The 114,755-nt window shown below is 73.1% G+C and carries 96 protein-coding genes, 1 tRNA gene, 1 other RNA gene and 4 pseudogenes (2 of these 102 running past the window's edge); 53 read left to right on the top strand and 49 right to left on the bottom strand.

Annotation, left to right across the window (positions count from 1 at the left end; genetic code table 11):
- Positions 1–2,753, bottom strand: the 5' portion of a protein-coding gene (aceE, locus tag ACN28A_RS04175) for a pyruvate dehydrogenase (acetyl-transferring), homodimeric type (protein ID WP_421392484.1). The gene continues 4 nt to the left of window position 1, outside the view; only the first 2,753 of its 2,757 coding nucleotides appear in the window; its start codon is at positions 2,751–2,753; its stop codon lies off the left edge, out of view.
- A gap of 189 nt (positions 2,754–2,942) precedes the next feature.
- Here aceE and ACN28A_RS04170 point away from each other — a divergent pair, with 189 nt between their 5' ends.
- Positions 2,943–3,347 (top strand): YjbQ family protein, encoded by a 405-nt coding sequence (locus tag ACN28A_RS04170; protein ID WP_421392482.1) that lies wholly within the window; start codon positions 2,943–2,945, stop codon positions 3,345–3,347.
- A gap of 48 nt (positions 3,348–3,395) precedes the next feature.
- Complete coding sequence (locus ACN28A_RS04165) at positions 3,396–5,042, top strand: mucoidy inhibitor MuiA family protein (protein WP_421392479.1); 1,647 nt, start codon at positions 3,396–3,398, stop codon at positions 5,040–5,042.
- Between the two features lie 135 nt (positions 5,043–5,177).
- Here ACN28A_RS04165 and ACN28A_RS04160 read toward each other — a convergent pair whose 3' ends face one another.
- The 5 genes and pseudogenes from ACN28A_RS04160 to ACN28A_RS04140 form a co-directional block, all read right to left on the bottom strand.
- Positions 5,178–6,830, bottom strand: a complete 1,653-nt coding sequence (locus tag ACN28A_RS04160) for an alkaline phosphatase D family protein (protein WP_421392477.1) — start codon at positions 6,828–6,830, stop codon at positions 5,178–5,180.
- Positions 6,831–7,098: 268 nt separating this feature from the next.
- Complete coding sequence (locus ACN28A_RS04155) at positions 7,099–7,896, bottom strand: ABC transporter permease subunit (protein ID WP_421392475.1); 798 nt, start codon at positions 7,894–7,896, stop codon at positions 7,099–7,101.
- Positions 7,883–8,470 (bottom strand): ATP-binding cassette domain-containing protein, encoded by a 588-nt coding sequence (locus ACN28A_RS04150; protein ID WP_421392474.1) that lies wholly within the window; start codon positions 8,468–8,470, stop codon positions 7,883–7,885. The genes ACN28A_RS04155 and ACN28A_RS04150 overlap by 14 nt, the downstream gene beginning before the upstream one ends.
- A 116-nt stretch (positions 8,471–8,586) precedes the next feature.
- Positions 8,587–8,793 (bottom strand): annotated as a pseudogene (locus ACN28A_RS04145) (ATP-binding cassette domain-containing protein); the annotation flags it as partial.
- On the bottom strand, positions 8,786–9,202 hold the full coding sequence (locus tag ACN28A_RS04140) for a GbsR/MarR family transcriptional regulator (RefSeq protein WP_421404132.1): 417 nt from the start codon (positions 9,200–9,202) through the stop codon (positions 8,786–8,788). The pseudogene ACN28A_RS04145 and the gene ACN28A_RS04140, both read right to left, overlap by 8 nt.
- A gap of 256 nt (positions 9,203–9,458) precedes the next feature.
- Here ACN28A_RS04140 and ACN28A_RS04135 point away from each other — a divergent pair.
- The 6 genes and pseudogenes from ACN28A_RS04135 to ACN28A_RS04110 all read left to right on the top strand — a co-directional run.
- Positions 9,459–9,798, top strand: a pseudogene (locus ACN28A_RS04135) (MFS transporter); the annotation flags it as partial.
- A 185-nt stretch (positions 9,799–9,983) separates the two neighbouring features.
- Positions 9,984–11,963, top strand: a pseudogene (locus ACN28A_RS04130) (transketolase C-terminal domain-containing protein); the annotation flags it as partial.
- A 110-nt stretch (positions 11,964–12,073) separates the two neighbouring features.
- The gene (locus tag ACN28A_RS04125; RefSeq protein ID WP_421392472.1) at positions 12,074–12,511 is read left to right on the top strand and encodes a DUF3052 domain-containing protein; all 438 of its coding nucleotides are present in this window, start codon (positions 12,074–12,076) and stop codon (positions 12,509–12,511) included.
- Between the two features lie 104 nt (positions 12,512–12,615).
- On the top strand, positions 12,616–13,080 hold the full coding sequence (locus ACN28A_RS04120) for a peroxiredoxin (protein WP_421392470.1): 465 nt from the start codon (positions 12,616–12,618) through the stop codon (positions 13,078–13,080).
- 83 nt (positions 13,081–13,163) lie between these two features.
- A tRNA-Val gene (locus ACN28A_RS04115) sits at positions 13,164–13,235 on the top strand.
- A 351-nt stretch (positions 13,236–13,586) separates the two neighbouring features.
- Positions 13,587–14,285: a DUF4142 domain-containing protein gene (locus ACN28A_RS04110; protein ID WP_421392468.1), complete on the top strand. Its 699-nt coding sequence runs from the start codon at positions 13,587–13,589 to the stop codon at positions 14,283–14,285.
- Between the two features lie 117 nt (positions 14,286–14,402).
- Here ACN28A_RS04110 and ACN28A_RS04105 read toward each other — a convergent pair whose 3' ends face one another.
- Together ACN28A_RS04105 and ACN28A_RS04100 are read right to left on the bottom strand one after the other, a co-directional pair.
- Entirely contained in the window at positions 14,403–14,615 is a 213-nt protein-coding gene (locus ACN28A_RS04105) for a hypothetical protein (RefSeq protein ID WP_421392467.1), read from the bottom strand.
- A gap of 57 nt (positions 14,616–14,672) precedes the next feature.
- On the bottom strand, positions 14,673–14,996 hold the full coding sequence (locus ACN28A_RS04100) for a zinc ribbon domain-containing protein (RefSeq protein ID WP_421392465.1): 324 nt from the start codon (positions 14,994–14,996) through the stop codon (positions 14,673–14,675).
- Positions 14,997–15,267: 271 nt separating this feature from the next.
- On the opposite strand from ACN28A_RS04100, the gene ACN28A_RS04095 reads away from it, so the two are divergent.
- Complete coding sequence (locus ACN28A_RS04095; protein WP_421392464.1) at positions 15,268–18,450, top strand: SNF2-related protein; 3,183 nt, start codon at positions 15,268–15,270, stop codon at positions 18,448–18,450.
- Positions 18,450–19,325 carry an SWIM zinc finger family protein gene (locus ACN28A_RS04090; RefSeq protein WP_421392462.1) on the top strand — a complete coding sequence of 292 codons (876 nt, stop codon included), beginning with the start codon at positions 18,450–18,452 and terminating at the stop codon, positions 19,323–19,325. The genes ACN28A_RS04095 and ACN28A_RS04090 overlap by 1 nt, the downstream gene beginning before the upstream one ends.
- Before the next feature lie 62 nt (positions 19,326–19,387).
- Here the strand turns inward: ACN28A_RS04090 and ACN28A_RS04085 are convergent, their stop codons facing one another.
- On the bottom strand, positions 19,388–19,642 hold the full coding sequence (locus tag ACN28A_RS04085; RefSeq protein WP_421392460.1) for a DUF3040 domain-containing protein: 255 nt from the start codon (positions 19,640–19,642) through the stop codon (positions 19,388–19,390).
- A 640-nt stretch (positions 19,643–20,282) separates the two neighbouring features.
- A complete protein-coding gene (locus ACN28A_RS04080) occupies positions 20,283–20,963 on the bottom strand; it encodes a bifunctional DNA primase/polymerase (RefSeq protein WP_421392458.1) in 681 nt (226 codons plus the stop codon).
- Between the two features lie 233 nt (positions 20,964–21,196).
- Between ACN28A_RS04080 and ACN28A_RS04075 the strand changes: the two genes are divergently transcribed.
- From ACN28A_RS04075 to ACN28A_RS04055, 5 genes are all read left to right on the top strand, one after another.
- Entirely contained in the window at positions 21,197–22,429 is a 1,233-nt protein-coding gene (locus tag ACN28A_RS04075; protein ID WP_421392456.1) for a helix-turn-helix domain-containing protein, read from the top strand.
- 22 nt (positions 22,430–22,451) lie between these two features.
- The gene (locus tag ACN28A_RS04070; RefSeq protein ID WP_421392454.1) at positions 22,452–23,021 is read left to right on the top strand and encodes a flavoprotein; all 570 of its coding nucleotides are present in this window, start codon (positions 22,452–22,454) and stop codon (positions 23,019–23,021) included.
- A gap of 127 nt (positions 23,022–23,148) precedes the next feature.
- Entirely contained in the window at positions 23,149–24,012 is an 864-nt protein-coding gene (locus ACN28A_RS04065) for a Nif3-like dinuclear metal center hexameric protein (protein WP_421392452.1), read from the top strand.
- Positions 24,009–24,749, top strand: a complete 741-nt coding sequence (locus ACN28A_RS04060) for a zinc ribbon domain-containing protein (protein WP_421392451.1) — start codon at positions 24,009–24,011, stop codon at positions 24,747–24,749. The genes ACN28A_RS04065 and ACN28A_RS04060 overlap by 4 nt, the downstream gene beginning before the upstream one ends.
- 32 nt (positions 24,750–24,781) lie before the next feature.
- The gene (locus ACN28A_RS04055; protein ID WP_421392450.1) at positions 24,782–25,951 is read left to right on the top strand and encodes a bifunctional RNase H/acid phosphatase; all 1,170 of its coding nucleotides are present in this window, start codon (positions 24,782–24,784) and stop codon (positions 25,949–25,951) included.
- Positions 25,952–25,993: 42 nt separating this feature from the next.
- On the opposite strand, the gene ACN28A_RS04050 is transcribed toward ACN28A_RS04055, so the two are convergent.
- On the bottom strand, positions 25,994–26,854 hold the full coding sequence (locus tag ACN28A_RS04050; RefSeq protein WP_421392448.1) for an alpha/beta fold hydrolase: 861 nt from the start codon (positions 26,852–26,854) through the stop codon (positions 25,994–25,996).
- Between the two features lie 292 nt (positions 26,855–27,146).
- Here ACN28A_RS04050 and ACN28A_RS04045 point away from each other — a divergent pair, with 292 nt between their 5' ends.
- Entirely contained in the window at positions 27,147–27,398 is a 252-nt protein-coding gene (locus ACN28A_RS04045) for a DUF3311 domain-containing protein (RefSeq protein WP_421392447.1), read from the top strand.
- A gap of 6 nt (positions 27,399–27,404) precedes the next feature.
- A complete protein-coding gene (gene mctP / locus ACN28A_RS04040) occupies positions 27,405–29,117 on the top strand; it encodes a monocarboxylate uptake permease MctP (RefSeq protein WP_421392445.1) in 1,713 nt (570 codons plus the stop codon).
- Between the two features lie 149 nt (positions 29,118–29,266).
- Here the strand turns inward: mctP and ACN28A_RS04035 are convergent, their stop codons facing one another.
- Positions 29,267–30,130: a LysR family transcriptional regulator gene (locus ACN28A_RS04035; RefSeq protein ID WP_421392444.1), complete on the bottom strand. Its 864-nt coding sequence runs from the start codon at positions 30,128–30,130 to the stop codon at positions 29,267–29,269.
- Between the two features lie 104 nt (positions 30,131–30,234).
- Here ACN28A_RS04035 and ACN28A_RS04030 point away from each other — a divergent pair, with 104 nt between their 5' ends.
- Complete coding sequence (locus tag ACN28A_RS04030; protein WP_421392442.1) at positions 30,235–30,840, top strand: dihydrofolate reductase family protein; 606 nt, start codon at positions 30,235–30,237, stop codon at positions 30,838–30,840.
- A 30-nt stretch (positions 30,841–30,870) separates the two neighbouring features.
- Here the strand turns inward: ACN28A_RS04030 and ACN28A_RS04025 are convergent, their stop codons facing one another.
- Positions 30,871–31,680, bottom strand: a complete 810-nt coding sequence (locus ACN28A_RS04025; RefSeq protein WP_421392439.1) for a sulfite exporter TauE/SafE family protein — start codon at positions 31,678–31,680, stop codon at positions 30,871–30,873.
- Between the two features lie 242 nt (positions 31,681–31,922).
- Here ACN28A_RS04025 and rnpB point away from each other — a divergent pair.
- The 3 genes from rnpB to ACN28A_RS04010 all read left to right on the top strand — a co-directional run bounded on the left by rnpB (position 31,923) and on the right by ACN28A_RS04010 (position 34,913).
- Positions 31,923–32,364, top strand: an RNA gene (gene rnpB, locus ACN28A_RS04020) — RNase P RNA component class A.
- Between the two features lie 1,026 nt (positions 32,365–33,390).
- Positions 33,391–34,242 carry a tyrosine-type recombinase/integrase gene (locus tag ACN28A_RS04015; protein WP_421392437.1) on the top strand — a complete coding sequence of 284 codons (852 nt, stop codon included), beginning with the start codon at positions 33,391–33,393 and terminating at the stop codon, positions 34,240–34,242.
- Between the two features lie 32 nt (positions 34,243–34,274).
- Positions 34,275–34,913, top strand: a complete 639-nt coding sequence (locus ACN28A_RS04010; RefSeq protein ID WP_421392434.1) for a hypothetical protein — start codon at positions 34,275–34,277, stop codon at positions 34,911–34,913.
- A gap of 255 nt (positions 34,914–35,168) precedes the next feature.
- Here ACN28A_RS04010 and ACN28A_RS04005 read toward each other — a convergent pair whose 3' ends face one another.
- On the bottom strand, positions 35,169–35,360 hold the full coding sequence (locus ACN28A_RS04005; RefSeq protein ID WP_421392432.1) for a hypothetical protein: 192 nt from the start codon (positions 35,358–35,360) through the stop codon (positions 35,169–35,171).
- Between the two features lie 163 nt (positions 35,361–35,523).
- Here ACN28A_RS04005 and ACN28A_RS04000 point away from each other — a divergent pair, with 163 nt between their 5' ends.
- Together ACN28A_RS04000 and ACN28A_RS03995 are read left to right on the top strand one after the other, a co-directional pair.
- Positions 35,524–36,714, top strand: a complete 1,191-nt coding sequence (locus ACN28A_RS04000) for an NAD(P)/FAD-dependent oxidoreductase (protein ID WP_421392429.1) — start codon at positions 35,524–35,526, stop codon at positions 36,712–36,714.
- Between the two features lie 10 nt (positions 36,715–36,724).
- Positions 36,725–37,660 (top strand): sigma-70 family RNA polymerase sigma factor, encoded by a 936-nt coding sequence (locus ACN28A_RS03995; protein ID WP_421392427.1) that lies wholly within the window; start codon positions 36,725–36,727, stop codon positions 37,658–37,660.
- Between the two features lie 226 nt (positions 37,661–37,886).
- Here ACN28A_RS03995 and ACN28A_RS03990 read toward each other — a convergent pair whose 3' ends face one another.
- From ACN28A_RS03990 to ACN28A_RS03965, 6 genes are all read right to left on the bottom strand, one after another.
- Positions 37,887–38,327, bottom strand: a complete 441-nt coding sequence (locus tag ACN28A_RS03990) for an HPF/RaiA family ribosome-associated protein (protein WP_421404130.1) — start codon at positions 38,325–38,327, stop codon at positions 37,887–37,889.
- A gap of 366 nt (positions 38,328–38,693) precedes the next feature.
- Positions 38,694–39,029, bottom strand: coding sequence for a DUF4387 domain-containing protein (locus ACN28A_RS03985; RefSeq protein WP_421392425.1), 336 nt, complete (start codon positions 39,027–39,029; stop codon positions 38,694–38,696).
- A complete protein-coding gene (locus tag ACN28A_RS03980; RefSeq protein ID WP_421392422.1) occupies positions 39,019–40,392 on the bottom strand; it encodes an acyclic terpene utilization AtuA family protein in 1,374 nt (457 codons plus the stop codon). The genes ACN28A_RS03985 and ACN28A_RS03980 overlap by 11 nt, the downstream gene beginning before the upstream one ends.
- Positions 40,393–40,421: 29 nt before the next feature.
- Positions 40,422–42,086: an FAD-binding dehydrogenase gene (locus ACN28A_RS03975; protein ID WP_421392420.1), complete on the bottom strand. Its 1,665-nt coding sequence runs from the start codon at positions 42,084–42,086 to the stop codon at positions 40,422–40,424.
- A complete protein-coding gene (locus ACN28A_RS03970) occupies positions 42,083–43,120 on the bottom strand; it encodes a phosphoglycerate dehydrogenase (protein ID WP_421392418.1) in 1,038 nt (345 codons plus the stop codon). The genes ACN28A_RS03975 and ACN28A_RS03970 overlap by 4 nt, the downstream gene beginning before the upstream one ends.
- Complete coding sequence (locus ACN28A_RS03965) at positions 43,117–44,376, bottom strand: MFS transporter (RefSeq protein ID WP_421392416.1); 1,260 nt, start codon at positions 44,374–44,376, stop codon at positions 43,117–43,119. The genes ACN28A_RS03970 and ACN28A_RS03965 overlap by 4 nt, the downstream gene beginning before the upstream one ends.
- Before the next feature lie 98 nt (positions 44,377–44,474).
- Here ACN28A_RS03965 and ACN28A_RS03960 point away from each other — a divergent pair, with 98 nt between their 5' ends.
- From ACN28A_RS03960 to ACN28A_RS03950, 3 genes are all read left to right on the top strand, one after another.
- Positions 44,475–45,164: a GntR family transcriptional regulator gene (locus ACN28A_RS03960; protein WP_421392413.1), complete on the top strand. Its 690-nt coding sequence runs from the start codon at positions 44,475–44,477 to the stop codon at positions 45,162–45,164.
- A 44-nt stretch (positions 45,165–45,208) separates the two neighbouring features.
- Positions 45,209–46,291 (top strand): tartrate dehydrogenase, encoded by a 1,083-nt coding sequence (locus ACN28A_RS03955; RefSeq protein ID WP_421392411.1) that lies wholly within the window; start codon positions 45,209–45,211, stop codon positions 46,289–46,291.
- Between the two features lie 99 nt (positions 46,292–46,390).
- Positions 46,391–46,552, top strand: coding sequence for a hypothetical protein (locus ACN28A_RS03950; protein ID WP_421392408.1), 162 nt, complete (start codon positions 46,391–46,393; stop codon positions 46,550–46,552).
- A gap of 135 nt (positions 46,553–46,687) precedes the next feature.
- Here the strand turns inward: ACN28A_RS03950 and ACN28A_RS03945 are convergent, their stop codons facing one another.
- Positions 46,688–47,680, bottom strand: coding sequence for a MerR family transcriptional regulator (locus ACN28A_RS03945; protein ID WP_421392407.1), 993 nt, complete (start codon positions 47,678–47,680; stop codon positions 46,688–46,690).
- Between the two features lie 131 nt (positions 47,681–47,811).
- Here ACN28A_RS03945 and ACN28A_RS03940 point away from each other — a divergent pair, with 131 nt between their 5' ends.
- Positions 47,812–48,219 carry a four-helix bundle copper-binding protein gene (locus tag ACN28A_RS03940; protein ID WP_421392405.1) on the top strand — a complete coding sequence of 136 codons (408 nt, stop codon included), beginning with the start codon at positions 47,812–47,814 and terminating at the stop codon, positions 48,217–48,219.
- A 153-nt stretch (positions 48,220–48,372) separates the two neighbouring features.
- Here ACN28A_RS03940 and ACN28A_RS03935 read toward each other — a convergent pair whose 3' ends face one another.
- From ACN28A_RS03935 to ACN28A_RS03915, 5 genes are all read right to left on the bottom strand, one after another.
- Positions 48,373–49,014 (bottom strand): VOC family protein, encoded by a 642-nt coding sequence (locus ACN28A_RS03935; protein ID WP_421392403.1) that lies wholly within the window; start codon positions 49,012–49,014, stop codon positions 48,373–48,375.
- 200 nt (positions 49,015–49,214) lie between these two features.
- Positions 49,215–49,643 carry a DUF6188 family protein gene (locus tag ACN28A_RS03930; protein ID WP_421392400.1) on the bottom strand — a complete coding sequence of 143 codons (429 nt, stop codon included), beginning with the start codon at positions 49,641–49,643 and terminating at the stop codon, positions 49,215–49,217.
- 229 nt (positions 49,644–49,872) lie between these two features.
- Complete coding sequence (locus tag ACN28A_RS03925) at positions 49,873–50,679, bottom strand: aminoglycoside phosphotransferase family protein (RefSeq protein WP_421392398.1); 807 nt, start codon at positions 50,677–50,679, stop codon at positions 49,873–49,875.
- A 378-nt stretch (positions 50,680–51,057) separates the two neighbouring features.
- Entirely contained in the window at positions 51,058–51,561 is a 504-nt protein-coding gene (locus ACN28A_RS03920) for an NUDIX hydrolase (RefSeq protein ID WP_421392396.1), read from the bottom strand.
- A gap of 9 nt (positions 51,562–51,570) precedes the next feature.
- The gene (locus ACN28A_RS03915) at positions 51,571–52,032 is read right to left on the bottom strand and encodes a hypothetical protein (protein WP_421392394.1); all 462 of its coding nucleotides are present in this window, start codon (positions 52,030–52,032) and stop codon (positions 51,571–51,573) included.
- A gap of 351 nt (positions 52,033–52,383) precedes the next feature.
- On the opposite strand from ACN28A_RS03915, the gene ACN28A_RS03910 reads away from it, so the two are divergent.
- From ACN28A_RS03910 to npdG, 3 genes are all read left to right on the top strand, one after another.
- On the top strand, positions 52,384–52,587 hold the full coding sequence (locus ACN28A_RS03910) for a hypothetical protein (RefSeq protein WP_278063365.1): 204 nt from the start codon (positions 52,384–52,386) through the stop codon (positions 52,585–52,587).
- 37 nt (positions 52,588–52,624) lie between these two features.
- Positions 52,625–53,383 (top strand): histone, encoded by a 759-nt coding sequence (locus tag ACN28A_RS03905; protein WP_421392392.1) that lies wholly within the window; start codon positions 52,625–52,627, stop codon positions 53,381–53,383.
- Between the two features lie 110 nt (positions 53,384–53,493).
- Positions 53,494–54,192: an NADPH-dependent F420 reductase gene (gene npdG, locus ACN28A_RS03900; RefSeq protein WP_421392390.1), complete on the top strand. Its 699-nt coding sequence runs from the start codon at positions 53,494–53,496 to the stop codon at positions 54,190–54,192.
- Between the two features lie 83 nt (positions 54,193–54,275).
- Here the strand turns inward: npdG and panB are convergent, their stop codons facing one another.
- Both panB and ACN28A_RS03890 read right to left on the bottom strand, forming a co-directional pair.
- On the bottom strand, positions 54,276–55,133 hold the full coding sequence (gene panB / locus ACN28A_RS03895; RefSeq protein WP_421392389.1) for a 3-methyl-2-oxobutanoate hydroxymethyltransferase: 858 nt from the start codon (positions 55,131–55,133) through the stop codon (positions 54,276–54,278).
- A gap of 129 nt (positions 55,134–55,262) precedes the next feature.
- On the bottom strand, positions 55,263–57,089 hold the full coding sequence (locus tag ACN28A_RS03890; RefSeq protein WP_421392387.1) for an NAD+ synthase: 1,827 nt from the start codon (positions 57,087–57,089) through the stop codon (positions 55,263–55,265).
- A 267-nt stretch (positions 57,090–57,356) separates the two neighbouring features.
- Here ACN28A_RS03890 and glnA (ACN28A_RS03885) point away from each other — a divergent pair, with 267 nt between their 5' ends.
- Complete coding sequence (gene glnA, locus ACN28A_RS03885; protein WP_421392384.1) at positions 57,357–58,709, top strand: type I glutamate--ammonia ligase; 1,353 nt, start codon at positions 57,357–57,359, stop codon at positions 58,707–58,709.
- Between the two features lie 110 nt (positions 58,710–58,819).
- The gene (locus tag ACN28A_RS03880; RefSeq protein ID WP_421392381.1) at positions 58,820–59,245 is read left to right on the top strand and encodes a DUF350 domain-containing protein; all 426 of its coding nucleotides are present in this window, start codon (positions 58,820–58,822) and stop codon (positions 59,243–59,245) included.
- A gap of 101 nt (positions 59,246–59,346) precedes the next feature.
- Here the strand turns inward: ACN28A_RS03880 and ACN28A_RS03875 are convergent, their stop codons facing one another.
- Complete coding sequence (locus ACN28A_RS03875; protein WP_421392380.1) at positions 59,347–59,901, bottom strand: hypothetical protein; 555 nt, start codon at positions 59,899–59,901, stop codon at positions 59,347–59,349.
- Between the two features lie 424 nt (positions 59,902–60,325).
- On the opposite strand from ACN28A_RS03875, the gene ACN28A_RS03870 reads away from it, so the two are divergent.
- Positions 60,326–61,978 carry a N,N-dimethylformamidase beta subunit family domain-containing protein gene (locus tag ACN28A_RS03870; RefSeq protein WP_421392378.1) on the top strand — a complete coding sequence of 551 codons (1,653 nt, stop codon included), beginning with the start codon at positions 60,326–60,328 and terminating at the stop codon, positions 61,976–61,978.
- Between the two features lie 10 nt (positions 61,979–61,988).
- On the opposite strand, the gene ACN28A_RS03865 is transcribed toward ACN28A_RS03870, so the two are convergent.
- Entirely contained in the window at positions 61,989–62,918 is a 930-nt protein-coding gene (locus ACN28A_RS03865) for a S66 peptidase family protein (protein WP_421392375.1), read from the bottom strand.
- Positions 62,919–62,990: 72 nt separating this feature from the next.
- On the opposite strand from ACN28A_RS03865, the gene ACN28A_RS03860 reads away from it, so the two are divergent.
- The 3 genes from ACN28A_RS03860 to ACN28A_RS03850 are packed head-to-tail and all read left to right on the top strand — an operon-like array spanning position 62,991 to position 68,966.
- Entirely contained in the window at positions 62,991–63,788 is a 798-nt protein-coding gene (locus tag ACN28A_RS03860; RefSeq protein WP_421392374.1) for a type 1 glutamine amidotransferase, read from the top strand.
- A 41-nt stretch (positions 63,789–63,829) separates the two neighbouring features.
- Positions 63,830–67,102: a bifunctional [glutamine synthetase] adenylyltransferase/[glutamine synthetase]-adenylyl-L-tyrosine phosphorylase gene (locus ACN28A_RS03855; protein WP_421392372.1), complete on the top strand. Its 3,273-nt coding sequence runs from the start codon at positions 63,830–63,832 to the stop codon at positions 67,100–67,102.
- Positions 67,095–68,966 (top strand): hypothetical protein, encoded by a 1,872-nt coding sequence (locus ACN28A_RS03850; protein ID WP_421392370.1) that lies wholly within the window; start codon positions 67,095–67,097, stop codon positions 68,964–68,966. Before ACN28A_RS03855 ends, ACN28A_RS03850 begins: the two co-directional genes overlap by 8 nt.
- A 66-nt stretch (positions 68,967–69,032) precedes the next feature.
- Here ACN28A_RS03850 and ACN28A_RS03845 read toward each other — a convergent pair whose 3' ends face one another.
- Positions 69,033–70,007, bottom strand: a complete 975-nt coding sequence (locus ACN28A_RS03845) for an expansin EXLX1 family cellulose-binding protein (RefSeq protein ID WP_421392368.1) — start codon at positions 70,005–70,007, stop codon at positions 69,033–69,035.
- 210 nt (positions 70,008–70,217) lie between these two features.
- On the opposite strand from ACN28A_RS03845, the gene ACN28A_RS03840 reads away from it, so the two are divergent.
- Positions 70,218–71,768 carry a pyridoxal phosphate-dependent decarboxylase family protein gene (locus ACN28A_RS03840; protein WP_421392365.1) on the top strand — a complete coding sequence of 517 codons (1,551 nt, stop codon included), beginning with the start codon at positions 70,218–70,220 and terminating at the stop codon, positions 71,766–71,768.
- Between the two features lie 40 nt (positions 71,769–71,808).
- Here ACN28A_RS03840 and ACN28A_RS03835 read toward each other — a convergent pair whose 3' ends face one another.
- The 4 genes from ACN28A_RS03835 to glnA (ACN28A_RS03820) form a co-directional block, all read right to left on the bottom strand.
- Positions 71,809–72,636 carry a YhjD/YihY/BrkB family envelope integrity protein gene (locus tag ACN28A_RS03835; RefSeq protein WP_421392362.1) on the bottom strand — a complete coding sequence of 276 codons (828 nt, stop codon included), beginning with the start codon at positions 72,634–72,636 and terminating at the stop codon, positions 71,809–71,811.
- Positions 72,637–72,848: 212 nt separating this feature from the next.
- The gene (locus tag ACN28A_RS03830) at positions 72,849–74,024 is read right to left on the bottom strand and encodes a GlsB/YeaQ/YmgE family stress response membrane protein (RefSeq protein WP_421392360.1); all 1,176 of its coding nucleotides are present in this window, start codon (positions 74,022–74,024) and stop codon (positions 72,849–72,851) included.
- A complete protein-coding gene (locus ACN28A_RS03825) occupies positions 74,021–74,425 on the bottom strand; it encodes a PadR family transcriptional regulator (RefSeq protein ID WP_421392358.1) in 405 nt (134 codons plus the stop codon). The genes ACN28A_RS03830 and ACN28A_RS03825 overlap by 4 nt, the downstream gene beginning before the upstream one ends.
- A gap of 271 nt (positions 74,426–74,696) precedes the next feature.
- Positions 74,697–76,121 carry a type I glutamate--ammonia ligase gene (gene glnA, locus ACN28A_RS03820; RefSeq protein ID WP_421392356.1) on the bottom strand — a complete coding sequence of 475 codons (1,425 nt, stop codon included), beginning with the start codon at positions 76,119–76,121 and terminating at the stop codon, positions 74,697–74,699.
- A gap of 284 nt (positions 76,122–76,405) precedes the next feature.
- Here glnA (ACN28A_RS03820) and ACN28A_RS03815 point away from each other — a divergent pair, with 284 nt between their 5' ends.
- The 3 genes from ACN28A_RS03815 to ACN28A_RS03805 all read left to right on the top strand — a co-directional run bounded on the left by ACN28A_RS03815 (position 76,406) and on the right by ACN28A_RS03805 (position 78,439).
- Positions 76,406–76,831 (top strand): RDD family protein, encoded by a 426-nt coding sequence (locus ACN28A_RS03815; protein WP_421392354.1) that lies wholly within the window; start codon positions 76,406–76,408, stop codon positions 76,829–76,831.
- Between the two features lie 319 nt (positions 76,832–77,150).
- Positions 77,151–78,218, top strand: coding sequence for a LacI family DNA-binding transcriptional regulator (locus ACN28A_RS03810; RefSeq protein ID WP_421392352.1), 1,068 nt, complete (start codon positions 77,151–77,153; stop codon positions 78,216–78,218).
- A gap of 2 nt (positions 78,219–78,220) precedes the next feature.
- Positions 78,221–78,439 carry a hypothetical protein gene (locus ACN28A_RS03805; protein WP_421392351.1) on the top strand — a complete coding sequence of 73 codons (219 nt, stop codon included), beginning with the start codon at positions 78,221–78,223 and terminating at the stop codon, positions 78,437–78,439.
- Between the two features lie 167 nt (positions 78,440–78,606).
- On the opposite strand, the gene ACN28A_RS03800 is transcribed toward ACN28A_RS03805, so the two are convergent.
- Complete coding sequence (locus tag ACN28A_RS03800; protein WP_278063346.1) at positions 78,607–79,299, bottom strand: DUF4191 domain-containing protein; 693 nt, start codon at positions 79,297–79,299, stop codon at positions 78,607–78,609.
- 253 nt (positions 79,300–79,552) lie between these two features.
- Between ACN28A_RS03800 and ACN28A_RS03795 the strand changes: the two genes are divergently transcribed.
- On the top strand, positions 79,553–79,729 hold the full coding sequence (locus ACN28A_RS03795; protein ID WP_421392349.1) for a hypothetical protein: 177 nt from the start codon (positions 79,553–79,555) through the stop codon (positions 79,727–79,729).
- Entirely contained in the window at positions 79,726–82,827 is a 3,102-nt protein-coding gene (locus ACN28A_RS03790; RefSeq protein WP_421392346.1) for a helix-turn-helix transcriptional regulator, read from the top strand. Before ACN28A_RS03795 ends, ACN28A_RS03790 begins: the two co-directional genes overlap by 4 nt.
- 43 nt (positions 82,828–82,870) lie before the next feature.
- On the opposite strand, the gene ACN28A_RS03785 is transcribed toward ACN28A_RS03790, so the two are convergent.
- Both ACN28A_RS03785 and ACN28A_RS03780 read right to left on the bottom strand, forming a co-directional pair.
- Positions 82,871–84,358 carry an NAD(P)/FAD-dependent oxidoreductase gene (locus ACN28A_RS03785; RefSeq protein ID WP_421392344.1) on the bottom strand — a complete coding sequence of 496 codons (1,488 nt, stop codon included), beginning with the start codon at positions 84,356–84,358 and terminating at the stop codon, positions 82,871–82,873.
- A gap of 227 nt (positions 84,359–84,585) precedes the next feature.
- Positions 84,586–85,689, bottom strand: coding sequence for a lipoyl synthase (locus ACN28A_RS03780; protein ID WP_421392342.1), 1,104 nt, complete (start codon positions 85,687–85,689; stop codon positions 84,586–84,588).
- Between the two features lie 530 nt (positions 85,690–86,219).
- Here ACN28A_RS03780 and aspS point away from each other — a divergent pair.
- Positions 86,220–87,557 carry an aspartate--tRNA(Asn) ligase gene (gene aspS / locus ACN28A_RS03775; protein ID WP_421392340.1) on the top strand — a complete coding sequence of 446 codons (1,338 nt, stop codon included), beginning with the start codon at positions 86,220–86,222 and terminating at the stop codon, positions 87,555–87,557.
- Positions 87,558–87,607: 50 nt separating this feature from the next.
- Here aspS and lipB read toward each other — a convergent pair whose 3' ends face one another.
- A complete protein-coding gene (gene lipB, locus ACN28A_RS03770; RefSeq protein WP_421392338.1) occupies positions 87,608–88,264 on the bottom strand; it encodes a lipoyl(octanoyl) transferase LipB in 657 nt (218 codons plus the stop codon).
- A 158-nt stretch (positions 88,265–88,422) separates the two neighbouring features.
- Between lipB and ACN28A_RS03765 the strand changes: the two genes are divergently transcribed.
- Positions 88,423–88,908, top strand: a complete 486-nt coding sequence (locus tag ACN28A_RS03765; protein ID WP_421392336.1) for a hypothetical protein — start codon at positions 88,423–88,425, stop codon at positions 88,906–88,908.
- Between the two features lie 44 nt (positions 88,909–88,952).
- Here ACN28A_RS03765 and ACN28A_RS03760 read toward each other — a convergent pair whose 3' ends face one another.
- Complete coding sequence (locus tag ACN28A_RS03760; RefSeq protein WP_421392333.1) at positions 88,953–90,797, bottom strand: DUF2079 domain-containing protein; 1,845 nt, start codon at positions 90,795–90,797, stop codon at positions 88,953–88,955.
- 117 nt (positions 90,798–90,914) lie between these two features.
- Between ACN28A_RS03760 and ACN28A_RS03755 the strand changes: the two genes are divergently transcribed.
- A complete protein-coding gene (locus ACN28A_RS03755) occupies positions 90,915–91,892 on the top strand; it encodes an ATP-binding protein (protein ID WP_421392331.1) in 978 nt (325 codons plus the stop codon).
- Positions 91,893–91,968: 76 nt separating this feature from the next.
- Positions 91,969–92,361, top strand: coding sequence for an SCO5389 family protein (locus tag ACN28A_RS03750; protein WP_421392329.1), 393 nt, complete (start codon positions 91,969–91,971; stop codon positions 92,359–92,361).
- 90 nt (positions 92,362–92,451) lie between these two features.
- Here ACN28A_RS03750 and ACN28A_RS03745 read toward each other — a convergent pair whose 3' ends face one another.
- From ACN28A_RS03745 to lpdA, 3 genes are all read right to left on the bottom strand, one after another.
- Positions 92,452–93,354: a TIGR01777 family oxidoreductase gene (locus ACN28A_RS03745; RefSeq protein WP_421392327.1), complete on the bottom strand. Its 903-nt coding sequence runs from the start codon at positions 93,352–93,354 to the stop codon at positions 92,452–92,454.
- A gap of 307 nt (positions 93,355–93,661) precedes the next feature.
- On the bottom strand, positions 93,662–95,527 hold the full coding sequence (sucB, locus tag ACN28A_RS03740; RefSeq protein ID WP_421392325.1) for a 2-oxoglutarate dehydrogenase, E2 component, dihydrolipoamide succinyltransferase: 1,866 nt from the start codon (positions 95,525–95,527) through the stop codon (positions 93,662–93,664).
- A 71-nt stretch (positions 95,528–95,598) separates the two neighbouring features.
- The gene (lpdA, locus tag ACN28A_RS03735; protein WP_421392323.1) at positions 95,599–96,987 is read right to left on the bottom strand and encodes a dihydrolipoyl dehydrogenase; all 1,389 of its coding nucleotides are present in this window, start codon (positions 96,985–96,987) and stop codon (positions 95,599–95,601) included.
- A gap of 269 nt (positions 96,988–97,256) precedes the next feature.
- Here lpdA and ACN28A_RS03730 point away from each other — a divergent pair, with 269 nt between their 5' ends.
- Positions 97,257–97,583 (top strand): hypothetical protein, encoded by a 327-nt coding sequence (locus ACN28A_RS03730; protein WP_421392321.1) that lies wholly within the window; start codon positions 97,257–97,259, stop codon positions 97,581–97,583.
- Between the two features lie 184 nt (positions 97,584–97,767).
- Here the strand turns inward: ACN28A_RS03730 and ACN28A_RS03725 are convergent, their stop codons facing one another.
- On the bottom strand, positions 97,768–99,369 hold the full coding sequence (locus ACN28A_RS03725) for a leucyl aminopeptidase (RefSeq protein ID WP_421392318.1): 1,602 nt from the start codon (positions 99,367–99,369) through the stop codon (positions 97,768–97,770).
- Between the two features lie 162 nt (positions 99,370–99,531).
- Here ACN28A_RS03725 and gcvT point away from each other — a divergent pair, with 162 nt between their 5' ends.
- Positions 99,532–100,719, top strand: a complete 1,188-nt coding sequence (gcvT, locus tag ACN28A_RS03720) for a glycine cleavage system aminomethyltransferase GcvT (protein ID WP_421392316.1) — start codon at positions 99,532–99,534, stop codon at positions 100,717–100,719.
- 110 nt (positions 100,720–100,829) lie between these two features.
- On the opposite strand, the gene ACN28A_RS03715 is transcribed toward gcvT, so the two are convergent.
- The 3 genes and pseudogenes from ACN28A_RS03715 to ACN28A_RS03705 all read right to left on the bottom strand — a co-directional run.
- The gene (locus ACN28A_RS03715) at positions 100,830–102,122 is read right to left on the bottom strand and encodes a DUF2314 domain-containing protein (protein ID WP_421392314.1); all 1,293 of its coding nucleotides are present in this window, start codon (positions 102,120–102,122) and stop codon (positions 100,830–100,832) included.
- An 87-nt stretch (positions 102,123–102,209) separates the two neighbouring features.
- A complete protein-coding gene (locus tag ACN28A_RS03710) occupies positions 102,210–102,980 on the bottom strand; it encodes an adenosylcobinamide-GDP ribazoletransferase (RefSeq protein ID WP_421392312.1) in 771 nt (256 codons plus the stop codon).
- Positions 102,981–103,167: 187 nt separating this feature from the next.
- Positions 103,168–105,408: pseudogene (locus tag ACN28A_RS03705) on the bottom strand (bifunctional adenosylcobinamide kinase/adenosylcobinamide-phosphate guanylyltransferase); the annotation flags it as partial.
- A gap of 180 nt (positions 105,409–105,588) precedes the next feature.
- Here ACN28A_RS03705 and ACN28A_RS03700 point away from each other — a divergent pair.
- Positions 105,589–105,789, top strand: a complete 201-nt coding sequence (locus ACN28A_RS03700) for a hypothetical protein (RefSeq protein ID WP_421404128.1) — start codon at positions 105,589–105,591, stop codon at positions 105,787–105,789.
- A 5-nt stretch (positions 105,790–105,794) separates the two neighbouring features.
- Positions 105,795–106,592 (top strand): site-2 protease family protein, encoded by a 798-nt coding sequence (locus ACN28A_RS03695; protein ID WP_421392310.1) that lies wholly within the window; start codon positions 105,795–105,797, stop codon positions 106,590–106,592.
- 94 nt (positions 106,593–106,686) lie between these two features.
- Here the strand turns inward: ACN28A_RS03695 and ACN28A_RS03690 are convergent, their stop codons facing one another.
- Together ACN28A_RS03690 and ACN28A_RS03685 are read right to left on the bottom strand one after the other, a co-directional pair.
- The gene (locus tag ACN28A_RS03690) at positions 106,687–107,685 is read right to left on the bottom strand and encodes an aldo/keto reductase family protein (RefSeq protein ID WP_421392307.1); all 999 of its coding nucleotides are present in this window, start codon (positions 107,683–107,685) and stop codon (positions 106,687–106,689) included.
- A gap of 63 nt (positions 107,686–107,748) precedes the next feature.
- Positions 107,749–112,359 (bottom strand): WG repeat-containing protein, encoded by a 4,611-nt coding sequence (locus ACN28A_RS03685; RefSeq protein WP_421392305.1) that lies wholly within the window; start codon positions 112,357–112,359, stop codon positions 107,749–107,751.
- A gap of 241 nt (positions 112,360–112,600) precedes the next feature.
- On the opposite strand from ACN28A_RS03685, the gene ACN28A_RS03680 reads away from it, so the two are divergent.
- From ACN28A_RS03680 to ACN28A_RS03670, 3 genes are all read left to right on the top strand, one after another.
- Positions 112,601–113,455, top strand: a complete 855-nt coding sequence (locus ACN28A_RS03680; protein WP_421392304.1) for an ABC transporter permease — start codon at positions 112,601–112,603, stop codon at positions 113,453–113,455.
- 68 nt (positions 113,456–113,523) lie between these two features.
- A complete protein-coding gene (locus tag ACN28A_RS03675) occupies positions 113,524–114,342 on the top strand; it encodes an ABC transporter permease (RefSeq protein ID WP_421392301.1) in 819 nt (272 codons plus the stop codon).
- Between the two features lie 23 nt (positions 114,343–114,365).
- Positions 114,366–114,755: the beginning of an ABC transporter ATP-binding protein gene (locus tag ACN28A_RS03670; RefSeq protein ID WP_421404126.1), read on the top strand. 618 nt of this gene lie beyond the right edge of the window; the window shows 390 of its 1,008 coding nt (coding positions 1–390); its start codon is at positions 114,366–114,368; its stop codon lies beyond the right edge, outside the window.

Genomic DNA, 114,755 nt, shown 5'->3' with positions numbered 1-114,755 from the left:
GAGTCCCCGCCGGTCTCGCCCACCGGCGCCGCCGCGATGTCGTCGATCGCGTACTTCTTGGCGGCCTCGGCCGGCACCGACGACGGCACCACGCCGCGCCGGGCCAGCTGCCGCAGCGCCGCCACGGCCACCGACTCGGCGTCGACGTGGAAGTGCCGACGCAGCGCGTGCCGGGTGTCCGAGAGCCCGAACCCGTCGGTGCCGAGCGAGGTGTAGTCGCCGGGAATCCACCGCGAGATCAGGTCGGGAACGGCCCGCATCCAGTCGCTGACCGCCACCACCGGCCCGTCGGCGTCGGCCAGCTTGCGCTGGACGTACGGCACCCGCGGCTCGTCGCCCGGATGCAGGAGGTTGTACTCCTCGCACTCCACCGCGTCCCGGCGCAGCTCGGTCCAGGAGGTGACCGACCAGACGTCGGCCGCCACCCCCCAGTCCTGGGCCAGCAGGTGCTGCGCCTTCAGCGCCCACTGCACGCCGGTGCCCGAGGCGAGGATGTTCGCCCGGGGCGCGTCCGAACCGTCCTGCCCCTGCACCGAGGGGGCCGGCGAGTACCGGTAGATCCCCTTGAGCAGCCCCTCGACGTCCAGCTCGGCCGGCTCCGCCGGCTGCAGGATCGGCTCGTTGTAGACGGTCAGGTAGTAGAAGACGTTCTCCGGCTGCTCGCCGTACATCCGGTGCAGGCCGGACTCGAAGATGTGCGCGATCTCGAACGCGAACGCCGGGTCGTACGCCACCACGGCCGGGTTGGTCGCGGCGATCAGGTGCGAGTGCCCGTCCTCGTGTTGCAGCCCCTCGCCGTTCAGCGTGGTCCGCCCGGCGGTGGCGCCGAGCACGAAGCCCCGGGCCATCTGGTCGGCCGCCGCCCAGAACGCGTCACCGGTGCGCTGGAAGCCGAACATCGAGTAGAAGATGTACAGCGGGATCATCGGTTCGCCGTGCGTGGCGTACGACGAACCGGCGGCGGTGAACGAGGCCACCGAACCCGCCTCGTTGATCCCCTCGTGCAGGATCTGCCCGCTTGTCGCCTCCTTGTAGGACAGGAACAGCTCCCGGTCCACCGAGGTGTACTTCTGGCCGTGCGGCGAGTAGATCTTCTGGGTCGGGAAGAGCGAGTCCATCCCGAAGGTCCGGGCCTCGTCCGGGATGATCGGCACGAACCGCTTGCCGAACTCGCGGTCCTTCATCACGTCCTTGAGCAACCGGACGAACGCCATGGTGGTGGCGATCTTCTGCTTGCCGGAGCCCTTCTTGACGTCGGCGAAGCGCTCGCTGCCCGGCACCGGCAGCGGTGCCGGATCGGTACGCCGGCTCGGCAGGTAGCCGCCGAGCTGCTGGCGCCGCTCGCGCAGGTATTCCAGCTCCTCGGACTTCTCGCCCGGGTGGAAGTACGGCGGCAGGTAGGGGTTGCTCTCCAGCGCCGAGTCGGGGATGTCCAGGTAGAGCCGGTCCCGGAAGCTCTTCAGGTCGTCCAGGGTCAGCTTCTTCATCTGGTGCGTGGCGTTGCGGGCCTCGAAGCTCGACCCCAGCGTCCAACCCTTGATCGTCTTCGCCAGGATGACGGTCGGCTGGCCGGTGTGCTCCACCGCCGCCTTGTAGGCCGCGTAGAGCTTGCGGTAGTCGTGCCCGCCCCGCTTGAGGTTCCAGATCTCGTCGTCGCTGAGCCCCTCGACCATCTTGCGGGTCCGCGGGTCACGGCCGAAGAAGTGCTCCCGGACGTACGCCCCGGACTCCGCCTTGTAGGTCTGGTAGTCGCCGTCCGGCGTGGTGTTCATCAGGTTGACCAGCGCGCCGTCGGTGTCCGCCGCCAGCAGCGGGTCCCACTCCCGACCCCAGACGACCTTGATCACGTTCCAGCCGGCGCCCCGGAAGAACGCCTCCAGCTCCTGGATCACCTTGCCGTTGCCCCGCACCGGCCCGTCCAGCCGTTGCAGGTTGCAGTTGATCACGAAGGTGAGGTTGTCCAGCTCCTCGCGGGCCGCCGCGCCGATCGCGCCCAGCGACTCCACCTCGTCCATCTCGCCGTCACCGAGGAACGCCCAGACGTGCTGGTCGGAGGTGTCCTTGATGCCCCGGTGGTGCAGGTAGCGGTTGAACCGGGCCTGGTAGATCGCGTTGATCCCGCCCAGCCCCATGGACACGGTCGGGAACTCCCAGAAGTCCGACATCAGCCGCGGGTGCGGGTACGACGGCAGCCCGCCGCCGGGGTGCGACAACTCCTGCCGGAAGCCGTCGAGCTGGTGCTCGGTCAGCCGTCCCTCCAGGAACGCCCGCGCGTACATCCCGGGCGAGCCGTGGCCCTGGTAGAAGATCTGGTCGCCGCCGCCCGGGTGGTTCTTGCCCCGGAAGAAGTGGTTGAAGCCCACCTCGTAGAGCGACGCCGAGCTGGCGTAGGTGGAGATGTGCCCGCCGACGCCGATCTCCGGCCGCTGCGCCCGGTGCACGAGCATCGCGGCGTTCCACCGGATGTACGCCCGGATCCGGCGTTCGATGTGCTCGTCCCCCGGGAACCAGGGTTCCTGCTCCGGCGGGATGGTGTTGAGGTAGTCGGTGGTGGTCAGGGGCGGCACCCCGACCTGGCGCTCCCGCGCCCGCTCCAGCAGGCGCAGCATGACGTAGCGGGCGCGTTTGGCGCCGCGCTCGTCGATGACACCGTCGAGCGACTCGACCCACTCGCTGGTTTCTTCGGGGTCGATGTCCGGAAGCTGGCTCGGCAGGCCGTCGCTGATCACCGGGCGCTTGCGTTCCGTGGCCACAGGCGTTCCCTAGGTTGTGTGTGGGATAGGTCTCTAGCGCCATCCTGCCCCCTCATGCCTGGCTCCGTCACGTCTAGGCGGGGCAGAGGCGACGCTCGACACAGGTACCAGGGGGTAACTTTCCGGCAACACGGCGTTCGTCCGCCCGGGAAGGATCAAGATCGCTTCGGGGTCGGGGAGACTGGGCGGATGCAGAGTGAGGTGATCACCATCCGGACCGGGTCCCGGCCCGTGGTCCGGGACATCACCGGGGAGGCCGAGCAGTTCCTCTCCGGCCGGGGCGACGGGCTGCTGCACGTCTTCGTGCCGCACGCCACCGCCGGCCTGGCGATCATCGAGACCGGGGCCGGCTCCGACGACGACCTGCTGACCGCGCTCGACGAACTGCTGCCCACCGACGACCGCTGGCGGCACCGGCACGGTTCACCGGGGCACGGCCGGGACCACGTGCTGCCGGCCTTCCTGCCGCCGTACGCGACGCTGCCGGTGCTGGCCGGCCGGCTGGCGCTGGGCACCTGGCAGTCGATCTGCCTGGTCGACCCGAACGGCGACAACCCCACCCGGCAGGTCCGGTTCTCCTTCCTCCCCGGCTGACGACCGTGCTGCGGGTGCCGGCTGGCGCGGGATGGGTAGCCTCGCCCGATGACGACCACACCCCCGATCGAGGCGCCGATCGTCGCCGTCACGGTCTATCCGGACCGGGCCAGGATCACCCGCCGGGCCGACCTCCGGCGCCCGCCCGGCGAGCACCGGATCCGGCTCGGGCCGCTCCCGCTCGGCCTGCTCCGCGAGTCACTGCGGGTCGGCGGGCACGGGCCGGCGACCGTACTCGGGGTGGACGTGGTGACCGAGGTGCTGCCCCGGGCCACCGAGGGGACCGCCGCCGAGCTGGCGCAGCGGCGTCGGGAGATCGCCGCCGAACTCGCCGAGCTGGCCGACGCCGAAGCGGTCGAGGGGCAGCGCGCCGACTTCCTGGCCCTGCTCACCCAGCGGGCCGGCGCCAGTTACGCCCGTGCGCTGGCCGCCGGGGAGGCCACCCCGGGCGACGTGGCCGGGTTCACCGACTCGGTCGCCGAGCAGACCGCCGCCGGCCAGGCCCGGCGGCGTGAGCTGGTCCGCCGCCAGGAGGAGGCCCGGGAGCGGCTGGCCGCGGTGGAGCGGGAGATCGGCGCGCTGGCCGGTCGCCAGTCGCCGGACCGGCTGGCCGCCGAGGTGAGCCTGCGGATCGAACCGGCCGGCGGCGGGGACGGCGGCGGCGACCCGACCGGTCCGGAGCCGGCCGCCGAGGTCCAGCTGGAACTCTCGTACGTGGTGCAGGGCGCCGGCTGGACCTCCTCGTACGACCTGCGGCTGGTCGAGGAGACCCTGACGCTCACCTGGTTCGGGCTGGTCAGCCAGCGCACCGGGGAGGACTGGCCGGAGTGCGAGCTGCTGCTCTCCACCGCCCGCCCGGCCACCGGCACCGAACTGCCGGAGCTGGAACCGTGGTACCTGCACCAGGCGGAACCGGTGCTCCGGCCGGCGCAGGAGGCCGCCGGCCCGGTCCGGGCGCGGGTCGCCGGTGCACCGGTACCCGGTGGTGGGCCGGTCTCGGCGGCGGCCGGCAAGGCGCGCGGGGCCGGACCGCCACCGACGCCGGTGGCGCAGCCGACCGCCACCCTGACCCAGGGCGTGCAGGCCGCCACCTACCGCCCGGCCCGCCCGGTGGCGGTACCCGCCGACGGTGGCGCACACCGGGCCGTCGTCGCCGTACTGGAGCTGGCGGCCCGGCTCGACCACGTCACCGCGCCGGTGCGTACCCCCGGGGCGCACCTGCGGGCCACCGCCGTCAACGGCTCGGAGCACACCCTGCTGCCGGGACCGGCGTCGGTGTTCCACGGCGCCGACTTCGTCGGTGGCACGACGCTGCCGACCTGGGCGCCGGGCGAGGAGGTGGAGGTGGCGCTCGGGCTGGACGACCGGATCCGGGTGAAGCGGGAGCTGGTGCGGCGCAGCGACACCAGGGCGACCCTCGGCTCGACCCGGCGCCGCGAGGTCGAGTACCGGATCAGCCTGGTCAACCACACGCCCAGGCCGGCCCGGCTGACGGTGCGGGACCAGTTGCCGGTCTCGCGCGGCGACGGGATAACGGTCCGGGAGTTGCGCCTCGACCCGGCGCCGGACGAACGGGCCGCGCTCGGCGAGCTGGCCTGGCACGTCGAGCTGCCACCCGGCGACTCCCGGGAGATCGTTCTCGGGTTGCGGGTGGAACTGGCCAAGGGCGTCGAACTGCTCGGTTGGCGCGAGTAGGACTCGCTCGACGCGTGGCGGGCGGATGGACGGTCGCCGGCCGGCCCGGACCCGAACCGGGCCGGCCGGCGACCGTCCCGACCGTCCCGGCCGACCCGGCGGGACCACCGGGCCGGCCTGGCCGGCGGGCGGCGCTCAGGGCCGCAGGTTCTCCCGGGCCGCCGTCTCGGCCGCCTGGTCCACCAGCGACCGGGCGGCGGCGGTGGCCGGGTCGACCGGCCGGTCGTACGTCTGGTGCAGCCCCGGCACCCGGTCCGACACCACGAACGACGCCCGGGTGTACGCCGGTGCGCCGGGCGTGTTCACGTACGGCAGCACCTTGAAGTCGGCGGTCAGCTCCCGCGCGGTGAACCGGGTCAGTACGTAGCCGCGCTGGTTGTTGTGGAACCGCAGGTGCGGGTTGTGCGGGAAGTACGGGTGGCTGCCGGTCACCGAGTCGGCGCCGTTGCCACCCGAGGTGATCGACGAGCAGACCAGCTCGGTGCCGACCGTCCGCGACGTCGGGTCGTCGTAGTCGAGCTTGAGGTCGTCGGCCCAGTGCGCGTGCACGTCACCGGTCAGCACGACCGCGTTGCGGACCTTCGCCGCCACCCAGCCCCGGGTGATCCGGTCCCGGGAGGCGGCGTACCCGTCCCAGCTGTCCATCGAGGTGAACTTCGCCGGGCCGGCGTCGGTGTCCCGCTGGCCGAAGAAGACCTGCTGGCCGAGGACGTCCCAGCGGGCGTCGGAGCGGCGGAAGCCGTCGAGCAGCCAGCGCTCCTGCTCGGCACCGGTGATCGAGCGGGCCGGGTCGAGTGCGGCCGGGCAGTCCCTGGTGCCGTCGCCGCAGGCCTGGTCGTCCCGGTACTGCCGGGTGTCGAGCATGTGGAAGTTGACCAGCCGTCCCCAGCGGAGCCGACGGTAGAGCTGCATGTCGATGCCGTGCGGGATCGAGGTGCGGCGCAGCGGCATGTTCTCGTAGTACGCCTGGAACGCCGCCGCCCGGCGGGCCAGGAAGTCCGGCTGCGGGATCTCCGGCTTCTCGTGGACCTCGTCGGCCCAGTTGTTGTCCAGCTCGTGGTCGTCCCAGACCACGATCCAGGGCGCCACCTGGTGCGCGGCCCGCAGGTCCGGGTCGGACTTGTACTGTGCGTGCCGCTGCCGGTAGTTCGCCAGGGTGACCGTCTCCGGCCCCTCGTGGTCGCGCGGGTTGCCGCCCGGGGCCACGTAGCTGCCCCTGGTGTACTCGTACTGGTAGTCGCCGAGGTGCAGCACCAGGTCCGGCCGCTCCTCGGCGAGGCGGCGGTAGGCGGTGAAGTAGCCGTGCTCGAACTGTGAGCAGGAGGCGAAGGCCATCGTCAGGGCGCCGCCGAGCGCCCAGGGCGCCGGTGCGGTGCGGGTCCGGCCGACCGGCGAGGTGTGCCGCTCGGCGTGGAACCGGTAGAAGAACTCCCGTCCGGGCGGCAGGCCGTTCAGTTCGACGTGCACGGCGTGCCCGGACTGCGGGCGGGCCATCGCCGTACCCCGGCGTACCACATGTCGGAACCGCTCGTCGGCGGCGAGTTCCCAGCGGACCGGGACGGCCCGGTTCGGCATCCCGCCCAGACCGTCCTCGGCGAGCGGGCTGGGCGCGAGCCGGGTCCAGAGCACGAAGCCGTCGGCGTCCGGGTCGCCGGAGGCGACGCCGAGGGTGAAGGGGTCGGCGGCCAGCGGCCGGGCGGCGGCGGCCGCGGCTGGCAGGCCGGTCACCGCGCCGGCGGCCCCGACCGCGGCGCCGGTGAGCAGGAGGGTACGGCGGGACAGAACCATCGGCATCTCCCAAGATCCGGTGGACGGGCTGGGAGCAGCCTGGCGATCACGGGTTCATCGGGCTGATAGTCCCGACAACGACCTGTCGAACAGAAAGTGAAGGCTTGCCCGGTTCCGGCGTCCCTGCCCGCCGTGCCCGGGAGGGCTGGCCCGGCCCGCGCCGACCCGGAACCGGCTGGCGGGATCCTGCCCGCCCTGCCGGAGCGGCTGGTGACCCTGCCGGCGCCGACCGGGGCGGCTGGCGACGCGCCGCCCCCGGTCGTCGGGCTCAGACCGCGACGTCGCGGCGGCTGAACGCCCAGGTGCCGAGGATGACCAGCACAGCCGAGGTGCCGAGCAGCAGCAGCGCACCGCCGGCCTGCACCCCGTGCACCAGCGGCTGGCCGCCCAGATACCAGTGGAACGGGGAGAGTTCCGCCCCCCACTGCCAACCCTCGACCTGCGGCAGCACCGAGTTCGCCAGGTACGCCAGCACGGCCACCCCGGCGCTGACCCCGAGCGCGACGGCCCGGCGGCCGGTCGCCGCGCCGACGGCGTACGCCAGGGCGCCGAAGGTGGTGCCGAGCAGGGCGAGCTGGAGGTTGACCGCGGCGAGGTCGCCCGCACCCACCCCGTCGAACTCCGCCGGCCCGGACAGCGCCAGCATCGCCAGCCAGAGCAGCACGGCGATCACCGCCAGCCCGACCAGCAGCGCGGCGAACCGGTGCAGCGCGAGCCGGACCCGGCCGACCGGATGCGCGAGTACCAGGTCGAGGGTGCCGGCCTCCTCGTCGCCGGCCACCGTCCGGGTGCCGGTCGCGATGGCGAAGACGGTGACCAGCAGCGGCACCAGCAGGCCGTAGACGGCGCTGCCGAGATAGCCGGCGGCGCTGGTCAGGTCGCTGTAGTTGAACGCCTCCAGCAACCCCTCCGGGTACGCCGCCAGCGCCTCCTGCATCTGCGGTGCCTGCATGGTCGGCCAGAACGCCGCGTACATGGCGGCGACGGCGACGATCGCCACGGTCCAGCCGAGCAGTGGTCGTCGGGCGTCGACCAGGGCCTTGCCGAACGGGTTACGCGCCAGCATGCTCGACCTCCCCGGTCGCGTAGTAGTCGAAGAACAGCTCCTCCAGGTCGGGTTCCTCGGAGAGCAGGCTCAGCACCGTGTGCCGCCCGGCGGCCTTGACCAGCGCGTCGGCCCGGCCGTTCAGCCGGCAGCGCAGGGTGCCGTGCGCCAGGGTCGCGTCGGTGACCCCGGGCAGTCCGGCGAACTCGGCCAGCTCGACCGGGTCGGCGAACGAGATCTCCACCCGGCGGACGGCGCGCTCCCGCAGCTCCTCGACGTGCTCGACGGCGACCAGCCGGCCCTGCCGGACGATGCCGACCCGGTCGGCGGTCTGCTGCACCTCGCTCATCACGTGCGAGGACATGAACACGGTCTGCCCGGCGGCCCGGGCTTCGCGGACCAGGGCGACGAACTCCTGTTGCAGGAACGGGTCGAGCCCGCTTGTCGGCTCGTCCAGGACGAGGAGCTCGGGGGAGTGCATGAACGCCTGCACCACTCCGACCTTCTGCCGGTTGCCCCGGGACAGGCTGCGGATCCGCCGACCGAGGTCGAGGTCGAGCCGCGCGGCCAACTCCTCGATCCGGCCGCGCGGCACCCCACCGCGCAGGCTCGCCAGGTAGCCGAGGAGTTCCCGGCCGGTCGCCGGCCGTCGACCACGAAGTCGCCGGCCAGATAGCCGATCCGGCGACGCAGCGCCACCCCGTGTCGGCGCGGGTCCTGGCCGAGCACACTGATCCGGCCGCTGGTCGGGCGGATCAGGTCCAGCAGCAGCCGGATGGTGGTGGACTTGCCGGCGCCGTTCGGCCCGAGGAAGCCGTACACCTCGCCGACCTCGACCCGCAGGTCCAGGCCGGCCAGGCCACGACTGCGGCCGTACCGCTTGACGAGTTGCTCGGTGCTGATGGCCGGGTCAGGCATCGGCTGCTCCTTTCCGTTGATCGGCCCTGAACCGTTCGACAAGCGCGGGCAGCTCCCGCTCGACGTAGGCGTAGAAGTCGCGGGTGATCCGCACCCGGTCGGCCCGGGGGGCGTCCGGGCCGCCGGCCAGCTGCACGCCCCGGTCCATCAGCTCCCGGAACACCCGGAACCGGGTCGGCTCGACGACGGTGCGGATGATCGCGTCCGGGGCGACCTCGTAGGCGTGCCCGCGTCGGCCGGGGACCGGCACGCGCCGGACGAAGCCGCTGCGCTCCAGCAGCCGCATCCCGGTGCTCACCGATCCCTTCGACAGGTCGAGCGCGGCGGCCAGTTCTCCGCTGGTCTGCTGCGGCGGGTCGCAGATCAGCAGCCAGCCGAGCAGCTTGCCGTAGGCCGGGGTCAGGCCCATGCCGGCCAGCGCGACGGCTGCCTCCTCCGCGTAGTGCCGTTCCGGGGAGAGTTCGGCCACGGAATTACCACTCCTTGCTGTTCGAACGTTCAGGAAGTTCTGAACTTTGAGTGTACGCAGCTGTCCCGCGTACCGGAAGGGTCCTTCGGCCCGGTCGCTCCGCCCCACCGGCCGGCGGCCCTGCGGACCTGCGGAGCTCCGGCCGAGATGGGCGGTTGTGACGTGTCTGAGTGGTCACGGGTGGCCGGCGTCGGTAATGCTGTCGGACGTGACCACCCCCCAAGATCTCGACGAACGGTTCCGGGAGGCGGTCGGCGCCGTCGAGGTGTCGGCGACCGGGCGCACGGCCGCCGAGCCGGTCCGGGACGGCGGCACGCTCGACGGCCGGACGGCACTGGAACTCTTCGACGCCCAACTGGTCAGCCGGCATCTCGATCTGGCGGCCCGCTGGCTGCGCAGCTTCGGCGAGGGTTACTACACCATCGGCTCCTCCGGGCACGAGGGCAACGCCGCGGTGGCGCTGGCGGTCCGGCCGACCGACCCGGCCCTGCTGCACTACCGCTCCGGCGCCTTCTACTGCGCCCGGGTCGCCCAGGCCGACGCCGGGGACCCGGCTCCGCCGGCCGGCCGGGCCGACGGCGTGGCGCACCGGGTCGGGGTCGCCGAACGGGTGGCCGAGGTGATGCGCGGCCAGGACGCCAACGGAAGCTCCGGCGCGAACCCCGCCGACCCCCGGCCCGACGACGACGGATCCGACGCCGGGGCGCCGGAGGCGATCCTGGAGGCCGCCCGGGACGTGCTGCGCGGGGTGGTGGCCTCCGCCGACGAGCCGATCGCGGGCGGCCGGCACAAGGTCTTCGGCAACGCCGCCGTCGCCGTCGTGCCGACCACCTCCACCATCGCCTCGCACCTGCCCCGGGCGGTCGGGATCGGTTTCGCGATCGAACGGCTGCGCCGGCTCGGCGACGGGCGGGGGCGGTCCGGCGGCGGCCGTCGGGCGGCCGGTGGCGGCGCCGCCCGGCAGCGTGCCGAGGCCGAGCCGGCCTGGCCGGCCGACGCCATAGTGGTCTGCTCGTTCGGCGACGCCTCGGTCAACCACGCCACCGCCGTCGCCGCCTTCAACACCGCCGGCTGGTGCGACCACACCGGGCTGCGCATCCCGGTGCTCTTCGTGTGCGAGGACAACGGGCTCGGCATCAGCGTCCGCTCGCCGGACGGCTGGGTGACGCAGGCGCTGCGGGCCAGGCCCGGCATCCGGTACTTCTCGGCGGACGGCTGCGACCTGGTCGAGACGTACGACGTGGCGGTCGAGGCGGCCGCCTGGGTGCGCCGGCACCGGCGTCCGGCCGTACTGCACCTGTCGACGGTGCGGTTGATGGGGCACGCCGGTGCGGATGCCGAGATGGCGTACCGCAGTGCCGCCGAGATCGCCCGGGACGTGGCCCGGGACCCGCTGGTGGGCACCGCCCGGCTGCTCGCCGGGGCGGGCTTACTCACCCCGGAGGAGCTGATCGCCCGCTACGACGAGGTCGGCTGGCAGGTCCGCAAGGTCGCCGAGGAGGTGCTCGGCGAGCGCAAGCTGGACAGCGCCGCGGACATCGTGGCGCCGCTGGCGCCGAGGCGCCCGGTCCGGGTCGCCCGGGCGGTCACCGAGGCCGCCGGTCGGGCCGCCGGACCGGCCGCCGCCGCCCGGAACGCCGCCTTCGACGGCAAGCTGCCGGAGCAGGCCGGGCCGCTGACCCTGGCCCAGACCATAAACGCCGCGCTCGCCGACGGGCTGCTCGACTATCCCGGCATGACCGTCTTCGGCGAGGACGTGGCGGTCAAGGGCGGGGTGTACGGGGTCACCAAGGGCCTGCGGGACCGGTTCGGCGCCCCCCGGGTCTTCGACACGCTGCTGGACGAGACCTCGATCCTCGGGCTCGGTCTCGGCGCCGGGCTGAGCGGGATGCTGCCGGTGCCGGAGATCCAGTACCTCGCCTACCTGCACAACGCGGAGGACCAGCTCCGGGGCGAGGCGGCCACCATGCAGTACTTCTCCCGGGGCGCCTACCGCAACCCGATGGTGGTCCGGATCGCCGGGCTGGCGTACCAGGACGGGTTCGGCGGGCACTTCCACAACGACAACTCGCTCGCCGTACTCCGGGACGTGCCGGGGTTGGTGCTCGCGGTGCCGTCCCGGGCCGACGACGCCGCGCCGATGCTGCGCTCCTGCCTGGCCAGTGCGGCGGTGGACGGCAGCGTCTGCGTCTTCCTGGAGCCGATCGCGCTCTACCACACCCGCGATCTGCACACCGACGGCGACGGCGAGTGGCTCGCCCCCTACCTCGGGCCGGGCGGCTGGACGGCCAGCCACGTCCCGATCGGCCGGGGCCGGGTGTACGGCGTCGGCTCGGCCGAGGACGTCACGATCATCACGTTCGGTAATGGTGTTCGCATGTCGCTGCGGGCGGCGGCGAAGCTGGCCGAGGAGGATGTCGGTACCCGGGTGCTCGACCTGCGCTGGCTGGCGCCGCTGCCGGTGGCGGACATCATCCGGGAGGCCCAGGCCACCGGCCGGGTGCTGGTCGTGGACGAGACGCGCCGGTCGGGCGGGGTCGGCGAGGGGGTGGTCGCGGCGCTGGTGGATGCCGGATTTGTCGGATCTGCCCGTAGGGTAGCTTCTATCGACACCTTCGTCCCGTTGGGTCCGGCCGCCCGTAGCGTGCTGGTCTCCGAAGAGGCCATTACCCAGGGTGCCCGAACGCTGCTGGCACGGTAAATTCCCTTCGACTCGGTGTGCCACTTGCGCGCGGCGGGACAACTGTGTGGACTTTGCGTCATCGGCGTCACCCGGATGCCGCTGGCAGGGAGATGAGGAGGCACGTGACAGTGAGCGCGACCGCTGGTCAGGCCGCCGACGGCGTACGGAGCGTGGCGGACCGGTTCGGCATCGAGTCGGGGATGGTCGTCATGGAGATGGGGTACGACGACGACGTCGACCAGGATCTCCGGGACGCCCTGACCGATCGCTGCGGAGAGCTGGTGGACGAGGACACCGACGAGGTCGTGGACTCGGTGCTGCTCTGGTACCGCGACGGCGACGGTGACCTGTTCGAGATGCTCGTCGACGCCCTCGGCCCGCTGGCTGACAACGGCGTGGTGTGGCTGCTGACTCCCAAGGCCGGCCGGGACGGGCACGTCGAGCCGAGCGAGGTCAGCGAGACGGCGGTCACCGCCGGCCTCCAGCAGACCTCGACCGTCAACGCCGGCAAGGACTGGAGCGGAGCGCGACTGGTCCTGCGTCGGGGCGCCAAGGCGAAGAGGTAGCCGGGTCGGGGCCGGAGGAGCAGCCCGGACGCCGCAGCCGTACGGCCGAGCCGGCCGATCCCGCGTGGTCAGCCGGTCGATGCCCCACGAACAGGAAGGACCGCATGCCGATCGACGTCGGTGCCGAGGCGCCGGACTTCGTGCTCAAGGACCAGAACAACCAGCAGGTGCGCCTGTCCGACCTGCGGGGTCGGCGGGCGGTGCTGCTCGTCTTCTACCCGCTCGCGTTCACCGGCACCTGCCAGGGTGAACTCGCCGAGTTGCGGGACAACCTCCACGAATACCAGAACGACGACGTCCAGGTGCTCACCGTCAGCGTCGACTCGGTCTACGCGCACAAGGTCTGGGCCGACCGGGAGGGCTACCAGTTCCCGATGCTCGCCGACTTCTGGCCGCACGGCGCGGTGGCCCGGACGTACGGCGTCTTCAACGAGACCGCGGGCTTCGCCGACCGGGGCACGTTCGTGGTCGACAGGGCGGGTACGGTGCGCTTCGCCGAGTGCAACGGCCCCGGGGAGGCGCGTGACCAGGCCGGTTGGCGCAAGGCACTGGCGGCGGCGCTGGCCTGAACCCGACCCGGTGGGTGAACTGGGTGGAGCGGGTACCGGGGCGGCAGGTAAGCTTGCCGCCGCCGGTGGCCGTCGGGCACTCCGGGCGCGTAGCTCAGTGGGAGAGCACTCGCCTTACAAGCGAGGGGTCGCAGGTTCGAAACCTGCCGCGCCCACCCAACCCCTTCTTTCCGGGAAATGTCACCCGGGGTCAACGCCGTACTGCGCAACGTGGTCGACCGCTCCGCTTCCGGTGGACTTTCCCGCCCCGTCCGCCGGGCCGGCCCGACGCGGCGGGAAAACCGCAGGTCCGGTCCGTCGTCGGTGGTTCCGCCCGGCGGCGCCGAGGCTACCCGCCGGTATAAATTTCCTTTAAATATGCCCTAAGCTTCGCTCTGCCCGGCCTTCCGAGATTGACTCATAAGCGCGCGCCGCAATACCGTCCTGGCCGATAACTCCATTGCCACTCTGGCGCGGCTTTATGGGAGGTTGAGTAGGTGGCCACGGCCCGATCTGCGGTAAAGGGAATGCGCCGGACGGCTGGCCTGCTGGCCGGCCTGGTAGTCGGTCTGCTCGTGCTGCCGGGGGCGGCCAGCGCGGCGCCGGCCGGGCCGACCCAGCTCGGCGCGGCCGACATGACACTGCTCAGCGGGGTCCGGCTGGCCGGGCTCTGGGAGATGCCGGCCGGGCAGATGGCCGCCGAGAAGGGCGAGAGCCAGCGGGTCCGGGAGATCGGCGCCGAGATCGCCAAGCAGCACGTCGAACTGGACCAGCTCACCGTCGAGGCGGCGAACAAGCTCGGCGTCCAGCTGCCCACCGAGCCGACGGCCCAGCAGAAGGGCTGGCTCGACGAGATGACGAACGCCACCGGAGCCCGGTTCGACCGGATCTTCGTGGACCGGCTTCGGGCGGCACACGGGGCGATCTTCCCGGTCATCGGCGCGGTCCGGTCCGGCACCCGCAACGAGACAGTACGCACGCTCGCCGAGCAGGCCAACGGCTTCGTGCAGACCCACATGACCCTGCTGGAGAGCACCGGCCTGGTGCGGTACGCCGAGCTTCCCCCGGTGGCGGTGCCCGCCCCGCAGGACCAGTCGCTGGCCGCCAACGCCAAGGCGAACGCGGAGTTCGGCACCGGCCTGAACACGACGATCATCTGGGCCGTACTGCTCGGCGCGCTCGCCCTGGGCGGCGTCGCCACGGTCCGGGTCTTCCGCGGCAAGTAGCGGTAGGAGGCAGGCGGCGGCGGGAACGCACAGAGCCGGTCCGGGGGACGACCCGGGCCGGCTCGACGCGGGTCCACGGATGGCGTCCGTGCGCGGCGACGGGTGGGAAGGGACCGCTCAGGACGGGGCGGGCCCGCGCCACCGGTACCGCCAGGGCGGCCCCTCGCCGGTGTCCGCCGCCTCCAACTCGTAGATCTCCGCCTGGGCGAGTCCGTCGTCGATCAGGTGGTGGTGGGTGAGCGGCGGCCGGCCGTGCACGTCGAGGTCGACCAGCACCGTGCCGCCGTCACCCACGCCGCCGACCAGTGGGATCTCGGTGGAGCCCTCCATGGGGCCATCCTGCCGCCGGAACGTCCCCACCGCAGGGGATCGCCGCAGCCGGGCGTTTCACCGCCACTGGTAGTGCAGGTCGGCGACCCGCACCCCGACGCTGACCCGGGCGAGTACGGCGGCCAGCAGCGCCGGTCGCCGGTCCTGTGGCAGGTCCCGGGCCGCGTCCCCGTACGTCGCCGTGACGTGCGCCCAGACGGCCTGCTCGGCCTGCTCCGCCGGAATCCACGGCCGGGGGCACTGCCGGCGGGGGCAGCCGTAGTAGCGGCGCCCGCTCGACGAGAAGGACGGGATCAGCAACTCGTCGCAGGGCCCGCAGGAGAGCAGCCCGCGGAGCAGGTAGCGTCCGGGCGTCGCCCGCTTCACGATGGGGAAGTCCATGGTCACCGCCTCACCTCGTGATGCCGACGCATCCATGCCTGTCGTCATCTTCTCCGTTGGTACGGCCACCGGGGCGAAACTGTTCGATTCGTGACTGGGTTAGTGCCGGAAATCGCCAGTCGGGCGTGAACTCCCGGACCGGTGGGCCCGGCCGGGCAGTGCTCGGGGCGTCGACGCCCCGCCGTACCGGCGAGGCCCCGGCACCGGTGGCGGGCGGGGTGCTAGAAAGGGAGCCGCCCGCTGACCCGACGGCCGAAGAAGGGACCTCTGCGTGCTGGTCGTCCACGCGTCGTGGCTGGCCGGGGGCCGGCTCGCGGTGTGGGGTGAGGACTCCACGCTGCCGGTCCGGCCGCCGCGCCGCCCCGGCCGCCCGCCCCGGCACCGGCCGCATCCGTTCGCCGCCGGACACGCCGGGCTGGCCGGTGCGCTCGGCGACCTCGCCGCGAAGGCGACCACCGGCAGCCTGCCGCTGGCCCTGCCGACCCGGGCCGGCGCACCCGTCGACTCGGCGGAGCTGGTCCGGACCGAGCCGGTCGAGCCGGGCCGCGATCCGGTCGACCTCGCGTCCTGGCGGGTGCCGGTGCTGGAGTACGACGCGGACCACGCACTTCCGGTGCTGCTCGCCTTCGGCGCGGACGAGCCGCTCGCTGCCGGGGGAGCGTCGGGCGACCGGCGGCAGCCGGCCGGCCGGAAACCCGACGGGCCGGCCGGTCCGCCGGTCCGTGGTGCGTCGTTGCGCCACCTCGCCGGGCTGGCCGGGTTCGCGGTCGAGCTGGTGCGCCGGGGCCGGACCCTGCCCGGCCTCGCGGCACCGGACGGCTCGGCCCGTGCGGTGTGGCGCCCGCTGCTCACCGGGGCCGACGCCCGCTGGGCCCGAGCGCTGACCATGGCGCTGCCGCCCGCGGCCCGCGCCGCCCTGCCGGACGGCGATCCCTCCGCGGCCGGCTCGGCGGCGGAGATCGTCGCGGACGCCCTGGACGCGCTCACCGACGCCGCCGCCCGGACGGCCCTGGAGGGCGTACGGCTGATCGGGGCCGGTCGGGCCGGTGCCGCCGACGCCGCCGTCCGGGGCTGGCTGCGGGCGCTGACCGGGCGGCAGCGGGAGTTCACCGCCGCGCCGGAGGCGGTGGCCGTACTCGACCGCGAACTGCGGACCTGGCAGCGCGACGCCGCCGGCAGCCCGGTACGGGCCTGCTTCCGGCTCGTCGAACCACCCGCCCCGGTCGAGATCGACCTCGGGGCGGGGGAGCTGGTCGAGCCGGTCGACTCGGACGGGGAGGAGCGGCGCTGGCGGGTGGAGTTCGCGCTCCAGGCGGCCGACGAGCCGAGCCTGGTGGTCGGGGCGGACCGGATCTGGGCCGCCCGGGGCGACCTGCGGGCGCTGGCCCGGCACCTGGCCGCCCCGCAGGAGACCCTGCTGACCGAGCTGGGCCGGGCGAGCCGGCTCTGGCCGGCGCTGGACGGCGCGCTCCGGACGGCCGCCCCGGAGGCGCTGGAGCTGGACACCGAGGGAGCACACCGGTTCCTCCGGGACGGGGCGCCGGTGTTGCACGCCGCCGGGTTCGGCGTGCTGCTGCCGTCCTGGTGGCAGCGGCCCGGTGCCCGGCTCGGCGCCCGGTTGCAGGCCCGGACGCGTACCGCGCCGACCGCGCCGGGGACGGTCGCCGCGCGAAGTGCGCTCGGGATGGAGGCGCTCGTCGACTACCGGTGGGAGCTGGCCCTCGGCGACCAGCCGCTCTCGGCCGCCGAGCTGCGGGCGCTGGCCACGCTGAAGACACCGCTGGTCCGGCTGCGCGGCCAGTGGGTCGAGCTGGACGCGAAACGGCTCGCCGCCGGGCTCCGGATGCTCCGGGCCGGTGGCGAGCTGACCGTGGGCGACCTGCTCCGGCTGGGACTGGCCACCCCGGACGACGATCCGGATGCCCTGCCGGTGCTCGGGGTCAGCGCCGACGGCCCGCTCGGGGACCTGCTCGCCGGCCAGGCGGAGCGGCACCTGACGCCCCGGGACGCGCCGGAGAGCTTCCGGGGGACGCTGCGGCCGTACCAGCGGCGGGGGCTGGCCTGGCTGGCCTTCCTCCAGTCGCTCGGGCTCGGCGGCATCCTCGCCGACGACATGGGGCTGGGCAAGACCGTCATGATGCTGGCGCTGCTCGCCGGTGACCCGGCCGAAGCCGGCCCGACCCTGCTGGTCTGCCCGATGTCGCTGGTCGGCAACTGGCAGCGCGAGGCGGCCCGGTTCGCGCCCGAGCTGCGGGTACACGTACACCATGGTGCGGAACGGCCGCGCGGGGCGAAGTTCACCGCGGCGGTCCGGGACGCGGACCTGGTGCTCACCACCTACTCGGTGGCGGCCCGGGACGCCGCCGCGCTGGCCGAGGTCGACTGGCACCGGATCGTGGTGGACGAGGCCCAGTCGATCAAGAACGCCGCGACCCGGCAGGCCGCCGCGATCCGCTCGCTGCCCGCCCGGCACCGGGTGGCGGTCACCGGTACGCCGGTGGAGAACCGGCTCGCCGACCTCTGGTCCATCATGGAGTTCGCCAACCCGGGCCTGCTCGGCGCCGCGACGGCCTTCAGGAAGCGGTACGCCGAGCCGATCGAGCGGCACGGCGACGACGAAGCGGCGGCCCGGTTGCGCCGGATCACCGGCCCGTTCGTGCTCCGCCGGGTCAAGACGGACCGGTCGATCATCACCGACCTGCCTGAGAAGCTGGAGATGGAGGTGCTCTGCAACCTCACCCGGGAGCAGGCGTCGCTCTACCAGGCGGTGGTGGACGACATGATGGCCAGGATCGAGTCCTCCGAGGGCATCGAGCGGCGCGGGCTGGTGCTGGCCACCATGACCCGGCTCAAGCAGGTCTGCAACCATCCCGCCCAGGTGCTCCGGGACGGCTCGGCGCTGCCCGGCCGCTCCGGCAAGCTGGCCCGGCTGGAGGAGATCCTCGACGAGGTGCTGGCGGCCGGCGAGAAGGCCCTGGTCTTCACCCAGTACGCCGAGTTCGGCGGGATGCTCCGGGCCCATCTCGCCGCCCGGTTCGGCCGCGAGGTGCTCTTTCTGCACGGCGGCGTCGGCAAGGCGGACCGGGACGCGATGGTCGCCCGGTTCCAGGACCAGGCCGCCGGCCCCGCCCTCTTCGTCCTCTCCCTCAAGGCCGGCGGCACCGGGCTGACCCTGACCGCCGCCAACCACGTCGTACACGTCGACAGGTGGTGGAACCCGGCCGTCGAGGACCAGGCCACCGACCGGGCGTTCCGGATCGGCCAGCGCCGTGCGGTGCAGGTACGCAAGTTCGTCTGCGCCGGCACCGTGGAGGAGAAGGTGGCCGCGATGATCGCCGAGAAGCGCGGACTGGCCGCCCGGATCGTCGGCAGCGGCGAGCAGTGGCTCACCGAACTCTCCACATCGGAACTCCGGCAGCTCTTCGCCCTGGAGCGCGGGGCGGTGGTGGAGTGATGGCCGACTTCCGCGAGTACGGCCGGCCGCGCAAGGTCGACGGTGGGCTGCGGGCGCGTACCGCCCGGGGGGCGATCGGGCAGTCCTGGTGGTCCCGCCGCTTCCTCGACGTACTGGAGTCGTTCGCGTTGGGCACCCGGCTCACCCGGGGCCGCTCGTACGCCCGGGCCGGGCAGGTCGTCTCGCTGGACGTGGCACCGGGCGAGGTGACCGCGGTGGTGCAGGGCTCCCGGGCGAGGCCGTACCAGGTGTCGATCCGGTTCCGGCCGCTGTCCGAGCGGGTCTGGGGGCGGCTGGAGAAGCTGCTCGCCGCGCAGGCGCTGTTCAGCGCGCGACTGCTGGCCGGCGACGTACCGCCGGAGCTGGAGTCGGTCTTCGCCGAGGCGGGTGCGCCGCTCTTCCCGGCCGGCGTCGGCGAGCTGACCCAGCGCTGCGACTGCCCGGACTTCGCCGTGCCGTGCAAGCACCTGGCCGCGACCTTCTATCTGCTCGCCGAGGCGTTCGACGCTGACCCGTTCCAACTGTTGCACTGGCGGGGGCGCGACCGTGCGCGGCTACTCGCCCGGCTGCGGGCGCTGCGCGGCACCGACCCCGGCGGAGAACCCGACCGGCTGACCGGAACTGGTGCTGGTGCTGGTGCTGGTGCCGGTGCCGGGCTGGCTCTCGCCGACCTGCCGGGCGAACCGCTGGCCGGGCTGCTCGACCGGTTCTGGGTCGCCCCGGTGCCGCTGCCGGACCGGCCGCCCACCCTGGCGACTGAGCCGGAACTGCTGCTGCGCCAGCTCGGCCCGCCGGGCGCGGCGATCGGCGGGCCCGGCCTCACCGAGCGGCTGCGTCGCGGCTACACCCGGTTCGGCGTCGGCGATCCGGAGTGACCCACCCACCCACCCGCCGTCGCGACCGGCCAGGGTGGCTGGACGGGCGTCCCCGTCCCGGTTCAGCGGTTCCGCCGGGCCTGCCACATCAGTAACGTGGCCGCCACCAGCACCGCCGGGGCGATCGCGACGGCCAACCAGCCGCCGAGCACGACCAGGGCCGGTACGGTGGCCCAGAGTACGAAGGTCAACACGAGTATCAGCCGAGCGCGGCGTAGTCTGCCCCGGTCGCCGAGCCGGGCGACGAACTCGGGGTCGGTCATCCGGAGCTGGTGCGTGATCTCGTCGAAACGGCGCTGATCCTCTTTGCTGAGCATGGCGTGGGCCCTCTCCTCAGGCGTCAACCAGTCCGGCGCCGGATTACCCGGTCAGGAGCGGCTCTCACGCTGCTCCTGGCCCTGCTACCAGCCCGGATGCCGCCCGCCGCCAGGCCCGTATCGCCCGTGCCGGCCCGCCCGGGGCGATAGCGGCAGAACCGGTCCGGGTCGGTCGTAATTGGGCGTGCGGGCCGGGGCGGGTAGCCGCTCTCCTGGCCGGCCGGGTGATACCTCACAGACAGACTGTCGAGCTGGGTGCATAGACGGGGCGCGACAATCCGGACATTGTCTAGGACCCGCCGGACCTGCCGGACCCGCCGGACCCGCCGGCCCCGTCGGACCCGCCCGACCTGCCGGGCGCACAGGCGGGGCAGCTCGACAGTCTTCGTCCGGACAACCACCCAGCCCGGCGTCGATAGCGGGCTCGGCGGCCCCGGCGGCCCCGGCGGCCCCGGCGCAGGGGCCCAGCGGCCCCCGCGCGTGTGGGTCGTCCAGTGCTTCGGCGGCCCTGGCGTGTGGGTCAGGCGCCGCGGCGGCCAGCGGCCCTGGCCTGTAGGTCCCGCGGCGGAGATCGACCTCACCGCACTGGGCCAGCGCTCCGTCTCAAGGGCCAGCGGACCTGGCGTTCGGGTCCAGGGTCTCAGCGGCCCTGGCGCGGGGCGGGCAGGTGTGCCGGGAAGAGCGGCTCGGGCAGGGTCGGTGCGACGGCGTCCAGCGCGTCGACGAGAAGCTCCTGGACGGCGTACGGGTCGGCGAGGCGCCAGCGGGTCTCCTCCGGCGAGACCACCCAGCGCACCGTCCCCTCCGGCAGTCGGGTCGGCGGGGCCGGTATCCACGAACCGGGGCCGTGCCGGACCACGTCGAGGCTCTCCTCCAGCTCGGGCCGGAGTGGCTCGCCGGGGCGTACCAGGAACATCCACCGGCCGCCCGGTGTCACCGCGACCGGCCCGTGGACCTCGTCGGAGACGGTGCCGAACAGCCGGGGCCGGGCCTGCTCCAGCGCGAACCGGCCCAGGTAGCCGGGGGCCTCCAGCACGTCGAAGGCGCGGCCGGTGGCGAGCAGGATCGAGTGCGGCCGCAGCCGCCACCAGGTGGCGACCCGGGCCGGGTCGGTGGTGGCATGCTGTTCCCACTGCTCCAGCGCCGGATGACAGCCGGTGGTCGGACAGCCGGCCCGACCGCACACGAAGCGGTGCCGGGCCAGACAGGCGCCGGGGGTGACCTGCCAACCGTGCCCGGCGTAACGGAGCGCGATCCGGCGCAGCCGGACCCGGTCGAGCTGGACGAAACGCACCGAACGTGGACGGACTCTCTCCCACATCTCCGTGAATCCCTACTTTCATCGATTTCCGCCGGTTGCGCAGGTCGAAGCCCGTCACTGGCGTATGACGCGGTCGTTTGTCCGGGCAGACAGCCGCAAGTTGTATCGGAAGCTATGAGCGGTCGTCTCCGGAGGGACGTACACGCTGTGCGACCGGCACGGACGTGAGTCGCACCCCCGTTTCGCACCGGCGCGGGCCCCCTGACCCGCCGACGCAGAAAGGAGGGCCGGACGTGGACGAACTGCCGATCGGGCGACGTGTCGCCTACTGGCGCGGTCGCCGCAAGATGTCGCAGCAGGTGTTCGCCGATCGGCTCGGGAAGTCGAAGAGCTGGGTGGACAAGGTCGAGCGCGGCGTACGCCGGCTGGACAAGTTCTCCGTGCTGTACGAGATCGCCGACGTACTCCAGCTCGACGCCCAGCTTCTGCTCGGCAAGGCGCCGGAACGCCAGCCCGACGGGCTCACCTGCATCGACGAGGTGGAGGTGGACGAGATCCGTTCCGCCCTGGAGCGGTACGACTCGATGAGTTCGTTCTTCGCCACCGCCCCGCACCCGCCCTCGCTGGCCGAGATGGCCAAGTCGGTGAACCACGCCTGGCTGACCTTCCAGTACGCCCGGTACGGCGTACTGAGCCGGGCGCTGCCCAAGCTGCTGCGGGACGCGCAGGCGCTGGACAGCCTCACCGGCGGCGACGACGCCGGCAAGGCGGCACACCTGCTCGGGCAGGTCTACCAGATCGCCTCGTCGGCGCTGCGCAAACTCGGTGAGTACGAATTGGCCTGGCTCGCCGCCGACCGTTCGATGGCGGTCTCCCAGCGGGCCGACGACCCGCTGCTGGCCGGGGTGGCGACCTTCCGGGTCGGCAACGCCCTGCTGGCGCTCGGCCGGGCCCGGCCGGCGCTGGAGGTGAACGTGAGCGTCGCGAACCGCCTCGCGCCGGGCGGCGCCAACGACGCCACACCGGCGCGGCTCTCGGTCTACGGGATGCTGCTGTTGCAGGGGGCGATGGCGGCCGCCCGGATGGGCGACAACAACACGGTCAAGGACCTGATCAACGGGGCACAGGAGGCAGCCGACCGGCTCGGTGGCGACCAGAACCTCTACTGGACCAGCTTCGGCCCGACCAACCTGGAGCTGCACCGGGCGGCGGCGGCGGTGGAACTCGGCGAGGGCGGGAACGCCGTGCAGACCCACGAGCAGACGATCATGCGCGGGGACGGGTTCAACGCGCTGCTGCCGGAACGACGGGCGCATCACATGCTCGACCTGGCCCGCGGCTTCGCCCAGATCGGCGACCTGGAGCGGGCGGGCGAGGCGCTTGTCGACGGTGACCGGCTGGCTCCGTCCGAGATCCGTTGCCGGCCGATCGCGCACGAGGTGATGTCGAACGTGCTGCGTCGCACAAGGGGTGCGCCGCCGGCGCCGATTGCGGAGTTGGCTGAGCACATGGGAGTGGGAGTATGACCGCGCTGCGGGGGATCGTCCGGTGACGGGGTCGACCGGGTCCCGCGTACTGTACGTGCTCGCCTGTGGCTCGCCGTTGACCCGGCACGTGGGACGGCTGGTGGGTGCTGCCCAGCGGGACGGCTGGGACGTGTGCGTCGTGCTGACGCCGGACGGGACGAAGTTCGCCGACGTACCGGCGCTGGGTCGGCAGACCGGGCATCCGGTGCGGTCGACGTACAAGGACCCCGACGATCCGGACGTGCTGCCGCCGGCGGACGCGATGATCGTCTCCCCGGCGACGGTGAACACGATCAACAAGTGGTCCGCCGGGATAGCCGACACGCTCGTCCTCGGCCTGCTGGTCGAGGGGCTCGGCAAGGGGTTGCCGATCGTGGCGATGCCGTTCACAAACGCCGCGATGGCCGCCCATCCGGCCTTCCTGACCAGCCTGGCCCGGCTGCGGGACTGGGATGTCACGGTGCTCTTCGGCGACCACGTCGTGCCGCTGCACCCGCCCGGCACCGGGGAGCGCTACCTGGACAGGTTCCCCTGGGAGATGGGGGTGAGCGCGCTGCGGTCCAGGTTCTCGGTCAGCGGCCAGCTCGGCTGAGCCCGGTCGGCTCGCGCCATCGCCCCGCCGGTGCGCCGACGACGGCCCGCCGGCACCCGGCGTCGCGACCGGGCTGGCGCCGGTAAGCTGGGCCGCCGTGGGTGCATCCGGTTCTGGGGCGGTCGGCGTGGCCGAGGTCGTGGCCGCGCTGGACCAGCGGTATCCGCCGGCCTGGGCGGAGGGGTGGGACCGGGTGGGCCTGGTGGTCGGCGACCCGTCCGCACCGGTACGCCGGGTCGCCCTCGTGGTGGACGTGGTGCCGGAGACCGTCGCCGAGGCGCTCGGGTACGGCGCCGACCTGATCGTGGCGCACCACCCGCTGCTGCTGCGCGGCGTCTCCTCGGTGGCCGCGACGACGTACAAGGGCCGGATCGTGCACCAGTTGATCAAGAATGACGTGGCCCTGTACGTCGCGCACACGAACGCCGACGTCGCGAACCCGGGAGTTTCCGACGCGCTCGCCCGCAGGCTCGGGCTGACCGACCTGCGCCCGCTGCGCCCGGCCGACCCCGCCGGCCCGGCCGCCGGGCAGGGGCGTGGCTTCGGGCGCGTCGGCCGGCTGCCCGGGCCGGCGACGCTTGCCGAGTTCACCGGGTACGCGGCCCGGCTGCTCCCGCCGACCGCCTGGGGCGTACGCGCCGCCGGCGACCCCGGGCGGACGATCTCGACCGTGGCGGTCAGCGGTGGGTCCGGCGACTCCTTCCTCGGTGACGCCCTGCGGGCCGGTGTCGACGCCTTCCTCACCGCGGACCTGCGGCACCATCCGGTGAGCGAATACCTGGCCGAGCAGGGTCCGGCACTGCTGGACGCCGCGCACTGGGCCACCGAGCGGCCCTGGCTCGACGACCTCGCCGGGCACCTGCGCGAGCGGCTGGGCGTCGAGACGCTGGTGTCCGATCTGGACACCGATCCGTGGACGGTGCAGGCGGCGTCTCCCGTACCACCCGTGCTGTTCCCCGCATCCCCCGTGGACAAGGAGCCCTGCCGATGAAGGCCGACCCGAAAGACCAGCGTCGCCTGCTCGACCTCCAGGCGATCGACACCGGGCTCGCCCAGCTGGCGCACCGGCGCCGTACCCTGCCGGAGCACGCCGAGCTGGAGAGCCTGGCCCGGGAACTGTCGGCGCTGGAGGACGAGCGGGTCCGGGCCCAGGTGGCGGTGGACGACCTGGACCGGGACATCGCCCGGCTGGAGCGGGACGTCGACCAGGTCCGGGTGCGCAAGGACCGGGACCAGGCCCGGCTGACCGTCGGCTCGGGGCCGGCCCGCGAGCTGGAGGCGTTGCAGCACGAGCTGGCCTCGCTCAACCGCCGGCAGACCGAGCTGGAGGACGCCGAACTGGAGCTGATGGAGCAGCGGGAGACCGCGCAGGGCGTACTCGACGGGATCGAGCAGCGGCTGGCGGCGGCCCGGGAGCGGCGCGCGGAGACCGAGCGGCGGCGCGACGAGACCCTTGCCGAGATCGGCAAGGAGGAGGGGTTCAAGGCCGGCTCCCGGCAGCCGCTCGCGGCCGACCTGCCGGCCGACCTGGTGGCCCTCTACGACAAGATCAGGGAGTCGTCCGGCGGGCTCGGTGCGGCACTCGTCGCCGGAGGACGCTGCGGCGGCTGCCGGCTGGAGCTGTACGGTGCGGACCGGGCCCGGATCAAGGCCGCCGCGCCGGACGAGGTGGTGCGCTGCGAGGAGTGCCGCCGCATCATGGTGCGTACCGCCGAGTCCGGGCTGTGATCCGGGTCGGTGGCGGGATCGGGGGTGGACCCGTGTCGGGTCGTAAGGTCGTGGTGGAGGCGGACGGCGGCGCCCGGGGCAATCCCGGCCCGGCCGGTTACGGCGCGGTGGTCCGGGACGCGGCCAGCGGTGAGGTGCTGGCCGAGCGTTCCGAGTCGATCGGGACCGCCACCAACAACGTCGCCGAATACCGTGGCCTGATCGCCGGGCTGGAGGCGGCCGGTGCCGCCGGGGCCTCCGCGGTCGAGGTGCGGATGGACTCCAAGCTGGTGGTCGAGCAGATGGCCGGCCGCTGGCAGATCAAGAACTCCGGGCTGCGTCCGCTCGCCGCCCAGGCCGCCGGGCTGGTCCGGAAGTTCGACTCGGTGACGTACACCTGGATTCCCCGGGAGCGCAACCGGCACGCTGACGCGCTGGCGAACGCGGCGATGGACCTGGCCGCCGGCCGGGTGCCGGCCGCTGCCCGGGACAGCGCGGCGGAGCCGTCGGCAGGGCTGCCGGCCGTCGGCAGCGACCGGGCCGAGGCGCACGAGGTCGCCGCGCAGGGCTCGACCGCGAAGAGTTCCTGGGAGCCGCGCCCGGCGGAGACCGCTACCCGGTTGCTGCTGCTGCGGCACGGCGAGACGGAGTACACCGCGCAGGGCCGCTACTCGGGCCGGGGCGACGTGCCGCTCTCCGACCGGGGCCTGAGCCAGGCGGGTGCGACGGCCCGCCGGGTGGCCGGGCTTGTCGACGAGGTCGCGGCCGTGGTCAGCTCGCCGTTGTCCCGGTGTACGTCGATGGCCGGCATCATCTCCGGCGGGCTCGGCGGCGTGCCGGTGGTGGTCGAGCCGGACCTGGTCGAGTGCGACTTCGGCGAGTGGGAGGGCCGCACCTTCGCCGAGGTACGCGAGCGCTGGCCCGCCGAGTTGGACGCCTGGCTCGGCTCGCCGGCCGTGGCCCCGCCCGGCGGTGAGTCCTTCGTCGAGGTCGGCGCCCGGGTCAGTCGGGTGATGGCGAAGTTGCTGGCCGGCTATCCGGGCGAGACCGTGGTGGTGGTCTCGCACGTCTCACCGGTGAAGATCGCGCTGCGCGACGCGCTCGCCGCCACCGACGCCTTCCTGCACCGGCTCTATCTCGACCCGGCCGGCATCTCGTTGTTGGACATCTGGCCCGACGGCGGGATGGCGGTACGCAGCGTCAACGACACCGCCCACCTGTAGCGGTTCACGCCTCGCCGACGGGCTCACTCTTGGCCGAGGGGCTCACTCCTCGCTGAGGAAGGTGAACACCGTCTTGACGAACCGGGCCCGGTCGTCGAGCCAGGGGAAGTGGCTGGTGCCGTCCTGCACCACGACCTCGGCATGCGGGAAGAGCGCGGCGAGTTCGTGGGCCGCCGCCGGGCTCGGCGCGGGGTCGAGTTCGCCGGCCACCACCAGCACCGGGGCGGCGAGTCCGGCCAGCGCCGCGCGGACCGCCGGGGTGTCCGGGGCGAAGTCGGCGTAGAAGCCGGCGCTCGCCGCCTCCGGCCGCTCCCACTCGTCCGCCTCGGCGTGCAGGCGGGCCCGCTCGTCCCACCGGCCGTACGCGAACGCCGCGGCGCCCTTGCGCAGCGGGTTCACCTCGTCCGGGCCGGCGCCCCGGGCCGCCGCCTCCTGCCAGCCGTCCAGCGCGGCCTTCGCCTCGGCGTACCACCACTCGGTGGCGCGGGCGGCGACCGCCTCGGCGAAGCCGACCGTTTCCACCCCGACCGAGCGCAGGCCGGGGGTGACCAGCACCAGCCGGGAGATCCGGTCCGGGTACCGGGCCGCGTAGAGTTCCGCGAGGTTGCCGGCGGCGGAGTGGGCCAGCAGGTCCATCCGGTCGAGTCCGAGGTGGACCCGGAACGCCTCGACGTCGTCGACCATTCGGTCGCACCGGTAGCTCGTCGGGTCGTCGGGGACCGCCGAGTCACCGCTGCCGCGCAGGTCGAGCTTGATCAGGGTGCGTTCCCGACTCAGCCCGCCGAGGTCGCCGAGATAGCTCGACGCCCGGACCGGCCCGCCGGGCAGGCAGACCAGCGGCGGCCCGGCTCCCAGTACGTGGTAACCGAGTGTGGTGCGGTCGTACGAGGGGAATCGGGGCACCCGGCCAGCATGGCAACCGGCCGACCCCCGGGCAAGAGTAATCGTCGTACTTCGATGTATTAATTGCCCTGATGGGACCGTTTAGCCGGACGTTATTTCGGTCGTTGATCACCATTCGGCGCAGCATGGTCACCGCTCGGCGCACCGTTGGAGTTTCGGCGGGGTGACCGCCGTCACTCTGTCCTAACCTCCGGCGTCACATGTCAACGACGACACGTCACGGCACACGGACGTCGATGACTCCCTGGCGTGACGGGGTGGACCAGCAGGTCGAGCGCAGTGAGGAGACGGCATGAGCGACTCTGAGACGCCGGCGGCGCCGGCCGGCAAGGTGGTGGCGGCGAGGTCGCGGGCGAAGGACCACAGCCCGTGGAACTGGCTGCTCTTCCTGCCGATCGTGATCCCGCTCGTCACTCCGCTCTTCAACGCCGACTCGCCGCGGCTGCTGGGCTTCCCGCTCTTCTACTGGCTCCAGCTCGCCTTCATCCTGCTCGGGGTCGGCACCACGACCGTCGTGTACCAGATGACGAAGAAGCGGGGCTGATCGGCGATGTGGCAGGACCATCTCACTGAGATCATCATCTTCACGCTGCTGTTCCTGCTGGTCAGCGGGATGGGCTTCGTGGCGGCCCGGTGGCGGGCGCCGAACGACATGGCGCACCTGGACGAGTGGGGACTGGGCGGGCGCAGCTTCGGCGGCTGGATCACCTGGTTCCTGGTCGGCGGCGACCTCTACACCGCGTACACCTTCGTGGCCGTACCGGCGCTGCTGTTCGGGGCGGGCGCGGCCGGGTTCTTCGCGGTGCCGTACACGATCATCATCTACCCGCTGGTCTTCCTGGTGCTGGTCCGGCTCTGGTCGGTGTCGCACCGGCACGGCTTCGTCACCCCGGCCGACTTCGTCCGGAAGCGGTTCGACTCGCCGACCCTGGCACTGATCATCGCGATCACCGGCATCGTCGCCACGATGCCCTACATCGCGCTCCAGCTCGTCGGCATCGAGGCGGTACTCAAGACGATGGGGGTCACCGGGGAGAGCACGATCGCCCGGCACCTGCCGATCATCGTCGCCTTCGCCATCCTGGCCGCCTACACCTACCAGTCCGGGCTGCGGGCACCGGCGCTGATCGCCTTCGTCAAGGACACGCTGATCTACATCGTGATCCTGGTGGCGATCATCTACCTGCCGTACAAGCTGGGTGGCTGGGGGAGCATCTTCGACGCGGCGGACGCGAAGTTCGACGCCAGTCCGAACCCGAACGACGGCATCACGCTCAACGCCAACAACCAGTTGCAGTACATCACCCTGGCCCTCGGCTCGGCGCTGGCGCTCTTCCTCTATCCGCACAGCCTCACCGGCGTACTGGCCAGCCGCAGCCGGGACGTGATCAAGCGGAACATGTCGGCGCTGCCGGCGTACAGCCTGCTGCTCGGCCTGATCGCCCTGCTCGGGTACGCCGCCATCGCCGCCGAGGTCACGCCGCTGCCGGGCGCGACCGAGGGCTCCGTGGACAACAACACTGTGGTGCCGCTGCTGTTCGAGCAGCAGTTCCCGAGCTGGTTCGCCGGAATCGCGTTCGCCGCGATCGGGATCGGTGCACTGGTGCCGGCCGCCATCATGTCGATCGCGGCGGCCAACCTCTTCACCCGGAACATCTACAAGGAGTACCTGCGCAAGGATGCCACCGCGGCCCAGGAGGCGAACGTCTCCAAGATCACGTCGCTGGTGGTGAAGATCGGTGCGGTCGCCTGCATCGTCTTCCTCGATCCGCAGTTCTCGATCGACCTCCAGCTCATCGGCGGCGTCATCATCCTGCAGACGCTGCCGGCGGTCGCCCTCGGCCTCTACACCCGGTGGTTCCACCGGGGCGCCCTGGTCGCCGGCTGGGCGGCCGGGATGGGGCTGGGGATGTGGATGCTCTACCAGATCCCGAACCCGGCCACCAAGCGGGCGCACTTCGGCGGGTCCGCGTTCCCGCTGGAGAAGTTCGGCTTCGACGGCTCCACCAGGACCATCTACGTCGGCCTGGTCGCGGTCGCGCTCAACCTGCTGGTCGCGGTGATCGTCACGCTGGTCCTCCGGGCCGCCAAGGTCGCCGACGGGGTGGACGGCACCGTCCAGGACGACTACTTCGCCGACGAGGGCGACCCGCGCCTCGTACCCGGACCGAAGGAGTCGCAGCCGGAGTCGGAGTCGCTGCCGGAGTCGGCCGGGGCCGACGCGGCGGCCGGCGGGGCCGTCGAACCCGCCCCGAAGGTCTGACCCGCACCGACCTCACCCCCGCCCTCCGGGGAGATCCCCGTGGCCAGGACAGGCAACCCCTTCCGGGTACGCCGACCAGGTCACGGGGATCTTCGTCCGGCCTTCGTGTCCGGGGTGTGCCGGGGTGGCGGGGGCGGCGGATCAGGCGTTCACCCGGCCGACTGCTGGACGGCCCGGATGAGCGCGGTGCTGGCGGGTGGGTCCGGCGGTTCGCCGTAGGTGACGGCGTAGAGCCGCCGGCGGTGGTCGGCGAGCTCGGTGGCGTGGATGTCGGGATGCCGGTGCGCCCGGAGCGCGAGACCGGGCAGTGTCGTGACGCCGATGCCGGCGGCGACGAGGGCCTGCACGACGACCATGTCGTCGCTCAACGAGACGATGCGCGGGGCGAAGCCCCGCCGTCGACAGACGGCGGCCAGCTCGTCCTGGCACCGTGCGCAGCCGCCGATCCAGGCGGAGTGACGGTGGTTCGCCACGCTGTCGTCGGCTTGCCGGCTGATCAGATAGATCGGATCGTCGCCGAGGTGGACCAGCCGGAAGCCCTCCTCCTCGGCCGGCGCGTCGGCATACCGGAAGACGAGCGCGACGTCGATCTCGCCGTTCCGCAGCGCCTGTAGCGCCTCCACCGGATGACGCTCGATCACCGCCAGTTCGAGCCCCGGATGCGCCCGGGCCAACCTGGCGGCGGCCTTCGGCACGATCGTGCTCAGCACCGAGGCATTGGCGGCCAGCCGGACCCGCCCCGCCTGCAGACCGACCTGTGCCGCGAGCTCGTTCGTCGCGGCGTCGACCCGTCCGACGATCTCGGTGGCCCGGCTGGCGAACAGCTGCCCCTCCGGAGTCAGCCGGATGCCCCGGCCGACCCGTTGGACCAGCCTGACCCCGGTGGCCGCCTCCAGGCGCGAGAGGTGGTGACTGACCGACGGTTGGGAGTAGTGCAACTCCTTCGCCGCCTCGGTCACCGACCCGTGCCGGGCCACCGCCGCCAGAACCTTGAGATGGACCAGGTTGAGCACTGATCAACAATATCAATGAGAGTCGTGCGAGTTTGGCATTGGACGTCATGACTGCCCTGGACCATGCTGAGATCCACACCGGAACACATCCGCGAGGAGCAGAAATGACCAAGGTGACCTGCGATCTCACCGTCTCGCTCGACGGCTACGCGGCCGGCCACGACCAGACCGAGGAGCGCCCCTTCGGCGAGGACGGCGGCGACGGCTGGGGTGACCGGCTGCACGCCTGGTACGCCGACAGCCAGGAGAACCAGGCCGAGATAGCCCGGATGACGACCGTCAAGGCGTTCATCATGGGACGCAACATGTTCGGCCCGGTACGCGGCGAGTGGGACCGCCAGTGGAAGGGCTGGTGGGGCGACAACCCGCCCTACCACGCCCCGGTCTTCGTGCTCACCCACTATCCGCGCGACCCGCAGCCGATGGAGGGCGGCACCACGTTCCACTTCGTCACCGACGGGATCGAGTCGGCGTTCAAGCAGGCCCGCGAGGCGGCCGGGGACGGCAACATCTCGATCCACGGCGGCGCGACGACTGTCAACCAGTACCTCGCCGCCGGGTTGATCGACGAGGTGCGGCTGCACATCGTGCCGATGACGCTCGGCGCCGGCACCCGGATCTTCGACGGCGTGCCGCCGCTGAACCTCGAACAGGTCCAGTCACGGGCCGCGAACGCCGTCACACACCTCACCTACCGGGTGCTCCGCTGACCGGGATCGCCGCGTCGCGGAGGCGTGGGGTCAGGCCCAGGAGCGGTAGAGCAGCAGCAGGCCGATCGCAGTGCCGAAGACCACGATCACCGTCTTGAGCACCTCGGGCGCCAGTCGGCGGACCAGCCGCGCTCCCGCGTACCCGCCGATGATTGTCGCCGGGGCGACCACCGCGACGGCGGCCCAGTTCACCGGACCGAAGACGGCGAAGGCGGCGATCGTGGTCAGCCCGACCACGGCGGAGAGCAGGTTCTTGATCGCGCTGATCCGGGTCAGGGTCTCGTCCAGCACCAGCGCCAGCCCGGCGACCAGCATGACCCCGAGCGCGGCGCCGAAGTACCCGCCGTAGACCGCGCCGACCACGACCATGACGTGCAGCGCGAGGGCCTGCCGGGAGACGCTCCGCACCGCCGTCCGGCCGCCGGCGAGGCCGGGCCTGTTTTGGCCGGCCTGCCCGCCGTCCACCCGGACAAGGCGGCGGAGCTGGTCCTGGAACGCCAGCACGGCGGTCGCGCCGAGCACCAGGAACGGTACGGCCAGCTCGAAGGCGCGGGCCGGGGTGGAGAGCAGCAGCGCACAGCCGGCGGCGGTGCCGAGCACGGTGCCGGGGACCAGCCGGAGCAGCCAACGCCGGTCCGGCAGGTCCGCCCGGCTGCCCCAGACACTGGCCAGGTAGCCGGGACAGACCGACATCGAATTGCTCACGTTGGCGGGCACCGGCGGCAGCCCGATCGCGATCAGGGCGGGAAAGGTGATCAGCGAACCGCCGCCGGCCACCGCGTTGACCACCCCTGCGGCGAGCCCGGCGGCGAGCAGCAGCAGCGCCTCGGGAAAATCCATAGCCTGTCGAGGCTAGTCCGCGCGGGCCTCACTAGTCCGCGCGGCCTGCGGGCCGATCGATGGCCCGTCCGGTCCGTGATCCGGCGTCCGGGGCCCGCCCGCGCCGCCGGTGGCGGGTGAGGAGGGATGGTCGGAACGGAGGCTGTCGAGCTGCCCCGTCTGTGCGCCCGGAGGTCCTGCGGAGGCAGCCGGCCGGGTGGATCGCGCTTCGGGATTATCGCTACCATTGGGTACGCGACGGACGAGTCGACCGGGCGGTCGCGTCGGTGGGCCGCGAGCCCGCCGCCGAGGAACGTCCGGACTCCACAGGGCAGGGTGGTTGCTAACGGCAACCCGGGGCGACCCGCGGGAAAGTGCCACAGAAAACAAACCGCCGGATCAGGTCGTTTACGCGGAAACGCGCCGATCGACCGGTCCGGTAAGGGTGAAACGGTGGGGTAAGAGCCCACCAGCATCCCGGGTGACCGGGATGGCTCGGTAAACCCCACCCGGAGCAAGGCCAAGAAAGGGCCGCCGCCGAGAGGCAACGGCCCGCGCAGGCGATCGAGGGCGGCCCGCCCGATGCCTGCGGGTAGGCCGCTGGAGCCTGTCGGCAACGGCAGGCCGAGATGGATGACCGCCGCCGGCACCACCGGCAACGGTGCGTACCGGGCACAAAATCCGGCGTACAGGTCGACTCGTCCGTCGTACCCCAGGTCACGGTCCTAATCAAGGCCGTGACCTGCTTGTTTGTCTGGTGTTGTTGGTTGACCTTGGTCACCGTTGGGCGGCGTCTGACGGCCCGGTGACGGCCCGGACGGCCCAGAGACGGCCCAGGAATGATCTTCAAGCCTGCTCCCCGGACGGCCCTCGGCGCGGCCCGTGGCGGCCCGTTCGGTGGGGCGGCGGGCCGACGCGCGGGTGGGGGTCGGGCACGTCCTGGCGGTGGAGCTGGTGGCCGGCCCGGTGACTCGGTGGCAAGCCAGTCCGGGGTTTGGACTGGCGCGGCAGTCGGAAGCCCGGAGCGCGACGGCGGCCAGCCACGCCGGCTTCCGTACCGACCGCGCTGTTTGCCTGGGAGTGTGCCCCTGGCACACTCCCCGCATGGCCGTCTTCAGATGCGTCTCTTGCGGCATCGCGCTGACACCTGAGCTGACGCCTTCACCTGGAGAGCTGCTTCGCCGGCCATACCTCCACCGTGGTCCTGGCCCGTCGACAGTGGCACGGGGATCGTTCGCCGTCGACCCTGAGCCGTTCGGCGCCCCGTTCGTGCCTGCGGAGGACCAGGATGGGTGGCCAGACGCCATGCCAGGCGTACCCAGATGCGTTGATGGGGTGAACGTCGTGTCCGCCGGCCCCCGCAACACGATCGTGATCCATCCGGACGACGCCTCCTCGCTCCAACCACACTCGGACAGTTCCCGTCTGATCGGATGCTGCGGCCCGTTCGGCGACAACGGCCCGAATCAGGTCTGCGCCTGTGGTGCCGAGGTGGCAACGCTGATGGCGGACTGCTACGGCCCTTACGAGCTGCACCTCTATCCGAACCGAGTGTCCTCTGACGACGTGGTCCGACCGTCGTAAGGGTGTCATCAGGCAGAAGCCCTGTGGTGGCGCGAGCGCGGTTCCCCGGCGGGTGTCGGCGGTTCACCGTCCCGGCGCCGGAGGCGGCCGGGACGGCTTCCCGCCGGGCGGACCGCCGCGCTCGCGCCGCGCGGCGGCGCGGCGCTCTTGATCAAGCCGGGCCACGTCCGGGAGTGGGACGCCAGCATGGTCGGCAAGCTCGCCCCGGCGACCCGATCCGTGATCTTCGCGCACCTGCGGACCATCCTCGGCGCGGCGGTCGACGACGAACGGATCGCCAAGAACCCGTGTTCGGCAAAGTCGGTCAAAGCCCCGCGACCGGTGCAGCGTCGAGGGGTGCCGTGGCGGTACGAACAGGTTTCGGCAATCCGCGGTGCCCTCGCCGAGCGGTACCGCGCCATGGTCGACCTGGGCGCCGGCTGCGGGCTGCGGCAGGGCGAGATCCTCGGCCTCGGGGTCGATGACATCGACTTCGACGCGGGATGGGTGCACGTCTGCCGTCAGGTCAAGCTCGTCCGCTCCCGGCTGGTGTTCGGCCTTCCCAAGACCGACCGGGACCGACGGGTACCGCTGCCCGACTCCGTCGCCCAGGCGCTGCGCCAGCACGTCGACGACTTGACCCCGCTGTCGCTCACGCTGCCGTGGGAGAACCCGGCCGACGACGAGCGGGTCACGGTGCCGCTGCTGTTCACCACCACCCGGCGCGGTGCGATCAACCGACGCACCTTCGACGGCAAGAGCTGGCGCCCGGCTGTCGTGGCGGCCGGCATCACGCCGACCCGGGCGACCGGGATGCACGCGCTACGCCACTTCTACGCCTCGGCGCTGCTCGACGCGGGGGAGAGCATCAAGGCCCTCGCCTCCTACCTCGGCCACGCCGACCCCGGCTTCACCCTGCGCGTATACACCCACCTGATGCCGGCCAGCGAGGAGCGTACCCGGAAAGCAATCGATGACCTGCTTGGGCCTGCTGCTGAGGATCCGGGATCGCGCTCGTGACAGCGCCGTACCCGAGGGCCAGACTCGTCCGGGTGGAATTCGTGGAGTTGGGCTCAGTCACTGCCCCATCCGGTGTCCTGGTTCTTGCAACGCTCGGGCACCTCGACTACATCTGGCCGAGCATCGGCGAGCGGCTCTCCGACCGTGCGGCGGCAGTCGCTGCTACCGGTGGTGGTCACATCCAGGAATGGCTGTTCGAGGCGGTGGCCGTGCCTGTCGATGCCGGCCGTTCCCTTTCCGTGCGGGCGGTTACCCGGCCCTCCCCGTTCGATGGCGACGCTGCCATCACGATGCTGGATGTTGGTCTGGGGAGCGGCACTGAAGGTGCCGGCCGGCTGCTCGGTGACCTGCCGGCCGACCGGTGCGGGATGGTCTTGGGTGACGCGGTTGCGCTGGATTCGTGGGTCGGAATGTCAGTGGAGCCGCATACCGACTACGAGAGCTTCCTCCGATCCGCCGCGAACCATCCGCTGCGCGTCGGCGCAGTCGAGGTTGCCGGCTGCCCGGTCCTCGGCATCGGCTGGGACGAGGGCGACCATTCCATGCGGCATCGGGGCGAGCGGGCGTTCGGTCGCGTCTACCCAGTGACGGTCGTCTGTGACGACGCGACCGGAAGCTTCTTACGGTGGGACATCGACACCGCCAAGGTCCAACCATCGGTGGCCGAATGACGGCCTGGGCGGCGTAATCGCTCCGACGGCCCGGCGACGGCCCACAGCGGTTGTCGCCGGGCTCCGCCCCTGGTCAGAGCGTGTTTCAGCTTCATAATCCGGCGTACAGGTCGACTCGTCCGTCGTACTACAGGTCACGGTCCTGATCAGGGCCGTGACCTGCTTCTTTGTCTGGTGCTGTTGGTTGACCTTGGTCGTTGCGCCCGACGGCGGCCAGCCCCGACGGCTTCCGTACCGCCAAGACTGGGACGTTGGCTAGGCGAACCTGCCCGGGCCGCCCAGCCTGATGTCCAGGTCTCGGAGGAGAGCGCCGAGCCGTCTGCTGGTCGCGGCGTCCATCTCCGGGATCGGTCTGCCGGCCGCCAGGTGCTCGCCCAGGTCGTAGAGCGCGTTCCGCAGGTCCTCGGCGGTTGGACGGTCAAGGTTCAGCTCGATCAGATCTGCCATTCCGCGACGCTACCCACGGTCGTCTTGAAGCGCGGCGGCGCGGCAGTCCGGCGTTCGACCGCGCCGCTGCGCGGTGCGGAGTGGTCCACGCCATAGTCGCGTGCTGTCAGGGATCCCGCCGCTGTCTCGTTCAGAGGGCACGCAGACAGACGGGAGCACGAACATGCGACACCGCATCGCCGTCCTCGGGGCCGGATACGCCGGAGCCGCCGCGGCCGGGTATCTCGCCCGCCACCTCCACCCCGACGACTTCGAGATCACCGTCGTCAACGCCGAGCCCGACTTCGTCGAGCGGATGCGGCTGCACCAGCTCGCGGCCGGGCAGGAACTGCGGCGTTTCGGCCTGGCGGAGATGTTCGCGGGCACGGGCATCCGGCTCCGTGTCGCGCGGGTCAGCGCCGTCGACGTCGACCGGCGGAACGTCACCGTGCTCGACGGCGGAGGCACCGACCTGATCGAGTACGACAGCCTCCTCTACACCCTCGGCAGCACCGTCGGCGACCAGGGCGTACCGGGGGTGTCCGAACACGCCTTCCACGTCGCCGGACGGCCGGCGGCGCTACGCCTGCGCCGGCACCTGGACGAGCTGGGCGAGGGCGGGGCGGTGCTGATCGTCGGCGGCAACCTGACCGCGATCGAGATCGCCACCGAGATCGCCGAGTGCCGACCCGGGCTCCGGGTCACTCTCGCCACCACCGGCGAGCTGGGCGGTTGGCTGGGCAGGAAGAGCCGCCAGCACCTGCTGCGCGCCTTCGACCGACTCGGCATCGCCGTGCACGAGCACAGCACCGTCGTACGCGTCGACCGGAACGCGGCCGTCACTGTCGACGGCACCGCCTTCGCCTCCGACGCGACCGTCTGGGCGGCCGGTTTCGCCGTGCACCCCATCGCCGCCGCCAGCGGCCTCAGGGTCGAGGACGACGGCCGGATCACCGTCGACCGGATGATGCGCTCCGTCTCGCACCCCGAGGTCTACGCCGCCGGGGACAGCGCCTACGCCGTCGGCGAGAGCGGCCGGCCGCTGCCGATGTCGTGTGCGTCGGCGGGATTCACCAGGATGCAGGCGACCGCCGCGATCGTGGGGGACCTCACCGGTCAGCGAATCGCGAAGACCTCGCTGGCCTACCTCGGCAACTGTGTCAGTCTCGGCGCGAAGGACGCGATCTTCCAGACGGTCGACGGTGACGCGCGGTCGAGGTCCTGGTCCCTGCGGGGCCGTTCGGTCGCCCGGTTCAAGGCGTTCGTGCTCAGCGGCGCCGCCTGGAACATGAGCCATCCGACCTACGGGCTGCCGACCCGCCGACGTCGCGCGACGACCGTGCCAGCCCGCCCGGTGCAGGTGGTCACCGGCTAGCGTGGCTCGGATGGACACCGCCGACGTGCAGCGCTTCGAGGCCAACCGGGACCGGTTGGCCTCGCTCGCGTACCGTCTGCTCGGTTCGGCGGCTGACGCCGAGGATGCGGTGCAGGACACCTTCCTGCGCTGGCACGCCGCCGATCACGCGCAGATCGAGGTCCCGGAGGCATGGCTGACCAAGGTGGTTACCAACCTCGCCCTCGACCGGCTCCGGTCGGCGCAGATGCGGCGGGAACGCGCGGTCGGCGACTGGCTGCCCGAACCGCTCCTGGCCGGCGACCCGATGCTGGGGCCGGCCGACACCGTCGAGCAGCGTGAATCGGTGACCCTGGCGGTGCTGACCCTGATGGAACGCCTCGCGCCGGTCGAGCGGGCCGTCTACGTGCTGCACGAGGCTTTCTCCTACCGGCACGCCGAGATCGCCGAGATCCTCGACATCACCGAGTCCGCGAGCCAGCAGCACGCCCACCGGGCCCGCCGCCGGCTCGCCACCCGGCGTACCGGCAGCGAGGTCGACCGGGTCTCCGCCCGCCGCGTCGTCGAGGCGTTCGTCGACGCCGCCTCCTCGGGCCGGACCGACCGGCTGGTGGCGTTGCTCACCGACGACGCGACCGCCGTCTCCGACGGCGCCGGGCAGGGCGGGAAACTGCTGCGGCACGCGGCTCCCGAGCAGATCGCCGCGGCCCTGCGGGCCGGCTTCAAACCGACTCCGGCGAAGCGGCGGCTTGCCGGCGGCTCCCCGGCGATCCATGCCGGCGTGGTCAACGGCTCTCCCGCGGCGATCGCCGCGGTCGGGGACCGGGTCGTGGGCGTGGTGGTCCTGGACATCCGGGACGGCAGGGTCGCGGTGGTGCGAGGCATCGCCAGTCCGGACCGACTCGGCCGGCTCACCGAGGAGTGGCGGCGGCGCGAGCACGACGCACCCGTCATCGAATCGTGGTGACCTGCTGGTGATGCCGGGAAGCACGAACCCCGCCCGCATGGCCACACCTGTCACCTGCCGGTGCAGCAGACCCTTCCGTACCGCCTAGCGGTGGTCGATATCGCCGGAGTTGCACTGTCCCCTTGAGGGCTCGAACCTCGACTGACGCGCCGGGCCGGACCTGCCGCCGTCCCGCCGGTCACGGCGTGACCGGCGGGACGGCAGGTCTTCAGGCGGTGGATTCGATTCAGGCGGTGGATCCGGTCTTGCCCGCCGGCTCGTCGTCACCGGCCAACAGGGCGGCTTCGTCCAGCGGCTCGGGCTCGGGCAGCCCGGTGTCGCGCAGATGCCGGTTGCGCCGGGGCTCCTGCCGGGTCTTCGCGTCGTTGAGTCGACGCCGGAGGTCGTCCCGGACGTCGTGCAGCCCGGCCTTCAGATCCTCCTCCGACGAGGTGGTCACGATCTTCGGGCGACCGGCGATCCAGCACTCAAGGGTGATCTTCTGCCCCTTGGCCTCCCGGTTCTTCACCGACACCTCGAGTTCGGTCCCGTCCGCCGGGAAGGCGGCCAGCCGCGCGTCCAGCGGGGTGAACTCCTCGGCGATCCAGTTCCGGTCGCCCTGCGAGAAGCCGGCCCCGACCCGCAGGCAGTCTTCCACCGTGGCCGGGTTTCCCCGGGCGCCGCTCATCGCCGCGCCTCGCTCTGGACGCATGCGGATGCGGTGACGCGGGACGAACTTTCCGTGCCCATTTTTTACTGACCCTTTCGTTCGGCAACGCGCTTTGGTTACCAGCGGTGGAGCGATTTGTACCCGGTAGCACCGGTTCCGAAAACATCCGGTGACCGCTCCAGCGGCAACGTCGCTGCCTCGAACCCCGCAGGCGCACCGAGCTTGTTCGACACCTCGCCGAAGACAGCTTCAGCATCGTGACCAGCGTCGCTGCGCCCGCTGGCGCACTCGCCGGGGTCGTCGGCGAGCCGCTGACACCGCCGGCCCGAAGCCGGTCGGCGTTCCGCGTTCCGCGCCGGCACACCACGACGCCCACCGCAGTCGTCAGGACATCTCCGGCAGCGGGAGGACGGCCAGGGGTACGTGATGCTGCCCGGCGTGGATGTCGCGGTCGTGCAGGCTGCCCTGCGCCACGGGACGCGGGAACGAGATCTTGACGACGTTAAGCGCGGGTATCCGGAAGATGCGGACGGTTTCGGCCGGTACGCCGTAGAGGCGCGCGATCACCGACGCGTCCAGGAAGCCGGGGTCGGCCACCACGGCGTATCCGGCAGCGTCGCGCATGAACAGTTCCATCGTCACCCAGAACGGGCCGGCGTTCTTCGACCGGACCTCCAGCGCGAGATCGGCGACGGTACGGGGACTGGCGTTACCGGACATCGCTGCCCTCCGGAAGGTGGATGCGGAACAGGCTGGTGGGCGAGTCCACCTCGACGACGTGGTTCAGGACGAACTCGTACGCCGCCCCGCGCTCGGTCTCCGCCGGCGAGAACGGGAACGCCAGGCTGGGCAGATGGTCCATGTCGGGCGTGGGCAGGTGCAGCATCAGCGGATTGGCGATCTTCGCGACGGCCGTGGCCGTCTGCTGGTCCGCGGCACGGACCAGCAGCATCACCCCCACCTCGCGGGGCGGCCGGGTGTCCGGGTCGGTCGCCTCCAGTACCGCGTCGTAGCCGTAGAGGCGGATGTCGAAGGCGTAGTCGTCGGAGCTCAGTCCGAGCGTCTGGGTGACCCGGTCCACGGTGACCCGGCGGAGCAGCTGCGCCCAGGTGGTGATCTGGCCGAGGATGTGCGGGTCGCGGATCGCGGTGAACGACATGGTCTCGTAGCCGGTGATCCGGGCACCCTCCAGCTTGTTCGTGTACGGGGCCGGCTCGAACCGGGAGCCCTCCACGCGTACCCGTCGCTCGTCGAGGGCCCGGTAGGTGGCGTCGGCGACCATCAGCGTGCCGGCCGGTTCCCGCATCGAGAACGGGTCCGCGGTCTCGTAGAGCATGTGCGCCGCGACCGAGGTGGGCGTGCAGGCGACGGCCGGGTCGAGCGGCTCGATGGTGAAGCCGGTGGCGTCGATGGTGGCGAAGACCCCGCTGGAGCGCGGGTTCGTGGTGCACTGTGCGCCGCACTCGATGATCTTGGCGGCGTGCCAGGTCGGGCCGGCCGGCATGCCCGCCATCAGCGGAACGGCGGCGGCGACGGCGGTGTCGGTGGCCCGCCCGGCCAGCACCACGTCGGCCCCGCCCGCCAGCGCTTCCGCGATCGGCTCGTGTCCCATCATCGCGACGATGTGCCGGCAGCTCTCCAGCGTCGCCGGGTCGAGCGCGCCGGCCGGCGGGAGCGGATGGATCCGGCCCTGGTCGAGGTGTTGCTTGAGGTCGGTGGCCCGCTGCTCGCTGTAGATGGTGGCGACCCGCAGCTCCAGCCCCTCCTCGGCCAGGATGCCGTGGGCGATTCCGGCGACCCAGTCCACCCCGGAGTCGGTGCCGCTGGTGCCGCAGGACCCGACGATCAGCGGGATCCGCGCCTTCGCCGCGGCCCGCAGCAGCAGCCGCAGGTCGCGGGCCACGGCCGCCGCCGTGGTCTTGGCCGTGCCGGTGCCCAGATAGTACGGGCCGGAGTCGGTCGACCCGCCGTCCACGGCGATGACGTCGGCGCCGAGGGCCAGGCCACGGTCGACGATCTCGGGCGGGAATCCCGAGCCGAGCATGCCGGAGGGCACGAGAATGCGTACGGAGTCGCGGGTCACGGTTTCCTTCTTTCGCGGGTACGGGCCGGTCATGCGACGGTGCTGGCCACGGCGCGGCCTGCCTGGCGTCCGGAGAAGAGACAGCCGCCCAGGAAGGTGCCCTCCAGCGCGCGGTAGCCGTGCATGCCACCGCCGCCGAATCCGCTGACCTCGCCGGCGGCGTGGAGCCCCGGCACCGGCTGCCCGGCTCCGTCCAGCACCCGGCCGTCGAGGTCGGTGTGCAGGCCGCCCAGCGTCTTGCGGGTGAGCACGTGCAGGCGTACGGCGATCAGCGGCCCGGCCTTCCGGTCGAGGAACCGGTGCGGCGCCGCGGTACGCATCAGCCGGTCGCCCCGGTAGTTGCGGAAGTTGCGGATGGCCGCGATCTGCATGTCCTTGGTGAAGCTGTTTGTCAGTTGCCGGTCGCGTGCCTCGATCGTGTGCCGGATGTCGAGCGGGTCCAGCAGTGGCTCGGCGGTGAGCGCGTTCATGGCCTTCACCAGCTCGTCCAGCCGGTCGGCCACGACGAAGTCGGCGCCGTGCCGCTTGAACGCCTCCACCGGTGCCGGTGCGCCGGCACGGAGGCGGCCGAGGACCTGCTTGACGCTGCGGCCGGTCAGGTCCGGGTTCTGCTCCGAGCCGGAGAGCGCGAACTCCTTCTCGATGATCTTCTGGGTGAGGACGAACCAGCTGTGGTCGTGGCCGGTGCCGCGCAGGTGGGCGAGCGTGCCGAGGGTGTCGAAGCCGGGATGGAGCGGCACCGGCAGCCGGCGTCCGCGCGCGTCGAGCCAGACCGAGGACGGCCCGGGCAGGATGCGGATGCCGTGCGCGGCCCAGATCGGGTTCCAGTTCTGGATGCCCTCGACGTAGTGCCACATCCGGTCGGGATTGATCACGGCACCGCCGGCCTCCTGCGTGATGGTCAGCATCCGGCCGTCCACGTGGGCGGGCACACCACTGATCATGTGTGCGGGCGGGGTGCCGAGCCGTTCCGGCCAGTTGCGGCGGACCAGGTCGTGGTTGCCGCCGATGCCGCCGGAGGTGACGACGACGGCCTGCGCGGTGTAGGCGAAGTCCCCGATCTCCTTCCGCGAGCTGGCGGTGCCCCGGGCGGCCCCGCTCGGCTCCAGGACGTGGCCCGAGGCGCCCACCACGGCACCGCCGCTGGTGGTCAGCGCGTCGACCCGGTGCCGGAAGGCGAACCGGACGAGGCCGCGTCCGGCCGCCTCCCGCACGGTCGCGACGAAGGGTTCGAGAACGCCCGGCCCCGTACCCCAGGTGACGTGGAAGCGGGGCACCGAGTTGCCGTGCCCGGTGGCGTCGTAGCCCCCGCGCTCGGCCCAGCCGACGACGGGGAACAGCCTGATGCCGAGACGCCGCAGCCAGCCGCGCTTCTCACCGGCGGCGAAGTCGACGTACGCCTCGGCCCAACGCCGTGGCCACGCGTCCTCGGGTCGGTCGAACCCGGCGCTGCCCTGCCAGTCCTGCCAGGCGAGCTCGGCTGAGTCGCGGATGCCCATCCGGCGCTGCTCCGGCGAGTCGACCAGGAACAGCCCGCCGAACGACCAGAACGCCTGGCCGCCGAGGCTCTGCTCGGGCTCCTGGTCGAGCAGCAGGACGGACCGGCCGGCGGCGACGAGCTCGGCGGTGACCACCAGCCCGGCGAGGCCCGCGCCGATCACCAGCACGTCGGCGTCCGCTGTCCTGGTGCTCATGCCGGCTCCTCAGTGTCGGTGCGCGAGTTCAAGTCGCTGTGCGGGTTCAAGTCGCTGTGCGGGTTCGGGTCGGTGTGCGGGTTCGGGGCGGTGAGCGGGTTCGGGGCGGTGAGCGGGTGGGCGGGCCGGCCGCCCAGGGCGGCGACCAGTTCCCTCGCGCCCTCCATCCCGGCGGCCAGCCGGGCCTCGGTGGTCTGCCCGGCCATGTGCGAGTAGACAGTGATGCCGTCGACGCCGCGCAGGATGCTGTCGGCCGGCAGCGGCTCCACCTCCACGACGTCGAGTGCCGCACCGGCCAGCCGGCCGGCCCGGACGGCCTCGACCAGGGCGGTCTCGTCGACGATCGGCCCGCGCGCGGTGTTGATCAGGTGCGCGCCCGGCTTCATGAGGGCCAGCGCCGCGGCGTCGACGAGGTGGTGGGTGCACGGGGTCAGTGCGGTGTGCACCGAGACGAAATCGGAGTCGCGCAGCAACCGGTCGAGCGGAACCCGGATGACCGGCGCGGGCAGGTCGCCGGTGCAGAGCACCGTCATGCCGAAGGCGGCGGCGAGCGGCGCCACGTGCCGGGCCACCGCCCCCCGCCCGATCAGGCCGAGCGTCCTGCCGCGCAGTTCCCGGCCGTCGACGCGCGGCCAGCGGCCGGCGGCCACCCCGGCGGCCATCGGGACCAGGCACCGGGCCTGGGCGAGCAGCAACCCGATTGTGTACTCGGCCACCGCGTTGGCGTTGATCCCCGGCAGGTTGCTCACGCTGATCCCGAGCCGGCCGGCCGCCGCCACGTCGACGGAGTCGTACCCGACCCCGGTACGCACGACGGCGCGCAACTCCGTTGCCTGGCGAAGCACCTCGGCGGTCATCGGTTCGTTGGCGATCAGCGCGCCCTCGACGCCGGACAGTGCCGCGATCAGCTGCTCGGGCCGGCGTGCGCCACGCATGGGGTCGTGTCGGGTCGTGAAGCCGAGGCCGGTCAGGTAGGTGTCCACCTCGTCGCCGGGGGCGAGGTAGTCGGTGGTGACGAGGATTGTCGGCATCATTCGCTTCCGGTGCGGGTGGTCGCGCGGGCCGCCCGGTGCAGGCGCTGTAGGCGTCCGAGGCGTACGACGACGAGGACGGCGAGCATGGCGAGCGCGGCGATGTAGAGCAGCATCCCGTCCCAGCCGACGAGGTCGACGACCGCGCCGATCAGGGCCGGGCCGCCGAAGCCGCCCAGATACCAGGTGACCGCGTACAGGCCGGTGTAGGCGCCGAACACCCGGCTGGACGGTGCCAGGTTCCACAGCGCCACCGCCGCGTTGATCGTGAAGGCGGCGGCGCCGACGGAGGCCACACAGAACGCGACGACCGTACCGGTGGCGGTCTGCGCGACGCTGCCGGCCGCCAGCGCGGCGGCGAAGACGATCATGCCTGCGGCGATGGTGCGCAGCCGTCCGAAGCGCTCGGCCAGCAGCGCGGCCGGGTAGGCGGCGGCCACGTAGGCGATGCCGCTGGGCAGGGTGAGCCCGCCGGCCTCGCCGCGGCTCAGGCCCAGCGCCTCCATCCCGTACGGAGTGATCAGCGACCGGGAGGCGAACCATGCCCCGCCGAAGAGCAGGACGGTCAGCAGCAGCAGGAGCCGGCGGCGGTCCCGGTCGGTGACCAGACCGCTGACGATCTGCCGCAGCGGCGGGCCGGTCGGGGCGGGACCGGTGGCCGCGTCCTCGGCGACCGCGGCCTGGTAGCCAGTCGATCGGCTGTCGCGCACGTTGGCGAGCAGCACGACAGTGGCGGCCAGCATGATCACTGACGGGAGGACGAAGGCCGCCCTCGGATGCTCGTCCACCACGAGCAGACTGATCAGCGATGCGACGATGATGGTGAGCGCGGTAGCGATCTTCACGGCGGCGTTCGCCCGGCCGCGTCGTTCCGGAGGCAGGAAGTCCGGCACCAGCGACTCGGCCAGCGGCCGGGTGGTGTTGGCGATCAGGGCGTAACAGAACATCACCGCGACAAGCGTGACAAGCGACGTGGTCCACGGCAGCAGCACGAAGACCAGCGCGGCCAGCGGCATGCCCACCGCGAGGTACGGGATCCGCCGCCCCCACCGGGTCCGGGTGTTGTCCGACCGGTTGCCGATCCAGGGCTGGACGAAGATCCCCAGCAGGTTGTCCATCCCCATCAGCGCGCCCACCAGCGCCGTGCTCGCCAGGTGCTCGCGGAGCAGGACGGGCACCTGGTTGTCGTAGAAGTTCCACGTCGACTCCTGCGCGAACAGCGCGAGGGCGATGAAGAACGTGATCCGCCGGTCGGACACCCGCCCACCTCCTGTGTCCCCGGTCACGTTAAATTGCTGTAGCAAACTCGTCAACAGTTGCAAACAGTCTTGCTATCTCATGCGCTAGAGTGCCACCCATGACCACAGCCGGGACGCTCGCCGACCAGGCGTACCGTCAAGTTCGCACCGCGATCGCCACCGGCGAGCTTCCGCCGGGGGAGAAGGTGACCGAGCGCGGCATGGCCGAGCGGCTCGCGATCAGCCCCACACCGGTCCGGGAGGCCCTGCGCCGGTTGGAGCTCGACGGGCTGATCGAGCGGATCGGGCCGCGTACCGTCCTCGTCGCCGCCATCCGGGACGCGGCCATCGACGACCTCGCGGAGGTGGAGGTCGGTCTGCGCGGCCTGGTGGCCCGCTTCGCCGCCCGACACGCCACCGCCGACCAGCTCGACGCGCTGGACGCCATTCTCGACCGCGCCGACGACCTGCTGATCCTGCTCAAGGAGCGGGGCGCGCAGGGCCGGCCGGTCGAGCGGCACCTCACCGAGCTGTTCGACACCATGCAGCAGTTCAACGACACGGTCAGCGCCTGCGCGCACAACCCGGTGCTGGTCCGGATGCTCGAGCAGTGCCGGGTGTTCTCCCGCCCGGAGCGCCGCGAACTGCTGCTGCGACGGGTGGCCGAGGACGACACGTTCGGCCTGGAGCGGTACACCAGCCACCGCGCCCTGGTCCGCGCGCTGCGCGCGGGCGACTCCGCCACCGCGGAGCGGATCGCCATCGAGGACTCGCAGGGCGGCCTCGCGGCACTCCGGGAGGCGCCGTGACCACGCATCCTGATCGTGCCGTTAGCCCACAACCGGATCGTGCCGTGACCACGCACCGGATCGCCGTCATCCCCGGCGACGGGATCGGCCGGGAGGTCGTCCCCGCCGGCCTCGACGCGCTGCACGCCACGGCCGCCCGGTTCGGCCTGACGCTGGCGTTCGACAGCTTCGACTTCGCCAGCGCCGACTACTGGCAGCGGCACGGAACGATGCTGCCGCCCGACTGGGAGCAGACGCTGCGCGGCTACGACGCCATCTACTTCGGTGCGGTCGGCTGGCCGGCGGTCGTACCCGACCATGTCTCGCTCTGGGGCAGCCTGATCCAGATCCGGCGGGTCTTCGACCAGTACGTGAACCTGCGCCCCTGCCGGCTGATGCCCGGAGTCCGCAGCCCGCTGGCCGGCCGGGAGCCGGGCGACATCGACTTCGTCGTCGTCCGGGAGAACACCGAGGGCGAGTATTCCAGCGTGGGCGGGCGGATCTTCGAGGGCACCGACCGGGAGACCGTCCTCCAAGAGACGATCATGACGCGGGTCGGTGTCGACCGTGTCCTGCGCTTCGCCTTCGAGCAGGCGAGCCGCCGCCCGGAACGGCACCTGACGTCCGCCACCAAGAGCAACGGCATCTCCATCTCCATGCCTTACTGGGACGAGCGGGTGGCCGCGATGGCCGAACGGTTTCCCGACGTCCGCCTCGACAGGTTCCACATCGACGCGCTCGCGGCGCAGTTCGTGCTCCATCCGGAGTGGTTCGACGTGGTCGTCGGCAGCAACCTGTTCGGCGACATCCTCTCCGACCTCGGCCCGGCCTGCACCGGCACGCTCGGCATCGCCCCGAGTGCCAACATCAACCCCGAGCGGGACCACCCCAGTCTCTTCGAGCCCGTGCACGGCTCCGCCCCCGACATCGCGGGCAGGGGCATCGCCAACCCGGTCGGCCAGATCTGGTGCGGCGCCATGATGCTCGAACACCTGGGCCACCCCGAGGCCGCCGCCCACCTGCTCGGCGCGGTCGAGGACGTCCTGGCGTACGGGCCCGGACAGGCGCCCCTGACCCCCGACCTGCACGGCACCGGGACGACGGCGGAGCTGGGGCGGGCGATCGCCGAACGGGTCGACGAACGCTGACCCGGCACCGCCGCCGGGCAGCTGGCCCTACCCGCCGGCGCGGCAGCGGCGGCTCCCGCGAGCAGTCCCGGCACGCCGCTGTCCGGGCCGGTGACCACGATGGCCACCGGCTGGGCGGGCCCCTACCACTACGACGAATGCGTGAAGACCCGGCAGATCTACGCCGCCTGGGGACACACCGTCGGACCGTGCCAGGCCCTTCCGCCGGACTCCACCATGCCCGGCAACCCGCCGATCTGGTACTTCCAGTGGTGGATCTGAGCTGACAACCGAAGAGCAGGAAGGGACGCCGGCCGGCACCTCGCGGCCGGCGTTCCGCGAGCACCGACGACTCGACTGCTGGCGGTTGAGCAGCTGACCAGGGCTAGGCCGACCGGCGCAGCCGCCTACCGCCGATCAGGGAGCCGGTGGGACGGACGCGCGCAGCGCGGCGGCCAGCCACTCGAACGGGAACCGCTCCGGCGGCACGTCGTTCACCGCGGCTACCAGCGCCACGTACCGGTCGAACGGTCCCGCCGGCTCCGGCGGGGTGCGGTCCCACTCCGCCGCCATCAGCATGTGGTCGGCCGCCTGGCGGCGGAACTCGGGCGTGTCCGGCATCCCGGGGCTGTCCGGTGTCGCGAAGACGCCGGTCAGCCACCCGATCCACCGGTCGGCGATCTCCCGCGCCCGCGGCGAGTCCGGCGGCACCCGCTCCCGCGCCGCGTCCATCGCCGCCTGGCCGATCGGCGTGGCCGCCTCCAGGGTGTCCAGCATCGGCGACGAGGTCATCAGCGGCCCGGCCCCGGTGGTGCACACCTCGTACAGCTCACGGCGCACGGCCTGCCGGACCTCGGTGTCCCGGACCAGCTCGGCCAGCTCTATCCACGCCTCCAACTGCGCCGCGGTGGGATGTTCGGGCAGCTCCGGGCGGGCCGCTCGCCACCACTCGACCATCCGCTCCGGCGGCTCCCAGCCGGTGGAAACCTCGGTCCAGAACTCGTCGATCAGCCGGTCGCGATCCTCGTCCGACATGCCGACCAGCTTGTGCATCAGGGTGACCTGCTCGGCCGTGGAGTCCTGCCGCAGGATGGCCGACAGCACCGCGCGACGGCTGTGCAGCCGCGCCTCCTGCCGCGCCAGCAGGGCCAGGTGGGTGGCGGCCAGCTCGTGCAGCGTCGCCTCGCCGGCCAGCACCCGCCTGATCTCGTCCAGCCCGGCGTCGAGTTCCCGTAGCGTCCGAACCAGTTCCAGCCGGGCGATGGCAGACACGTCGTACCGGCGGTGACCGGCCGGAGTGCTGGCGGCCGGCACGACGACGCCGACGTCCGCGTAGTACCGGACGGCGCTGACGCTCAGGCCGGTCCGCCGGGCGACATCCCCGATGCCGTACAGCTCGTTCATGTCCACGACGCCCACTATGCGATCTGAAGCGGCTTGAGATACAACCCCTGCCGGTCCTCCGCCCTGCCGCCCGCGCCCGTCCGGCATGAGCCGCGGGTTTGCGGGTAGGGCACGGGGAACGAGAGAGAGGAACCCTGATGCCGAGCACCACGATGCCGATGCTGGAGACGTATCCGAAGTCGATCAACCTGGACCGCGCGAAGCTGGCGGCGGCGATCGACGCCCTCAACGACTGCGCCCAGGCCTGCACGGCGTGCGCCGACGCCTGCCTGAGCGAGGACATGGTCGCCGAGCTCACCAAGTGCATCCGGACGGACCTGGACTGCGCCGACATCTGCACCAGCACCGCCCGCGTGCTGTCCCGGCACACCGGCTACGACGCGAACATCAGCCGCACCCTGCTCGAGGCCTGCGCCACGGCCTGCAGGGCATGCGGGGACGAGTGCGCCCGGCATGCCGACAAGCACGAACACTGCCGGATCTGCGCCGACGCATGCTACGCGTGCGAGCGGGCCTGCCGGGCCCTGCTGGCCGACATCAGCTGAGAACCGCGGGCGGCGTGCCGGCGTCCTCAGCCCGGCACCGCCCGCGATGTCACCGCTGTGCCTCTCGGACGTCCCCGCCGTGCCTGTCGATGGTCGGCTGCGATGGGTCAGGCAGGGCGGTCAGCCCTCGGGCGGTGCGGGGTGGCAGGTCTGTCAGCCCTCGGCGGTACGGGGTGGCAGGTCTGTCAGGCAGTAGTCGCGGCCTGCCGGATCACGTAGCGTCGTCCGATCCGCCGCCACCCGGACGACGGATGCCCCCGCCCCGACATGTCGCTGCGTTTCGGCGTCCCGGTCCGCCCGCTCCAGGTGGAGGTGCATGCCTGCCGGTCGGCCTTCCCGTCGCTGGAGCAGCAGATTCAACGGCGTAGGCCGCTCCCGGGCGATAGCTCTGCTCCAGAACCGACCCTCCACGTCGAACAACGCGGACGGCACGTCCAGGCACATCCGGTGCCGCCTGCCTTCCGCCTCCGGCCACACGGACTCCCCACGCCACCGCACCAGGCAGAACGGCAGACCGGCAGGGGAGCGGAGGACCACCGTCCCGTCCGACTCGCGCACCACCGTCGCACCCCGGCGGACCATGTGGCCCGCTTCCGCGGCCACATCCTCGACGTGGAGGTCCAGGTGGGCGCGTGCCGGCCCGTCGGCCACGACCCGCATCCGCAGGAAGGCGTCACCGTACGGCGGGAGCAGCGTCACCCGGGACGGGGACGGGGTCCAGCCCGTCACGTCCGGCCAGAAACCATCCGCCGCAGGTGTCGGAGCGTCGAGGGACGCGGTGAGCCACCGAATCACGAATGAAAGGGTACGCGCCGGCAGCGGGGCTGGCCACGGATCCGTACCTGCGCGGGCCGTACCGGATCGGTCTGCGCCGGCACCGCGCCACCGGACGCCGGATGCGTCCCGTCGAAGGCATCGTCTCGACGCGAGCACAGTGGTGGAACCCGCTCCGGGCGTCGCAGGTTCGTCGTGGTGACGGCGACCCGGCACCGGTGTTACCGGCGGCTGACGGACGCCTGGACGGCGAGGCCGCCGCTCGGCACGCTCGTCACGAGAGTCCGGTCCGGTCCGATGGCGGTCCACGCCGTACGGCGTGGATGGGGCCCGACGCGGAGCAGGTGGCCGTCGTCGAACACGAGTCGCAGTCCGCCGGATTTGAACGCGACGGCCGACAGCACGGTCGTGCCGACCAGCACGAGACCGGCCGAGACGTCCTGGTGCTCCGGGTCGAGCCGGACCTCGTCCGGCCGGTCGGCGACGTTGACCCACCCCAGTCTCGCGACGTTGCTGATCCGCACCTCGGCCACCTCGGCAAGATCGAGCACGAACGCGGAATCGACCCTGATCCGAGTGACCGCCAGGCCCCGGAACGGGAGGATCCAGCGGTCGTCACGCTCGGTCGGTACCGGGGGTGGGGCGGTCATCCGTGCAGTGTGCCGCTCGGCAAGCTCCGCTCACACCGTATTCCCGTCACTGTCACGGGACTCGTGCCCGGGAGGCTCGTGTCCCGCCCGCTCTGCTCGATCGGCGGCGGAGCCCGGACACCTTCCCGTCAGGAGGGCGCAGGACGCTGACCAGTCGTCTCGCCCGGCCGGGGGCCGCCGGCGCGACGTCGCGCCGACGGCCCGGTCGCTCAGCGCCGCTCGGCGTGGCTCAGCCGGCGGAGGAGACGGCGCGTTCAAGCAGGGTGCGGTGCCGGATCATCCAGCCGGCGGCCCGCGCCCGCCAGGCAAGTGCCCAGAGCGGCGTCGGATCGGTCGACTCCGGCGTGATCCGGGCCCGGACCGCCTCGGCGGCACAGTCCCGGATGGCGAACCCGACCATCCGGTCGACGAAGCCGACCCGGTCCGCCGCCGACAGCTCGTAGCCGTCCAGGAACAGCCGTAGCTGCCGCGCCCGGTCGGCCGGTGCCGGCAACCCGTGGCGTTCGGCGATGTCGTCGTCGTGCAACTGGGCGTTCCACCACGCGGTGCCGACCACCTCGTCGAGCCGGTCCACCGGCCCGGCCAGGGTCCAGTCGACGAACGCCACCGGTCGGCCGGCCCGAGCCACGATGTGCCACGGCCCGGCGTCGCAGTGCCCGATCACCGAGTCGGGACCCTCCCGGTGCATCCACCACGGCTGCCACACCGCCCCCGGCGGTGGCCGGAAGGTCGCGGTGGCGGCGTGCAGGTCGCGCAGCAGGCTGCCGACCTGCCAGATCCCCTCGTCCGTCCAGGCCCGGGGGTGGACGATCTCACCCTCGACGTACGTCAGCAGCTCGTTGCCGTCGCCGTCGATGCCGGTACCGACCACCCACGGCGAGCCGGTGAACCCGACCTCCTCCAGGTGGTGCAGCAGGGCGTGCACGGTACGCGTCCAGGGCCGCGCGGCACGCCGCACGATCTGGCCGGTACGGATGACAGAACTCGGTCCGCCCTCGGCCGCGCGCAGCGGCACGAAGGATGTCACGGAATCCACAGATTCTCCTCGTTCAGCGCAAGAAGCGGTGACCGCGATATGCGGTGCGACGGAGCGCCGGAGCACCGGCGCCGAGGCTGGCGACGCGCAGGAACCGCGCGCGGCCAGCGGGACCGCTGCGAAGCGAGGAGTGGACGGCTCGTCCGGCGTCGGAGGCCGGCGTGAGCCGCTGGAGCGAGCCTGCGGAGGTCAGTCCGCCGTGCGGCCGCGCGTCGCAGCGGTGATGGCTACTGCGCCGGAAACCGTGCTTGTCATCATCGACCTCCTCGAAGAGCCGGGCGTCGCGAGGCTACGGCACCCCCGCCCGTCCCGCCACCGGTTTTCCCGCCGCTGCGGCCGGGGCCGTCCCGCCCGCCGAGGCGATGCCGTCGGGCCGGCTCAGGCCCTGGAGTTCCACGAGAAGGCGGAGGAGTCCGGGGCGAACCAACTGGCGGCGGTCGCCGGGGCCAGCGCGTGCCTGATCGTCGTCCGGGCGTGCTCGTCCAGCGGCGGCAGCCGGTCCGGGGCGAACCAGCCGACCGCCAGCGACTCCTCGTCGTTGACCCGGGCCACCCCGTCGAGCAGTCGGCACCGGAAGCCGATGTTGAGGAACTGGCAGCGATCGCCGTTGGGATAGGTGTGCGGATGCGCGAGAACGCTCGACACCCGCTCCGGCAGCACCCGTACGCCGGTCTCCTCGAAGACCTCCCGCACCAGCGCCTCGGCCGGCTGCTCGTCCGGCTCGACGAACCCGCTCACCACCGACCAGCGCCGGTCGTCGGAGCGCTGGCCCAGCAGCAACTCCCCGGCGTCGTTGCAGACCACCGCACTGACGCTCGGCAGCCAGAGCAGGTCGTGCCCGACGAGCTTGCGGATCCGTGCGACGTACTCCGGGACGGCCATGCCGAGACCCTAGCCACCGGCCGGCGAGGCCGGTGCGTCGACCGCCCCGGTCGGCGGCGCCGACGGCGTCATCCCGGGCAGCAGGCTGTCCGGGCAGGGCACCTCGACCCGGGAGAAGTCCGCCCGCTCCTGGTCGACGACCTGGCGGAAACAGATCCGCACCTCGGTCTGCCTGCGTCCGGCCATCGCCGGCCGGGACATCACCACGCGCACCCGGAACACCATCCGTACGCCGGGCGAGCGGCGCCGGTCGGTGCCGTCGACACTTATCACCTCGGCCCGACCGTCGCGCGCGGCGGCCTGCCGGAGTTCGGCGGCGGTGTCCCCGACGCCGTGCACGAGTGCGTTCCCGATCAGCGCGGCCCGGCGTACCGCTTCCTGTCGGGCGCGTTCCTCGATCGAGGGCTCGGTCGCCATACGCAGAATGGTGTGCGCGGCACTGCCGACGAGCAGCAGCAGAATGGCCGACACGACGATTGACAGAACCCGGCCTAGCCGTCCCGTCCCACCCGCTGATCGCATGCCGCCCACAACGCGGATTGTGCTCCATTCCCGGGCACGAAGTGGCAGGTCAGGGCGATGATGCGCCGATCGGGGCGTACCGGCGGAGGAAATTTTTCCGCCGTCCGTCAGGTGACTCCACGGCCGTCACGCGGGCCGCTGACAGCGGTGAATCCCTTGCCGCAGAATGCCTTTCCCCCGAACGGCGGGACTTTGCCGTTTCCTCGGTACCGGTTATCGGACGGGGTCTACAGTGGAAGTCCTTCCGCCTTTTTGCGCGAAACGGTAGCGCTTGGGCGGTTCGCCGTGCACAGTTACCCCATGAGCGACAGCGGGAGTGATGTGCGGTACTTCTGGTGCATACGCCATCACCGGGTCGAGACCAGTGCCGACGTCTGTCCGGCGAGGTACGTGCTCGGCCCGTACGTCTCGGCGGCCGACGCGGAGCAGGCGTTGCAGCGGGTGCAGCAGCGCAACGAAGCGTGGGACGCCGAGGACGCCCGCTGGGCCGGGGAGGAGCGCTAGACCGGCGCGGCGACAGCCCGCGTCGACACACTCCGTGGTGCTCCGCGAGGAGACCCCCGAGAGCATGTCCCGCAAGGAGGAACACGAGATGGCCGAAGCAACCAGGGCCACCCGCACGGTAGCGAGAAGTGCTGCCGGCAAGAAGACCGCGGCGCGCAGCCGGACCGTGGGTGCCAGCAAGGGCACCTCGGCCCGGAAGGCCGCCAGTTCGTCGGTGGCCAAGAAGGCACCCGCGAAGAAGGCCCCGGCCAAGCGCGCGACGGCGGCGAAGAAGGCGCCGGCGAAGAAGGCGCCGGCCAAGCGGGCGCCGGCGAAGAAGGCCACCGCGAAGAAGACGACCACGCGGGCGACGACCGGCCGCGCCGGCACGGCGAAGCAGACCGGCACGGCGAAGCGGACCAGCCCGGCGGGTAAGAAGACCACGGCGGCGTCGAAGCGCACCACCACCGGCAAGAAGGCCACCGCGGCGGTGCGCAAGACGGCTTCGGCGGCGAAGCGGACCACCTCGGCGGCGGCCAAGAAGGTCACCGGCCGCAAGGCGCCCGCGAAGAAGGCCCCGGCCAAGCGCACGACGGCCGCGCAGAAGGCGCCGGCCAAGCGGACGACCGCGAAGAAGGCCCCGGCCAAGCGGGCGCCGGCGAAGCGGACGACCGCGGCGACGAAGCGGAGCGGTACGGCGGCGAAGAAGGTCACCGCCCGAAAGGCGCCCGGCAGGCAGGCCGCGGCGCGGAAGGCTCCGGCGAAGGCGCCGGCGCGAAAGGCCACCAGGTCGACCGCGCGGAAGACGATGGGTTGAGCTTCCACCGGAACGCCCCGGGGGGCGTTCCGGTGCGGTGACGATCCGGGTACGCCACCCCGCCCGGCCCGCCACCGCAGGTACGACGGACGATCTGCGAGGATTCCGGCATGGCATACGACGCGAGCGTGCTGCCGGACGTCACCGGCCTGACCGTCGGCATCGTCGGCGGCACCGGCGACCAGGGACGGGGACTGGCCTACCGGCTGGCCCGCGCGGGTCAGCCGGTGCTGCTCGGCTCCCGGTCGGCGGATCGGGCGGAACGGGTGGCGGAGGAACTACGCAACCTGCCCGGGATGCCGGCCGACGCGAGGATCTCCGGCGGCGACAACGCCGACGTGGCGGGCCGGTCGGACGTGGTCGTCATCGCGGTCCCCTGGGACGGGCACCGGGACACCGTCGCCGGACTGCGCGAGCCGCTGGCCGGCAAGGTGGTCGTCGACTGCGTCAATCCGCTCGGCTTCGACAGGCAGGGGCCGTACCCGTTGCCGGTCGAGGAGGGCAGCGCCGTGCAGCAGGCGGCGGCGCTGTTGCCGGAGTCCCGGGTCTGCGCGGCCTTCAACCACGTCAGCGCGCCGCTGCTGGCCGACCCGGAGGTCGACCGGATCGACCTCGACGTGCTGATCTGCACCGAGGACCGCGAGCTGGTCGGGCTGGTCGGCGCACTCGCCGCGCGGATTCCGGGCATGCGTGGCATCTACGCCGGGCGGCTGCGCAACGCGCACCAGATAGAGGCGTTCACGGCCAACCTGATCGCGATCAACAAGCGCTACAAGGCGCACGCGGGAGTCCGCGTCACCGACGTCTGACCCGCCGGCAACGCCGCACCCGGGTGCAAGGAAGTGCCCCCGCACAGCGTTTTGTTGTAGCGGGGGCCCTTCCTAACACCCGGTCAGAAGGTGTGTTCGGCGGTGGGGAAGTCGCCGCCGCGGACCTCGGCGGCGAACTGCCGGGTCGCCTCGGTGAGCGTGCCGGACAGGTCGGCGTACCGCTTCACGAACCGGGGCATCCGGCCGGACCGCAGCCCGGCCATGTCCTGCCAGACCAGCACCTGCGCGTCGGTGTCCGGCCCGGCCCCGATCCCGACGGTGGGGATCGGCAGCTCGTGCGTGATCCGCTTGGCCACCTCGCCCGGCACCATCTCCAGGACGACCGAGAAGGCGCCGGCCTCGGCGACCGCCAGCGCGTCCGCCACCACCTCGTCGGCGGCGTCACCCCGGCCCTGCACCCGGTAGCCGCCGATGGTGTGCTCCCGCTGCGGGGTGAAACCGACGTGCGCCATCACCGGGATGCCGGCGCCGCTTATCGCCCGGACCTGCTCCGCGACCTGCCGGCCGCCCTCCAGCTTCACCGCGTGGCAGCCGCCCTCCTTCATGAACCGTACGGCGGTGCGCAGTGCCTGGGTCGGCCCCTCCTCGTACGAGCCGAAGGGCAGGTCGCCGACGACCAGGGGATAGCTGGTGGCGCGTACCACCGCGCGGACCAGCGGGAGCAGGTCGTCGACGGTCACCGGCACCGTCGTCTCGTGCCCGAAGACGTTGTTCGCCGCCGAGTCGCCGACCAGCAGTACCGGAATTCCGGCCTGCTCGAAGATCGCGGCAGTGTACTGGTCGTACGAGGTGAGCATCGGCCACCGCTCGCCGCGCTCCTTGGCGGCGACCAGGTCACGGGCGCGTACCCGCCGGGTCGCCGGACCGCCGTACAGCGTCGCCACCTCGGCCGGGGCGGACGCCATCTGCTGCTCGGACATCGTCGTCTCCTCTCGCCTCGAGGCCGCGTTCGCGGTCCCCGGGTCCTGCGCCGATCGTCCCACCGCCCGGGGCGGCCACGGCAGGGAAGAGTGCAGGTTTTCACACCGGGGGAGGAGACTCCGGGCCGCTCAGGGACGCTCGCGCCACCGGTTGGTGATCGGCAGCCGGCGGTCCCGGCCGAACGCCTTGATCGAGATCTTCGAGCCGGGCGCGGACTGCCGGCGCTTGTACTCGGCGATGTCCACCATCCGGAGCACCTTGTCCACCACCTCCGGGTCGTGCCCGGCCGCCACCAGGTCGTCCCGGCCCTGGTCGCCGTCGACGTAGCCGACCAGGATCGCGTCCAGCACCGAGTAGTCCGGCAGGGTGTCGCTGTCGAGCTGGCCGGGGCTCAGCTCGGCGCTCGGCGGCTTGCGGATCGAGTTCTCCGGGATCGGCGGCGTCTCACCGCGGCGTACCGCCTCCGCGTTGCGCCAGTTCGCCAGTTTCCAGACCAGGCTCTTCCAGACGTCCTTGAGCGGGTTGAAGCCGCCGACCGAGTCGCCGTAGAGGGTGGAGTAGCCGACCGCGAGTTCACTCTTGTTGCCGGTGGTGAGGACGAGGTGGCCCTCCTGGTTCGACAGCGCCATCAGCAGCACGCCGCGTACCCGGGCCTGGAGGTTCTCCACCGACATCCCGGACAGCGACAGGTTGGCCAGGAAGCCGTCGACCATCGGCTGGATCGGCTCGACCCGGTATTCCAGGCCGGTCCGCTTGGCGAGTTCGGCGGCGTCGTCCCGGGAGTGTTCGGACGAGTGCTGGCTCGGCATCGAGACCCCGACCACCCGTTCCGGGCCGAGCGCGTCCACCGCGATCGCGGCGACCAGCGACGAGTCGATCCCGCCGGAGAGGCCGAGCACCACCGAGCGGAAGCCGTTCTTGTCGACGTAGTCGCGCAGCCCGAGGACGAGGGCCTGCCACACCTCGCCCTCGTCGACCACCGGCTCGGTGATCCCGCCGGTGGCCGGGGGGCCGGCCGGGGCGGGTAGGGCGTCGCCGATCCGGACCCGGGTGACGGCCATCCGCTCCGGAGCGCCGGCCGGCTCCGCCCGGGTCGGCTCGGTGCCGGTGGGCGTTTCGATGCGGCCCTCGGACAGGTCGGCCCGCCCCTCGGAGGGCTCGGTGCGGGCCTCGGGCAGGTCGAGGTCGTGCAGCAGCAGGTGGTCGACGAACTGCGGGGCGCGGGCCAGCAGCGTGCCGTCGGCGGCCACGATCATCGAGTCGCCGTCGAAGACCAGCTCGTCCTGGCCGCCGACCATGTTCACGTACGCCACCGTCGCGCCGGCCTCGGCGGCCCGGCGGCGGACCAGCGGCAGGCGTACGTCGTCCTTGTTCAGCTCGTACGGCGAGCCGTTGACGTTGACGACCAGTCCGACCCCGGCGCGGCGGGCGACGGTGAACGGACCGCCGGCCTGCCACAGGTCCTCGCAGATGGTCAGCGCGACGTCGACACCGCCGACCCGGAGCACCGTGAGCGTGTCACCGGGGACGAAGTAGCGGTCCTCGTCGAAGACCCCGTAGTTCGGCAGGTGGTGCTTGAAGTAGCGGGCCACCACCCGCCCGCCGTGCAGCACGCCGAGTGCGTTGCGCGGCCCCCGCGCCGGGGTGGCCTCGGCGTTGGCGCTGGCCGGACCGTCGGCGTCGAGGTAGCCGACAAGCACCGGCAGTCCGCCGAGCCCGTCCGCGGCGAGGTCGGCGGCGAGCCGGTCGAGGGCGGCCCGGGAGGCGGCGACGAAGGAGTCCCGGAAGACCAGGTCCTCGACCGGATAGCCGGTGAGCATCATCTCCGGGAAGGCGACCAGCTGCGCGCCGGCTCCGGCGGCTGTCCGGGACCGGTCCCGGATCAGGGCCGCGTTGCCGGCGATGTCGCCGACGGTGGGGTTGACCTGGGCCAGGGCGATGCGCAAACTCGGCATGACTCCATCTTGCCGCAGCCGGCCGGAGCCGGCTCGGCGCGACGGGCGGCCCCGGCCGTGGCGCCGCTCACCTCCCGCTCACCCTGCCGGGAGTCGGTCGTCGGGCTATCTTTGGGACGAACGCCCGACGAGTACGCAGGCCGGGCCACCCCGCGCATCGGTCCCGGTCTAGTTCACGTAACGTCTGCGTAACGGAACCGGTGAAGACTGGACCGCTAGGCCGTGCCCAGGCTGGGCCGGTCCGGACAGAGTGTGCGAGGGGTTGAGGTGGACCGTCAGCAGGAGTTCGTGCTCCGCACGCTGGAAGAGCGTGACATCCGTTTCGTCCGGTTGTGGTTCACCGACGTACTCGGCACGCTGAAGAGCGTCTCGGTGGCTCCCGCCGAGTTGGAGGCCGCCTTCGACGAGGGGATCGGCTTCGACGGTTCCGCCATCGAGGGCTTCGCCCGGGTCTTCGAGTCGGACATGGTGGCGATGCCCGACCCCACCACCTTCCAGGTCTTCCCGTTCGAGGGCGGGGTCTCCGGCGAGAGCGCCCGGATGTTCTGCGACATCCTGCTCCCCGACGGCAGCCCGTCCTGGGCCGACCCCCGGCACGTGCTGCGCCGGGCGCTGTCCCGGGCCGCCGAGAAGGGCTTCACCTTCTACACCCACCCCGAGATCGAGTTCTTCCTGCTGGAGAACGGCCCCAACGACGGCTCGCTGCCGGTGCCGGTCGACTCCGGCGGCTACTTCGAGCACACCACCCACGCCGTCGCCCGGGACTTCCGCCGGCAGGCGGTGCTGGCGCTGGAGCGGATCGGCATCTCGGTCGAGTTCAGCCACCACGAGGTAGCGCCCGGCCAGCAGGAGATCGACCTGCGCTACGCCGACGCGCTGACCACCGCCGACAACATCATGACCTTCCGGCACATGGTCAAGGAGGTGGCGCTCTCCACCGGGGTACGCGCCAGCTTCATGCCCAAGCCCTTCACCGACCAGCCGGGCAGCGGGATGCACACCCACCTCTCCCTCTTCGAGGGGGAGCGCAACGCCTTCCACGACGCCAGCGACCCGATGAAGCTCTCCAAGGTCGGCCGCGCCTTCATCGCCGGGCTGCTGGTGCACGCCCGGGAGTACACCGCGGTCACCAACCAGTGGGTCAACTCCTACAAGCGGCTCTTCCCGCAGGCGCTGCCGGACCGGATCACCGAGTCACCGGCGTACGTCTGCTGGGGGCACCTGAACCGCTCCGCGCTGGTCCGCGTCCCCGCGTACGGCAAGCCGAACTCGGCCCGGGTCGAGGTGCGCTCGCCCGACTCGGCGACAAACCCCTACCTGGCGTTCGCGGTGCTGCTCGGCGCCGGCCTCAAGGGCATCGAGGAGGGCTACGAGCTGCCGCCGGGAGCCGAGGACGACGTCTGGTCGCTGTCCAACGCCGAACGCAAGGCGATGGGGTACGAGTCGCTGCCGGAGAACCTCGCCGAGGCGATCGACGTGATGGCCGGCTCCGAACTGGTGGCGGAGGTGCTCGGCGAGCACGTCTTCGACTTCTTCCTGCGCAACAAGCGCGCCGAGTGGGAGCAGTACCGCCGCGAGGTCACCCCGTACGAGCGGCAGCGCTACCTGGGACTGCTCTAGACGCCGGCCGTCCGCGCCGGTACGGGTCAACCACTGTTGTCGGGCCGCGTTATCGTCCCTGACGACGCGGCCCCCTCCTACGGCCGCCCACACCCGATGGGAGACAGCCGGTGGTCGAGGACCTGCTCGTGGGAGCCTGGCAGAGCATCGTGTTCGGTGTGGTCGGCATCGCCCTGATGGCCGCCGGTTTCGGGCTGGTCGACCTGCTCACCCCGGGCCGGCTGCGCGAGCTGATCTGGGTTCGCCGGAACGGCAACGCCGCGCTGCTGCTGCTCGCCAACCAACTCGGCATCGCGGCGATCGTCTTCACCGCGATCCTGACCAGCTACAGCGACTTCGCCAAGGGGCTCGCCTCGACCGTCGTGTTCGGAGTGGTCGGGCTCGGTGTGATGGCGCTCGGCTTCCTGGTGCTCGACTGGCTCACCCCGGGCCGGCTCGGCGAGGTGATCTGCACCGACGAACCGCACCCGGCCGCCCGGGTGAGTGCCGCCACCCACCTGGGCACCGCGCTCATCGTCTGTGCCTGCATCGCCTGACCCCGCGCCGCCTGGTCTCCGTACCGCCCGAACTTGCTCCTCTTCCCGGGTGACCCGGGCCGGGCGCCGGACGAGGCACCCGACCCGGGCGACCGGGTGTCCTACTTCGTGGCCGGGCCGTCCGACCCGGTGCCGTCGGCCGGACCGCCGTGCATCGGACCGCCGTGCATCGGGCCGCCCCGGTGCCCGCCGCCCCAGGCCGGGAAGACGCCCGCCTCGGCCGCCGCCAGGATGGCGTCGGCCTGCTCCCGGGTCAGCTTGCCGTCCGCGACCGCCTTGTCGAGCCGCTCCTTCAGCATCGCCTCACGGTCGGCCTTCGACCGCGCGTCGGACCTGTCCCCGCGCTGCTCGGCCCGTGCCTTCCAGTCGGCCCGATGCTGCTCCCGGAGCTTCGCCAGGGCCGCCTCGACCTTCTCCTGCGGCACGCCCAGCTCCTCGGCGAGCTGCTCGGCCAGCTTGCCGCGCTGCTCCGCCCAGTCCTTCGTGTGCTTGGGCAGCCCGGTCCTGCCGCTGTCGGTCGAGGTCGAGGTCGAGGTCGACGGCGCCGGGGCGGGCGTCGCCCCGTCCTCGGCGAACGCCACGGCCGGCGCCGCGAGACCCACCGTGAGTACTCCGGCGGCCACCAGGCCACCGACGACCCTCTTCCGGGAAAACATGCTGTTCATAGTGCGGATTACCCCCTGTTGTCCGCGCGTCGAGGACGCGTACCGGTACCAATCCGCCCAGATTGCGGCATCCACCTGGAGCGGAGCCCGGAGGAACCTGGCAGCCGACTGAAAATGTCCCGGCCAACTGGCAATCCGCTGAGACAACGCGAGCATCCGGGACAGCGGACTGGGTGAACCTCCCGCTCTGCGGCGATTGTCGCTCCTGCCGGGAAGGCGGCTGCGGACAGTGGTCTTGGCGGACGGCCAATATGCTCCCCCGCGCCCACCCGATCCGCCGCCGCGTACCGACGCGTTCCCGTTGCCGGCCGTCCGGCGAAGAAACGCCACCGGACCGGATGTCCGATCGGGGCCACCAGGGAAGCGACCCGGCGCTGGTCGCCGCGTGGGCAGCAGGTCGGTAGGGAGGAGACAGATGGCGGATCGGTCGGTCCGGTGGTCACGGCGGACGACACTGACGGTGTTCGGGGCCGGTGCGTTGGGTGCGCTGGGAGCCGCCGGTTACGGGATCCTCCGGACCGACAGCGTGGCGGACCCGACCCGGGCGGCAGCCTGGGGAGGGTCGGCGCCGGCCGCCGCCAGCGGGTCCGGCGGCACACCCCCGGCCGTCGCGGTGCGCGACCCCCACTATCCCGGTGACGCGGAACCCGGACCGGTCGGGCCGGCACCGCGACGTGCCTCCGGGGGCGGGCCGTCGGCGGTCAGCCGGGAGAACTCCCGGCCCGGAACGGCCGGGTTCGGCACCGGGCGGCACCGGTTCGGCGACGACGCGCACGGCCAGATCGCCGGCTACACCTCGTCGAGCGGGGTCGAGATCGGTGCCGAACTGGGCTTCCACGTCTCGGTCGCACCTGCGCAGCAGTACCGGATCCAGATCTACCGGGTGGGGCACTACGGCGGACCCGGCGGGCGACTCGTCGCGACAAGCCCCTGGCTGGCCGGGCGCCGGCAGCCGCCGCCGACCGTGGCGGCGCAGACCCGGATGGTGCACTGCGACTGGCCGGTCGGCTGGCGTCTGCGGGTGGGCCGGGACTGGGTCAGCGGCTACTACCTGGCGCTGTTGACGAACGCCGCCGGCTGGTCCCGGTGGATACCGTTCGTGGTCCGCGACCCGGAACGGTCGGCGGCCGGACTGGTGGTCGTGCCGACCAGCACCTACCAGGCGTACAACCTCTGGCCGGACGACGGCCGGACCGGCACCAGTCTCTACCGGGGCTTCGACCCGGCCGGGCAGCCCGACCCGGAGTTGCGGGCGACGGCGGTCTGCCACGACCGGCCCTACCAGGGCAGCGGAATGCCGAGACAGGCCCGGAACGACATCGGCTTCGTACGGTGGATGGAGGGGCACGGCTACGACGTGACCTATGCCACGAGCGAGGACCTGCACACCGGCCGGGTCGACCCACGGCGCTACTGGGCGGTGGTCTTCTGCGGGCACGACGAGTACTGGACCGTCGAGATGCGCCGGGCCGCGGCCGCCGCCCGGGACGCCGGGACGAGCCTCGTCTTCCTCGCCGCGAACAACTGCTACTGGCGCATCCGGTACGGCGGCGCGGACAGCCGTACCTCGGAGCGGGTGGTCGAGTGCGCCAAGACGCTGCCGCCGTGGATCGGCGAGGTCCCGCTGACGACCCAGTGGCGCATCGCGGGCAGCCCCGAGCAGCAGCTACTCGGCGGGCAGTACGTCAGCATCGTCGACGGGCAGGCACCGCTGGTGGTGCGCGAGAGCCGGCACTGGTTCTGGGCCGGCACCGGCGTACGCGACGGCGACCGGATTCCCCGGGTCGTGTACGGCGAGGCCGACCGGGTGCAGCCGAGCCTGCGCGGTCCCCGGGCGGCCGACCGGGTACTGCTCTCCGACTCCCCGTACCGGCGCGGCCGCCGCATCTACCGGCAACAGACCTCGCTCTACCGGACCGACTCCGGGGCCTGGGTCTTCGACGCCGGCTCGCTGGGCTGGACCCGGGCGCTGTCCGCCACCGGGTTCGTCGACTCCCGCCTGCAACGGGCGACAAGCAACCTGCTCGACCGGGTGCTCCGGCATCAGCCCTCGGCGGCGGTTCGCTGAGCGGGCGGGTTCAGCGGACGGCGGGGGAGACGGTCAGGGTGCCGGCGTCGGCGTCGAGCGTCGCCGGTACCCCCACCGGCACGGTGAGCTGCCCGACGCCGTGCCCGACCGGCAGCCCGCCGAGCACCGGAACGCCCAGGTCGCCGAGACGTTCGGCCAGCACGTCGGCGACGCCGACCGCCCAGCCGTCCGCGCAGTCGGTGAACTGGCCCACCGCCACCCCGGCCACCCCGGCCAGCACGCCCGCCCGGCGCAGGTGGGTGAGCATCCGATCGACCTTGTACGGCGGCTCCCCGACATCCTCGACCAGCAGCAGCGCGCCGGTCAGGTCCGGCATGTCCGGGGTGCCGACGGAGTGCGTCAGCAGGCAGAGGTTGCCGCCGATCAGCCGCCCGCTGGCGGTCCCCGGGACCAGCACCTTCGCCGTCTCCTCGGTCGGCAGCCGGTGCACCACCACCGGCTCCGGGCACATCAGCGCGGCGCGCAGCGACTCGGCCGAGACCGCCGGCGTGCGCTCGTCGAGCCAGGCGGCTCCCGGGCCGTGTACGCCGGCCAGCCGGGCGCCCCGCCAGAGCGCGAGTTGCAGTGCGGTGATGTCGGAGAACCCGGCCACCACCTTCGGGTCGCGGCGGACCGCCGCCATGTCGATCGCGTCCACCACCCGCTGCACGCCGTAGCCGCCCCGGGTGCAGAGCACGCCGCGCACCGCCGGGTCGGCGAAGGCCGCGTTCAGGTCGGCGGCCCGCAGCGCGTCGTCGCCGGCCAGGTAGCCGCGCCGGGCGTACGCGTTCGGGGCGAGGACGGGACGAAGGCCCCAGCCGGTGAGCAGTTCCACCCCGCGGGCGACCCGCTCCGGCCGGGTCGGTCCGGAGGGCGACACCAGCAGCACCGTGTCGCCGGGCCGCAGTGCCGGTGGTCGTACCGCCTGCTCGTCGGGCACGCGCTGTCTCCTTCCCCCGCTGCGCACCGAGCCTATCGGTGGGCGGCGGGGGCACCGGATAGCCTCGACACCGTGGCAACCGAGACCGGACCCGAGAGTGTGACCGCGACCGCGCTGGTGGTCGAGAACGACCCGACGGACGACGCCCGCCGGCTGGGGGAGTGGCTCACCGAGGCCGGTCTCGACCTGACGGTGCTCCGGCCGTACGCCGGGGACGCACTTCCCGACGACCTCACCGGGTACGCCGCGCTGGTGGTGCTCGGCGGCTACCAGCACCCGTACCCGGCACCCGACGGCACCCCCGGGGCGCCCTGGTTCCCGGCGCTGGAAGGGCTGCTCCGCAAGGCGGTCCGACACCGGGTCCCGACCCTGGCGATCTGCCTCGGCGCCCAACTGCTGGCCACCGCGCACGCCGGTACGGTCGAGCGGAGCGCGGCCGGCCCGGAGGTCGGGCCGAGCGTGGTCGGCAAGCGGGACGCGGCCGAGCACGACCCGCTGTTCCGGTACGTGCCGATGATCCCGGACGTGCTCCAGTGGCACGTCGACGAGATAACCGAGCTGCCGCAGGGCGCGACCCTGCTGGCCGCCTCGACCCGCTATCCGCACCAGGCGTTCCGGCTCGGCGACCGGGCCTGGGGACTCCAGTTCCACATCGAGTGCGACGCCGAGATGATCGCCGACTGGTCGACCGACTCGGCGACGCTCGCCGAGCTGGACTACGACCCCGAGCTGGTGGTGGCGGCCTGCGCCGAGGTGCTGCCCGACATCGAAGAGGTGTGGCAGCCGTTCGCGGCCCGGTTCGCGGCCCTGGCCCAGGGCCGGCTGGACGGCGTACCGCCGCGGCCGACGCTGCCGCTGCTCGGACACTAGACGCCAGCGCCGATGACGACGGAGACCGGGAGCCGCCGCCGATGAGCAGACCGACAAGCGCGCCCCGCCGCCTCGCCCGGTACGGCTTCGGGGTGGGAGACGGGGAGCGGGCCGACGGCGACGGCGTGAGCCGGGCCGCCGAGCTGCTCGGGCCGGACGGGCTCGGGCTCTGGGACGCCGAGGCCCAGGAGCCGGTCGACTCCCCGGCCGGCGAACTGCTCACCGCACTCTCCCGGGCCGCCGACCCGGACCTGGCCCTGCGCCAACTGCACCGGATCGTCGAGGCCGAACGCCGCTCGGCCGTCCCGGCCAGCTCGGCCGGTACTGATCCGTCGGGCCGGGCTGGTTCGGCGGCAGCGCAGGCTGGTTCGGTGGCGGCGCAGGCTGGTCTGGCGGGGGAGCGGGCTGGTTCGGCGGGGGCGGGGACCGGTTCGGCGGGAACGCGGGCCGGCTCGGCGGGGGACGGTGGTCGGGAGACACTGCTCGGCGCTCTGCACGCCGATCCCGGGCTGCGGCGACGGGTGATGGCCGTGCTGGGTGCCTCGTCGGCGCTCGGCGACCACCTGGTGGCCAATCCCGAGCAGTGGCGGGCCCTGCGTACCGGCGGCGACGGTCTGCCGCCGAACGCCGAGGGACTGCTGCATCCGGAGACCACCGGAGCCGACGGCGGAATCGTCGGCGGGACCGCCGGACTGCCGGTGGTGGCGGCGCTGCGCCAGGCGTACCGGCTGGCCCTGCTGCGGATCGCGGCGGCCGACCTGACCGGCGGGCGCGGCCTGGAGCAGACGATGGCGGCGCTGTCGGCCCTGGCCGACGCCACCCTGGCCGACGCGTACGGGATCGCGCTCGGCGAGCTGCCGGCGGGGACCCCGGTGCCCCGGCTGGCGGTGGTGGCGATGGGCAAGTGCGGCGGCAACGAGCTGAACTACGTCTCCGACGTCGACGTCATCTTCGTGGCCGCGACCGACGAGGACCTGCCGGCGGCCACCCAGGTGGCGACCCGGCTGATCCAGATCTGCGGACTGGTGGCCTGGCCGGTGGACGCCGCGCTGCGCCCGGAGGGCAACCGGGGGCCGCTGGTGCGTACCCTCGCCAGCCACCTCGCCTACTACCGCCGCTGGGCCCGGACCTGGGAGTTCCAGGCCCTGCTCAAGGCCCGTCCCGCGGCCGGGGACGCCGAGCTGGCCCAGGAGTGGATCGACGCACTCGCCCCGCTGGTCTGGCGGGCGGCCGAGCGGCCGGAGGCGGTCGAGGACGTCCGGGCGATGCGCCGGAAGATCATCGACAACATCCCGCCACGTGAGCTGGAACGGGAGATCAAGCGCGGGCCCGGTGGACTGCGGGACATCGAGTTCGCGGTGCAACTGCTCCAGCTCGTGCACGGCCGGGTCGACGAGTCGCTGCGGGCGCCGGGCACCATCCCGGCACTGCGCGCCCTGGTCGCCGGCGGCTACGTCGGGCGGGCCGACGGGGAGGCGCTGCTGCGCGGGTACCGCTTCCTGCGCGGGGTGGAGCACCGGCTCCAGTTGCAGGCGCTGCGGCGTACCCACACCGTCCCGGCCGAGCCGGCGGCGCTGCGCTGGCTGGCCCACGCGCTCGGCTACACCGCGTTGCCCGGCCGGGATGCTGTCGAGGCGTTCCGGGCCGACTGGGTCGGCCACGCCACCGAGGTACGCCGGCTGCACGCCAAACTGCTCTACCGGCCGCTGCTGGAGGCGGTCGCCCGGGTACCCGCCGACGGGCTGCGGCTGACCCCGGAGGCGGCCCGGAACCGGCTGGAGATCCTCGGCTTCGCCGACCCGACCCGGGCACTGCGGCACCTGGAGGCGCTCACCGGCGGGGTGACCCGGACCTCGGCGATCCAGCGCACCCTGCTGCCGGTGCTGCTCCAGGAGTTCGCCGACGCGCCCGAGCCGGACCGGGGGCTGCTCAACTACCGGCAGGTCTCCGACAAGCTCGGCGGCACCCCGTGGTATCTGCGGCTGCTCCGCGACGAGGGGCCGGTGGCCCGCCGGCTGGCCCGTACCCTGGCCGTCTCCCGCTACGTCGCCGACCTGCTGGCCCGGGACCCGGAGGCGCTCCGGCTGCTCGCCGAGGACGCCGAGCTGACCCCCCGGGACACCGAGGTGCTCAGGGACGGGTTCGTGGCCGCCGCCGACCGCCACCTCGTCGGCCGGGGGCCACAACCGGCCGACCCGACCGAGGCGATCCGCTCGGTCCGGGCGCTGCGCGGCCGGGAACTGGTCCGGATCGCCTGCGCCGACGTGCTCTACCGGGCCGGCTCGCTGGCCCCGGTCGGCCAGACCGGGATGGCCACCACTGTCGCACCGGAACCCGCCCCGGCCGGCGTCGTCGGCGACTCCGACGTGCTCGCCGTCGGCGCGGCGCTCTCCGCCGTCACCGACGCCACCCTGGGGGCGGCGCTGCGGGTGGCCCGGGCGACCCAGCCGGAGCTGCCGGGCCTGCGGTTCGCGGTGATCGGGATGGGCCGGCTCGGCGGGTACGAGATGAACTACCTCTCCGACGCCGACGTGCTCTTCGTCTACGACCCGCCCGCCGGGGTGGCCGAGGACACGGCCAGCGCGGCGGCCCGGGCGATCGCCGAGGAGCTGCGCCGGCTGCTCGGCATGCCGGCCGCCGACCCGCCGCTCGGGGTCGACGCCGACCTGCGCCCGGAGGGCCGGCAGGGGCCGCTGGTGCGCAGCCTCGGCGCGTACGCGCAGTACTACGCCCGCTGGTCGAAGGTCTGGGAGGCGCAGGCGCTGCTGCGGGCCAGGTACGTCTGCGGCGATGCCGACCTCGGGCGGGAGTTCGAGGCGATAGCCGATCCGGTGCGCTATCCGGAGCAGGGGTTGAGCCGGGAGCAGGTGGTGGAGATCCGGCGGATCAAGGCCCGGGTGGAGACCGAACGGCTGCCCCGGAACGCCGACCCGGCCACGCACACCAAACTGGGCCGGGGCGGGCTGGCCGACGTGGAGTGGGCGGTGCAGCTCAGCCAGCTCCGGCACGCCGGCCGGCTGCCCGAGCTGCGCTGCACGCGTACCCTCGACGCGCTGGCCGCCGCCCGGGAGGCCGGGGTGGTCGACGGCGCCGACGCCGCCGCGATGGCCGCCGGCTGGTGCATGGCCGCCCAGGTCCGCAACGCGCTGATGCTGGTCCGCGGCCGGGCCGGTGACCAGCTGCCCCGGCACGGCGTCGAACTCGCCGGGGTGGTACGCCTGCTCGGCGGCGACGACCCGGGCGAGTTCCTGGACCACTACCTGCGGACGGCCCGACGGTCCCGGGCAGCGGCGGAGCGCGTGCTGAATGCCTGACCGGCGTGGCGTCGAGCGGGTGTTGTCCGGCATGGTCGGCCCGGCCGTCGTGCTGGCGGTGGCCGTCGTGCTCGCGGTCGCCTTCCTGCTCGCCCCGCCGCTCGGCACCGACCTCTCCGCGCAGGTCGCCCGGGCCGACTTCTTCGGCCGGCACGGCTGGGCTCCGCTGGACCTCGGCTGGTACGCCGGGATCTCCCCGTACGGCTACAGTCCGGTCACCCCGCCGCTCATGCACTGGCTCGGCGGCGGCACCCTCGGCCCCCGGCTGGCGGGTGCGCTCGCGCTGCCGGTCTCGGCGACGGCGCTGGCGCTGCTGATGCTGCGCACCGGTGCCCGCCGCCCGCTGCTCGGCGGCCTGGCCGGTGCCGCCTGCGTCGCCGGCAACCTGGTCTCCGGCCGGATCACCTACGCGATCGGGGTCGCCTTCGGGCTGCTCGCCCTGCTCGCGCTGACCGCTGGGTTCCAGTCGGCGGTGCGCCGGGCCGTGGCCGGGGTGGCGGCGGTGTTGGCCGGCGCCGCGAGTCCGGTCGCGGGCCTCTTCGTCGGCCTCGCCGGAGTGGCCCTGGCCCTGACCGCCACGCTCCCGGCACGGTCGACAACGCTCCCGGCACGGTCGACAACGCTCCCGGCACGGTCGACAACGCTCCCGGCACGGTCGACAACGCTCCCGGCACGGTCGACCGGTGGCGCGGAGAGCGGGCGGTCGGGTGGGCGGCGGTGGCGGCCGACGACGGCCGACGGGGCGGTGCTGGCGGTCGGGGCCGGGCTGCCGGTGGCCGTGCTGGGGCTGGTCTTCGGCGCGGGTGGCTGGATGAACATCAGCCTCGTCGACACGCTCACCTCGGCAGCGGCGAGTCTGCTTGTCGTACTGCTGGTGCCGAACCGGGCGGTGCGGATCGGGGCCGTACTCGGCATCCTCGGAGTGCTGGCAGCGTTCGCGGTCCGCACGCCGGTCGGGTTGAACGCCACCCGGCTGGCCGCGATGTTCGCCGTGCCGGTGATTGTCGGCTACGGGACGCTGCCGGCCGGGCTGACCGCCCGCTGGTCCCGCCGGGGGGCCGGAGCATCGGCTCCCGGTCACCGGGGCCGGGCTGTCGCGCTGGCTGCCGTGGTCGCGCTGGCGGCGCTGGTGGAGCCGCCGGTCTCGGTACCGGACCTGCGGGCGGCCGGTGACCCGACGGCGTCCCGGAGCTACTTCGCACCGCTGCTGGCCGAGCTGGGCCGGCGCCCGCCCGGCCGGGTCGAGGTGGTGCCGACGGCGAACTACTGGGAGGCGGCGTACGTCCCGGAGGTCGCCCCGCTGGCCCGGGGCTGGCTGCGCCAGGCCGACCAGGCACACCACCGGCTCTTCCTGGACGGCAGCGTCGACGCGGAGTCGTACGGCCGCTGGCTGCGGGACAACGGCGTGGCGTACGTGGCGCTGGCCGGGGCGGAGCCGTCCTGGGTCGGCCGACGGGAGGCGGAACTGATCCGGGACGGGCTGCCCTATCTCACGCCCGTCTGGCAGCACCCCGACTGGACCGTGTACGCCGTCACCGGTGCACCCTCCATCGTGGCGGCGCTCGGGTCGGGTCCGGCCGCACCGGGCGGAGGTGACCCGCCGGACGGGGTGGACGGGCCGGGTCCCGGCACCCCGGGGGTGGAGTTGGTGCGGGCCGACTCGGCGGAGCTGACCGTCGACGTGCCGGAGCCGGGGGAGATCCTGGTCCGGGTCCGCTGGTCGCGGTGGCTCCGGGTGGACGGCGGAGGGCCGGGCGCCTGCCTCGTCCCGTACGGCGACTGGACCGTGCTCCGGGTGGCCCGGCCCGGCCGGTATTCGATAAGCGGCAGCCTGACCGGGGCGGGACCGCGCTGCCCCGGCTGACGTACTGAGCTACTGAGCTACCGACCTGCGCCGGTCCGGGAAGTGCACGCTGGTGGGGCAGCGGGGTCAGCCGGCGCAGTCGGCGGAGGGAGCAGCGCTGGCGCTGGCGGCCTGGGCGGACGGGGCGATGTCCGCAGGCGGGGTCGACTCGGGGGACGTGCCGGCCGACGCGCTCGACGTCGGGATGGTGCTCGGACGCGGCACACGGCTGGTGGCCCGCGCCGCCGGCCTGCCCGGCGCACCGCCGTACATCCGGACTCGGCTGCGCTGGGTCTGCTCCGGCGCCAGCCGGATTCCGTCGGCGACCGCCTGGTTGCCGTACACGTCGGTGACCCGGATCGTGTACGGCCCGGAGCCGAGACCGCCGTCGATCACCCAGTAGTTGTAGTCCTGCCGAGCGGCGTCGCGGAAACTGCCCGAGCCGGCCGGGCGGGCCTGCACCGACCGCAGGGGGTTACCGTGCTCGCCGACCAGCACCGCGAACCAGTACGCCGAGGCGCCGTCCTTCATCCGGAAGGTAAGCGGTCCGGGCAGCGGCGGGTCCACCACCGCCCGGTAGGTCACCGGCACGATCCCCCGGACCGGGTCGGCGATCCGGGTGAACGCCTCCCGGGAGAGGTCGATGTGCCCGGGGCCGCACTCCGGGCACCTGTCGACGACGAGCACCCGTACCGAACCGTCGGGGCCGGTGACGTCCAGGTAACCGCCGCAGGCGGCGGCTGCGGCGTACTCACTCGGGCCGAGTGCCACGTAGAGTCGGTCGGCCGGCGGCTTGACGTACGAGCAGTTGCCGCCACCTCCGGCGAGGTCGTAGAAGGTGGCCTTGCCCTGGTGGGTCCTGCCGCCGGTGGGCGGCGCGGCGCAGCCGGGAGCCGCGGCGCTCTGCACGGCCAGCGCGATGCCGAGCACACCGGCCAGCGCGGCAGCCGCCCCGGTGGCGAACCACCGGCGCCTACCGGCGAACCACCGGCGCCCTCCGGAGGAGCGCCGCCGGGACTGGTCCGGGGCCGGCCCCGGACCGGCGACAGTCTCGTCGTCCACGTAGCAGGATGCTTCCCGACCAGGGCCGAACGGGCAAGCAACCTAAGGCGCGGCTAAGACACCGTGCTGTGCGGTGCTGTGCTGTTTCGCACAACACCGCCGCACGCTGTTCCGGACGACCACCGCGCGCTGATTGGCTGTGCCGACCCGGGTACCTCGATGGCAGGCTGGCCCCTGGCACTGCCCGCGAGATCGGTTCCGGAGGTTGGCATGGGTGATCCACTGCACGAGCAGGACCGGACGGCGGCGCTGGAGCAGGTCTGGGTCGCCGCCGGCCCGTACCTGGACTCGCTGGCCGACCGCCCGGTGCGCGACCCGGGCACCGAACACCTGTTGCGGGAACTCGCCGAGGTGGGCGGGATCGACGGCGGCCTGCCGGAGCGCGGCGTCGGCTCGGCCGCCGCCCTGGACCGGCTGCTCCGGGTCGGCACCGCCGCCGCGACCCACTCGGCCGGTCCGCGCTTCTTCCACTTCGTCATCGGCGGTGCCACCCCGGCCGCCCTGGCCGGTGACTGGACCGCCGCGCTGCTCGACCAGAACGCCGCCTTCCGGGCCTCCTCCGCGCTCGCCGCCGAGCTGGAGACGATCGCGCTGCGCTGGCTGCGCGAACTGTTCGGGCTGCCCGACGGGTACGGCGGGGCGCTGGTCGCCAGCGCCACCTTCGCGAATTTCACCTCGCTGGCCGTCGCCACCCACTGGTGGGCCGAACAGCACGGCGTGGACGTCGCGGCGGACGGTCTGGTAACGCTGCCCCGGATGCCGGTGCTCTCCGGCGGCTACCTGCACGCCAGCTCCCGCAAGGCGTTGCAGATGCTCGGCCACGGCCGGGACACCGCCCAGGTGTACGCCCGGGACCGGGTGGGCCGGGCCGACCTGCCGGCGATCGAGCGGCGCCTCGCCGCTATCGACGGACCGGCGGTGCTGATCGCCAACGCCGGTGAGGTGAACGCGGGCGACTTCGACCCGATCGACGTGTTCGCCGACCTCGCCGAGCGGTACGGCGCCTGGTTGCACGTGGACGCGGCGTTCGGGATGTTCGCCGCACTCTCGCCCCGGACCGCGGGGCTGCTGCGCGGGATCGAGCGGGCCGACTCGATCGCCTGTGACGCGCACAAGTGGCTCAACGTGCCGTACGAGAGCGGCTTCGCCTTCCTCCGCGAGCCGGCCCGGCTGCCGGTCGCGTTCGGCATGCCCGGTACGACGTACCTGCCGGGGCCGGGAAGTCCGCTCTGGTCGGGTGGGCAGCCGGGGCCGGTCGACTACGCCCTGCACGGGCCGGAGTCGTCCCGCCGGGCCCGGTCGATGCCGATCTGGGCGACCCTGGCCGGGTACGGGCGGGAGGGGCACCGGGCGATGGTGGAGCGGCAACTCGACCTGGCCCAGCGACTCGCCCGACTTGTCGACGAGGCGCCGGAGCTGGAACGGCTGGCCGAGGTGCCACTCTGCATCGTCTGCTTCCGGGCCGCCCCGCCGCACGTGCCGGCGGACGAACTCGACGACCTCAACCGGCGGCTCGGCGCGGCACTGCTCGACGACGGTCGGGTCTTCGTCGGCACCACCGTCTACGACGGCCGGATCGCGCTCCGCCCGGCGATCGTGAACTGGCGCACCACCGAGGCCGACATCGATCTGCTGGTCGAGGTGGTACGCGAACTGACCGCCGAACTCGCCGACGGGTCGACCGCGACGGGTCGACCCGGCGTCGACAAGCCCTTGAACCATGCCGCAGACGGGGGCACTACCGGATCACCGGCAGCCTGACCGACCCCGGCCCACGCTGCGGCGGCTGGGGACGACGGCTTCACCTCCGGGCCCGCCAGCGGCTCAGCGCGAGGGTGGCGGAGTAGCCGGACAGCACGATCACATGGAACAGGTACAGCCACAGCAGCACCGCCACCCCGGCGCCGATCTCGTCGAACCCGCCGAACGGCACGCCCAGATCGAGTGGCAGCGAGCAGAACAGCACGAAGCCGTGCAGGAATCCGGAGAGGTTCGCGGCGGTGAACGACCCCACCCCGAGGGCGGAGAGCCAGTCCGGGGAGGCGGGCCCGACCACCCGGAACACCCAGAGCAGCACGGGGGTGAGCACCAACCAGACCGCCAGGAAGGAGAGCACGATGCCGACCGTGCCGAGCAGACCGCCCTGCCGGACCAGTCGGGTGGTGGTGGGCAGGGCCACCAGGACGAACAGCAGCAGCGCCGGCGCGGGGGCGAGCAGTGGTAGCAGGAGCAGCCGCCCCCGCCAGCCGACCAGGGCGCCCGACTCGTCCTGGTGGGCCACCACCGAGACGAACGCCCGGCGCAGCCCTTCGCCGTACAGCGAGGCGGGCAGCAGCGAGGCGAGCGCCAGCAGTGGGGTGAGGCCCAGCCCGGCCTCGACCAGCGCGGCCACCGCCCCGGGCGCGCCGATCGCGGTCGGCAGGGTCTCCACCGCGTACCCGGTGAGCCGGCGGACCCGCTCGGCGCCGGCCGCCTGGCCGGTCAGCCAGATGGCCAGCAGCGCCACGGGTACCACAGCGATCGCCCCGAAGAAGGTGATCGCGGCGGCGTGCAGGGAGAGATCACTGTCCCGGATCGGCCGGAACGCCGCCCGGGTGATCCGCTTTGCCGTCCGCCATCTGCTGCCCATCGCTGTCCTCTTCCCAACCGAGCGATCCGGCACGCCCCCGACGACGCTCGAGTGAGCTGAACGGCGCGCTGAAATCCCCGACCGGTCTGGTGAACCGGTCGGGGACAGGCGAGTTCCCCACCCCCATCCTTGACGGGGCATCGCCCGCAGACCCGGGCGCGGTGGTCCGGTTCCGCTCCAGGGCGCCCGGGTTGTCCGAGGCGCCGAGTTGGTCAGGGCGCTGCCCAGCCTCTTCCGGCGTCGGCCCGCTGCCCGACCTCGGAGACGTGTCCGCAGGTGGGGCACGGATTGCCGACCGAGCGTGCCCGGATCGCCCGGTACCGGGCGCCGTGCCAGGCGATCACGGCAAGGAGCACGCCCGCGCCGACCAGCGGGATGACGACGGCGGTAGCGGCGAGTTCGGACCAGGTTGGTGCGCCGCCCCAGTACCACTCGGCGATCGGTCGGATCGCGAGCAGACCGGCCGGGGTGACCAGCAGGACGACCGACCACAGTGCCCGGCTGTCACCGGTGACCGCCCGGACGAGACCAAGGGACAGCGCCAGCCCGACCAGCACCACACCCGCCATGCCGAGGACCTCGACCGTGGAGTTGTAGCTGGTGAACCAGTTGCCGCCGCCCTCGGCGACCTCGAACAGCGCGGCCACGGCCGTACCGGTCAACGCCCCGAGCGGTGGCGGGATCCGGCCCGCCCAGCCGGGGTGGGCGGGCAGCGCCAGCGCCGTCAGGCCGAATGCCAACACCGGGACGAGCACGTAGAGCGGTGGCCGGGGCAGCCCGGCCAGCGGTGCGGCCGGGATCAGGATCAGCGTCAACAGGACGGCGGCGGCGACGCCCCGGCGTGCCCAGCGCCCCGGCAGCACCGTCGTGGCGAGCGCGGCCAGTAGCCAGCCGGCCCAGAGGAACACGCCGAGGGTCTGCGCCGGACCGACCTGCGCGGGCAACACGTCGGCCGGCAGGTTCGTGAACTCGACCTGGACGAGCAGGAAGGCCGCCAGCGCCGCCAGCATGCTCAGCGCGGTTGTCGCGGCGACCGGCAGGCCGGCGGCGAATCCGAGGGCGCCCTGCTCGCGCAGCCGCTGCCGCAGCCCGCCACGCAACACGTCGACGGCGTCGCGCGGTGAGGGCCAGCGCCGATCCTGGTCCACCAGATCGAGGTACGTCCCGACCAGCTCGTCCCCCCGGCTCGACCGGTAGCGGTTCGGGTACGCGTACAGCAGTCGCCGGTAGCGCCGTTCCAGCGGACCCGGCTCTGCGGTCGTACCGTCCTGCGTGACCCCGCCGGGCTGCTCGGTTCTTCCGGGCTGCTCAATTCCTCCGGGCTGTTCGGTTCTTCCGGGCTGCTCAATTTCTCCGGGCTGTTCGGTTCTTCCGGGCTGCTCGGTCATGCCGCACCTGCCGCGAGTCGGACGGCGGGGCGGACCGCCGGCGCCGGACGGGCGGCCGAGCCCTCCGAGGCTCGGGCGTCACGGGCTCGCAGGCGTTGGCTGGCCGCCTCGACGTTGCGGCGCAGCCGTTCGGTCTCGGCGGCCAGCACGGTGCCGCCGGAGTCGGTCAGCCGGTAGTAGCGGCGCAGCCGGCCGCCCACGACCTCCTCCCGGTCCGGCTCGACCAGGCCCTCGTCGGTGAGCCGGTCGAGGGCGCCGTAGAGGGTGCCGGGGCGCAGCGTCAGGCGGCCGTCGGAGAGCGCGGCGACCTCGGTGACGATGCCGTAGCCGTGCATCGGCTCCCGGGCCAGGGCGGTGAGGATCAGGAACGTCGGTTCCCGCAGCGGAACGGGTGTGGTCATGGCACGAATATATCGGTAGCCGAGCTATATCGGTGGGAAAGCCATCGGCGCGTCGCCTTGGCAACCCGTCCACACCGGCTTCCGGCTGTCCGGCGGTGCTGGTCTGCACGCTGTCCGGCGGTGCTGGTCTGCACGCTGTCCGGCGGCGCTGGAAACGCGGACGCGCCGCCGACCGGGCCCCGGGCGGGGCTGGTCGGCGGCGCGTCGGACGTGTCGGTGCCGCACTGCCCGGGTCCGTGCGAGAGGCACTGACCCGGGCGGACGTCCGGGATCAGACGTCGAAGTACATCGCGAACTCGTGCGGGGTCGGCCGCAGCCGGACCGGGTCGACCTCGTTCGCCCGCTTCCACTCCACCCAGGTGGAGATCAGGTCGGGGGTGAAGACGCCACCCTCCAGCAGGAAGTCGTGGTCCGCCTCCAGCGAGTCCAGCACCTCGGGCAGCGAGCCGGGGACCTGCTTGACCGAGCCCCACTCCTCCGGCGGGAGGTCGTAGAGGTCCTTGTCGATCGGCTCCGGCGGCTCGATCTTGCTCTTGATACCGTCCAGGCCGGCCATCATCATGGCCGAGAAGGCCAGGTAGACGTTGGCGGACGGGTCCGGCACCCGGAACTCGACCCGCTTGGCCTTGGCGTTGCTGCCGGTGACCGGGATCCGGGTGCAGGCGGAGCGGTTCCGCTGCGAGTAGACCAGGTTGACCGGGGCCTCGAAGCCCGGCACCAGCCGGCGGTACGAGTTGACCGTCGGGTTGGTGAAGGCCAGCAGCGACGGGGCGTGGTGCAGCAGGCCGCCGATGTACCAGCGGGCGGTGTCGGACAGGCCGGCGTACCCGGTCTCGTCGTAGAACAGCGGCTCGCCGTTCAGCCACAGGCTCTGGTGGGTGTGCATGCCGGAGCCGTTGTCGCCGAAGAGCGGCTTGGGCATGAAGGTCGCGGTCTTGCCGGCCGCCCAGGCGGTGTTCTTCACGATGTACTTGAAGAGCTGGAGCTGGTCGCCCGCGTGCAGCAGGGTGGAGAACTTGTAGTTGATCTCAGCCTGGCCGGCGGTGCCCACCTCGTGGTGCGAGCGCTCGACGGTGAACCCGGCGCCCAGCAGCTGCTGGACGATCTGGTCGCGCAGGTCGGCGTAGTGGTCGACCGGCGGCACCGGGAAGTAGCCGCCCTTGTACGGGGTCTTGTAGCCCCGGTTGCCGCCCTCCTCCTCGCGGCCGGTGTTCCAGGCACCCTCGATCGAGTCGATGTAGTAGAACGCCTGGTGCGCCGAGGTCTCGTGCCGGACGGAGTCGAAGATGTAGAACTCGGCCTCCGGGCCGAAGTACGCGGTGTCGGCGATGCCGCTGGCGGCGAGGTACGCCTCCGCCTTCTTCGCCACGTTGCGCGGGTCCCGCGAGTACGCCTCGCGGGTGAACGGGTCGTGGATGAAGAAGTTCAGCGCCAGCGTCTTCTGCGCCCGGAAGGGGTCGATGAAGGCGGTGGCGACGTCGGGCAGCAGCAGCATGTCCGACTCGTGGATCGCCTGGAAGCCACGGATCGACGATCCGTCGAAGGCGAGACCGTCGGTGAAGACCGATTCGTCGAACGACTCGACCGGCAGGTTGAAGTGCTGCATCACGCCGGGCAGGTCACAAAAACGAACATCGACGAACCGCACGTCCTCGTTCTTGAGGTATCGCAGGAGTTCCTCGGGGTTGGCGAACACACGTCCTCCTGGCACGTCCACTGATGGCTAGGCTGGTGGCGACGCTATGGCCATGCGATTGCCCGAGCATGTCTCTGATGTTTCTGCCGTGTTACGTCATCTGCGGAGCGTGATCCCCGCAGGTGGCCGCTCGGGTCTGATCGGGATGATACTCCGGTTTAGCCGGTTGGCCCAGTTTGTCACCTCTCCGGTCGTCGCCGTCGGGATAGCACTGTCCGGGCAGGTGACCGGGGTCCCGGTCGGTGGAGCCGTGCCAGGGCGGGCGCCGCCGGCCGCTACCCTGGTTGACCGTGGCAGCTCAGCAGCACAGCCCCGCCCCGCCCGGCCCGGCGGTCGACCCGACCGGCCCGCTGCCGACCCTGGCTCGCCGGTTCGCCGCGCTGAGCATCGACTGGATCCTCTGCCTGCTGGCCACCAACCTCTACGCCGACCCGGTCTCCGACGGCTGGGCACCGGTCCTCACCCTCGTTCTCGTGTACGGCTTCTTCATCGGCCTCTTCGCGCAGACGCCGGGCATGTGGGTGTGCCGCCTGCACTGCGTCCGGTACACCGACGGTGGCCGGATCGGCGTGCTCCGCGCGCTGCTCCGGGGCGCCCTGCTCGGGTTGGTGATACCGGCACTGGTCATGGACGAGCGCAACCGTGGCCTGCACGACCGGGCGGCCGGCTCGATCGTGCTGACGGCCCCGCCAACCCGCCCCACCCGCTGACCCTCACCCGCTCACCCGCCCCCACCCGCGCTCGCTCACCCGCCCGCGCTCGCTGGTCCGCCCGGCGCTCGCTCACCCGCCCGGCGCTCGCTGGTCCGCCCGCGCTCGCGGTTGCCTGACGGCTCACCTGGACACCAGAGGCGTTACCGGCCCTGCATAACGCCTCTGGTGTCCAGGTGAGCGTGTGACGGCTTGCCGTGGTGGGTGTGTCGGGGTCGTGGGAGTCGGATTTTCTCTGGGGTATTGCTGGCGGGGGATGGCGCAGTGGCGTACTGTATCGATTTAGAAGAGCTACTGGATCGATACAGAAGGCGGATCGGTGAAGCCGACACTGCAGACCGTGGCCGACGCCGTCGGCGTCTCCCGCAGTACGGTCTCCAACGCGTACAGCCGGCCGGACCAGTTGTCACCGGCGCTGCGGGAGAAGATCCACGAGGCGGCCCGCCGACTGGGTTACCCGGGGCCGGATCCGATGGCCCGGTCACTGCGGCGGGGCCGGGTCGGTGCGATCGGCGTGCTCTTCACCTCGGCACTCTCCTACGCCTTCACCGACCCGTACGCGGTGCAGTTCCTCCGGGGCGTCGCCGAGACCGCCGAGCGGTACGGCAGCGGCCTGCTGCTGGTCCCGCTCTCCGAGGCAGAGGAGGAGGCCGGCATCCGGGCGGTCCGGAACGCGGCGGTCGACGGGTTCTGCGTCTACTGCGTACCGGCCTGGCACGGCGCGCTGGAGGTGACCCGCTCCCGTGGCCTGCCGACGGTCGCCGCCGAGCGGCCCGGCCAGCCCGGACCGGACACCATGTACGTGGGGATCGACGAGGTCGCCGCCACCCGTGCCGTCGGCGGCCACCTCGCCCAGCTCGGGCACCGCCGGGTCGCGGTGGTCTCCGACTTCCTGGTGGCGGAGCGCCGGACCGGACCGGTAAGCGTCGCCGATCCGGCCCAGATCCGCTACGACGTCACCCGCGAGCGGTCACGCGGCTTCGCCGAGGGGCTGGCCGAGGGCGGGATCGGCTGGAGCGACCTGCTGTTCTGCAACGCCGCCGCGAACAGCCGGGCCGAGGGGGAACGCGCGGCGGCGTACCTCCTCGACCGGGCGGACCGGCCGACGGCGGTGCTCGCGGTGACCGACCTGCTAGCGCTCGGGGTGCTCGACGCGCTCGCCGCCCGGGGACTGCGACCGGGGCGGGACGTCTCGGTCACCGGCTTCGACGACATCCCGGAGGCGGCCGCCGCCGGGCTCACCACGATCCGGCAACCGGCCGTGCGGAAGGGCGCGATCGCCGGCCGGCTGCTGCTGGACCCGCCCGAGGACCCCGCCGCCCGTCAGGTGCTCCTCCCCACCGAACTGGTCGTCCGCGCCTCGACCGGTCCCGTCGAAAGGAACTGACAATGGACCCCGTAGGCTACAATCTCGCGCTCGGTGCGACCGAGCGGCACGTCCGCTCCGCCCGTCCGGGCGCGCCGGTCCGGCCGGATTCGACCCCGGGCGGCCGTCCGGGGCTGCTCCGGCGGAGCACCGCGGCGATGCTGCGGCAGGTCGCGGACCGGCTCGCCCCGGCCCAGCCGGCGGTGCCGTCCGGATCGACCACCCGGCCCTGCACGTCGTGACCGGGCCAACGGCCCGGCCAGGTGACCCGGCGGCCAGCGACCCGGCCTCGTGGCTGGACTGACTACCCTCCTGACCCGGGCCACCGGCCGCGCATCTGCCGGGAACGCGCCTTCCGAGGCGGGCTACCGGCCGCGCATCTGCCGGGTAAGGCGCCTCCTGACGCGGGCTACCGGCCGCGCATCTGCCGGAAGGCGCCCTTGGGCGGGCGCATGTTCTTCGGGATCGCGCCCTTCGGCAGCTGCGGCCGGGCCGCCGAAAGTGCCTTGAGCCGCTTGTCCAGGGCGTTCACGTCCTTGCCCTTGAGGTTGGGCGGCAGCCGCAGCAGAGTCGTACGCAGCTTGCGCAGCGACAGCTCGTCCTCGCCCTGGCCGATCATGTAGTCGTAGAGCGGGGCGGTGCCGATCACCTTGGCGAGCCGCCGCTTCTCCTGGCCGAGCAGGCTCCTGGTCCGCTGCGGGTTGCCCTCGCCGAGCAGGATCACCCCGGGCTTGCCGACGACCAGGTGCACCATGTCCATCTGGGTCGTGGAGCTGACCGCCGGGGTGACCCGCCAGTCGCCCCGCATGCTCTCCAGGATCGAGGCCGCCGCGCCGGGCTGCCCTTCGGCGGCGTTCATCATCGCCCGGTTGGAGCGCAGGTTGAGGACGATCAACAGGGCGAGCAGGGCGAGCAGGATGCCGATCGGCAGCCAGAGCCAGCCCCACTCCAGCACCGCGACCACGGTGAGCGCGATCGGGACCAGCACCGCGACGACGGCGAGTGGCACGAACCACTTGTCGCGTTTGGCGGTGAACGAGAACACCATCCCGATCTGCTTCAGCCGCTGGCCGAACGACACCTTCTCCTGCGCCTTTGCCATTCCACGGAGTCTAGTAGCCCCGCGCCGCGCCTCCGGTGCCCGGCCGGGCTCATCCCGTCCCCGGCCGGGCTGCACCCCGGCCCCCGGCCGGCTGGCACGGAGGTAAGGACCTTACGGGGCTGAGGTAGCCGCAGCGGGTGCGACTAAGGAGGGTGGCCGGGCGTAGATCAGGCGGCGCACCAATGTGCCCGGGGTGCCTTCCGGCGAAGAGTGGACATCAGCGAAGAGAACCGCATCCGATAGGAGCCCAGCGATGTTCAGCACCGACGCGCACTTCCTGCTCACCCTGCACCGTACCCACGCCGACGAACTGCGGGCGGAGGCCGCCTCGGCGCGGCTCGCCCGCTCGGTGCCCCGCCGGTCCCGGCGGCACCGGGCCCGCGCCGCGCACGGCCGGCAGTCCGCGCCGGCCGGCCCGGCCGCCCGGTGAGCCGGGACGCCACCCTGCTCGCCCCGCCGGCCGAGCGGACCGCTCGGCAGCCGGCCGACCGGACCGACGGCACCCCGGCCGACGCCTCGGGGGCGGCCGGTGTCCCCGGTCCGGCGGCCGGCAGCGGGACCGGGACCGGAGTTCGGATCTTCGGGGATCACGCCCGGCGTGGCATCCTCGAATCCGTGACCACTCGTGCCGCCAGCAGCGTTCTCGTCGGCCGCCAGTCCGAACTCGCCGTCCTGCACGACGCGCTCAAGCGGGTCCGGGCCGACGAGCCGGTCGCGCTGCTCGTCGGCGGCGAGGCCGGCGTCGGCAAGAGCCGGCTGATCGAGGAGTTCGGTCGGCAGGCCGGCGCCGACGGCAGCCAGCTCCTCGTCGGGCAGTGCCTGGAACTCGGCGAGCAGGGTCTGCCCTTCGCACCGTTCGCCGCCGCGCTCCGCCAGGTGCTGCGCCGCGACGGGGCGGCGGCTTTCGAGGGGTACGAGCGGGAGTTCGCCCGCCTGCTGCCCGAGCTGGCCCGGCTCCAGGGCGTGCCGACCGGCGCCGACACCCGGACCGCCACCGACGGGCCGGAACTCTCCCTGGACCCGCACCGGGGCTACCTCTTCGAGCTGGTGGCGGGGCTCTTCACCCGGCTCGCCGCACAGCGCCCGCTGGTGCTGGTGATCGAGGACCTGCACTGGGCCGACCGCTCGACCCGGGACCTGATCTCCTTCCTCGCCCGCGCGGTCCGGCCGGCCCGGGTACTCCTGATCTGCACCTACCGCTCCGACGAGCTGCACCGGGGGCATCCGCTCCGCCCCTTCCTGGCCGAGCTGGACCGGGCCCGCGGCGTCGAGCGACTGGAACTGGACCGGCTGGACCGGGAGGGCACCGGACAGGTACTGGCCGACCTGTTCGGCTACGAGCCGAGCGACCGGGCCATCGACACCATCCACGGCCGGACCCAGGGCAACCCGTTCTTCGTCGAGGAACTCGCCGCCGCCAGCGACCCGAGCGGCTGCGCCGACCTGCCGGACACACTTCGCGACCTGCTGCTGGCCCGGGTCGACCGGCTGCCCGAGCCGGCCCAGCGGGTACTCCGGATCGCCGGTGCCGGCGGTACCCGGATCGCGCACGAACTGCTCGCCGAGGTGGCCGGGGTGCCGGAGACCGAGCTGGAGGAGGCACTCCGGGCCGCCGTCGCCGCCCAGCTGGTGGTCGCCGACCCGGACGGCGGTTACGAGTTCCGGCACGCGCTGGTCCGTGAGGCGGTGCACGAGGACCTGCTCCCCGGCGAGCACGCCCGGCTGCACGCCCGGTACGCCGCCGCGATCGAGGCGCAGCCGCAGCTCGTCGCCGACGGGCGGGCCCCGACCGAGCTGGCCCACCACTGGTACGCGGCACACGACTACCCCCGCGCCCTCACCGCCGCCTGGGCCGCCGCCGAGGCGGCCGGCTCCCGGTACGCGTACGCCGAGCAGGGGCGGCTGTTGGAGCGGGTACTCGAACTCTGGGAGCAGGTGCCGGACCCGGCGGAGCTGCTCGGCCGGGACCACGTCGCCCTGCTGGAGGCGACCCTGTCGGCGACCTCGACCGCCGGCGACTACAGCCGGGCGCTGGCGCTGACCCGGGCGATGCTCGCCGAGCTGGACGCCACGGCCGAACCGGTGCGGGCGGCCCGGGTGCGGCTGCTGCGCGGCCGGCTGCTGCGGATCCTCGGCAAGTCCGACGGCGCCGACGACCTGCGCGAGGCGTACGCGCTGGTCGCCGACGTGGACGGTGACCCGCAGCGGGTGCGCCTGCTGGCCGACATCGCCTTCCAGGTTGTCCGGGTGGACCGGGCCGAGGGCGGCCGGATCGCCGCCGAGGCGGTGGCCGCCGCGACCGCACTGGCCGACCAGGACGCCATGGTGAGCGCGACCCTCGCCGCCGGCTGGGTGTGCAGCCGGCAGGTCTCACCGGAGGACGGGCTGGCCGGGCTGCGCCGCGCGGTCGAACTGGCCGAGGCGGCGGACGACCCGTCCGCGCTGGTGACCGCGCTGGTGGTCAGCTCCGACGCGCTCTGCGAGGTCGGCCGGTACGCCGAGTCGGCCGAGGCCGCCGCCACCGGGTACGCCGAGGCGAGGCGGTTCGGGATCAGCCGCTCCACCGGCGCGTTCCTGCTCTCCAACCAGGCCGAGGCGCTTATCGCGCTGGGCCGCTGGGACGAGGCCGACGAGTTGTGCGGGCAGGCGGCCCGGCTCGACCTGCCCGGCATCACCGGATACCACTGGTTGCAGTTGCGGGCCGGGCTGCGGCTGGCCCGGGGCCAGACGGGCGCCGACGAGCTGGTCGCCCGGGCGCTGGGTTTCCTGCGCCGGCCGTACCTGCCGCTGGAGTTGCCGCTCTACGAGCTGCGGGTGGAGGCGGCCCTGGCCGCCGGGGACGTGCCGCTGGCCGTGGAGGCCGCCCGGACCCTGCTCGGCCGGCCGCTCGAAACCAACCCCCGGTACGCCTGGCCGGCGCTGGCCGCCGCCGCTCGGGCCGCCAGCGCGGCCGGCGACCGGGAACTCGCCGAGCGGGTACGGTCGGCGGCCGGCGGGGTGGCCGTCCGGTACCCGGCCGAGCAGGCGTACGCGACCCAGGTGACGGCGACGCTCGCCGCCGGACCCGAGGCGGTGTCGTGCTGGCAGGAGGCCGTGGCCGCGTGGCGGGTCGACGGCCAGCGCTATCCGCTCGGCCGGGCCCTGTTCCGGCTGGCCGAGGCGGCGGCCTCGGCCGGGGACCGGGTGCTGGCGGCGGGGGCGCTGGAGGAGGCGGCGGCGATCGCGGGCGAGCTTGCGGCCGTACCCCTGGGGGAGCAGGCGGCGACGCTGGCCCGGCGGCTCGGGTTGCGGCCCGCGCCCGGCGCGGCGCCCGGGACCGAGCTGCTCACCGCCCGGGAGCAGGAGGTGCTGCGGCTGGTCGCCGAGGGGCACAGCAACAGCCGGATCGCGCAGCGGCTCTACATCTCGCCGAAGACGGCGAGCGTGCACGTCTCCCGGATCATCGCGAAGCTGGATGTGGCGAACCGGATCGAGGCGGCGGCGGTCGCGCACCGACTCGGCCTGCTCAACCCCCCGCCCCCGGAGTAGGGAAGGGCCCCCGCTTATCGTTTTTTGTGGCTTGCGGCCCTTCCTAACTGACTCGGTCGGGGACGGGGGTGCGGGGGAGGACCGGCGCGGCGCGGCCGGTGCCATGATCGCCCGGCCCCTTCTCCTCGTGGTACTCCTCCTCCACGTTGACCGTCCACACGTCGTGGGCGGTGCCGTCCAGGATGTTCGACACCGACAGCAGCGCGGTCATCATCGAGTGGTCCGCGTTGTTGTAGCGGTGCATCCCGTTGCGGCCGACCGGGTGCACGTTCGGCACCTCGGCGGCGAGCCAGTCCCGGATCGTCGCCACGTTCGCCTTGTAGCCGAAGTCGTAGAACGGGTACGCGCGCGGCATGCGTACCACGTAGCCGGTCTCGACCGAGCCGGGGCGGACCAGGCCGAGTCGTTCCAGTTCGGCGGTGCCCAGCGCCACCAGGTCGGCGTCCGGGCTGTTCCACAGCTCGTCGCCGATGTTCAGGAAGTACTCCAGCCCGAGGCAGGTCCGCCCGTCCTTGACCAGGTACGGCGACCAGGAGCCGAAGTTCTGGATCCGGCCGACCTGCACCTCCGGGGAGTGGATGTAGATCCAGTTGTCCGGGAAACTGAACTCGGCCGGCACCACCAGCGCCACGGTCAGGAAGTCGCGGTAGAACAGCTCCTGCGCGGCGGTGCGTACCTCCTCGGGGGCCGGCGGATCCATCGCCAGCACCAGCTGGGAGATCGGCATCGACGAGACCACGTGGTCGGCGTCGACCCGGCGCCGCCCGTCCGGACCGTCGACGGTGACCGCGACCGCCCGCCCGCCGGCCCGGTGCACGGCGGTGACCCCGGTGTTCAGTACCACCCGGCCGCCGCGCTTCTCGACGTGCTCGGCGCAGCGTTCCCACATCATCCCGGGGCCGTGCTTGGGATAGTTGAACTCCTCGATCAGGCTGGTGATGTCCTTCTGGTTGCGCCTGGGCAGCAGCGCGTTCAGCACCGCGTTCGACAGCGACAGGTTCTTGATCCGCTGCGCCGCCCAGTCGGCGGAGAGTTCCGTCGCCGGCACGCCCCAGAGCTTCTCGTTGTACGTCTTGAAGAAGTGCTCGAAGAGCCGCCGGCCGAACCGGGCGGTCACCCAGCCGGCGAGGTGGGACTGGTCCTTCGGCGGCGAGACCTTGGCCCAGAGGTACGAGCCGACGCAGCGCAGCGCCTCGACGACGCCGAGATTGCGCAGCGCGTTGCCGGCCTTGAGCGGATAGTCGTACAGCTTCCCCTGGTAGTAGATCCGGCTCATCCGGGGACGGAGCAGGAAGTCCTCGGCGGGCAGGATCTCGTGCCAGAGCGCCTCGACCTGCGGGACCTTGGTGAAGAAGCGGTGCCCGCCGATGTCGAACCGCCAACCGTCACGTTCGACGGTACGGCTGATCCCGCCCACCACGTCGTCGGCCTCGAACACGTCGACGGTGGCGTTCCGCTTGGTCAGCTCGTACGCCGCGGTCAGACCGGCGGGGCCGGCGCCGATGATCACGGTGTGGGGTGCTGCTGTCATGCTTCTATTCATCACCTTCGACGTGTCATCGGCAAGGTCCTCCCGGCTGGCGGCCGGAAATCTAACCCGCTGCGACATGCCGGGCCCTGGCTCGTCACGGGGCGTAGCCAAGCCGGGCCTGCCGGGCTGCCGGGCCTGCCGAGGTCGAGCGTGCACGAGCCGGGTAAGGGCGGCGAGGGACGGTGGCGGACCGCCGTTCCGGCGTACCCGAAGGTTCTGGTCCTGCCCTACCTGGTGGCGGTTGCCGGCAGCTCGCGCGCCTCGACGGCCTGCCGGTAGAGCCGGCCGGCCCGGTAGGACGAGCGCACCAGCGGCCCGCTCAGCACCCCGGCGAAGCCGATCTCCTCGGCCTCCTCGCGCAGCTCCACGAACTCCTCCGGGCGCACCCACCGCTCGACCGGGTGGTGCCGGGGCGTCGGGCGCAGGTACTGCGTGATTGTCACCAGCTCGCAGCCGGCCGCGTGCAGGTCGCGCAGCGCCTGGGAGATCTCGGCACGCTCCTCGCCGAGCCCGAGGATCAGGTTGGACTTCGTCACCAGCCCGGCGGCGCGGGCCTGGGTGAGCACGTCGAGCGAGCGCTCGTAGCGGAACGCGGGCCGGATCCGCTTGAAGATCCGGGGCACCGTCTCGACGTTGTGCGCCAGCACCTCGGGGCGGGCGCCGAAGACCTCGGCGAGCTGGTCCGGGTTGCCGGTGAAGTCCGGGATCAGCAGCTCGACCCCGCAGTGCGACAGCCCGTCCAGGGTGCCGTCGGCGGCCGGGGCGACCCCGTCGGCGGCCGGGGCGCCACCGACGCCGTCCCGGCGGGTCAGCGCGTGGATCTGCCGGACCGTCTCGGCGTAGAGCCAGGCACCGCCGTCCGGCAGGTCGTCCCGGGCCACCCCGGTGACGGTGGCGTACCGCAGCCCCATCGCGACCACCGACTCGGCGACCCGGCGCGGCTCGTCGGCGTCGAAGTCGGCCGGCTTGCCGGTGTCGATCTGGCAGAAGTCGCACCGGCGGGTGCACTGGTCACCGCCGATCAGGAAGGTCGCCTCGCGGTCTTCCCAGCACTCGTAGATGTTGGGACAGCCGGCCTCCTGGCAGACGGTGTGCAGCCCCTCCCGGGAGACCAGGCCACGGAGCTGGGTGTACTCGGGGCCCATCTTCGCCTTGACCTTGATCCACGGCGGCTTGCGCTCGATCGGCGTCGCGGCGTTGCGGGCCTCGACCCGCAGCAGCCGGCGCCCCTCCGGCGCGACGGGATGGCCGGTACGGATCTCCGGTGCGGTCACGACGCTCACTCCTCCGGCTCCGGCGGCGGGGGATGGCGCGGAGTGCTGGATGGTCACGAATCCGAGCCTACGCGCCAGGCTTCGACCGATCGACCGGCAGCGACCGGACTCACGTGCCGGACCAGGTGATACCACTCACGCCGTCGCCCGTCGCCCGTCGCCCGTCGCCCGTCGCCCGTCGCCCGTCGCCCGATCGGGCGAGGCCGCGGCGTATCCCGGAACCCGCGGCGTATCCCGGAAAATGTGTTGTCGGGGTGGCGGCGGGTCCGGCTAACCTCCCGGGCAGAGCGTCGACGGAGCCGAGTACCAGCCCGACCACCGGAGTCCAGAGAGTCACCGCCGCTGGAAGGTGATCTCCGACCGGGCTGGGAAGACCCTCCCGAGCTGCGGGAAGAACGGCGTACCGACGCCTGGTAGAACCCGCCGACCGGCCCGCGTCAGAGGCCGCGAACGAGGCCGCCGGCCGTGTTCCTGCCGGTGGTGAAGATGTGGTGGCACCGCGAGTACCCGCTCGCCCACATCCCCCGGGGCCTTGCCGGCGCGTTCCGCCTGGGACGTGCCGCGACACACGACAGGGGTGCACGCAGGTGCCACGGATCCTCTCCACGTCCCTTCCCGCGCGGGTCGGCAGCACGGTGACCGTCGCCGGCTGGGTACACCGCCGCCGGCAGCTCAAGTCGGTGACGTTCCTGATCCTGCGGGACGCCGCCGGGCTGGCCCAGGTGGTGGTGACCGACGCCGGCCTGCGGGCCCGGCTGGCCGAGCTGCCCGAGGAGTCGGTGGTCGAGGTGACCGGCCGGGCGGTCGGCAACCCCGCCGCGCCCGCCGGGGCCGAACTGGTCGACCCGACGGTACGCCCACTCGGCGACCCCGCCGTGCCGCCGCCGTTCGACGTGTACCGCCCGGAGCTGACCGCGGCCCTGCCCACCCAGCTCGACCACGCGGCGGTGGCGTTGCGGCATCCCAGCCGCTCGGCGGCACTGCGGATCTCGGCCGCACTGGTCTCCGGCTTCCGGGCCACCCTCGACGGGCTCGGCTTCGTCGAGGTGCACACCCCGAAGATCGTCGCCGCCGCCACCGAGAGCGGCGCGAACGTCTTCGCCCTGGACTACTTCGGCCGGCCCGGCTATCTCGCCCAGTCCCCGCAGTTCTACAAGCAGATGCTGGTGGGGGTGCTGGAACGGGTCTACGAGGTCGGGCCGGTGTTCCGGGCCGAGCCACACGACACCACCCGGCACCTGGCGCAGTACACCTCGCTGGATGTCGAGTTCGGCTTCGTCACCGACCACCGGGACGTGATGCGGCTGCTCCGCGACGTACTCGCCGGGATGCTGGACCGGCTCGCGGACCACCCGAACCCACCCGCGCGGATTCCGGTCGTGCCGGAGGAGATTCCGGCGGTGCACTTCGCCGAGGCGCTGGCGATCGCGGGGGCGTCGCCGGACGAGCCCGACCTCGCCCCGGCGCACGAGCGGGCGCTCGGCGACTGGGCGCGGGCCGGGCACGGCTCCGACTTCCTCTTCGTCACCGGCTATCCGCTGGCCAAGCGCCCCTTCTACACCCACCCCGCCACCGACGACGCGCCGTCCGGCGGGCCGGTGACCCGCCCCGCCCCCGGCGACGGCCGGGCCGGTGTGCCGCGGCGGGCGGCGTACTCGAACGGGTTCGACCTGCTGTTCCGGGGGGTGGAGCTGGTCACCGGTGGGCAGCGGTTGCACCGCTACGCGGACTATCTCGCCGCGCTCGCGCAGCGGGGCGAGCCGATCGAGCCGTACGCCGGTTACCTGGACGCGTTCCGGCACGGCATGCCTCCGCACGGCGGCTTCGCGATCGGCCTGGAGCGGATGGTCGCCCGGCTGCTCGGGGCCACCAATGTCCGCGAGGTCACCGCCTTTCCCCGCGACCTGCACCGCCTCGACCCCTGACGGCGTGGTTCGCAGCCAGATCCGGCTGCCGCCGCAGCCTGCGGGAGGGCTCAGGGGAGCAGGGTGGCGAGGTGGCGTTCGACCACCGGGAGGACCTCGGCGACGGTGACCGGGCGGCCCAGTTCGGCGCTGAGCGAGGTGACGCCGACGTCGCGCAGCCCGCAGGCGACGATCCGGTCGTACGCGCCCAGGTCGCAGTCGCAGTTGATCGAGAACCCGTGCTGGGTCACGCCCCGGGCCACCCGGATGCCGATGGCGGCCACCTTGCGTTCCGGCCCGCGCTCGTCGGCGGGCACCCAGACGCCGCTGCGCCCCTCGACGAGCATCACGCTTGTCAGTCCGAGGTCGGCGCAGACGTCGAGCAGCAGTTGCTCGGTACGCCGGACGAAGGCGACGACGTCCACCGGCAGCCCGGTGTCCGCACCGGGAAGCTTGAGGATCGGATAGCCGACGAGCTGACCCGGCCCGTGCCAAGTGATCTTGCCGCCCCGGTCGACGTCGATCACCGGCGTACCGTCCATCGGCCGATCCCAGGGCTCGGTACGCTTGCCCGCGGTGTAGACGTCGGGATGTTCGAGCAGGAGTACGGTGTCCGGCCGCTCTCCGGCGACCACCGCCTCGTGCACCCGACGTTGCTCGTCCCAGGCCGCCAGATAGTCGACGGTCCCGAGCCGGACGCTTGTCAACCCGGCAACAGTGCTGGTCACCGCTCCAGCTTAGTTCGCTACCGGCGAGTCGCTCCGCTTCGTGGCAGGGCTCACCGCTGAGCCGACAGCCCTCGTGGCAGGGCTCACCGCTGAGCCGACCGGGCTCCTGACTGGCTCACGGGTGCGCCGGCCGGGCGCGGGGCGGGGATGATGCCCCGATGGAGACGTTGCTGATCATGACGATCCTGCTGCACGTCGGGGTCTCGGCGCTCTGGCTGGGCTCGATGGCGTACAGCCTCTTCGTGGTGGCGCCGAAACTGCCCAGGATGCTCGACGGCGCCGACCGGCTGGAGAACGCGCAGCGGGTGGAGGACGCGCAGCGGGTGTTGGCGCACGGCAACCGGTGGCCGGTGGTCGGGCTGCTCGGGGTGCTCTGGGGCAGCGGGCTCGGCCTGGTGCTGCTGACCGGGGAGCGGTCGGCCGGCTGGTGGGTGCTGGTCGCCGCCAAGGCGGTACTGCTGGCTTCCGCGACCGGCCTGTTCTGGTGGGTCTCCTGGCGGGGCTGGCCGCGCCGGGTCTTCGCCCTGCCGGCCGAACTGCCGGCACTCGCCAGCCGGTTCCGCCGGGTCGCGGTGCTGATGCTCGCTCTCGTCGCCACCGCCTTCACCCTCGGCATCCTTGCGGCACATCCGGCTGTCATGTGATCAGGTAGCAGCCGGCCGGCCAGAGCAGGCCGGCTGCTACCTGATCACAAGGTGCGCTCCGGCGTCAGGCGCCAGAGGTGGACGTCGGCGACCCGTTCCGGCGGGCCGAGCAGTGCGGTGGTGACGTCGAGCAGCGCGTCGGCGTGGATCGGGAACTTCGCGCCGTGTACCCGGTCGGCCAGCACCACCGCCTCGACCCGCCAGTAGCGCAGGTCGGCTCGGGCGGCGGCCCGGTCGGCGTCGGTGATCACCGGCCGTTCGCCGGTCTCGGCCACCCGCATCAGCAGCGCGTCCGTGGCCCGGGGCACCGGCCCGATCCGGCCCCGGCCGTCCGGCCCGCCCGGCCCGAGGAAGAACCCGGACGGGATGCCGAACTCGCCCTGCCGGTGGCTCAGCGCGTACGCCTGCCAGCGTTGCCCGTCCGGAGCCAGGTCGAGGGTGAGCGGCAGCGGGGTGAGCGTCCCGCCGGGGGAGACGTACTGCCGCCAGGTGCCGGCGGTGATGAACTCCGGGATCGGCTCCCGGGCGCTGGTGAGCAGTGGCACCGGCAGCAGCGGCAGCAGTGCCACGGCGAAGCCGGCGACCCAGCCGGCTCTCCCGCGCGGCGAGAGCGGATTGGCGCGGAGCAGGTCGACGGTGTGTGCCAGCAGCAGCCCGACCAGTGGTCCGACCACCAGGGCGAGCCGGGACGGCAGGGCGGCGTTGAACACCGGCAGGTGCCCGAGCAGGGCGTACGGCAGCGGCACGTCGGTGTGGGTACCGAAGATCTTCACCCGGGGGCCCCAGGAGAGCACGGCGAAGACGAGTGTGGTCACCCCGATCGCCCGCAGCGTGGCCCGGCGGGCCGGATCGGCGCGCCGGCACAGCACCACGAAGCAGATCACGGCCAGGACCAGCAGGGGCAGCCCGAGGAAGGAGTTCTCCTCGGTCGGGTTCGGCGCCAGCGAGGTGCCCAGCCCGAGTTCACCGGCCAGGGACCGTTGCGGGTACGCCCCGTACGCGGCGATGTCCTCGGCGTGGATAACCGGGTCGAAGCCGGTGCCGTGGAACCGCTGCGGGCCGAGGAAGTGCAGCCACAGCGGGTACGACAGCAGCGCGAACGCCACGAGTGCGGTGACGCCGAGCCCGCGCAGGAAGTCCGGCAGCGCGGCCCGTGCCTCGGCCCGGCGGTGCCGGTCGAGGGCCCAGGTGCCGAAGAAGACCGCGCAGGCCAGCGCGGTGAAGAAGAGTCCCTCGGCGGCGATCGAGAAGGCGACCGCGACCAGCAGCCCGAGCAGCAGCCCGTTCCGTAGCCACCGGCCGGGCTGGCGCAGCCGGAGTACGCCCCAGAGCAGCATCGGGACGACCCAGCCGGCGCTCCAGTTCAGGTGCGCGTTGGCGTGCGCGACGAGACCGGGCGCGAAGCCGATGGACAGCCCGCCGAGGACGGCCGCCGACGTGTTCCGGACGAGTTTGCGGGAGAGCAGCCAGTACCAGCCGTAGGCGGTGGCGGCGATGTTGCCGGTGAGGATCACCAGGAAGGTGGCCGGGGCGCCGACGGTGTAGGTGAGCGGGGCGAAGACGACGGCGTAGACGGTGACCGAGGTGTTGACGGCCAGGTTGACCCCGTCCGGCACGTTCACCAGGTCGGTGAAGAACGGGTTCTGCCCGTGGGTGAGGGCGTGTGCGCCGTACGCGAGCAGCCATTCGAAGAGGGCCTGGTCGCTGGAGTTGACGGTGATCGCCCGCCCGTTCGGGTCGAGCCAGAGTCCGCTGGTGACCCAGCCCGCGCCGACGATCGCGACAAGCGCGACGAGCAGGTCGGTCCGGCGGCGGCTCCGCCCGGCACCGGAGGGCGACGGCGACGGGGGCGAGGTCGGCCCGGCGAGCGCGGGCGGGGAGAGCGGCACGGGCCGGAGGTTACCAACCCGGCCCCGACACGCCGAGGAAGCGGTCAGCTTGACTGATCACGTGGAAATGATTTCCAATTGGATTAACGTCGCAGAGTGCACCGGAGGACCCGTACCGTGAAAATCTCGTTCGTCGGCAAGGGCGGCAGTGGCAAGACCACCCTGGCCGCCCTCTTCGCCCGGCACCTTGCCGCAGCCGACCCGGCCGGCGGCGGCCCGCCGCCGCTGCTCGCCATCGACGCCGACATCAACCAGCACCTCGGGACCGCGCTCGGCGCCACCGAGGCGGAGGCGGCCCGGCTGCCGACGCTCGGCGACCACCTTCCGGAGATCAAGGAGTACCTGCGCGGCGACAACCCCCGGATCTCCTCGGCCGCGGCGATGGTCAAGACCACCCCGCCCGGCCGGGGCTCCCGGCTGCTGCCGGTCGACGGCGACAACCCGGTGTACGCGGCGGTGGTCCGCGAGGTGGCCGGAGTGCGGCTCGCCGTGACCGGCCCGTTCGGCAACGACGACCTCGGGGTCTCCTGCTACCACAGCAAGGTCGGCGCGGTGGAACTGCTGCTCAACCACCTGACCGACGGCCCGGGGGAGTACGTCGTGGTGGACATGACCGCCGGGGCCGACTCGTTCGCCTCCGGGCTGTTCACCCGGTTCGACGCCACCTTCCTGGTCTGCGAACCGACGCTGCGCAGCGTTGGCGTCTACCGGCAGTACGCCGGCTACGCCCGCGAGTACGGCATTCGGGTGCACGTGGTCGGCAACAAGGTCGACGACTCCTCCGACGTCGAGTTCCTGCGCCAGCACGTCGGCGCCGACCTGCTCACCTGGCTGACCCGCTCCGACTACGTCCGGAGCGCCGAACGGGGCGCGCCGGCCCCGGTGCACGCCCTGGAACCGGCCAACCGGGCCGCGCTCGACCTGCTCCGGGCCACCGTCGACGCCCAGGTGCAGGACTGGGCCACCTTCCGGCGGCACGCGGTCGAGTTCCACAGGCGCAACGCCCTCGCCTGGGCCAACGACCGGGTCGGCGAGGACCTGGCCGGCCAGGTGGACCCCGACTACGTACCCGGCCCGCAGGCCCCGGTGCACTGACCGCCGCCGCCCGGCTGGGTCGCACCGCCGGTCCGGGTCGTCCGGCCCGGGTCGAATCCACGACTGGAGGAGCAAGATGTCCCTGGACGTACCCACCGCACTGCTCGAACGGGCCGAGGCCGGCCAGCTCGACGACCAGGAGTTCGTCGACTGTGTCCGGCGGTCCCTGCCGTACGCCTGGGCGGTGGTCTCCGAGGTCTCGGCCCGGGTCCACGCGGGCACGGCCGACTACGCCGACCACGCCGTACCGCCGCCGAGCGAGGCGGAACGCGGTCAGCTGCTCCGGGCGCTGGCCAGCGACGCCATCCGGGGCGGACTGGAACGCCACTTCGGGGTACGCCTCGCGTTCCAGAACTGCCACCGGGTGGCCGCGTTCCGGCTCGGGGCGGTCGGCGGGACGACGTACCAGCGGTTCGTCTCGCCGCTGGCCCAGATCCGCAACCAGTCCCCGGAACTGCGGGACTGCTGACCGGCCGGCGCGGGGTCCGTCCGACCAGCGGGCGGGCCCCGCGCCACCGCCGCCACCAGCCCGCACTGCGGCACCACCGCCGGGGTGGGCTCAGCGGACGGGCAGGGCCGCTTCCAGCGCGCTGCGCAGGTCGGGATGCCGGAACTCGAAGCCGGCCCGGTTCAGCACCCCGGGCATCACCCGGAGGCTGCGCAGCGGCTCGACCGACATCTCGCCGAGCAGGACCCGCAGCGCGACCGCGGGCACCGGCATCACCGTCGGCCGGTGCAGCAGCCGGCCCAGCTCCCTGGTGAACTCGGCGTTCGTCACCGGCGCCGGCCCGACCACGTTCACCGGGCCGGCGATGTCCTCGCGGTCCAGCAGGAAGGTCGTCGCCGCCAACCAGTCGGCCATCGAGATCCACGGAATCCACTGCCGGCCACTGCCGAACTTGCCCGCGATGCCGAGCCGGTACGGCAGCAGCTGTGGCTTGAGCAGCCCGCCGGTGTGCTCCAGCGGCAGGCCGGTACGCAGCCGCACCACGCGTACCCCGGCCTGCTCGGCCGGGGCGGTCGCCGCCTCCCAGACCCGGCACAGGTCGGCCATGAAGCCGTCGCCGGCCGGCTCACCCTCCTCGACCGGGCGGTCGCCGGTGTCGCCGTACCAGCCGATCGCCGAGCCGTTCAACAGCACCCGGGGACGCTGTTCGACGGGTAGCGCGGCGAGCGCCCGGGCCAGGGTGCCGGTGCTGTCGACCCGGCTGGACCGGAGTACCTCCTTGAAACCCTGGGTCCAGCGCCGGTCGCCGATGTTGGCGCCGGCCAGGTTCACCGCCGCACCGGCGCCGGCCAGCGCCGCCGGGTCGAGTTGGCCGGCGGCGGGATCCCAGCGCACCTCGTCGGCACCTCGGGCGGGGCGCCGGACCAGCCGGACGACGTCGTGACCTGCCGCCCGGAGCCGGTCGGTCAGGCGGGTGCCGAGCCAGCCGGACGCACCGGCGATCAGGATTCGCATCCTCGTATCTTCGCCCATTCCGCCCGGCGCGGCCCGGATCGCACCCCGATCGGGGCCGGTGCCCTGCCCGCGTCGCCGGCTGTGGTCGGGAACGGCCGGCAGGGCGGCGTCGGCGGGCACTGGCGGGCGTCGCCGATGCCGATGCCGACATCGCTGCCGATGCCGACACCGACACCGACGGCGGGCATCGGCGGGCGTCGACACCATCGGCAGGGACCGGCGGGCGCCGCCGACGGGTACCGGCGGAAATGCCGCGCGGGGCGTCCGGCCGTCGGCCGGACGCCCCACGCGGTGCGATCGCTGCGACTCAGGAGAGCCCGAGTTCGGCCTCGAACTGGCCGGCCTCCAGCCGCTCCTTGATCGCGGTCAGGAACCGGGCGGCGTCGGCGCCGTCGACCAGCCGGTGGTCGTAGGAGAGAGCCAGGTAGATCATCGAACGCGCCGCGATGACCTCGCCGAGCTGCGGGTCGTTGACCACCATCGGGCGCTTCACCACCGCACCGGTGCCGAGCATCGCCGACTGCGGCGCCGGCACGATCGGGGTGTCGAAGAGCGCGCCCCGGCTGCCGGTGTTGGTCAGCGTGAAGGTGGCCCCGGCGATCTCGTCCGGGCTGATCTTGTTGGTCCGGGTCCGCTCGGCCAGGTCGGCGACCCGGCGGGCGATCCCGGCCAGGTTCAGGTCACCGGCGTTGTGGATCACCGGCACCATCAGGCCGCGCTCGGTGTCCACCGCGATGCCCAGGTGCTCGGCCTCCGGATAGGTGATCGTGCCACCTTCGAGGTCCATCCGGGCGTTGACCACCGGGTAGGTCTGCAACGCCTCCACGGCGGCCAGCGCGAAGAACGGCAGGAACGACAGCTTGACCCCGTGCCGCTGCAGGAAGCTCTCCTTGGCCTGCGCCCGCAGCCGGGCGATCCGGGTGACGTCCACCTCGACGACCGTGGTGAGCTGCGCCATCTCGTGCAGCGACTCCTGCATCCGCCTGGCGATCACCGCGCGGATCCGGGGCAGCTTCTGGGTGCTGCCCCGCAGCGGGCTCGGCTCGGCCTTGGCGGCCGGAGCGGCGGCCGGCGCGGTCGGGGCCTGTGCGGCCGCGCGGGCCCGCTCCGCCGCCTCGAGTACGTCCTGCTTGCGGATCCGGCCACCGACCCCGGTACCGCTGACCGTGGCGAGGTCGACGCCCTGGTCGCTGGCGAGCTTGCGGACCAGCGGGGTGACGTAGCCGGCACCGTTCTCGCCGGACGGCGCAGGAGCCGGCGTGCCCGCCGCGCCCCGCGAAGCCGGCTGGGCGGCCTGCTCGGTCCGGGCCGGCTGCTCCGAGCGCTCGGTCTCCGGCGCCGGGGTCTGGTACGACGCACCGGCCGGCTCCGCCGCCGCCTTCGCGGGCTCGGCGGCCGGCTTCTCAGCCTTCGGCTCCGGCTCGGCGGCCGGCTTCTCAGCCTTGGGCTCCGGCTTCTGCTCCGGTTCGGGCTGCTGCTCCGGCTCGGCGGCCGGTGCGGCGCCGCCGGGGGCGCCGATCACCGCCAGGTCGGCGCCGACCGGGGCGGTCTCGTCCTGACCGACCCGGATCTCCAGCAGGGTGCCGCCGACCGGGGAGGGGATCTCGGTGTCCACCTTGTCGGTGGAGACCTCGACCAGCGGCTCGTCGGCCTCGACGGTGTCGCCGATCTCCTTGAGCCAGCGGGTCACCGTACCCTCGGTGACGCTCTCGCCCAGCGCCGGCATCTTCAGCACGGTGCCCGAGTCGCCGGCCGGCGCGGTCTGCGCCGAGACCGTCTCCGGCTCCGGCTGCTCGGCCCGCTCCTGCTGGTCGGAGGGCTCCGCCTCGGCCTGCGGGGCGGCCTCCGCCGGCTCGGCCCCGGCCGCCTGCGCGGGCTCGGCCTCGGCCTCGGCCTGCTCCGGCTGGGCCGGTGCGGCCCCGTCGCCCGACTCGCCGTCGCCGTCGATCACCGCCAGCTCGCTGCCGACCTCGGCGGTCTCGTCCTCGCTCACCACGATCCGGGCCAGCACGCCGGCTGCCGGGGAGGGGATCTCGGTGTCGACCTTGTCGGTGGAGACCTCGAGCAGGGGCTCGTCGACCTCGACCCGGTCGCCCTCCTGCTTGAGCCACCGGGTGACGGTGCCCTCAGTGACGCTCTCGCCCAGCCGGGGCATGGTGACCGATACCGGCATCTTTCAAGACTCCTTCGTGGCCTGTGCGATCCTGGCCCGGTTGGTCGCCGGGCGGCGCGGAGATTTCGTGGTCAGGCGTGTGCGTGCAGCGGCTTGCCGGCCAGGGCCAGGTGGGCCTCGCCGAGTGCCTCGCTCTGGGTGGGGTGGGCGTGGACGAGCTGCGCCACCTCGGCCGGGTACGCCTCCCAGTTGAAGATGAGCTGCGCCTCGCCGACCAGCTCGCCGACCCGGGCACCCACCAGGTGCAGGCCGACCACGGGACCGTCGTCGACTCGGACCAGCTTGACGAAGCCGGCCGTCTTGAGGATCTGGCTCTTGCCGTTGCCACCGAGGTTGTAGTTGTAGGTCTTCACCTTGTCGGCACCGTACTGCTCCTTGGCCCGGGCCTCGGTGAGCCCGACCGAGGCCAGCTCCGGGTCGGAGTAGGTGACCCGGGGGATGCCGTTCTCGTCGATCACGGCGGGGTTCTGGCCGGCGATCTCCTCGGCCACGAAGATGCCCTGCTGGAAGCCCCGGTGCGCGAGCTGGAGGCCGGGCACGATGTCGCCGACGGCGTACACGTTCGGCACCCCGGTGCGCAGCCGCTCGTCGGTGACCACGAAGCCCCGGTCGAGCTTGACGCCCTGCTCCTCGTAGCCGAGGTTCGCGGTGTTCGGACCGCGGCCGACCGCGACCAGCAGCAGCTCCGCCTCGACGGTGTCGCCGCCTTCGATGGTGACCCGGACGCCGGACTCGGTGTGCTCCACCTTCTCGAACCGCTTGCCGGTCTTGAAGGCGATGCCGCGCTTGCGGAACGCCCGCTCCAACGCCTTGGAGGACTCCTCGTCCTCGGCGGCGACCAGCCGGGGCAGCGCCTCGATGATCGTGACGTCGACGCCGAAGGACTTCCAGACACTGGCGAACTCGACACCGATCACGCCACCGCCGAGCACGATCGCCGAGGTCGGCACCCGGTCCAGGGTCAGCGCGTGGTCGCTGGTGATCACCCGCTCGCCGTCGACCTCCAGGCCGGGCAGGGTACGGGCGTACGAGCCGCTGGCCAGGATGACGTTCCGGCCGGTGTAGCGGGCACCGTTCACCTCGACGGTGTCCGGGGAGACAAGCTTGCCCTCACCCTCCACTACGTTGATCTTGGCGCTCTTGATCATGCCTTGCAGGCCCTTGTAGAGCCGGGCGATCACCGCGTCCTTGTAGGCGTTGACGCCGGCCATGTCGATGCCGACCAGCTCCGCCTTGACGCCGAACTGCGCCGACTCGCGGGTCTGGTCGGCGATCTCGGCCGCGTGCAGCAGCGCCTTGGTCGGGATGCAGCCGTTGTGCAGGCAGGTGCCGCCGAGCTTGCCCTTCTCGATCAGCGCTACCGACAGGTCGAGCTGTACGGCGCGCAGCGCCGCCGCGTACCCGCCGCTGCCACCTCCGAGGATGACGACGTCGAACGTTCCGCCGTTCGGCTCGCTCACAGTTAACTCCCAGGTCGCGTCGCTGCTACGAGGGTGATGCCGGTCAACCGGGCATACCGCCGCCTCCGACCGGGATCTTCCGGCCGGCGGGGCGTGGACTTCTCTCCGAGCGCCGGAGTCGGGACCGGGGAGCGCCCACCTCGGTCATCTTGTCACTAGTGGCAGCGGGCCGCGTACCGAGGTGCCCAAGGACACGTCGACGGGACGTACGCTTGCCCAAGTCGCCAGTTTCGTCGCGGGGCGGCAGTGCCGGGGAGGAGAGGGTCGGGTTGGCCTGGTTTCGCCGACGCAAGAAGGTGGTCGTCGCCGCGGGTGATCGTCCCGCAAGCCGTGCGGACCTCGACCATCTTGAACAGTTCGTCCGGTCGAAGCGCGGGGTCGAGGCGTTCATCGAGCCTCGGACGACCGTGACCGAGACCACCGTCATGCTGATCGCCCACGACGGGGAGTGGACCCGGCGCCGGATCGACGGCCCGGACGGCGCCCGGCGGTTCGCGCACAAGATGGCGATCCCGGTCTACGACGTGCGGCTGGTCGGCTATCCGCAGCGGATGCGCGACTTCAACGAGCGCCGCAAGCGCCGCGCCGCCGGCTGACCACCACCCCAGCACCGTCGACTGACGGCCACCATCGACTGACGGCCACCATCGACTGACGGCCACCATCGGCTGACGGCCCGGGCGGCCGGCTGACCGCCCGAGCCCGCCGGCCAGCCCGCTCAGGCCAGGGCAGGCCAGCTCCCGCCGACCCCGTTCGTACGGGGTCGGCGGGGCGTCGGCGTCAGTCGTTGGCGGCGATGTCGTCGACCAGCTCCAGCAGGGTACGCACCGGCACCCCGGTGCCGCCCTTGGTCCAGTACCCGGTCGCCTCGCCCGAGTGGTAGCTCGGCCCGGCGATGTCGATGTGCGCCCAGGGCACCTCGTCGGCGACGAACTCGCGCAGGAAGACCCCGCCCTGGAGCATGTGCCCGGCCCGGTCCATCGACGCGTGCACCTGGGAGATGTCCGCGACCTCGGAGTCCATTCCCTTCCGGACGTCGTCCGGCAGCGGCATCGGCCAGGTCGGCTCGCCGGCCGCGTCGCCGGCCTGCTGGACCCGCCGGCACAGCTCGGTGCTGCCCATCACCCCGGCCACCCGCTTGCCCAGCGCGACCACCTGGCCGCCGGTGAGCGTGGAGGTCTCCACCAGGTAGTCGCAGCCGTCCTCGCAGGCCCGCGCCATCGCGTCGCCGAGCACCATCCGGCCCTCGGCATCGGTGTTCAGCACCTCGACCCGCTTGCCGTTGTACATCGTCACCACGTCACCCGGCCGGTACGCGGTCGCCGACGGCATGTTCTCGGCCATCGGCAGGTACCCCGTCACCGCCACCGCCGGCTTCAGTTCGGCGACCGCCAGCATGGTGGCGGCGACCGCCGCCGCGCCGGCCATGTCGGACTTCATCTCCCACATGCCCTGGGACGGTTTGATCGACACACCGCCGGTGTCGAAGGTGATCCCCTTGCCGACCAGCGCGAGCCGCCGCACCGACCCGTTCGAACCGGCCGACCCGTTCGAACCCGCCGTGGCCGGGTCGTAGGAGAGCTTCACCAGCCGGGGCGGGGCCGCCGAGCCGAGCCCGACGGCCAGGATGCCGCCGTAGCCGCCGTCGGCCAGCGCCTGCTCGTCCAGGACCTCCACGCCGAGCCCCACCTCCCGGGCGGCGGCCGCCACCGAGTCGGCGAAGGACGGCGGGCGCAGCTCGTTGGGTGCCGTGTTCACCCAGTCCCGGGTCCGGGCCACCGCCCGGGCCACCACGCCGGCCCGGGCGATCTCCGCCCGGGCCCGCTCGTCGGCGGCGTCCGGCACGTGCACCGCGACCGAGGCCACCGCCGGGCGGCGGGTCGGCTGCGGCCGGGTCTTGTACCCGGCGAACCGGTACGCCCCGAGCAGCGCACCCTCGGCGGCGGCCCGCAGCGCGGCCGGGGCGTCCTCGTCGTCGGGCAGCGGAAGGGTCAGCGCGACCCGCTCGGCGCCGGCCAGCGCCCGGACGGCCGAGGCGGCGGCCCGGCGCAGCGTCTCCGGGGCCGGGGCGGCACCGGTCGGCTCGGGGCCGAGCCCGACGGCGGCGACCAGCGGCGCGCTGACGGTGCCCAGGGTGGCCAGTTTGACCACCTCGCCGGGACTGCCGGTCGCGCCCAGCAGCGCCAGGGTCTCCGTCAGCCGGCCGTCGAACGCCGCGGCGATGCTCTCCGCACCGGTCGCGAGCAGCAGGGTCCCGGCGAAGCCGGCGACGGATTCCGTCGCCTCCACCGTCTGGCTGTGCAGGCCGATGACGACTGCGTCGACGGCGAGTTCGGCGGGGTCGGTGTCGACCAGGCTGAGGCTGGTGCTGGGCGATGTCACTGCGCGGCTCCGGACAGGCGTGGCCGGCCGCCTGGTTGCGGCCGGGCGTTGTGGTCTCCGGCGCAACTTACAGGCCGGACGGACGGGCTGTCCCGCCGACGGTCTGCCGGACGGGTCCCGCCGATGCTATCGACGCGCCGGATCGCAGGTAGGTTGCGACCCATGACCGACCCTACCCAGGTGACCGGCGAGACCCCGGAACCTCCCGCCGACGCACTCCGCCACTCGCCGCTGCACGAGCGGCACGCCGCGCTCGGCGCCAAGTTCGCCGCCTTCGGCGGCTGGTCCATGCCGCTGGAGTACGCCGGCGGCGGTGTCCTGCGGGAGCATGCCGCGGTGCGTACCGGCGTGGGTGTGTTCGACGTCTCCCATCTGGGCAAGGCCCGGGTCACCGGCCCCGGTGCGGCCGACTTCGTCAACGCCTGCCTGACGAACGACCTGGGCCGGATCGGGCCGGGGCGGGCGCAGTACACGCTCTGCTGCGACGAGGCCACCGGCGGGGTGGTGGACGACATCATCGCCTACCTGTACGGCCCCGAGCACGTCTTCCTGATCCCGAACGCCGCCAACACCGCCGAGGTGGTACGCCGGCTCCGTGCCGCCGCCCCGGCCGGGATCACCGTGACGAACGAGCACCAGGCGTACGCCGTACTGGCCGTGCAGGGGCCGCGCTCGGCCGAACTGCTCGGCACCCTCGGACTGCCGACCGGCCACGGCTACATGAGCTTCTCCACCGCCGAACTCGGCTTCTCCACCACCGGCGCGGCCACCCCGACCGGTGACCTCGTGTCGCTGGTGGTCTGCCGGACCGGCTACACGGGCGAGCACGGGTACGAGCTGGTGGTCCCGGCCGAGGCGGCGGGCACGGTCTGGGACGCCCTGCTGGCCGCCGGTGAGCCGTACGGCATCCGGGCCTGCGGGCTGGGCGCCCGGGACACCCTGCGGACCGAGATGGGCTACCCGCTGCACGGCCAGGACCTCTCCCCGGAGATCACCCCGGTGCAGGCCCGGGCGGGCTGGGCGGTCGGCTGGGACAAGCCGGCGTTCTGGGGGCGGGACGCGCTGCTCGCCGAGAAGGCGGCCGGAGCCCGGCGCACCCTGTGGGGGCTGCTGGCACTGGACCGGGGCATCCCGCGCCCCGGGATGGCGGTGCTCGGCGCCGACGGCACCCCGGTCGGCACGGTCACCAGCGGCACCTTCTCGCCGACCCGGAAGGCCGGGATCGCCCTCGCCCTGCTGGACACCGCCGCCGGGCTGGGCCAGGACGACGAGGTCGCCGTCGACGTACGGGGCCGCCGCGCGGCGGTACGGGTGGTCCGACCCCCCTTCGTGCAACCGTCCGTGAAGTAGCCCCTCGACGCGCCGCTCGCCGGCTCGGCGCTGGGAGCGGTCACCGGCGTCGCTCCGTGCGCCCGGTTCACCGTTGGGAGCGGTCGCCGGCGTCGCTCCGTGCGCCCGGTTCAGCGTTGCGAGCGGTCGCCGGCGTCGAGTACCGCCTGCGTCCAGCCGCCCTCGATCACCCCGCTGCCGTCCAGCAGGGCCCAGTCGACCACGTCGACGGCGTCCACCACGACGGGCTGGCCGATCCGGACCGACGGATCCGCCGTGGCGTCGCTGGCACTGGCCCCGACGATCCGGTCCGGGTCCGCCCACGAGGTGACGCCGGCCCAGACGAACTCCGGCCCCTCGTCGGTCGGCAGGCCGTACTTGACCAGCAGTTGCACCCCCTCCGGCAGGCCGCCGGCGAGGAACCGCTCGCGGATGCCGGGCAACCCGTCCCGGGCGGTGGCGATCGCCCGGGCCATCGCGTCGTCGGGGCGGGCGTACCGGACGTCGGACTGGGCGGCGGCACCGAACAGGGCGGCGCAGACCGCGGCGAAGTACCGGCCGGGCGGTCCGGGATGGCCGACCGGAGGCAGCAGGGTCAGGAACGAGTCGGCGTCCGGGTCGGTGGCCGGGTCGAGTTCCAGCCGCAGTGCCGCCGGGCCGGTGGTGTCGTGCTGCTGCGGGTTGCCGTACGCCACCGCGATGTCGTGCCCGCTGACCGAGGTGACCACCGGCAGCTGCACGAAGGCCGGCACCTCGCTGTCGGAGAGCCCGTCGGTCCAGGCCCGGAGCAGCCGCCGGGCCACCCCGGTCATCACCGCGCCCCAGGCCCGGGTCAGGTGCGTCGGCACCCCCTGCGCCTGCAACTCCAGCAGCCCGAACCGGCGCAGTCCCTTGGTGGTGAACCAGAGCCCGTCGTCGTCCGAGGAGTACGGCACCAGGACCCAGTCGATCAGGCGTACCCGGCCCTCGGCGTCCGGCAGCGAGCGCAGCGCGGCGGCCGGGTCGAGGAACTGCAACGCGAAGACGTCCACCACGTCGGCGCCGAGCGACTCCGCGACGGCGCAGGCGACGGCGCGGGCCGCCCACTCGTGCGCGGGCGGCCAGCCGGGCCGGTAGCTGGCCTGCACCACCACCAGGTCGGTGGCGGCGGCCAGCCGGGCCAGCTGGGTGTCGGTCGCCCCGAACGCGGTGAGCAGGTCCGGCGGCAGGTGCGGGAACTCGCCGATCGGCCGGGTGTCGACGGTCATCAGCGGGCTGTCCAGCATCTGCCGGGCCAGGTCGTGCACCGGCCCGGAGAGCCGACCGCCGAGTGCCGCCACCGCCTCGGCCGGAGCCGGATCGACCTGGCCGGTGGTCGGCACCAGGTAGGTCGCGGTCAACGACTCCGGAACCGGCACGGGCAGGAAATCGTCCGTGATGAGCATCGCGTCCCCCCGCTCGACCGCCTTGTAAGGCCTGGTACCCGTGCTGGTGTCCTATTCGCGAACGCTACCCGCGAACGCCCCGTCCGGTCAGCCGGTCAGCACGACCCCGAGGTAGAACAGCGTGCTGCCGAGCTCGACGGCGGCGCCGAGCACGTCGCCGGTGATGCCGCCGAGCCGGCGTACCACGTGCCGGACCAGCAGCAGCGTGCCGGCCAGCGCCACGGCCACCGCGAGCGGCCCCTGCCAGGGGCGGTCCGGCACCGCGGGTACGGCGAGCAGCCCCACCCCGGCGGAGAGCCCGAGCAGCGCGACCGGGCCGACGGTGCCGGCGACAAGCGCGCCGAGCCCTTCCGGGCGGGCCGCCGGGACACCGCGCCGGCAGGCCCAGCTCACCGCCAGCCGTCCGGTGGCGGCACCGGCGGCCAGCGCCGCGAGCAGCGCCGGCCACGGCCGCCCGGCCAGCGCCGCGAACGATGCCGCCTGGAGCAGGAGTACGAGGACCAGCGCGGTCACCCCGAACGGGCCGACGTCCGGCTGCCGCATGATCCGCAGCGCCGCCTCCCCGGAGCGGTACGACCCGAGCGCGTCCACGGTGTCGGCCAGCCCGTCCAGGTGCAGTCCCCGGGTCAGCAGTGCCGCCACCGCCACGGTCACGCCACCGGCGACCAGCGGCGGGGCGAGCACGGCCAGCCCGCCGAGCACCCCGGCGAGGAGCAGCCCGAGCAGCGCGCCGACCAGCGGGGCGAGGCGCATCGCCGTACCGGCGGTGGCGCGGTCGACCCGACCGGCCCGCAGCGGCGCGACGGTGAAGGTGGTCAGGGCCAGCCGGCCGCCGGCCGCGAGCCGGCCCTCAGGCACCCGGTGGCACGGTGGCGCCGTCCCGCCGGCCACCGTCCCGCCCGCCTGCGGTTCCGGCGCCGGTGGAGGTGGAGGTGTCCGCCGGGAGGGTGGCGGTGCCCTTGCCTTCCGGGACGGTGGTGGCGTCCTCCGGGACGGTGGCGGTGCCCTTGCCTTCCGCGGCGGTGGTGGCGTCCTCCGGGACGGTGGCGGTGCCGTTCCCTTCCGGGACGGTGGTGGCGTCCTCCGGGACGGTGGTCGGGCCGGGACCGGCCGGCGTCGGCTCGACGAACTCCCGGTCGTCGTCCGGGTCGTCGCCGGCACCGGGCCGGTCGTCGGCGGGACCGGGTGCCCAGGGCTCGGCCGGGTCCGGCACCGGCGGGTGTGCGTCGTCGTCCCGGCCGCCGGCACGGTCCCGGTTGTCGGAGCCGGGCCGGCGGCCGGTGTCGTCCGGGGCACCGGTGTCGTCGTCGGTTGCGGGGGCGTCGGCTGCGGGGTCGTCGGTCGCCGGCCCGGGTGCCCACGGCTCGGCCGGGTCCGGCACCGGCGGGTGTGCGTCGTCCGGGGTCTGTCCGGTCACCTCGCCGGTCTGCCCCGTAACCTCGGCGGCCTGCTCGGTTGCCATGGTCGGGTGCACCGGCAGGGTGCTGGCGAGGGTCAGCGCGGAGCGCAGCAGCGGCAGCGCGGCCAGCGCGGCGGCACCCTCGCCGAGTCCGAGTCGCAGGTCCAGCAGCGGGACCAGGTCGAGTACGTCGGCACCGAGCTTGACGGCCGGATGGTCGCCGTGGTCCGGCAGCAGGCACCAGTGCCGGGCCTGGCCGGCGAGGTCCCGGCTGACCAGTCCGGCCGCCACTCCGACCGGCCCGTCCAGCAGCACCGGGGTACGCCGGGCCGTCGCCCCGAGCAGCACGCCGGTGGCGACCGCCAGGTCACCGCCGCCGAGTTCGGCCAGGATGTCCTTGGCGTCCCGGGGACTGTGCCGGGTGCGGTGCATCGCGTCCCGGACGGCGGCACAGCGCCGCATCCAGGCCGCGTCGTCCACCTGCCCGCCGAGCGTCACCACCCGGCCGAGTACCGCGGCGGGTTCGGCACCCGACGTGGCGGCCAGTACGGCGGCCGCGGCGGCGTCGGCGCCGTCCCCGCAGGCAGCCAGGACCAGCAGGTCCACGCCGGCCTCCACCGCCTCCTCGGCAAGTCGCCAGCCGTGGCGCAGGGCCGCCTCGACCTCGTCAACGGTGAGCGTGGGGCCCTCCTCGGCGGGCCGGGACAGCGGCGCCTCGACCACCTGGAGGCTGGCGCCCGCCTCGGCCGCCAGCCGGGCGATCGGCCCGACGCCCTGCCGGGCCTGCTCGGCCCGGCGGGCGGACTCGCCGGGCACCGTGCCGGCGGCGGCACCACCGGTGTGGTCGCCGTGCAGTAGCAGTACCCGGGCGGACCGCCAGGGGCGCGGCGTGGCCGTACCCTGCGTGGCGGCGGCGAACGAGACGACCCGGTCGAGGTGGCCGAGGCCACCGCCGGGCAGGTCGAGCGTGCCGAGCCGGTCGAGCGCGGCGGGGCCGGCGTACTCGTCCGGCATCGGCAGGTCCATCCCGGCCTGGATGACCAGGCCGGTGGCGACCATCGGCAGCGCCATGGTCGGCGCGGTCCAGCCCGTCGTGGCCGACGCCGGGGCCGGCTCGTCCTGGGGTGCGGGTACGAGGGTCGGGCGGAGTACCTGCGGCATCGCGTCGACCACGTCGGTCCAGGCGGAGGTGGCCGGGGCGGCCCGGTCGGCGCTGCCCCGGTCGTCGGCGCCATGGTCGGCGGCGCCATGGTCGGCGGCGCCGCGGTCGGCGGCGCCGCGGTCGGGCTGGGCGGGTACGCCTGGCTGGTCGGCACCGGCCGGAGCCGGCGTCGACCGGTCCTCCTCGATCTTGAGCCAGGCCGGTTGGCCGGCGATCACCAGGACCACGGCGTCGCAGGCGTCCGCGACCGTCCGGTTCGTGGTGCCGAGCGCGTCGACGAAGGCCCGGCCGAGCGGGGTGACCGGCACAGTCGACAGCCCGACCTCGGGGCTGACCAGCACCAGTCGGGCCGGGCAGTTCCGGATCGCGGTGCCGAGTTCGTCGATGGTGGCGACATCGTCGGCGGGTTGGTGCGCCGGGTCGAGCAGTACGGTCACCCAGCCGCCGAGGTCGTCGACGAGCAACGTGTCGCCCGGCCCGGCACCGGTGATCAGTTCGGCGAGCCGGGACGGGTCGGCGTTCGCCTCCTCGGTGGTCCAGCCCGCCGGCCGGCGGAGCCGGTGGCTGTCGATCCGGGCCGTCCACTCGGGGTCGTCCGGGTCGGTCGCCGCTGTGGCGACATAACGGACAAACGCTACGTCCTTAAGCAGTGACTCGGCGAACTCGGACTTGCCGGAGCGGATCCCGCCCAGCACCAGGAGCCTGCTCCACCCGTCTACGGACATGCCCGTACCTTAGAGCGCTCGGCCGGGCAGTTCGCGGTGAGGTACGGCCGCCACCCCCGGCCCGCGCCGCGTCGAGCGGCTGCGGACCCGCTGGCGGACCGCTCCGGCTGGCTGACATCGGCCGGCCGACTAGGCTGGCGGAGGTTGTCGGCGCGGAAGATCGGCGAGGGGAGACGCGACATGCCGTGGAGCTGGCGGTACGAGGGCGCGGACGGCGATCCGGTGAACGGACCGGCCGAGGCGTTCAGCAGCCAGGCCGACGCCGAGTCCTGGATCGGCCAGACCTGGCGCGAGCTGGCCTCCACCGGGGTCGCCTCGGTGCTGCTGGTCGAGGACGAGCGGGTGGAATACCGGATGAGCCTGCTGCCGGCGGCCGAGTGACGCGGATGAACTTCGACCAACGCGGCCGGGACCGGCTGGTCCTCGGTGTGCCGCCGGAGGCGTTCCGGCCCAGCCCGATCTTCCTGGCCCTGGTCGCGCTCTTCGTGACCAGCGGTGCGATGGCGTGGAACGGGTTCGGCAACGTACGGCTCGACGTCTTCCTCTTCGTCATCACCGGCTGGCTGGTCTCGCTCTGCCTGCACGAGTACGCGCACGCCGTGGTGGCGTACCGGGCCGGCGACCGTTCGGTGGCACACCGCGGCTACCTGACGCTGAACCCGCTGAAGTACAGCCACCCGCTGCTGTCGATCATCCTGCCCGTGGTGGTGGTGCTGCTCGGCGGCATCGGCCTGCCCGGTGGTGCCGTCTGGGTCGACCGGCACCAGATCCCCGGCCGGCTCCGGCACTCGCTGGTCAGTTTGGCCGGTCCGGCCACCAACGTGATCTTCGCGTTGCTGCTTGTCGTACCGTTCGCGATCGGGGTCGACGTCAACGCCGCGCCGGAGTTCTGGTCCGGTGTCGCGCTGCTCGCCTTCCTCCAGCTGACCGCGAGCGTGCTCAACCTGATGCCGGTGCCGGGTCTGGACGGCGGCAACGTCATCCAGCCCTGGCTTAGTCCGCAGTGGCGGCGCGGCTACGACCTGATGGCCCCGTTCGGGTTCATCCTGCTCTTCGCCCTGCTCTGGAACCCGCGCGTCGGCGGCTGGTTCTTCGACGGGGTCTTCGCGGTCGGCGACCTGATCGGCCTGCCCGACTTCCTCTACGTCGAGGGCCTCCGCCTGATCCGCTTCTGGCAGGACTGAGGTCACCGAGGTGTAAGGAAGGGCCCCCGCTTCATACAAGCGGGGGCCCTTCCTTACCCCGCTCCGGCACCGGGTCGGGGCGGGTCTGCCGCGGTCAGGGGCGCTGGGCGGGGCTCTGCGTCTTGCCGGGGTCCCGCTCGGTGATCGGGTCGACGATCTCGTCGATCGCCTTGAGCAGCTCCGAGTCGAGCTTCACCCCGGCCGCCCTGGCGTTGTCGTGCACCTGCTCGGGACGGGAGGCGCCGATGATCGCCGAGGAGACGTTCGGGTTCTGCAACACCCAGGCGACCGCGAGCTGGGCCATGCTCAGGCCGGCCTGCTCGGCGAGCGGCTTGAGCCGCTGCACCCGGCCCAGTACGTCGTCGGACATGAACCGGGCGATGAAGCCCGCGCCACCCGAGGTGTCGGTCGCCCGGGAGCCGGCCGGCGGCTCCTGGCCCGGCAGGTACTTGCCGGTCAGCACGCCCTGCGCGATCGGTGAGAAGACGATCTGCCCGAGGCCGAGTTCCTCACTCGTCGGTACGACCTCGTCCTCGATGACCCGCCACAGCATCGAGTACTGCGGCTGGTTCGAGACGAGCTGGATGTTCAGCTCACGGGCGAGCGCGTGACCGGCCCGGATCTCCGACGCCTTCCACTCCGAGACGCCGATGTAGTGCGCCTTGCCGGAGTGCACCACGTCGGCGAACGCCGACATGGTCTCCTCCAGCGGGGTGGCGTAGTCGTACCGGTGCGCCTGGTAGACGTCGACGTAGTCGGTCTGCAACCGGCGCAGCGAACCGTTGATCGACTCCATGATGTGCTTGCGGGACAGGCCCCGGTCGTTCCGGCCCGGCCCGGTCGGCCAGAAGACCTTGGTGAGGATCTCCAGCCCCTCCCGACGCTCGTCCTTCAGCGCCCGGCCCAGCACCTCCTCGGCCCTGGTGCCGGCGTACACGTCGGCGGTGTCGAAGGTGGTGATGCCGACCTCCAGCGCCGCGCGTACGCAGGAGAGCGCGGCCTCCTCCTCGATCTGGGAGCCGTGGGTGATCCAGTTGCCGTACGAGATCTCGCTGATCAGTAGGCCCGAGCGGCCAAGGTGTCGGAATTCCATACCAGTGACCCTAGTCCTGGCGGCCGCAGTGGATCACGTCGAGCGACGGGCCGGGGGTACGGATCACAGCACCGGCTTGGTATCGGCGAGCAGCCGGTCGATCTCCTCCATCACGTCGTTCCGGCTCGGATGCACCGCGTCGATCAACGGCTCGCCCCGGCGGTCGAGCGCACCCCACTGCCCGGTGCCGTTGCCGACCAGGAACGCGACCGGATGGATGACAAGTGCCGGATGGGCCGGCGGGACGAGTACCTGCCCCGAGCGGTCCACCACGCCCTTGCGGCCGCCCGCGTCGACGATCGCCAGGCCCTCGTCGGTGAAGCCTTCGACGTACCGGCCGTCGGTGAGAGCGGTGGTGAAGCCGGTGTAGCGGGTCGGCAGCACCACCTTGCCGGTCCGGTCGACCGCTCCCCAGCCGCCCCGCCGGACGGCGGCGACACCGCGCCGGAACGGTCGTACGTCCTCGAAACCGGCCGGGATGACCACCTTGTTGGACTTGTCGACCGCGATCCAGCCGCCGGTGCCGTCCCGGGAGACCCAGGCCAGCCCGTCGGAGAAGGAGCCGACGCCGAGGTAGCCGGTGGACGCCTCGATCAGCAGTTCACCGGTCTCGTCGATCAGCTCCCAGGTCCGGGTCTCCGGGCGGCGTACCCAGGCAACCCCGTCCCGGAACGGCTGCACGTCGGCGTAGCTCGGCGCGATCGCGAGCTGGCCGTCCGGGTCGGCGTACCCCCAGCGCTGCACCTTCTCGCTGAACTTCGGCACCGGCGGCTTGTGCACCTGGAGGATCTCGTCCCGGTCCCGGGGGTAGGGTCCCCAGCCGTTCTGGGCCACCTTGTTGAAGACCGCGTCGAGCGCGAGTTCGGTCCGGGCGATCAGGCCCGGGTCCTCGACCTTGCGCAGTTCGAGGGCCTTCTCGAAGTGGTTGCAGGCTTCCATGTAGCGGCCCTGGTCGTAGCAGGACCGGCCGGCGTGCTCGTGCATCGTGGCCCGGAGCCGGTCCGGCAGCTCGGAGGAGTTCGCCTCCTCGAAGAGCCGGTCCGCCTCGGCGAAGTCCCCCCGCCACTGGAGCACGTGCGCCAGCCGGGCCTGTGCGATCGCGATCCGTCGCAGCTGGCCGGTCGCCTCGGCGTGGGCCAGCGCCAGCTTGCCGTCGGAGAGCGCCTTGCCGAGTTCGCCGAGGATCCGGGAGACCACCGCCCGCAGGCTCAGCAGCCGGGCCCGGGTGGCGTTGTCCGTGGCCGGTTCGAGCTTCTCCGTCAGCCGGTCCCGGATCGCCCGTAGTGACTCGGGGTCCTCGACCAGCTCCCGCAGGGTCTCGTGGTGGAACCGCCACTCGTACGACGCCAGTACCTGCTCCGGGTCGGCGGCTGCCGGCTCCGGCGCGACGTCGGCGGGTTCCGGCTCGGTCGGCTCGCGTCTCCCACCCGGCCGGACGATCGGGGTGAGCATGGTGGGAGCGCTCAACGCGGTCGCCGCGCCGGCAGCCGGCCCGGCCGGCAGCACCGTGTCGGGGCTCGCCTCGGCGACCGGCGGGTCGGCTGGCGAGGTGGCCGACGGCGGACCGGAGGTCGGTGCGACGGCCGGCGGACCCGAGGTGGGTGCCGCAGCCGGCGTTCCGGAGGTGGGTGCGCCGAGCGGCGTTCCGGAGGTGGGTGCGCCGAGCGGCGTTCCGGAGGTGGGTGCGTTCAGCGGCGTTCCGGAGGTGGGCGCAGCGGCCGCCGTTCCGGAGGCCGGACCGGTGGCGGCTGCCGTGGCCGGCGGCACGGTCCCGGCCGGCCCGGCCGTCGGGGTGCCGGGGGCCGGACCGCCGTCGGGCGTCGGACCGTCCGCCGGGGGCGCGGCTCCGGCGTCGACCGTCAGCTCCGGGTCGCGCGACTGGTCCGTCGCTCCGGTGGTCGGGGCCGGGGCGGTGGCCGGCTCGGTGGGGGAGGGGGCCGCCGGGGCGGCGTCGGTGAGCGGTCCGGCTGTGGTGCGGTCCGCGACAGGTCCGGTCTTTGGCATGGGGGGTACGGAAGTCTCACTCGAATCGGTGGCCCGTCCGGACTCCGGTGCGGGCCCGGTGGCGGCCGGTTCGATCGGAGGACCGGACGGGAGGACGGGCGAGGCGGGTTCGATGACGTACTCCGCCGCCGGGGGCGCGGCGGCTGGTTCGACCGGTGTGCCGGTGTCCGTCCCGCCCGCCACGCCGGAGGACGGGCTGGCGGGCGGCGCGGGCTCGGCGGGCGCGGCCGGGGACGGGGTGCCGCCGGATGTCGGCGCGGTACGGAACTCCAGGCGCAGCCCCGTGGTCGGGGGCGGCGTGACCGGCGGGCGCTGGTCGGCCTCGTCGGCGGACGGCTGCCGGGACGGCCGGGGATCGGGATCCGACGGGGCGGTCGGGACCAGCCAGCCGGACGGCCGCTCGCGCGCCGGCTCCGTCGGGGTCGGCGGCTCGACCGTGCCGGGCGGCTCGACCGAGGGTGGTGCGGGCCAGGGTCCCGCCTCGACCGTCCGGGACGGCTCGGCGGTCCGGGCAGCTTCGACAGGGCGGCCGGGCTCCGCCGGCCGGCCCGGCTCGGCGGTGCGTGGCGGCTCGACGGTCCTTGGTGGTTCCAAGGTCCGTGGCGGCTCGACGGTACGTGGTGGTTCCACGGTGCGTGGGGACTCGGCGCTGCGTGGCGGCTCGACGGTGCGTGGTGGTTCCACGGTGCGGGTCGGTTCGGCGGGCCGTGGTGGTTCCACGGTGCGGGGCGGCTCGGCGCTGCGGGCGGCCTCGGCGGGCCGGGTCGGTTCGGCGGGCCGGGTCGGTTCGACGGGACGGGGCGGTTCGACGGGCCGGGGCGGTTCCACCGGGCGTCCGGGGTCGATCCGTCGGGGCTCGATCGGTCGGGACTGCTCGACCCGGCGTACCGGCTCGACGGGGTGCGTGGGTTCGATCCTGCGGGCAGGTTCGACCGGGCGAGGCTGCTCGGCGGCCCGGGACGGCTCCCCGGTTCGGGATGGTGCGGCCGGGTCGACCCGGTCCGTGGGGCCCGCCGGTCCGATCCGGTCGGTCGGGCCAGCCGGTCCGGCGGCGGCCGGGTAGCCGACGCTCCGGTCCGGTTGGACAGGCGTGCCGTCCGGCTGGCCGGTACGCGGTGGGACCCGGTCGGTACCGGAGGCCGGTATCCCGTCCGGTCGCCCGTACCCGGGGGCCGGTTCGACGGCCGGCCGGTCGGCGCCGGGCCGCGGTGGCTCGAGCCGGTCGCCCCGGGGTGCCGGATCCGGCCGGACCGCTGGGTCGGTGCCGCGCGGGTCGCGCAGCGGCGGACGGCCGGAGCCCAGGTCCGGGAAGCGGCGGCCCTCGCGCGGCTCCTGCACCGGACCGCGCTGGGCGGGCCAACTGGGTGCACCCGAGGGCCCGGCGGCGGGCCGTCGCGCCGGAGGCTCGGTACCGGGCCGGTCGGTACCGGGCCGGTCGGGTCGGCCCCGGGTCGGTGTGCGGTCCGGGGGCGTCTCGCGGCTTCCCGGCGGCGGCGGTCCACCGGCCCGGGCGGCCCAGACGTCGGCCCGGTCCTGCCCGGGGACGCCCCGGTCCTGCCCGGGAGCGCCCCGGTCCTGCCCGGGGACACGGCGGTCGGAAGCGGGGGTGCCGCGCTCCGGTCCGGCAACGCGCCGCTCGGAACCGGGGATGCCCCGGTCGGAACCGGGGATGCCGCGCTCCGGTCCGGGGACGCGCCGTTCGGAACCGGGAGTTCTTCGCTCCGGTCCGACCAGGCCCCGCTCGGATCCGGGTGGGCCGTCGAAGGCGGCCGGCATGGCCGGCCGCGACCCCGGCCCGCCCCGACCCCGGCCGTCCCGTGGTCCGGGCCGGCCGTCCGACGGCGTCGGACGGCGGTCCGACAGCGGCGGGGTCTCCTCGGCGGCCGGCCCGGTGAGCCACCGTCCGCGCCGCTCCGGTGGAGCGGTGGAACGGCCCGACCGGTCGTCGCCGGAGCGGTTCGGCCCCTGCTGCGAGGCGGCCCGGCCGCCGGCGAAGCCGCTCTCGCCGCGACCGCCGCGCGGCCCGGGCTCGGCGGCCCGGGGTGACCGACGATCGTCCCGGCCGATCGGCACCGCTCCGCCGGTGCGGGGCTCGGCCGGTGGCCGGGTACGTCCGTCCGACGGTTGGTCCCAGGAGTCCGGGCCGCCCTCCCAGAAGTCCGGCGGCGGTTTCCAGCCGGCCGACCGGCTGTCCCAGCGGTCGAGTCGTCCGGTACGCGTCTCGCGTGGCGAACCGCCGTCACCCCGCGCTGCCGGGCGGGCGCTGGCCGGCTGTCCGGGACGCCCGTTCGGCAGCGCGTCGGGACGGCCGTTCGGCCCCGGCTCGGCACGGCCGTGCTGCGGCGCGTCGGGACGGCCGTTCGGCACCGCGTCGGGACGGCCGTTCGGCACCGCGCCCGGCCGCCCGCCGGATACCGGCTCGGGGCGCCCGCCGGATACCGGCTCGGGACGGCCCGACGGCTCCGTCTCGCCGGGCCGGGCGCCCGGCGGCGGGACCTTGGCCCGGCCGGTCGGCACCGACCCCCGCCCCACCGGCCGGCGCCGCCGCTGGTGGCCGATGTCTCCGGGATAGCGCTGGCCGGGAAACTGCGGCTCCCACTCGGCCGTCGGTTCGACCACCCAGGACGGTTCGGCGGGCTCGCCCCAGCGGCCCGAGTAACGACCGCTCATACCGGCACTCCCGGCCGTACGTCGACGATCCGCTCCGTACCGGAATCGGCACCACCCCGGGCGGCACGTCGGAGCGGGGGGCACCCGACCGGCGTACCCGCGCGCCACGCGGCCGGGTACGCCGGCTCGCGTTGCTCACTCACGGGGTGTCACCTCGTCGAAAAATCTCGCTGGGCAGCCGGGCGCACCGGGTAAAGTCACCCGGCTCGGTGCAGCGTTGTCGCGGAAGGAGGGTAACGGCGTGGGCTCGGTCACCGCCACTGTGGCACCACCCATCAGCCGAAACATCATCCCATGGTTCCGGACATTTGCTGCGATAACCGGATCGGGGTTTCGTCGGTACTCTACCTATCGGCAAGCTACCGTCGCCGGCGCCTTCACCAACACCGTCTTCGGCTTCCTGCGTTGTTACGTCCTGCTCGCCGTCGCCAGCGGTGCCGGTGGGGTCGCCGCCGGCTACAGCCGGGCCCAGTTGGCCACCTTCGTCTGGGCGGGACAGGGGCTCCTCGCCGTGGTGCTGCTCTGGCGCTGGACCGACCTCGCCGACCGGATCCGTACCGGTGAGATCGCCAGCGACCTGCTCCGGCCGGTGCACCCGGTGGTCAGCTACCTCGCCACCGACCTCGGCCGGGCCGGGTACGCCCTGCTGACCCGGTTCCTTCCGCCGCTGCTCACCGGGCTGCTCTTCTTCGACCTCGTACTGCCGAGCCGGTGGCAGACGGTGCCGCTCTTCGTACTCTCCGCCGGGCTGGCGGTGGTGATCTGCTTCGGTTGCCGGTTCCTGGTGAACGCGACGGCGTACTGGCTGCACGACGCCCGGGGCGCGATGATCCTCTGGACCCTCGGCTCCGGCGTACTGGCCGGGCTCTACTTCCCGCTGCGCTTCCTGCCGGACTGGGTCACCGTGCCGCTCTGGCTGGCGACCCCGTTCCCGAGCCTGTTGCAGACCCCGCTGGACGTACTCGTCGAGCGGGACGGGGCAGGGATCCAGGCCGGCATGGTGGCGGTGCAACTGCTCTGGGCCGGGCTGACGCTGCTGGCCTGCCACACCGTCCAGCGCCGGGCCGAGCACCGGCTGGTGGTGCAGGGTGGCTGACCGGGCGCGCCGGCTGGCGGCGCGGGGTGCTCCGGGCGGGCAGCGGCGGCGGCGTGGCAGGGGGCAGGGTGGCTGACGCGTACCGGCCGCGGCGGGTGCCGGCCTATCTGGCGTTGCTGCGCGGGCAGGCCCGGTCGCAGGCGTCGTACCGGACCTCGTTCGTGGTCGACCTGGTCAGCAACGTCGGCGCCACCGTGCTCGACGTGCTCACCGTGCTGGTGCTGTTCCGGGTCACCCGCGAGCTGGGCGGCTTCGACAGGTCCGAGGCGATGGTGATGGTGGGGCTGTCGTCCGCCGCCTTCGCCACCGCGGATCTCGCGGTCGGCAACGTGGAGTCGCTGCGCCGGTACGTCCGGACCGGCCTGCTGGACGCGGTGCTGGTCCGCCCGCTCGGCGCGCTGCCCCAACTGCTGCTGATGGACCTGCCGCTGCGCAAGGCGTCCCGGGCGGTGTTCGGCAGCGGTGTGCTGGTGGCCGCGCTGGCCACCGCCGATCTCGCCTGGACGCCGGGTCGGGTGGCGCTGGCCGTGCTCACCCCGCTGGCCGGGGTGGCCTTCTTCGGGGCGATCTTCGTGGCGACCGCCTCGCTGTCGTTCTGGTGGATCGACTCCGGCGAGGTGGGTTCGGCTTTCACCTACGGCGGGCGGGACTTCACCACGTACCCGATGACTGTCTACAGTGGTTGGTTTCGGGCGGTCTTCGCGTACGGCATGGGGTTCGGCTTCGTGGCCTACTACCCGGCGCTGGCGTTACTCGGCCGGGCCGACCCGCTCGGCCTGCCCGGCTGGGTCGGCTGGGTGGCGCCGGGCGTCGCGCTGCCGGCCGCCGGCCTCGCGGCGCTGGCCTGGCGGCTCGGGGTACGCCACTACCGGAGCACCGGCTCGTGACCGCGTCCCCGCCGGAGCCGCCGGTGATCGAGGCCCGCGACCTGCGCAAGGAGTTCGTGGTGCGGGTCCGGGCCGGCCGGCTGCGCCGGACGAAGCGGGTGGTCGGCGCGGTCGACGGGATCGACCTGACCGTCCGGCGCGGCGAGATGGTCGGTTACATCGGGCCGAACGGCGCCGGCAAGTCGACCACGCTCAAGATGCTGACCGGGGTGCTGAGCCCGTCGTCCGGCGAGGTACGCGTCTGCGGGTTGCTGCCGGTGGCCCAGCGCACCCGGCTGGCGCTGCGGATCGGGGTGGTCTTCGGGCAGCGTTCGCAGCTCTGGTGGGACCTGCCGCTGCGGGACTCGTTCGACCTGCTCCGGCACGTCTACCGGGTACCGGCGGCCGAGCACGCCGCCCGGCTGCGCCGCTGC

Source organism: Plantactinospora sp. WMMB782, assembly GCF_049179135.1.
Taxonomy (GTDB): Bacteria; Actinomycetota; Actinomycetes; order Mycobacteriales; family Micromonosporaceae; genus Plantactinospora.
This window is presented reverse-complemented; position numbering and strand designations above follow the sequence as displayed.

Excerpts from the sequence above, each read along its gene's own strand:
- ACN28A_RS03850 (WP_421392370.1), top strand. The coding sequence starts at position 67,095 with ATGCCTGACCGGCGTGGCGTCGAGCGGGTGTTGTCCGGCATGGTCGGC.
- ACN28A_RS04025 (WP_421392439.1), bottom strand. The coding sequence starts at position 31,680 with ATGGATTTTCCCGAGGCGCTGCTGCTGCTCGCCGCCGGGCTCGCCGCA.
- ACN28A_RS03855 (WP_421392372.1), top strand. The coding sequence starts at position 63,830 with ATGAGCAGACCGACAAGCGCGCCCCGCCGCCTCGCCCGGTACGGCTTC.
- ACN28A_RS03920 (WP_421392396.1), bottom strand. The coding sequence starts at position 51,561 with ATGGCCGTCCCGGAGTACGTCGCACGGATCCGCAAGCTCGTCGGGCAC.
- ACN28A_RS04170 (WP_421392482.1), top strand. The coding sequence starts at position 2,943 with ATGCAGAGTGAGGTGATCACCATCCGGACCGGGTCCCGGCCCGTGGTC.
- mctP (WP_421392445.1), top strand. The coding sequence starts at position 27,405 with ATGTGGCAGGACCATCTCACTGAGATCATCATCTTCACGCTGCTGTTC.
- ACN28A_RS03835 (WP_421392362.1), bottom strand. The coding sequence starts at position 72,636 with ATGGGCAGCAGATGGCGGACGGCAAAGCGGATCACCCGGGCGGCGTTC.
- sucB (WP_421392325.1), bottom strand. The coding sequence starts at position 95,527 with ATGCCGGTATCGGTCACCATGCCCCGGCTGGGCGAGAGCGTCACTGAG.
- ACN28A_RS04165 (WP_421392479.1), top strand. The coding sequence starts at position 3,396 with ATGACGACCACACCCCCGATCGAGGCGCCGATCGTCGCCGTCACGGTC.
- ACN28A_RS04110 (WP_421392468.1), top strand. The coding sequence starts at position 13,587 with ATGCGCCGGACGGCTGGCCTGCTGGCCGGCCTGGTAGTCGGTCTGCTC.
- ACN28A_RS04005 (WP_421392432.1), bottom strand. The coding sequence starts at position 35,360 with ATGGCAGATCTGATCGAGCTGAACCTTGACCGTCCAACCGCCGAGGAC.
- npdG (WP_421392390.1), top strand. The coding sequence starts at position 53,494 with ATGGCATACGACGCGAGCGTGCTGCCGGACGTCACCGGCCTGACCGTC.
- ACN28A_RS03910 (WP_278063365.1), top strand. The coding sequence starts at position 52,384 with ATGAGCGACAGCGGGAGTGATGTGCGGTACTTCTGGTGCATACGCCAT.
- ACN28A_RS04030 (WP_421392442.1), top strand. The coding sequence starts at position 30,235 with ATGACCAAGGTGACCTGCGATCTCACCGTCTCGCTCGACGGCTACGCG.
- ACN28A_RS03695 (WP_421392310.1), top strand. The coding sequence starts at position 105,795 with ATGAACTTCGACCAACGCGGCCGGGACCGGCTGGTCCTCGGTGTGCCG.
- ACN28A_RS03715 (WP_421392314.1), bottom strand. The coding sequence starts at position 102,122 with ATGCTCATCACGGACGATTTCCTGCCCGTGCCGGTTCCGGAGTCGTTG.
- ACN28A_RS04140 (WP_421404132.1), bottom strand. The coding sequence starts at position 9,202 with ATGGGCCTGACCCCGGCCTACGGCAAGCTGCTCGGCTGGCTGCTGATC.
- ACN28A_RS04085 (WP_421392460.1), bottom strand. The coding sequence starts at position 19,642 with ATGCTCAGCAAAGAGGATCAGCGCCGTTTCGACGAGATCACGCACCAG.
- ACN28A_RS03840 (WP_421392365.1), top strand. The coding sequence starts at position 70,218 with ATGGGTGATCCACTGCACGAGCAGGACCGGACGGCGGCGCTGGAGCAG.
- ACN28A_RS04080 (WP_421392458.1), bottom strand. The coding sequence starts at position 20,963 with ATGTGGGAGAGAGTCCGTCCACGTTCGGTGCGTTTCGTCCAGCTCGAC.
- ACN28A_RS04105 (WP_421392467.1), bottom strand. The coding sequence starts at position 14,615 with ATGGAGGGCTCCACCGAGATCCCACTGGTCGGCGGCGTGGGTGACGGC.
- ACN28A_RS03985 (WP_421392425.1), bottom strand. The coding sequence starts at position 39,029 with ATGTCCGGTAACGCCAGTCCCCGTACCGTCGCCGATCTCGCGCTGGAG.
- ACN28A_RS03960 (WP_421392413.1), top strand. The coding sequence starts at position 44,475 with ATGACCACAGCCGGGACGCTCGCCGACCAGGCGTACCGTCAAGTTCGC.
- ACN28A_RS04160 (WP_421392477.1), bottom strand. The coding sequence starts at position 6,830 with ATGGTTCTGTCCCGCCGTACCCTCCTGCTCACCGGCGCCGCGGTCGGG.
- ACN28A_RS03995 (WP_421392427.1), top strand. The coding sequence starts at position 36,725 with ATGGACACCGCCGACGTGCAGCGCTTCGAGGCCAACCGGGACCGGTTG.
- ACN28A_RS03830 (WP_421392360.1), bottom strand. The coding sequence starts at position 74,024 with ATGACCGAGCAGCCCGGAAGAACCGAACAGCCCGGAGAAATTGAGCAG.
- ACN28A_RS03870 (WP_421392378.1), top strand. The coding sequence starts at position 60,326 with ATGGCGGATCGGTCGGTCCGGTGGTCACGGCGGACGACACTGACGGTG.
- ACN28A_RS04155 (WP_421392475.1), bottom strand. The coding sequence starts at position 7,896 with ATGCTGGCGCGTAACCCGTTCGGCAAGGCCCTGGTCGACGCCCGACGA.
- ACN28A_RS03930 (WP_421392400.1), bottom strand. The coding sequence starts at position 49,643 with ATGACCGCCCCACCCCCGGTACCGACCGAGCGTGACGACCGCTGGATC.
- ACN28A_RS03800 (WP_278063346.1), bottom strand. The coding sequence starts at position 79,299 with ATGGCAAAGGCGCAGGAGAAGGTGTCGTTCGGCCAGCGGCTGAAGCAG.
- ACN28A_RS04100 (WP_421392465.1), bottom strand. The coding sequence starts at position 14,996 with ATGGACTTCCCCATCGTGAAGCGGGCGACGCCCGGACGCTACCTGCTC.
- panB (WP_421392389.1), bottom strand. The coding sequence starts at position 55,133 with ATGTCCGAGCAGCAGATGGCGTCCGCCCCGGCCGAGGTGGCGACGCTG.
- ACN28A_RS03890 (WP_421392387.1), bottom strand. The coding sequence starts at position 57,089 with ATGCCGAGTTTGCGCATCGCCCTGGCCCAGGTCAACCCCACCGTCGGC.
- ACN28A_RS03785 (WP_421392344.1), bottom strand. The coding sequence starts at position 84,358 with ATGACAGCAGCACCCCACACCGTGATCATCGGCGCCGGCCCCGCCGGT.
- ACN28A_RS04120 (WP_421392470.1), top strand. The coding sequence starts at position 12,616 with ATGCCGATCGACGTCGGTGCCGAGGCGCCGGACTTCGTGCTCAAGGAC.
- ACN28A_RS03990 (WP_421404130.1), bottom strand. The coding sequence starts at position 38,327 with ATGAGCGGCGCCCGGGGAAACCCGGCCACGGTGGAAGACTGCCTGCGG.
- ACN28A_RS03875 (WP_421392380.1), bottom strand. The coding sequence starts at position 59,901 with ATGTTTTCCCGGAAGAGGGTCGTCGGTGGCCTGGTGGCCGCCGGAGTA.
- ACN28A_RS03685 (WP_421392305.1), bottom strand. The coding sequence starts at position 112,359 with ATGAGCGGTCGTTACTCGGGCCGCTGGGGCGAGCCCGCCGAACCGTCC.
- ACN28A_RS03750 (WP_421392329.1), top strand. The coding sequence starts at position 91,969 with ATGTCCCTGGACGTACCCACCGCACTGCTCGAACGGGCCGAGGCCGGC.
- ACN28A_RS03765 (WP_421392336.1), top strand. The coding sequence starts at position 88,423 with ATGGAGACGTTGCTGATCATGACGATCCTGCTGCACGTCGGGGTCTCG.
- ACN28A_RS03940 (WP_421392405.1), top strand. The coding sequence starts at position 47,812 with ATGCCGAGCACCACGATGCCGATGCTGGAGACGTATCCGAAGTCGATC.
- ACN28A_RS03950 (WP_421392408.1), top strand. The coding sequence starts at position 46,391 with ATGGCCACCGGCTGGGCGGGCCCCTACCACTACGACGAATGCGTGAAG.
- ACN28A_RS03795 (WP_421392349.1), top strand. The coding sequence starts at position 79,553 with ATGTTCAGCACCGACGCGCACTTCCTGCTCACCCTGCACCGTACCCAC.
- ACN28A_RS03805 (WP_421392351.1), top strand. The coding sequence starts at position 78,221 with ATGGACCCCGTAGGCTACAATCTCGCGCTCGGTGCGACCGAGCGGCAC.
- ACN28A_RS03700 (WP_421404128.1), top strand. The coding sequence starts at position 105,589 with ATGCCGTGGAGCTGGCGGTACGAGGGCGCGGACGGCGATCCGGTGAAC.
- ACN28A_RS03975 (WP_421392420.1), bottom strand. The coding sequence starts at position 42,086 with ATGAGCACCAGGACAGCGGACGCCGACGTGCTGGTGATCGGCGCGGGC.
- ACN28A_RS04000 (WP_421392429.1), top strand. The coding sequence starts at position 35,524 with ATGCGACACCGCATCGCCGTCCTCGGGGCCGGATACGCCGGAGCCGCC.
- ACN28A_RS03825 (WP_421392358.1), bottom strand. The coding sequence starts at position 74,425 with ATGACCACACCCGTTCCGCTGCGGGAACCGACGTTCCTGATCCTCACC.
- ACN28A_RS03970 (WP_421392418.1), bottom strand. The coding sequence starts at position 43,120 with ATGATGCCGACAATCCTCGTCACCACCGACTACCTCGCCCCCGGCGAC.
- ACN28A_RS04045 (WP_421392447.1), top strand. The coding sequence starts at position 27,147 with ATGAGCGACTCTGAGACGCCGGCGGCGCCGGCCGGCAAGGTGGTGGCG.
- ACN28A_RS03745 (WP_421392327.1), bottom strand. The coding sequence starts at position 93,354 with ATGCGAATCCTGATCGCCGGTGCGTCCGGCTGGCTCGGCACCCGCCTG.
- ACN28A_RS04060 (WP_421392451.1), top strand. The coding sequence starts at position 24,009 with ATGAAGGCCGACCCGAAAGACCAGCGTCGCCTGCTCGACCTCCAGGCG.
- gcvT (WP_421392316.1), top strand. The coding sequence starts at position 99,532 with ATGACCGACCCTACCCAGGTGACCGGCGAGACCCCGGAACCTCCCGCC.
- ACN28A_RS03690 (WP_421392307.1), bottom strand. The coding sequence starts at position 107,685 with ATGGAATTCCGACACCTTGGCCGCTCGGGCCTACTGATCAGCGAGATC.
- ACN28A_RS04090 (WP_421392462.1), top strand. The coding sequence starts at position 18,450 with ATGGCCGACTTCCGCGAGTACGGCCGGCCGCGCAAGGTCGACGGTGGG.